The organism is Bradyrhizobium sp. LCT2 (genome assembly GCF_009931255.1).
GTDB classification, from domain to species: Bacteria; Pseudomonadota; Alphaproteobacteria; order Rhizobiales; family Xanthobacteraceae; genus Bradyrhizobium; species Bradyrhizobium diazoefficiens.
Genome location: NZ_CP034432.1, coordinates 7,977,749 through 8,088,116 on the forward strand (window position 1 = coordinate 7,977,749; position 110,368 = coordinate 8,088,116).

Annotated in this window: 114 protein-coding genes, 1 tRNA gene and 6 pseudogenes (2 of these 121 cut by a window edge); 66 read left to right on the forward strand and 55 right to left on the reverse strand. The window is 63.6% G+C overall.

Annotated features, from left to right (window positions below; genetic code table 11):
• Positions 1-631 (reverse strand): annotated as a pseudogene (locus tag EI171_RS46855) (methyl-accepting chemotaxis protein); it reaches 1,051 nt to the left of the window's first position.
• Between the two features lie 295 nt (positions 632-926).
• Between EI171_RS46855 and EI171_RS37650 the strand changes: the two are divergent.
• Both EI171_RS37650 and EI171_RS37655 read left to right on the forward strand, forming a co-directional pair.
• A complete protein-coding gene (locus EI171_RS37650; protein ID WP_161536286.1) occupies positions 927-1,427 on the forward strand; it encodes a hypothetical protein in 501 nt (166 codons plus the stop codon).
• Between the two features lie 11 nt (positions 1,428-1,438).
• On the forward strand, positions 1,439-1,912 hold the full coding sequence (locus EI171_RS37655) for a hypothetical protein (protein WP_161536287.1): 474 nt from the start codon (positions 1,439-1,441) through the stop codon (positions 1,910-1,912).
• A gap of 3 nt (positions 1,913-1,915) precedes the next feature.
• Here the strand turns inward: EI171_RS37655 and EI171_RS37660 are convergent, their stop codons facing one another.
• A complete protein-coding gene (locus EI171_RS37660) occupies positions 1,916-2,515 on the reverse strand; it encodes a TetR/AcrR family transcriptional regulator (protein ID WP_038965445.1) in 600 nt (199 codons plus the stop codon).
• Between the two features lie 166 nt (positions 2,516-2,681).
• Here EI171_RS37660 and EI171_RS37665 point away from each other — a divergent pair, with 166 nt between their 5' ends.
• The 3 genes from EI171_RS37665 to EI171_RS37675 all read left to right on the forward strand — a co-directional run bounded on the left by EI171_RS37665 (position 2,682) and on the right by EI171_RS37675 (position 3,936).
• Positions 2,682-3,059: a tautomerase family protein gene (locus EI171_RS37665; protein ID WP_161536288.1), complete on the forward strand. Its 378-nt coding sequence runs from the start codon at positions 2,682-2,684 to the stop codon at positions 3,057-3,059.
• Positions 3,060-3,167: 108 nt separating this feature from the next.
• A complete protein-coding gene (locus tag EI171_RS37670; protein WP_161536289.1) occupies positions 3,168-3,539 on the forward strand; it encodes a hypothetical protein in 372 nt (123 codons plus the stop codon).
• 1 nt (position 3,540) lies between these two features.
• Positions 3,541-3,936 (forward strand): GFA family protein, encoded by a 396-nt coding sequence (locus EI171_RS37675; protein WP_161536290.1) that lies wholly within the window; start codon positions 3,541-3,543, stop codon positions 3,934-3,936.
• 3 nt (positions 3,937-3,939) lie between these two features.
• Here the strand turns inward: EI171_RS37675 and EI171_RS37680 are convergent, their stop codons facing one another.
• From EI171_RS37680 to EI171_RS37690, 3 genes are read right to left on the reverse strand one after another with little or no spacing between them, the layout of a single operon-like run.
• Positions 3,940-4,803 (reverse strand): DUF1989 domain-containing protein, encoded by an 864-nt coding sequence (locus tag EI171_RS37680; RefSeq protein WP_246740345.1) that lies wholly within the window; start codon positions 4,801-4,803, stop codon positions 3,940-3,942.
• 44 nt (positions 4,804-4,847) lie between these two features.
• Positions 4,848-5,777, reverse strand: a complete 930-nt coding sequence (locus EI171_RS37685; RefSeq protein ID WP_028172897.1) for a GTP-binding protein — start codon at positions 5,775-5,777, stop codon at positions 4,848-4,850.
• A gap of 3 nt (positions 5,778-5,780) precedes the next feature.
• Positions 5,781-7,286 carry an amidohydrolase family protein gene (locus EI171_RS37690; protein ID WP_231166634.1) on the reverse strand — a complete coding sequence of 502 codons (1,506 nt, stop codon included), beginning with the start codon at positions 7,284-7,286 and terminating at the stop codon, positions 5,781-5,783.
• A gap of 163 nt (positions 7,287-7,449) precedes the next feature.
• Here EI171_RS37690 and EI171_RS37695 point away from each other — a divergent pair, with 163 nt between their 5' ends.
• On the forward strand, positions 7,450-8,781 hold the full coding sequence (locus EI171_RS37695; protein WP_246740346.1) for a PcfJ domain-containing protein: 1,332 nt from the start codon (positions 7,450-7,452) through the stop codon (positions 8,779-8,781).
• A gap of 836 nt (positions 8,782-9,617) precedes the next feature.
• A pseudogene (locus EI171_RS37700) lies at positions 9,618-10,391 on the forward strand (IS630 family transposase); the annotation flags it as partial.
• Here EI171_RS37700 and istB read toward each other — a convergent pair.
• Together istB and istA are read right to left on the reverse strand one after the other, a co-directional pair.
• Complete coding sequence (istB, locus tag EI171_RS37705) at positions 10,380-11,243, reverse strand: IS21-like element helper ATPase IstB (RefSeq protein WP_039183785.1); 864 nt, start codon at positions 11,241-11,243, stop codon at positions 10,380-10,382. The pseudogene EI171_RS37700 and the gene istB overlap by 12 nt on opposite strands.
• Before the next feature lie 8 nt (positions 11,244-11,251).
• Positions 11,252-12,742, reverse strand: a pseudogene (gene istA / locus EI171_RS37710) (IS21 family transposase); the annotation flags it as partial.
• Positions 12,743-12,851: 109 nt separating this feature from the next.
• Here istA and EI171_RS37715 point away from each other — a divergent pair.
• Positions 12,852-13,211 (forward strand): annotated as a pseudogene (locus EI171_RS37715) (transposase); the annotation flags it as partial.
• A 10-nt stretch (positions 13,212-13,221) separates the two neighbouring features.
• Here EI171_RS37715 and EI171_RS37720 read toward each other — a convergent pair.
• Positions 13,222-13,413, reverse strand: a pseudogene (locus EI171_RS37720) (IS5/IS1182 family transposase); the annotation flags it as partial.
• 92 nt (positions 13,414-13,505) lie between these two features.
• Between EI171_RS37720 and EI171_RS37725 the strand changes: the two are divergent.
• Both EI171_RS37725 and EI171_RS45975 read left to right on the forward strand, forming a co-directional pair.
• The gene (locus EI171_RS37725) at positions 13,506-14,273 is read left to right on the forward strand and encodes a hypothetical protein (RefSeq protein ID WP_161536292.1); all 768 of its coding nucleotides are present in this window, start codon (positions 13,506-13,508) and stop codon (positions 14,271-14,273) included.
• A 136-nt stretch (positions 14,274-14,409) separates the two neighbouring features.
• A complete protein-coding gene (locus tag EI171_RS45975) occupies positions 14,410-14,964 on the forward strand; it encodes an SEC-C metal-binding domain-containing protein (protein WP_246740347.1) in 555 nt (184 codons plus the stop codon).
• A 70-nt stretch (positions 14,965-15,034) separates the two neighbouring features.
• Here EI171_RS45975 and EI171_RS37735 read toward each other — a convergent pair whose 3' ends face one another.
• The 8 genes from EI171_RS37735 to EI171_RS37770 all read right to left on the reverse strand — a co-directional run bounded on the left by EI171_RS37735 (position 15,035) and on the right by EI171_RS37770 (position 26,454).
• On the reverse strand, positions 15,035-15,670 hold the full coding sequence (locus EI171_RS37735) for a response regulator transcription factor (RefSeq protein ID WP_011090041.1): 636 nt from the start codon (positions 15,668-15,670) through the stop codon (positions 15,035-15,037).
• A 168-nt stretch (positions 15,671-15,838) separates the two neighbouring features.
• Positions 15,839-16,468: a response regulator transcription factor gene (locus tag EI171_RS37740; protein WP_161536293.1), complete on the reverse strand. Its 630-nt coding sequence runs from the start codon at positions 16,466-16,468 to the stop codon at positions 15,839-15,841.
• 70 nt (positions 16,469-16,538) lie between these two features.
• Positions 16,539-17,732 carry an ATP-binding protein gene (locus EI171_RS37745; protein WP_161536294.1) on the reverse strand — a complete coding sequence of 398 codons (1,194 nt, stop codon included), beginning with the start codon at positions 17,730-17,732 and terminating at the stop codon, positions 16,539-16,541.
• 659 nt (positions 17,733-18,391) lie between these two features.
• Entirely contained in the window at positions 18,392-19,210 is an 819-nt protein-coding gene (locus EI171_RS37750) for an outer membrane beta-barrel protein (protein WP_161536295.1), read from the reverse strand.
• Between the two features lie 263 nt (positions 19,211-19,473).
• Positions 19,474-20,736, reverse strand: a complete 1,263-nt coding sequence (arcA, locus tag EI171_RS37755) for an arginine deiminase (RefSeq protein WP_161536296.1) — start codon at positions 20,734-20,736, stop codon at positions 19,474-19,476.
• Between the two features lie 26 nt (positions 20,737-20,762).
• A complete protein-coding gene (locus EI171_RS37760) occupies positions 20,763-22,196 on the reverse strand; it encodes a basic amino acid/polyamine antiporter (protein WP_011090046.1) in 1,434 nt (477 codons plus the stop codon).
• Positions 22,197-22,339: 143 nt separating this feature from the next.
• Entirely contained in the window at positions 22,340-25,402 is a 3,063-nt protein-coding gene (locus EI171_RS37765) for an efflux RND transporter permease subunit (protein WP_161536297.1), read from the reverse strand.
• Positions 25,399-26,454, reverse strand: a complete 1,056-nt coding sequence (locus tag EI171_RS37770) for an efflux RND transporter periplasmic adaptor subunit (RefSeq protein ID WP_161537149.1) — start codon at positions 26,452-26,454, stop codon at positions 25,399-25,401. Before EI171_RS37770 ends, EI171_RS37765 begins: the two co-directional genes overlap by 4 nt.
• Before the next feature lie 376 nt (positions 26,455-26,830).
• On the opposite strand from EI171_RS37770, the gene EI171_RS37775 reads away from it, so the two are divergent.
• The 9 genes from EI171_RS37775 (at position 26,831) to EI171_RS37810 (ending at position 32,151) form a co-directional block, all read left to right on the forward strand.
• Complete coding sequence (locus tag EI171_RS37775; protein ID WP_028172887.1) at positions 26,831-27,034, forward strand: DUF3551 domain-containing protein; 204 nt, start codon at positions 26,831-26,833, stop codon at positions 27,032-27,034.
• Between the two features lie 35 nt (positions 27,035-27,069).
• Positions 27,070-27,258: a hypothetical protein gene (locus tag EI171_RS45090; protein WP_131234198.1), complete on the forward strand. Its 189-nt coding sequence runs from the start codon at positions 27,070-27,072 to the stop codon at positions 27,256-27,258.
• 25 nt (positions 27,259-27,283) lie between these two features.
• Positions 27,284-27,799: a Na+/H+ antiporter subunit E gene (locus EI171_RS37780; RefSeq protein ID WP_011090050.1), complete on the forward strand. Its 516-nt coding sequence runs from the start codon at positions 27,284-27,286 to the stop codon at positions 27,797-27,799.
• On the forward strand, positions 27,792-28,082 hold the full coding sequence (locus EI171_RS37785; RefSeq protein ID WP_161536298.1) for a monovalent cation/H+ antiporter complex subunit F: 291 nt from the start codon (positions 27,792-27,794) through the stop codon (positions 28,080-28,082). Before EI171_RS37780 ends, EI171_RS37785 begins: the two co-directional genes overlap by 8 nt.
• Positions 28,079-28,372, forward strand: coding sequence for a monovalent cation/H(+) antiporter subunit G (locus EI171_RS37790; protein WP_161536299.1), 294 nt, complete (start codon positions 28,079-28,081; stop codon positions 28,370-28,372). Before EI171_RS37785 ends, EI171_RS37790 begins: the two co-directional genes overlap by 4 nt.
• The gene (locus tag EI171_RS37795) at positions 28,369-29,313 is read left to right on the forward strand and encodes an MnhB domain-containing protein (protein ID WP_011090053.1); all 945 of its coding nucleotides are present in this window, start codon (positions 28,369-28,371) and stop codon (positions 29,311-29,313) included. The genes EI171_RS37790 and EI171_RS37795 overlap by 4 nt, the downstream gene beginning before the upstream one ends.
• Entirely contained in the window at positions 29,310-29,651 is a 342-nt protein-coding gene (locus EI171_RS37800; protein WP_011090054.1) for an NADH-quinone oxidoreductase subunit K, read from the forward strand. The genes EI171_RS37795 and EI171_RS37800 overlap by 4 nt, the downstream gene beginning before the upstream one ends.
• On the forward strand, positions 29,651-31,429 hold the full coding sequence (locus EI171_RS37805; protein ID WP_161536300.1) for a complex I subunit 5 family protein: 1,779 nt from the start codon (positions 29,651-29,653) through the stop codon (positions 31,427-31,429). The genes EI171_RS37800 and EI171_RS37805 overlap by 1 nt, the downstream gene beginning before the upstream one ends.
• 218 nt (positions 31,430-31,647) lie before the next feature.
• Positions 31,648-32,151, forward strand: coding sequence for a DUF1269 domain-containing protein (locus EI171_RS37810; protein WP_011090056.1), 504 nt, complete (start codon positions 31,648-31,650; stop codon positions 32,149-32,151).
• Between the two features lie 15 nt (positions 32,152-32,166).
• On the opposite strand, the gene EI171_RS37815 is transcribed toward EI171_RS37810, so the two are convergent.
• On the reverse strand, positions 32,167-32,865 hold the full coding sequence (locus EI171_RS37815; protein ID WP_161536301.1) for a Bax inhibitor-1/YccA family protein: 699 nt from the start codon (positions 32,863-32,865) through the stop codon (positions 32,167-32,169).
• A 260-nt stretch (positions 32,866-33,125) separates the two neighbouring features.
• Here EI171_RS37815 and EI171_RS37820 point away from each other — a divergent pair, with 260 nt between their 5' ends.
• The 4 genes from EI171_RS37820 (at position 33,126) to EI171_RS37835 (ending at position 36,100) form a co-directional block, all read left to right on the forward strand.
• Positions 33,126-33,323 carry a hypothetical protein gene (locus tag EI171_RS37820; RefSeq protein ID WP_161536302.1) on the forward strand — a complete coding sequence of 66 codons (198 nt, stop codon included), beginning with the start codon at positions 33,126-33,128 and terminating at the stop codon, positions 33,321-33,323.
• A 186-nt stretch (positions 33,324-33,509) separates the two neighbouring features.
• Complete coding sequence (locus EI171_RS37825; protein WP_161536303.1) at positions 33,510-34,949, forward strand: basic amino acid/polyamine antiporter; 1,440 nt, start codon at positions 33,510-33,512, stop codon at positions 34,947-34,949.
• Positions 34,950-34,979: 30 nt separating this feature from the next.
• Complete coding sequence (locus EI171_RS37830; RefSeq protein WP_161536304.1) at positions 34,980-35,219, forward strand: hypothetical protein; 240 nt, start codon at positions 34,980-34,982, stop codon at positions 35,217-35,219.
• A gap of 41 nt (positions 35,220-35,260) precedes the next feature.
• Complete coding sequence (locus EI171_RS37835) at positions 35,261-36,100, forward strand: AI-2E family transporter (protein ID WP_246740348.1); 840 nt, start codon at positions 35,261-35,263, stop codon at positions 36,098-36,100.
• On the opposite strand, the gene EI171_RS37840 is transcribed toward EI171_RS37835, so the two are convergent.
• On the reverse strand, positions 36,073-37,194 hold the full coding sequence (locus EI171_RS37840; RefSeq protein ID WP_161532241.1) for an IS630 family transposase: 1,122 nt from the start codon (positions 37,192-37,194) through the stop codon (positions 36,073-36,075). The genes EI171_RS37835 and EI171_RS37840 overlap by 28 nt on opposite strands.
• 38 nt (positions 37,195-37,232) lie before the next feature.
• Here EI171_RS37840 and EI171_RS37845 point away from each other — a divergent pair, with 38 nt between their 5' ends.
• The 10 genes from EI171_RS37845 to EI171_RS37890 all read left to right on the forward strand — a co-directional run bounded on the left by EI171_RS37845 (position 37,233) and on the right by EI171_RS37890 (position 46,128).
• Positions 37,233-37,514, forward strand: coding sequence for a LexA family transcriptional regulator (locus EI171_RS37845; protein WP_126262178.1), 282 nt, complete (start codon positions 37,233-37,235; stop codon positions 37,512-37,514).
• 19 nt (positions 37,515-37,533) lie between these two features.
• The gene (locus EI171_RS37850) at positions 37,534-37,848 is read left to right on the forward strand and encodes an AI-2E family transporter (RefSeq protein WP_246740349.1); all 315 of its coding nucleotides are present in this window, start codon (positions 37,534-37,536) and stop codon (positions 37,846-37,848) included.
• Positions 37,849-37,859: 11 nt separating this feature from the next.
• Positions 37,860-38,459 carry a hypothetical protein gene (locus EI171_RS37855; RefSeq protein ID WP_161536305.1) on the forward strand — a complete coding sequence of 200 codons (600 nt, stop codon included), beginning with the start codon at positions 37,860-37,862 and terminating at the stop codon, positions 38,457-38,459.
• Positions 38,460-38,945 carry a DUF992 domain-containing protein gene (locus tag EI171_RS37860; protein WP_161536306.1) on the forward strand — a complete coding sequence of 162 codons (486 nt, stop codon included), beginning with the start codon at positions 38,460-38,462 and terminating at the stop codon, positions 38,943-38,945. It begins immediately after the preceding gene.
• A gap of 154 nt (positions 38,946-39,099) precedes the next feature.
• Positions 39,100-39,657, forward strand: a complete 558-nt coding sequence (locus tag EI171_RS37865; RefSeq protein WP_028172879.1) for an HdeD family acid-resistance protein — start codon at positions 39,100-39,102, stop codon at positions 39,655-39,657.
• Between the two features lie 379 nt (positions 39,658-40,036).
• Complete coding sequence (locus EI171_RS37870; protein ID WP_246740350.1) at positions 40,037-40,279, forward strand: hypothetical protein; 243 nt, start codon at positions 40,037-40,039, stop codon at positions 40,277-40,279.
• Positions 40,280-40,339: 60 nt separating this feature from the next.
• Positions 40,340-41,584: an efflux RND transporter periplasmic adaptor subunit gene (locus tag EI171_RS37875; RefSeq protein ID WP_161536308.1), complete on the forward strand. Its 1,245-nt coding sequence runs from the start codon at positions 40,340-40,342 to the stop codon at positions 41,582-41,584.
• Entirely contained in the window at positions 41,581-44,703 is a 3,123-nt protein-coding gene (locus EI171_RS37880) for an efflux RND transporter permease subunit (protein ID WP_161536309.1), read from the forward strand. Before EI171_RS37875 ends, EI171_RS37880 begins: the two co-directional genes overlap by 4 nt.
• Positions 44,704-45,038: 335 nt before the next feature.
• Positions 45,039-45,509, forward strand: a complete 471-nt coding sequence (locus EI171_RS37885; RefSeq protein ID WP_028172875.1) for an aminoacyl-tRNA deacylase — start codon at positions 45,039-45,041, stop codon at positions 45,507-45,509.
• Between the two features lie 199 nt (positions 45,510-45,708).
• Positions 45,709-46,128: a CBS domain-containing protein gene (locus EI171_RS37890; protein ID WP_028172874.1), complete on the forward strand. Its 420-nt coding sequence runs from the start codon at positions 45,709-45,711 to the stop codon at positions 46,126-46,128.
• A 151-nt stretch (positions 46,129-46,279) separates the two neighbouring features.
• On the opposite strand, the gene EI171_RS37895 is transcribed toward EI171_RS37890, so the two are convergent.
• The 4 genes from EI171_RS37895 to EI171_RS37910 form a co-directional block, all read right to left on the reverse strand.
• On the reverse strand, positions 46,280-49,063 hold the full coding sequence (locus EI171_RS37895) for a UPF0182 family protein (RefSeq protein WP_202633052.1): 2,784 nt from the start codon (positions 49,061-49,063) through the stop codon (positions 46,280-46,282).
• A 242-nt stretch (positions 49,064-49,305) separates the two neighbouring features.
• Positions 49,306-49,380: transfer RNA gene (locus EI171_RS37900), tRNA-Glu, on the reverse strand.
• A gap of 149 nt (positions 49,381-49,529) precedes the next feature.
• The gene (locus tag EI171_RS37905; protein ID WP_028172872.1) at positions 49,530-49,709 is read right to left on the reverse strand and encodes a hypothetical protein; all 180 of its coding nucleotides are present in this window, start codon (positions 49,707-49,709) and stop codon (positions 49,530-49,532) included.
• Complete coding sequence (locus EI171_RS37910) at positions 49,693-50,037, reverse strand: hypothetical protein (protein WP_011090070.1); 345 nt, start codon at positions 50,035-50,037, stop codon at positions 49,693-49,695. Before EI171_RS37910 ends, EI171_RS37905 begins: the two co-directional genes overlap by 17 nt.
• On the opposite strand from EI171_RS37910, the gene EI171_RS37915 reads away from it, so the two are divergent.
• The 3 genes from EI171_RS37915 to EI171_RS37925 all read left to right on the forward strand — a co-directional run bounded on the left by EI171_RS37915 (position 50,036) and on the right by EI171_RS37925 (position 52,692).
• A complete protein-coding gene (locus EI171_RS37915; RefSeq protein ID WP_161536311.1) occupies positions 50,036-51,043 on the forward strand; it encodes an RluA family pseudouridine synthase in 1,008 nt (335 codons plus the stop codon). The two genes, EI171_RS37910 and EI171_RS37915, sit on opposite strands and share 2 nt — an antisense overlap.
• Before the next feature lie 219 nt (positions 51,044-51,262).
• Complete coding sequence (gene rpoH, locus EI171_RS37920) at positions 51,263-52,162, forward strand: RNA polymerase sigma factor RpoH (RefSeq protein WP_011090072.1); 900 nt, start codon at positions 51,263-51,265, stop codon at positions 52,160-52,162.
• A gap of 188 nt (positions 52,163-52,350) precedes the next feature.
• Complete coding sequence (locus EI171_RS37925; protein WP_161536312.1) at positions 52,351-52,692, forward strand: hypothetical protein; 342 nt, start codon at positions 52,351-52,353, stop codon at positions 52,690-52,692.
• Between the two features lie 44 nt (positions 52,693-52,736).
• Here the strand turns inward: EI171_RS37925 and EI171_RS37930 are convergent, their stop codons facing one another.
• The 5 genes from EI171_RS37930 to EI171_RS37945 form a co-directional block, all read right to left on the reverse strand.
• A complete protein-coding gene (locus EI171_RS37930; RefSeq protein WP_161536313.1) occupies positions 52,737-53,363 on the reverse strand; it encodes a peptidoglycan recognition family protein in 627 nt (208 codons plus the stop codon).
• Between the two features lie 35 nt (positions 53,364-53,398).
• Positions 53,399-54,610 (reverse strand): GGDEF domain-containing protein, encoded by a 1,212-nt coding sequence (locus EI171_RS37935; protein ID WP_161536314.1) that lies wholly within the window; start codon positions 54,608-54,610, stop codon positions 53,399-53,401.
• 111 nt (positions 54,611-54,721) lie between these two features.
• Positions 54,722-55,075 (reverse strand): hypothetical protein, encoded by a 354-nt coding sequence (locus EI171_RS45270; RefSeq protein WP_129557519.1) that lies wholly within the window; start codon positions 55,073-55,075, stop codon positions 54,722-54,724.
• Positions 55,076-55,206: 131 nt separating this feature from the next.
• Positions 55,207-55,818: a LysE family translocator gene (locus tag EI171_RS37940; RefSeq protein WP_011090076.1), complete on the reverse strand. Its 612-nt coding sequence runs from the start codon at positions 55,816-55,818 to the stop codon at positions 55,207-55,209.
• Between the two features lie 282 nt (positions 55,819-56,100).
• Positions 56,101-56,475, reverse strand: coding sequence for a response regulator (locus tag EI171_RS37945; protein WP_011090077.1), 375 nt, complete (start codon positions 56,473-56,475; stop codon positions 56,101-56,103).
• A gap of 129 nt (positions 56,476-56,604) precedes the next feature.
• Between EI171_RS37945 and EI171_RS37950 the strand changes: the two genes are divergently transcribed.
• On the forward strand, positions 56,605-57,450 hold the full coding sequence (locus EI171_RS37950; protein WP_011090078.1) for an SDR family oxidoreductase: 846 nt from the start codon (positions 56,605-56,607) through the stop codon (positions 57,448-57,450).
• A 209-nt stretch (positions 57,451-57,659) separates the two neighbouring features.
• Here EI171_RS37950 and EI171_RS37955 read toward each other — a convergent pair whose 3' ends face one another.
• Positions 57,660-58,466, reverse strand: coding sequence for a lytic murein transglycosylase (locus EI171_RS37955; RefSeq protein ID WP_011090079.1), 807 nt, complete (start codon positions 58,464-58,466; stop codon positions 57,660-57,662).
• A 156-nt stretch (positions 58,467-58,622) separates the two neighbouring features.
• Here EI171_RS37955 and EI171_RS37960 point away from each other — a divergent pair, with 156 nt between their 5' ends.
• The 4 genes from EI171_RS37960 (at position 58,623) to EI171_RS37975 (ending at position 61,506) form a co-directional block, all read left to right on the forward strand.
• On the forward strand, positions 58,623-59,150 hold the full coding sequence (locus EI171_RS37960) for a hypothetical protein (RefSeq protein WP_011090080.1): 528 nt from the start codon (positions 58,623-58,625) through the stop codon (positions 59,148-59,150).
• 114 nt (positions 59,151-59,264) lie between these two features.
• Positions 59,265-60,209, forward strand: coding sequence for an OmpA family protein (locus EI171_RS37965; protein ID WP_038965435.1), 945 nt, complete (start codon positions 59,265-59,267; stop codon positions 60,207-60,209).
• A 195-nt stretch (positions 60,210-60,404) separates the two neighbouring features.
• Positions 60,405-60,752, forward strand: coding sequence for a hypothetical protein (locus EI171_RS37970; protein ID WP_028172863.1), 348 nt, complete (start codon positions 60,405-60,407; stop codon positions 60,750-60,752).
• 517 nt (positions 60,753-61,269) lie between these two features.
• Positions 61,270-61,506, forward strand: a complete 237-nt coding sequence (locus EI171_RS37975; protein WP_011090083.1) for a hypothetical protein — start codon at positions 61,270-61,272, stop codon at positions 61,504-61,506.
• Positions 61,507-61,611: 105 nt separating this feature from the next.
• Here EI171_RS37975 and rpoD read toward each other — a convergent pair whose 3' ends face one another.
• Positions 61,612-63,771, reverse strand: a complete 2,160-nt coding sequence (gene rpoD, locus EI171_RS37980) for an RNA polymerase sigma factor RpoD (protein ID WP_161536315.1) — start codon at positions 63,769-63,771, stop codon at positions 61,612-61,614.
• 374 nt (positions 63,772-64,145) lie between these two features.
• Positions 64,146-66,143 carry a DNA primase gene (dnaG, locus tag EI171_RS37985; RefSeq protein WP_161536316.1) on the reverse strand — a complete coding sequence of 666 codons (1,998 nt, stop codon included), beginning with the start codon at positions 66,141-66,143 and terminating at the stop codon, positions 64,146-64,148.
• A 280-nt stretch (positions 66,144-66,423) separates the two neighbouring features.
• Between dnaG and EI171_RS37990 the strand changes: the two genes are divergently transcribed.
• Entirely contained in the window at positions 66,424-66,987 is a 564-nt protein-coding gene (locus tag EI171_RS37990; protein WP_011090086.1) for a chlorite dismutase family protein, read from the forward strand.
• Positions 66,988-67,070: 83 nt separating this feature from the next.
• Here EI171_RS37990 and EI171_RS37995 read toward each other — a convergent pair whose 3' ends face one another.
• Together EI171_RS37995 and EI171_RS38000 are read right to left on the reverse strand one after the other, a co-directional pair.
• Entirely contained in the window at positions 67,071-67,469 is a 399-nt protein-coding gene (locus EI171_RS37995; protein WP_161536317.1) for a gamma-glutamylcyclotransferase, read from the reverse strand.
• 260 nt (positions 67,470-67,729) lie between these two features.
• A complete protein-coding gene (locus EI171_RS38000) occupies positions 67,730-68,641 on the reverse strand; it encodes a transglutaminase family protein (RefSeq protein ID WP_161536318.1) in 912 nt (303 codons plus the stop codon).
• A gap of 90 nt (positions 68,642-68,731) precedes the next feature.
• On the opposite strand from EI171_RS38000, the gene EI171_RS38005 reads away from it, so the two are divergent.
• On the forward strand, positions 68,732-69,535 hold the full coding sequence (locus tag EI171_RS38005; protein WP_161536319.1) for an N-formylglutamate amidohydrolase: 804 nt from the start codon (positions 68,732-68,734) through the stop codon (positions 69,533-69,535).
• 21 nt (positions 69,536-69,556) lie between these two features.
• Here the strand turns inward: EI171_RS38005 and EI171_RS38010 are convergent, their stop codons facing one another.
• The 4 genes from EI171_RS38010 to EI171_RS38025 all read right to left on the reverse strand — a co-directional run bounded on the left by EI171_RS38010 (position 69,557) and on the right by EI171_RS38025 (position 73,449).
• Positions 69,557-70,540 carry a DUF3592 domain-containing protein gene (locus EI171_RS38010; RefSeq protein ID WP_060912921.1) on the reverse strand — a complete coding sequence of 328 codons (984 nt, stop codon included), beginning with the start codon at positions 70,538-70,540 and terminating at the stop codon, positions 69,557-69,559.
• An 82-nt stretch (positions 70,541-70,622) separates the two neighbouring features.
• The gene (locus EI171_RS38015; RefSeq protein ID WP_161536320.1) at positions 70,623-71,243 is read right to left on the reverse strand and encodes a LysE family translocator; all 621 of its coding nucleotides are present in this window, start codon (positions 71,241-71,243) and stop codon (positions 70,623-70,625) included.
• 224 nt (positions 71,244-71,467) lie between these two features.
• A complete protein-coding gene (locus EI171_RS38020) occupies positions 71,468-71,983 on the reverse strand; it encodes a hypothetical protein (RefSeq protein ID WP_371740551.1) in 516 nt (171 codons plus the stop codon).
• A 20-nt stretch (positions 71,984-72,003) separates the two neighbouring features.
• Positions 72,004-73,449: an LVIVD repeat-containing protein gene (locus EI171_RS38025; RefSeq protein WP_063921548.1), complete on the reverse strand. Its 1,446-nt coding sequence runs from the start codon at positions 73,447-73,449 to the stop codon at positions 72,004-72,006.
• A gap of 168 nt (positions 73,450-73,617) precedes the next feature.
• On the opposite strand from EI171_RS38025, the gene EI171_RS38030 reads away from it, so the two are divergent.
• The 3 genes from EI171_RS38030 to EI171_RS38040 are packed head-to-tail and all read left to right on the forward strand — an operon-like array spanning position 73,618 to position 74,904.
• On the forward strand, positions 73,618-73,932 hold the full coding sequence (locus tag EI171_RS38030; RefSeq protein WP_011090094.1) for a helix-turn-helix transcriptional regulator: 315 nt from the start codon (positions 73,618-73,620) through the stop codon (positions 73,930-73,932).
• Complete coding sequence (locus tag EI171_RS38035; RefSeq protein ID WP_011090095.1) at positions 73,925-74,395, forward strand: SRPBCC family protein; 471 nt, start codon at positions 73,925-73,927, stop codon at positions 74,393-74,395. The genes EI171_RS38030 and EI171_RS38035 overlap by 8 nt, the downstream gene beginning before the upstream one ends.
• Positions 74,392-74,904: an SRPBCC family protein gene (locus EI171_RS38040; protein ID WP_060910587.1), complete on the forward strand. Its 513-nt coding sequence runs from the start codon at positions 74,392-74,394 to the stop codon at positions 74,902-74,904. The genes EI171_RS38035 and EI171_RS38040 overlap by 4 nt, the downstream gene beginning before the upstream one ends.
• Positions 74,905-74,922: 18 nt before the next feature.
• Here the strand turns inward: EI171_RS38040 and EI171_RS45980 are convergent, their stop codons facing one another.
• Entirely contained in the window at positions 74,923-75,102 is a 180-nt protein-coding gene (locus tag EI171_RS45980; protein ID WP_028172854.1) for a hypothetical protein, read from the reverse strand.
• A 380-nt stretch (positions 75,103-75,482) separates the two neighbouring features.
• The gene (locus EI171_RS38045) at positions 75,483-76,256 is read right to left on the reverse strand and encodes a DUF2189 domain-containing protein (RefSeq protein ID WP_028172853.1); all 774 of its coding nucleotides are present in this window, start codon (positions 76,254-76,256) and stop codon (positions 75,483-75,485) included.
• A gap of 295 nt (positions 76,257-76,551) precedes the next feature.
• Here EI171_RS38045 and EI171_RS38050 point away from each other — a divergent pair, with 295 nt between their 5' ends.
• The gene (locus tag EI171_RS38050; protein ID WP_161536322.1) at positions 76,552-78,783 is read left to right on the forward strand and encodes an ATP-binding protein; all 2,232 of its coding nucleotides are present in this window, start codon (positions 76,552-76,554) and stop codon (positions 78,781-78,783) included.
• A 2-nt stretch (positions 78,784-78,785) separates the two neighbouring features.
• On the opposite strand, the gene EI171_RS38055 is transcribed toward EI171_RS38050, so the two are convergent.
• The 7 genes from EI171_RS38055 to EI171_RS38085 form a co-directional block, all read right to left on the reverse strand.
• The gene (locus EI171_RS38055) at positions 78,786-79,229 is read right to left on the reverse strand and encodes a hypothetical protein (RefSeq protein WP_028172851.1); all 444 of its coding nucleotides are present in this window, start codon (positions 79,227-79,229) and stop codon (positions 78,786-78,788) included.
• A gap of 2 nt (positions 79,230-79,231) precedes the next feature.
• Complete coding sequence (locus EI171_RS38060) at positions 79,232-79,585, reverse strand: nuclear transport factor 2 family protein (RefSeq protein WP_246740351.1); 354 nt, start codon at positions 79,583-79,585, stop codon at positions 79,232-79,234.
• A 142-nt stretch (positions 79,586-79,727) separates the two neighbouring features.
• Entirely contained in the window at positions 79,728-80,195 is a 468-nt protein-coding gene (locus EI171_RS38065) for a MarR family transcriptional regulator (RefSeq protein WP_011090101.1), read from the reverse strand.
• A gap of 9 nt (positions 80,196-80,204) precedes the next feature.
• Positions 80,205-81,815 (reverse strand): acyl-CoA synthetase, encoded by a 1,611-nt coding sequence (locus EI171_RS38070; protein ID WP_161537151.1) that lies wholly within the window; start codon positions 81,813-81,815, stop codon positions 80,205-80,207.
• A 264-nt stretch (positions 81,816-82,079) separates the two neighbouring features.
• Positions 82,080-83,219 (reverse strand): epoxide hydrolase family protein, encoded by a 1,140-nt coding sequence (locus tag EI171_RS38075; protein ID WP_161536324.1) that lies wholly within the window; start codon positions 83,217-83,219, stop codon positions 82,080-82,082.
• A 154-nt stretch (positions 83,220-83,373) separates the two neighbouring features.
• On the reverse strand, positions 83,374-83,829 hold the full coding sequence (locus EI171_RS38080; RefSeq protein ID WP_011090104.1) for a GatB/YqeY domain-containing protein: 456 nt from the start codon (positions 83,827-83,829) through the stop codon (positions 83,374-83,376).
• Positions 83,830-83,862: 33 nt separating this feature from the next.
• The gene (locus tag EI171_RS38085; RefSeq protein WP_161536325.1) at positions 83,863-84,591 is read right to left on the reverse strand and encodes an alpha/beta fold hydrolase; all 729 of its coding nucleotides are present in this window, start codon (positions 84,589-84,591) and stop codon (positions 83,863-83,865) included.
• A 146-nt stretch (positions 84,592-84,737) separates the two neighbouring features.
• Here EI171_RS38085 and carA point away from each other — a divergent pair, with 146 nt between their 5' ends.
• The gene (gene carA, locus EI171_RS38090) at positions 84,738-85,928 is read left to right on the forward strand and encodes a glutamine-hydrolyzing carbamoyl-phosphate synthase small subunit (protein WP_161536326.1); all 1,191 of its coding nucleotides are present in this window, start codon (positions 84,738-84,740) and stop codon (positions 85,926-85,928) included.
• 42 nt (positions 85,929-85,970) lie between these two features.
• Here carA and EI171_RS38095 read toward each other — a convergent pair whose 3' ends face one another.
• Positions 85,971-86,186, reverse strand: coding sequence for a hypothetical protein (locus EI171_RS38095; protein WP_161536327.1), 216 nt, complete (start codon positions 86,184-86,186; stop codon positions 85,971-85,973).
• A gap of 145 nt (positions 86,187-86,331) precedes the next feature.
• Between EI171_RS38095 and EI171_RS38100 the strand changes: the two genes are divergently transcribed.
• The gene (locus tag EI171_RS38100) at positions 86,332-86,853 is read left to right on the forward strand and encodes a hypothetical protein (RefSeq protein WP_161536328.1); all 522 of its coding nucleotides are present in this window, start codon (positions 86,332-86,334) and stop codon (positions 86,851-86,853) included.
• A 115-nt stretch (positions 86,854-86,968) separates the two neighbouring features.
• Here EI171_RS38100 and EI171_RS38105 read toward each other — a convergent pair whose 3' ends face one another.
• Positions 86,969-87,493, reverse strand: a complete 525-nt coding sequence (locus EI171_RS38105; RefSeq protein WP_027547661.1) for a Dps family protein — start codon at positions 87,491-87,493, stop codon at positions 86,969-86,971.
• A gap of 114 nt (positions 87,494-87,607) precedes the next feature.
• On the opposite strand from EI171_RS38105, the gene EI171_RS38110 reads away from it, so the two are divergent.
• Entirely contained in the window at positions 87,608-88,309 is a 702-nt protein-coding gene (locus EI171_RS38110) for a class I SAM-dependent methyltransferase (RefSeq protein WP_161536329.1), read from the forward strand.
• 239 nt (positions 88,310-88,548) lie between these two features.
• On the opposite strand, the gene EI171_RS38115 is transcribed toward EI171_RS38110, so the two are convergent.
• Entirely contained in the window at positions 88,549-88,920 is a 372-nt protein-coding gene (locus EI171_RS38115) for a helix-turn-helix transcriptional regulator (protein WP_038965431.1), read from the reverse strand.
• A gap of 110 nt (positions 88,921-89,030) precedes the next feature.
• Between EI171_RS38115 and EI171_RS38120 the strand changes: the two genes are divergently transcribed.
• The 3 genes from EI171_RS38120 to greA all read left to right on the forward strand — a co-directional run bounded on the left by EI171_RS38120 (position 89,031) and on the right by greA (position 94,510).
• On the forward strand, positions 89,031-90,200 hold the full coding sequence (locus tag EI171_RS38120) for an MFS transporter (protein WP_161536330.1): 1,170 nt from the start codon (positions 89,031-89,033) through the stop codon (positions 90,198-90,200).
• A 142-nt stretch (positions 90,201-90,342) separates the two neighbouring features.
• Complete coding sequence (gene carB, locus EI171_RS38125) at positions 90,343-93,807, forward strand: carbamoyl-phosphate synthase large subunit (protein WP_161536331.1); 3,465 nt, start codon at positions 90,343-90,345, stop codon at positions 93,805-93,807.
• 229 nt (positions 93,808-94,036) lie between these two features.
• Positions 94,037-94,510 (forward strand): transcription elongation factor GreA, encoded by a 474-nt coding sequence (gene greA, locus EI171_RS38130; RefSeq protein ID WP_011090113.1) that lies wholly within the window; start codon positions 94,037-94,039, stop codon positions 94,508-94,510.
• 311 nt (positions 94,511-94,821) lie between these two features.
• Here greA and EI171_RS38135 read toward each other — a convergent pair whose 3' ends face one another.
• Positions 94,822-95,301: an Lrp/AsnC family transcriptional regulator gene (locus tag EI171_RS38135; protein ID WP_027547667.1), complete on the reverse strand. Its 480-nt coding sequence runs from the start codon at positions 95,299-95,301 to the stop codon at positions 94,822-94,824.
• 267 nt (positions 95,302-95,568) lie between these two features.
• Here EI171_RS38135 and trxB point away from each other — a divergent pair, with 267 nt between their 5' ends.
• The 6 genes from trxB to EI171_RS38160 all read left to right on the forward strand — a co-directional run bounded on the left by trxB (position 95,569) and on the right by EI171_RS38160 (position 99,858).
• On the forward strand, positions 95,569-96,534 hold the full coding sequence (trxB, locus tag EI171_RS38140) for a thioredoxin-disulfide reductase (protein WP_011090115.1): 966 nt from the start codon (positions 95,569-95,571) through the stop codon (positions 96,532-96,534).
• 5 nt (positions 96,535-96,539) lie between these two features.
• A complete protein-coding gene (locus EI171_RS38145) occupies positions 96,540-97,463 on the forward strand; it encodes a LysR family transcriptional regulator (RefSeq protein WP_028172837.1) in 924 nt (307 codons plus the stop codon).
• A 448-nt stretch (positions 97,464-97,911) separates the two neighbouring features.
• The gene (locus EI171_RS38150) at positions 97,912-98,820 is read left to right on the forward strand and encodes a 4-hydroxy-tetrahydrodipicolinate synthase (protein ID WP_161536332.1); all 909 of its coding nucleotides are present in this window, start codon (positions 97,912-97,914) and stop codon (positions 98,818-98,820) included.
• Between the two features lie 103 nt (positions 98,821-98,923).
• Positions 98,924-99,118: a hypothetical protein gene (locus EI171_RS38155; protein ID WP_161536333.1), complete on the forward strand. Its 195-nt coding sequence runs from the start codon at positions 98,924-98,926 to the stop codon at positions 99,116-99,118.
• 299 nt (positions 99,119-99,417) lie between these two features.
• Positions 99,418-99,567 (forward strand): hypothetical protein, encoded by a 150-nt coding sequence (locus EI171_RS45095; RefSeq protein ID WP_165448175.1) that lies wholly within the window; start codon positions 99,418-99,420, stop codon positions 99,565-99,567.
• Between the two features lie 96 nt (positions 99,568-99,663).
• Positions 99,664-99,858 carry a hypothetical protein gene (locus tag EI171_RS38160; RefSeq protein ID WP_028172834.1) on the forward strand — a complete coding sequence of 65 codons (195 nt, stop codon included), beginning with the start codon at positions 99,664-99,666 and terminating at the stop codon, positions 99,856-99,858.
• Positions 99,859-99,980: 122 nt separating this feature from the next.
• On the opposite strand, the gene EI171_RS38165 is transcribed toward EI171_RS38160, so the two are convergent.
• Both EI171_RS38165 and EI171_RS38170 read right to left on the reverse strand, forming a co-directional pair.
• A complete protein-coding gene (locus tag EI171_RS38165; protein ID WP_027547672.1) occupies positions 99,981-100,658 on the reverse strand; it encodes a ParA family protein in 678 nt (225 codons plus the stop codon).
• Positions 100,659-101,071: 413 nt separating this feature from the next.
• Positions 101,072-101,425: a hypothetical protein gene (locus EI171_RS38170; protein ID WP_161536334.1), complete on the reverse strand. Its 354-nt coding sequence runs from the start codon at positions 101,423-101,425 to the stop codon at positions 101,072-101,074.
• 487 nt (positions 101,426-101,912) lie between these two features.
• Here EI171_RS38170 and EI171_RS38175 point away from each other — a divergent pair, with 487 nt between their 5' ends.
• Positions 101,913-102,857 carry an AEC family transporter gene (locus tag EI171_RS38175; RefSeq protein WP_161536335.1) on the forward strand — a complete coding sequence of 315 codons (945 nt, stop codon included), beginning with the start codon at positions 101,913-101,915 and terminating at the stop codon, positions 102,855-102,857.
• A gap of 128 nt (positions 102,858-102,985) precedes the next feature.
• On the opposite strand, the gene tenA is transcribed toward EI171_RS38175, so the two are convergent.
• Positions 102,986-103,660 carry a thiaminase II gene (gene tenA / locus EI171_RS38180; protein WP_161536336.1) on the reverse strand — a complete coding sequence of 225 codons (675 nt, stop codon included), beginning with the start codon at positions 103,658-103,660 and terminating at the stop codon, positions 102,986-102,988.
• Positions 103,661-103,960: 300 nt separating this feature from the next.
• Between tenA and EI171_RS38185 the strand changes: the two genes are divergently transcribed.
• The gene (locus EI171_RS38185) at positions 103,961-104,131 is read left to right on the forward strand and encodes a hypothetical protein (protein WP_011090125.1); all 171 of its coding nucleotides are present in this window, start codon (positions 103,961-103,963) and stop codon (positions 104,129-104,131) included.
• Positions 104,132-104,159: 28 nt separating this feature from the next.
• Here the strand turns inward: EI171_RS38185 and EI171_RS38190 are convergent, their stop codons facing one another.
• From EI171_RS38190 to EI171_RS38200, 3 genes and pseudogenes are all read right to left on the reverse strand, one after another.
• Complete coding sequence (locus EI171_RS38190; RefSeq protein WP_011090126.1) at positions 104,160-104,411, reverse strand: hypothetical protein; 252 nt, start codon at positions 104,409-104,411, stop codon at positions 104,160-104,162.
• Between the two features lie 1,161 nt (positions 104,412-105,572).
• Positions 105,573-105,773 (reverse strand): annotated as a pseudogene (locus EI171_RS38195) (thiaminase II); the annotation flags it as partial.
• Between the two features lie 174 nt (positions 105,774-105,947).
• Positions 105,948-106,385 carry a DUF1461 domain-containing protein gene (locus tag EI171_RS38200; RefSeq protein ID WP_161536337.1) on the reverse strand — a complete coding sequence of 146 codons (438 nt, stop codon included), beginning with the start codon at positions 106,383-106,385 and terminating at the stop codon, positions 105,948-105,950.
• A gap of 372 nt (positions 106,386-106,757) precedes the next feature.
• Between EI171_RS38200 and EI171_RS38205 the strand changes: the two genes are divergently transcribed.
• The 5 genes from EI171_RS38205 to EI171_RS38225 form a co-directional block, all read left to right on the forward strand.
• On the forward strand, positions 106,758-108,002 hold the full coding sequence (locus tag EI171_RS38205; RefSeq protein ID WP_161536338.1) for a site-specific integrase: 1,245 nt from the start codon (positions 106,758-106,760) through the stop codon (positions 108,000-108,002).
• A gap of 172 nt (positions 108,003-108,174) precedes the next feature.
• The gene (locus EI171_RS38210; protein ID WP_161536339.1) at positions 108,175-108,765 is read left to right on the forward strand and encodes a hypothetical protein; all 591 of its coding nucleotides are present in this window, start codon (positions 108,175-108,177) and stop codon (positions 108,763-108,765) included.
• A gap of 67 nt (positions 108,766-108,832) precedes the next feature.
• Positions 108,833-109,924 (forward strand): XRE family transcriptional regulator, encoded by a 1,092-nt coding sequence (locus EI171_RS38215; RefSeq protein ID WP_161536340.1) that lies wholly within the window; start codon positions 108,833-108,835, stop codon positions 109,922-109,924.
• Entirely contained in the window at positions 109,921-110,337 is a 417-nt protein-coding gene (locus tag EI171_RS38220) for a Rap1a/Tai family immunity protein (protein WP_161536341.1), read from the forward strand. The genes EI171_RS38215 and EI171_RS38220 overlap by 4 nt, the downstream gene beginning before the upstream one ends.
• A protein-coding gene (locus EI171_RS38225; RefSeq protein ID WP_246740352.1) for a hypothetical protein crosses the window boundary here: on the forward strand, positions 110,316-110,368 show its 5' end (the start). Its footprint extends 373 nt past the window's final position; 53 of the gene's 426 nt are visible here — the first part of the coding sequence; the start codon lies at positions 110,316-110,318; the stop codon falls past the right edge of the window. Before EI171_RS38220 ends, EI171_RS38225 begins: the two co-directional genes overlap by 22 nt.

Consider the following 110,368-nt stretch of genomic DNA (forward strand, 5'->3'; position numbering starts at 1 on the left):
TGCGTCCGATCACGAAGGAGGCACCGAGCACCAGCACGAGCACGACAAGACACACCAGCGCGAACGTCGTCGCGTTCTGGCGGAACACGGCATCGACGTCGTCGAGATAGATGCCGGTGCCGATGATCCAGCCCCAGGGCGCGAAGCCCCTCACATAGGAGATCTTCCCGACCGGCTGGTCGAAGCCGGGCTTCGGCCAGAGATAGCTGTAGAAGCCGGCGCCCTGCTTGCTGACGACGTCAACGAAGCCCATGAACAGCGCGTTGCCGGCGGGGTCCTTCATCCCCGAAAGGTCCTTGCCGTCGAGCTCGGGCTTGATCGGGTGCATGACCATCCTGGGGGTCATGTCGTTGATCCAGAAATACTCGACCTTGTCGTAGCGCAGGCTCTTGATCTCCGCCATCGCGGCAGCCTGCGCCTGCTCGCGCGGGAGTTTTCCGTCGCTCTCGAGCTTCTGATAGTGCGCCAGGATGCCGTAGCCGACGTCCACCATGTGCTGCGTCTTGGCCTGGCGATCGGCGACCATCTGCGTGCGCAGGGTCGAAAGCGCGATCGGCGCCAGCGCGATCATGCCGAGGAGGCTGATGCCGACAATCAGGACCAGCTTGAAACTGATGCGGGAGAAAATCATCGGGGCTCGCAAAATTGGAAGGGCTGATATGCCAGTTTATCCCGCTCCCCTTAGCAAAGCTTTAAGCATTCGGGTTCCCCAAATCCCCGCAAAATCGCGTGGGCGCTCGGCGGCATGCCGTATGCGGTCCGGCAGGTTTGCGGGGCCGGCCGCATCCGAGATCCGAACGCTTCAAATCTAGAAGACCTCGATATCGGCCCTCGACGCGTTGACTTGCGACAGGCTCTGGCGGAACGATCAACGCAGATCGTCAGCGCCAGACGCGGCGTGCGCCCAGCCCAAGGCCACAGGCTCAATGCATCAATCGACATACGCCAAGCCCCTCGACCTTCCCGCACTGACCGCAGCCGAGCGACTCTTCATCTGGGGATTTCGCGCCAAGGCGCGCAGCGGAAGCGCCGTTCCGACCGCGGCCGACATCCAGCAGGTGTACGACCATTTCCGCGTCGGCGATGCCGTGCCGTCGCTGGAATCGATCATCGAGATCTTTGCCTGCACGGCGCATACGGCGATCGAAGTGCATTGCCCCACCTGTCCGCGCATGTCGGAGAGCGAGCACGGAATCCTGCGGGCGATCGCCGCCGCGCAGAAGGAGCGCGACGATGTCGCGCGCGAGCAGTTCGAGTGCTGGCTGCCGCCGGTGGGCGCGGATTGGGCGCTGGCGCCGGTCCGGGGACTTGCGACCATCTTCCGCATGGCCGGCCTCATTCTGCCTGATCGGCATGTCGAGCCTTTTGACCAGGACCGGACAATGGTGATGAAGAGCTGGCTTGTGGGCAGTCCCACGTTGCATTGATGAGATCGTTCATGATGGAGGCTGCGAGCAATTCCGTGCCTGACCCGGAAGCCGGCCAGTCGCGGCTCTGCCCGCTTCAAGCCGCGCTTGCGACCCGTCCCGGCGTCGAAAGCTACGATCAATTCTGCCGCGTCGCGCTTTCGCTGTTCCGCTTCATTGGCGCTGCCTATGCGACCGGCGCGTCCGATTGCTGGGAGGCGGCCTATCGCTTCGCCGACGAGGCGCCCGGCATTGCCGACAGCCCGCTGCTGGTCGCGCGAGCGGCTGCGCTCGTCAGGATCCTGCGCAGCGGCCGGCCATGCGAGCTGTGCTTCTTGCCACCGTCGTGCCGGCGCCTCTCGAAGGACGAGACGGAGTTGATGCGACTGCTGTCGGTCGCGCGCAGCAAGCAGCCCGGTGAACTCGAGACAATCGTCTGCGGGTTCGTCGGCTCCGGGAAAGAGGATGCGACAACGCGGGCGGTCAACGCGCTTGCCTGCTGCTGACGCCTAACCGCCCGCCTTGCCGAGCACGAGATCGATCGTGTGGGACGCGATCTTGCGCAGCTGCGCGTCGTCGCCGAAGGCCCGTTCGAGCACGGCGAGGCCGCGCGTCACCGTGATGATGTGGAGCGCTGCGACCGCAGGATTGCCGTTGAACTCGCCGCGTTTCGCGCCTGCCGACAATGTGTCCTGAACCAAAGCGGTGATGCGCGAGATGAGGTTCGCAAAGGCCTGGCGCGCGTCCTCGTCGAGCCCCTCGCCTTCGACCGCACCGAGCTCCATCAGGCCGCGCGTGGTCGGACATCCGCGCGGTGGCGAGCCCGAGCGGAAATTCACGATGGTCAGGTCGAAGAATGCGGTGAGGCGTTTTCGCAAACTGCCGGCACCGAGCGCCTTTTGCAGGGCGAGGAGGTAATCGCCCGCGTAGCGCTCATAGGCCTGCAGGAACAGCGCCTCCTTGCTGCCGAAGGCATTGTAGAGGCTGCCGCGCTGGACGCCGGCGTCGCGCGCGATGTCGGACAGCGAGGTGCCGCGCACGCCCTTGCGCCAGAACTGGTCGAACGCAATGCGCAGGACGTCGTCGTGGTCGAACTCGCGCGGTCTCAAATGTCGATCCTCGGCCTGAAAGTATTTGACACGGTGTCAAGAACGTGTTTTCTCGACATGGTGTCAAAAACCAATTGGGATTGATAGCCCGTTTCGTCAATGAGCCGGACCGCCGGCGCGCACCATGCGCCCTGGCCGGTCGGCCCGCATGCAAAGGGACCAGCTCATGCCTCTTCTTCACATCTCGATGCGCGCCGGAAAGCCCGACGCCTACCGGCAGGCGATCCTCGACGGTCTCTACCGCGCCATGCGCGAGGCGCTGAACGTGCCCGAGGGCGACGAGTTCATGACAATCAGCGAACATGAACCCACGAACTTCCGCTGCGGCAATGCCTACGGCGTCGAGCGAAGCGAGGACGCTGTGCTGATCCAGATCACCGTGTTCGCCTCGCGCACCCCTGAGCAGAAGAAAGCGCTGTACCGGCGGATCGCGGAGCTGCTCGGCGAGAACCCGGGCATCCGGCCCGAGGACGTGTTCGTGAACGTGCTCGATGCCCCCGGGGAGAACTGGTCGGTCGGCCACGGCCTCGCACAGTTCGCGTGAACTTGCCGGGCGCGGAGTTGCCCGCGCCCCCTTGAGAATTGCCGGCCGGAAGGGTCTGATAGGCGGCGGAGGAAACCTCCGCCGAGCCGAACCCGGGACCTGAGCCGCATGACCATGTCGGTCGAGCAATTGTGGAGCCTGCCTGAAACCGCGCTGGTCGGCGCCTACGCAGAGGCGCGGCGCCGCTACGCGGAGAAGAAGTTCGAGCGCGACACCCAGCGGGCGCGGCTCGAATGGATGCGCGCAAAGCTGATCGTCAACACGCAGGGCAATGTGACCGAGCGCAAGATGGCGGTGGACGTTTCCGAGGAGCTGGCGCGCAAGGGCCAGGAGGTACGCGAGATGACGCGCGATCTCGACATGCTGAAGATCGACGTGGACGTGATCGACACGATGATCCGGCTGCGCGGCGCGCACGGCGCCCCGCCGGTTCATGCCGAAGAGGCGGCCGAGAAACCGGCCGAGCCGGAGGGGGAGTGAGATGGCTGCGTTCCGCGGAAGCTGCCTGTGCGGCGAGGTCGCGTTCGAGGTCGAGGGTCCGTTCGATCGCTTCCTCAACTGCCATTGCTCGCGCTGCCGCAAAGCGACCGGGACCGCGCATGCCTGCGAGGTGATCGTGAAGGGGGCGGCGCTGCGCTGGCTGCGCGGGGAAACATCCGTCGCGCGCTTCGATCTGCCCAATGCACGAAGCTTTGCGACCGCGTTCTGCAAGAGCTGCGGCAGCCCGATGCCGCATCTCACGCGCAGCGGACGCGAGGCGATCATCCATGCCGGCGCGTTCGACGAGCCGCTGGGCGCGGCACCTGACCGGCACGTGCATTGGACGTCCCGCGCGGATTGGTACGCGCACGGGGACGGATTACCGGTGGAGGATTGAAGCTCAGCTTTGCGCATGCCCACCGTGGCGGCGGTGATACGCGCTTGGGGACGGCCAGCTCCAGTCCGTCAGTGCCGTTCGATCCGGCTCGAAGATCTCGATCTTGAGCGGATGACATGCCGCGGCATCGCTGGAATGGGTTGCGCTACAGTCTCCACCGGGACAGGCCGACAACGCGCCGAGCAGGTCGATCTCCGCGAGAAATTCGATGAAGTCGCCGGGACGGACTGGACTTGCCTTCATGAAATATTGGTGCGTGTCCTTCGTGAAGCCGGTGCACATGAAGACGTTGAGTACGTCGTGGATATGATGCTCGATCGCGCGTGGCTCCATCTCGAGCTCAGCGGCAAGTGCGCGGGACAGGTTGGAATGGCAACAGAAATCGTAAGCCGTACCGTTCAACAGGAGATTTGTATAGGGGTCGCAGCGCGTGCCGATGACATCATGAATGCCGGCGCCGTCCTCGTCGAAGCCGTACCAGCCGAGCGTGTCGTGACTGATGGTCGCCATCGGCCGAAGGTAGGGCATATTGCTCCAGAGCCGGTCCCCGATGCCGACATGCGTACCATGGAGCGCCCGCGTCTTGCCGCTGAAGAAGCGCTCGGAGAGATCCTCCGCATTCCAGAGATTGAGGTCGCCGACCTGAGGACCTTCGATGCTGACGATGCGGAAAAACTGGCCGCGCGCCACGCGAAATGTTCTGGCATCGCGTGGCGGCACGGTGAGCTCGTGCGTCTTGACCATCGTGCGGCGAGCTTGCTCAAGCGCGGCCAGGTCAGGCCCGGGCATCGTGCCGGCCGGATAGACGATCGTCGGCTTGGCGGCGCGGCGCGAAGCGGCGTCTGCGGGTGCGATTTTGGGCGACATGCCAAGCTGATCCCTGTGACTGCAATCCATCCTACCGCCTCATCTCACCCACTCGCAACGCACTCCGCCATGATCCCATCGAGCTCCGCCTTCGAGAGAACGCCGAGCTCGGCGATGAAAACGATGCGTGACCGCGGCACGCCTGGTGTCGGCGCCTCACCCGGCGCCAGTGTTGCGCGGCCGCCGGCGAACTGAAACACCGTCAGACGGCCGGGCTGCTCGACGGTCTCGAACAGGCCCTTGGCGCGGGCGAGTTTCGGCGCCAGCCGGCCGATCGCCTGCTGCAAGCGCGGCAACGAGATTGGGTGGTCCGAGGTCCAGCTCAACGTCTCGAAGCGTTCCTCTGCCGGCCGCCGCGGCCCCGGCTCGCGTGTCGCTGGCGCGCGATCGATGGCTGCGGGAAACAGCAGCGCGGCGGGAATCTCGCCGTGCTGCGCATCGACCACCACGGCGGGGACGCGCAGCGCGCGGATGGCTTCGCGCATGCCGGCACCCGCGCCCTCGTCCGCCAGATCCAGCTTGCTGAGCGCCACGATATCGGCGACCCGCAGCTGCGCGCGCACCAGCGCGTCATCCAGGGCTGACGGCAGTGTGCCTGCGTCCATCACGCAGAGCACGGTTTCCAGCGGCGCCTCGCGCAGGATCACCGGATCCATCAGGTTGCGCACGATGTCGGAGGGATCGGCGACGCCGCTGGTCTCGATGACGATATACTCCGGCTTCGGATCACGCCGCAGCAGTGTCGACAGCGTGCGGAGCAGATCGCCTTCGAGCGAGCAGCAGATGCAGCCGTTGGCAAGGCTCACCACGCCGTCGCTCGCGCCCGCGATCAGCTCCGCATCGATGTTGATCGCGCCGAAATCGTTGACCACGGCGGCGATGCGCCGTCCCTCCGCATGCGCCAGCAGATGGTTGACGACCGTGGTCTTGCCCGCCCCCAGAAAGCCCGTGACCAGGAGAATGGGGACCGGCATGGGTCAGCCCTCGACGACCGGGCGGCGCACCGGCCGGCCGGGCCGCGCAGTCACATCCAGAATGCCGTCGCTGATCAGCGGCTGGCCGCTGACGACGAGATGCCGCACGCCCTCGGACGGCCGGTTCATCGCCGTGAACGTCGCGCGGTCGCTCAGCTTCTCGTAATCGAACACGACGATGTCGGCATCGGCGTCCTTTGCGAGCCTGCCCTTGGCGCGCATCGCGGGCGTGCTCTGCGACAGGATCTCCGCAGGGATCAGCGCACATTTGCGCACGCCTTCCAGCAGCGACACCGTCTTGCGCTCGCGCACCCATTCGCGGATGAATTTCGTGAAGCAGCCGGCCGAGCGGGGATGCGAGGTGGCGTCATCCGGCAGCGGCCAGGCATCGCCGGTGTAAGTCTTGCCGTCCGACGTCGTCCACGGCATCGCGTCGGACGCGATGGCGCCGCCGGGATACAGCACCGACATGTCGAGCAGGTCGCGGTGATGCGAATTGTTCTCGGTGTCGAGGATGTGCCAGAGCACCAGCGAGGACGGCTCTTCGGCCTGCGCCTTGAGCAGCTCCGCGCGATCATGGAAGCGATAGCCGTCGGTCACGCGCTGCACGGAATCGTAACCGGTGCCGTTGCGCTCGACGAATTGGGGATCACTGAAGAAGGCCGCGGCCAGCACGGTCGAACCGGTGCCGTAAGGATAGGCCTCGACCGTAATGGGCAGGCCCTGCGCCTGCGCCTTCTCGACCAGCACGCGGCAGCGCTCGATGTCGGTCTTGCTCGACGAGTTGAAGTGGCAGATGTGCATATGCGCGCCGGTGGCGCCGGCATAGCCGATCAGGCGGATATAGGCCTCCGCCGCGCTCTCGGGGTCGATGCGCGACATGTAGGCGACGTGGGTGAAGGTCGGCACGTCCTGCTTCGCGGCGAGCTGGCAGACCGCGGTCAGCTCCTGCACGCCGGCGCCCGGCGCGTAGGCGTTCAGGATGCCGATGCCGATGCCGCCCTCGTTGAGGCCGCGCGCGAGGCGATCGAGGATGCCGGCGACCTCCGCATCGCTCGCCACATTGTCCATCCAGCGGCGGTCGCGCATGGCGTTGCCGAACGCCTCGAGCGAGCTCTCCGCGTTGGAGCCCGTCATCGCGCCGATGCGCGCAAAAGCCCAGTTGGTGGCGGCGCCGTAGTTCAGCACGCGCCCCTTCCTGGCCTGGCGCTCATACCAGGATGCGACCGGCAGCACGCCGGCCTCGAGATCGAGCGTCGTCGTCACGCCGTCGAACGCCTGCATGCGATCCGCCGGGATCGACTGGCCATGCGCGTGCAGGTCGATGAAGCCCGGCGCCACCACGAGCCCGGTGGCGTCGATCACCCGCTCGGCGCCGCCGAGCGAGGAGCCGACGGCGGCGATCTTGCCGTCCACCACCGCCACATCGCCGATGGCATCCATCCCGCTCGCGGGATCCACCACCCGGCCGCCAGAGATCACCAAACCGCTCATATCGTCACTCCGCATGCCATTGCCAAAACCTCCAAAGACCCGGCAGCAGCTTCGGAGGTGCGTCTGGGCCGCATAGAGGCAGATTTTTGTGACAACGACCACCGCCGCGGATGCCGATGCAGCATGCATATTGCCGCGCGGCTGTCGCGGGGACGCGCATACGAGATGCAGTCTCGGGTTGCATCCCGGCAAATGCCAAGCTATGGGATGCGCGCAATTTCATTTTTGGAGGCGACCATGTCTACGACTGCACGCTTCCCGGGTTCGACGCGCGATATTTGACGCGCTTCCCGGGATCGGTTCCCGGGTGAGACCACCAAGCCCTGCATCAAATCGAATCTGCCGCGACCTATTGGCGCGCGTTTGCGAACCTATTGTCATGACATCCAATCTCAAGCTGGCCCCTGATCGAGGCGACCGGCGTTGCGACCTGCTGGAAAGCCGGCTGCGGCGATATCACCCGCGCTTCCAGGGCGCGGTGCGCGCCTTGGCCGTGCGGCATCCGCGCATTGCGGACCTTGCCGCGAGCTTTCCCGCGCTGCTCTTCGCGCTTGCTGTTCCGCGGCGGGGGCTCGATCCTGCACGCGCGATTGCGTGCGTGATCGACGGCCATGCCCTCGCGGAGGCGGCGGCTGCCGCCGACGCCCCGCTGTGGCTGCGCAAGCTGCCTCCGGAAACGTTTGCGCGTCCGATCCCGCGATTGCCCGACGGCGAACTCTTTCGGCGACAGATCGCGAACCACCTTCCGCGCTCTCCCAAGCTCGCGCCGACATGGCTTCAGCTCGTGGCCGATGCCGCCGAGCTCGCGCACGAACCGATGGCGGCGTGGATCGCGCGTGAATTTGCGCGCGAGCCGCGACGGGTGAAGCCTGCACGGCTGCGGCTGATTTGTCTCTGGGCCTGGTATTCGACCGAGCCCGCGACGTTGGGACATGATCTGATCGAGAGGCCATGGACACCGGACATGCGCATCGATGCCGCACGTTCGGCCGCAGAGGATTGGCGGACGATCGTGGCCCTGCATGCGAACCTCGGCCGCCAGCCGATCGCCGATATGTGGCTGCGCCCCGGCCGGGTGGCGGGCTACGAATTTTTGCCGCTGGATTCGATTGCCGCCATCACCGAGGAGGCGAAGGCAATGAGGAATTGCCTCAACACCTATGGCCAGAACCTCGCGCACAACCGGTCGCGGGTCTGGAGCATACGGGAGGATGGCCAACGGGTCGCGACGCTGCGGATCGCCTGCCGCTATCGCGATCCGCTGCCGAACATCGTCGAGCTCAAAGGGCCCGGCAACATCGAGGTATCGCGCGAGCTGTGGTGGGCGGCGCGCCAATGGCTGCACAGGCACGATCTGTCGCAGATCGACATGAGGCAGCGAGATTGGGGAACGACGCCGCTCGACCGCGGAAGCTGGGTGCCCCTGTGGCGGCCATACTGGCTCGCCAAGCGCCGCATTCCGGACTGGCTGCCGATGGCCCCGTCGCGCAAGGCGTTCGACACGCTGTGAGTGGACGCGGTGTTTTCCCATCCCAGTCAGGCCGACACGCGGCCGCAGTCTCGCGGCATGATTTGCCCGAGCTATGCTTCGCTTCACACCCTCTCTCCAAAAGAAAGGGCGCAGGGAAGACCGGGCGCCGGCTGGCACCCATTAAGACCCCTGCGCTGAACAGATGCACACGCAATGCACAGGGGAGACACAGGGCAGCCGAAACCCGGCCTTCCCTGCGCGATGGTTTGACGGCCTATGCCGCGCTCTCCCGGGAGCCGAGTTCGTTCTGGCCTCCCTCGCCTTCGCGAAATGCACGGCATCGCGCCGGTTGACGCGAATAACGCCTTCGCCAGGGCTTGACCGTAGCAACGACGGCCAGGACCACACGGTTTCGCCGTACGCAGGCACCCCTGCTTCGCCTGAGGGCTTCGCAGGACATGCCTGCCTCACCCGAGGCCTCGCAGGGCTTGAGCGCCGTCCGTCGATCGCGGTCCGTAGTGCGCTCACGAGGTTCATCTCGCCCTGCACGCTACTGACCGCCTTTAACGCCGCCCGCGTCCACCGCAACCCAGCCCGCGTTCGTGACGACGTACGACCGCCCCTTTTGCCGGGCTGGGATGGCCGACAAATACGATAAATCCGAATTTCGGTAAAGTGGAATATTTTGAAGGTGAAGGCTTGACAACTGAATCACGCTGTTTCGTGATCACTATCATGAGGCGCATCTTCTACGCCGCCGGCCCTATCCAAAGGTCGCCTCCAAGCGATCAAAGCCGACCCACCCGTACTAGTCATCTGGAACGCAAGTTCGTCACATTAGTTGATAGCTCGAATCTCTACAGAGGAGAGAGCTCGTGGCTAATGCAGGTGAGCGAGGCCGGCCGATCGCGCCGTTGGTGCTTAGTCCGCAGGAGCGGGCGTACTTGGAGAGGCAAGTTCGTCGTCATCGCGTTGCCCGATCGCTATCTGAGCGATGCCGCGCGATCCTGCGATGCGCGGATGGATTGCCAAGCAAGTCTGTGGCTGCCGAACTCGGCCTGCACGAACACACCATTGGCAAGTGGCGTCGCCGATTTTTGAAGGACCGCTGTGATGGCCTGCTTGACGAGGCACGCCCTGGCCGCCCTCGAACCATCAACGACGATCAGGTTGCTGAGGTGATCGAGCGGACGTTGCGGACGACGCCAGCCGATGCCACGCATTGGTCGATCCGCTCGATGGCTGCGGAAACCGGCTTTTCCCACACCACGATCCGCCGAATGTGGGCGGCGTTCGGCTTGCAGCCGCACCGTAGCCAGACATTCAAGCTATCGAGCGATCCGCTGTTCGTCGACAAGGTACGCGACATCGTCGGCCTTTACCTGTCCCCACCGAACCGAGCCCTTGTCCTCAGTGTCGATGAGAAAAGCCAGATCCAGGCCCTGGATCGCGAGCAGCCGGTCCTTCCGATGATGCCGGGCGTACCGGAACGGCGCACGCACAGCTATGTGCGGCATGGTACGACCTCGCTGTTTGCCGCGCTCGATGTCGCCTCGGGATTCGTCATCGGCAAATGTTACAAACGCCACCGGGCAATCGAGTTCTTGAAGTTCCTCAAAGAGATCGACGCTCAAGTGTCAATCGGCCTGTAAATTTGACCCCTCATCGGCGTCCAATTTTGACCCCTTCGTGCGCCGCGGTTTGACGGTAGCGCTCGGCTCGTTGGAGCTGGCCGGGATAGCGGAGACGAGACGAGCGCGGGTGGCGTGATCGTCGTCGCGGCTTTTGAAGCGCCAGCTGTCATTGCCGGTCTCGACGATGTCACAGTGATGGGTCAACCGATCGAGCAGCGCGGTGGTCATTTTGGCGTCGCCGAACACGCTCGGCCATTCGCCGAAGGCGAGATTGGTGGTCACGATGACGGAGGCGCGCTCATAGAGCCGGCTGACGAGGTGGAAGAGAAGCTGGCCACCGGACTGGGCGAAGGGCAAATAGCCGAGTTCATCCAGCACAATGAAGTCCATCCGGGTCAGATGCTCGGCGAGCCGTCCTTGCCGTCCGTTGCGGGTCTCGGTCTCGAGGCGATTGACGAGGTCGACTACGTTGAAGAAGCGGCCGCGGGCACCGGATCGGATGCAGCTTCTGGCGATGGCAATGGCCAGGTGGGTTTTGCCTGTGCCGGTGCCGCCAACCAGCACGACGTTGCGTTGTTGGGCGATGAAGCCGCCGCCAGCAAGATCATTGACGAGTGTCTGATTGATCGGCGTGCCGTCGAACTGGAAGTCGGCGATGTCCTTGGCAAGCGGAAGCTTGGCAATGGTGAGCTGGTATTTGATCGACCTGGCTTGCTTCTCGTTGATCTCGGCGTTGAGCAGGTCGCCGACAATGCGCTGAGGTTCGTGCTGGCGCTTGACGGCAGTTGCCATGATCTCGTCGAAGGCAGCCTTCATGCCGTAGAGCTTGAGTTCGCCCATGAGGTCGAAGATTTGGGTTCGTTCCATCAGATGGTCCTCCGGAGGTTGTCGTAGCGGGCACAATCGGCGATCGGTGCATGACGGAGCGTCAGTGCGGCCGGCGTCATGATGTTGGCCGGTGGGGCGGGTTCACGTTGACGGGCCAGGATATTGAGAACGACATCGGCCGAATGGACGCTGTGACTGAGCGCTTCGGCACAGGCCGCTTCCACCGCGGGCAGACCGTCAGTCAGCACCGCGTTGAGGATGTCGACCATCTGTCGATTGCCGTCGTCGGTGCTGGCAAGCTTGCGCCGGATCCGCTCGATCGCGGCTGGCAGCACCCAGTCTTTGAAGGGAGCACCGTTGCGCAAGGCGCCGGGTTTGCGGGCGAGCACCGGCACATAATGCCAGGGGTCGTAGACGGTATCGCCGCGGCCAAAGGATCGCGGGTGCTCGGCAACGATGCGTCCATCCTGACGGATCACGATGCGATCGGCATAGGCTTGAACCTCGACCGGTCGCCCGACTGCGCTGGCTGCGACCGAGTACTTGTTGTTGTCGAAGCGCACCAGGCAGGTCTTCGAGACCGATGCCGTCACCGCATGGAAGCCGTCGAAGCGGCCGGCATAGGGAACGAGTTTGGGGCGTTCGGCTTCGAACACTTCCCAGATCGTCTGATCGACCAGCTCCGGATGGCGATGAACCTTGGCGTAGGCGATGCATTTGTCGAGCAGCCAGGCGTTTAACTCGTCGAGGTTTTTGAACCGCAGCCGCGGCGTGAAGAAGCGTTCCCTGACCAGCCCGACCTGGTTCTCGACCTGCCCCTTCTCCCAGCCCGACGCTGGCGTGCAGGCGACCGGATCGACCAGATAGTGGCTGCACATCTGCAGGAAGCGGCGATTGTAGAGACGCCCTTTACCGACGAAGATCGTCTCTACGGCGGTCTTCATGTTGTCGTAGATGCCGCGGGTGCAGGTGCCTTTGAACAGGGCGAACGCCCGGTCGTGGGCGTCGAACACCATCTCCTGCGTCTCCCGCGGATAGGCCCGCACGAACAGCATGCGGCTGTGACAGAGCCGGACATGGGCGGCCTTCACCATCACCGTGGTGCCGCTCAGCAAGACCACCTCGTGGCTCCAGTCGAACTGGTAGGCTTCGCCTGGGGCAAAGCTTAGCGGGACATAAGCAGCCGCGGTCGATTGCCCGCGTTCCTTGCTCCACCGCCTGGCGTAACGCCGCACCGCATCGTAGCCGCCGTCATAGCCACGGCTGCGCAGCTCTTCGAAGATCCGGATTAACGTCAGCTGTTCACGAGCCGGTTTGGCCGCGTTCGCCGCCAGCAGTCCGTCGAGCTCTACTGCCCATCGTCCCAGCTTTGGCCGCGGCTGCACTTGCCGCTCGTACTCGAAGGAGGTCTCTCCTGACCTCAGCACCTTCCGGACCGTGTTCCGCGACACCTTCAGGTCACGGGCAATCTCCTTGATCGTCTTGCCCTTGATGAAGTGCTCGCGCCGAATCCGCGCAATCGTCTCCACGATCAGCATCCTCGACCACCTGCTTCATTCCAAAGCAGGCAGCGCAACAGACCAACCTATAGGGGGTCAATTTTGGACGCCGATCCCCGGCTTAGGGGGTCAATATTGCAGGCCGAATGACACTCAAGTCCCTGAAGGGATCGATGTCCATATCGTCATGGACAACTACGCCACTCACAAAACACCCAAGATCAAAGCGTGGCTCGCCCGCCGGCCGCACTATCATGTCCATTTCACGCCGACTTCCGCGTCATGGATCAACCAGGTCGAGCGCTGGTTCGCTGAGCTCACCAGAAAGCAGATCCAGCGAGGTGTTCACACCTCCGTCAGGCAACTCGAGGCCGACATCCGTACCTTCATCGATTTGCACAACAGACACCCGAAGCCCTTCAAATGGACCAAGTCCGCAGACCAGATTTTGGCGTCCGTCAAACGCTTCTGCCACAAAGCCCAGCAGACATTATGTGGCGAACTTTAGATTCAGGTGACTAGGACGTAGATTCATAAACGCGAAGCCAGAGTCGCATCGACGCCAGTTCGGCGAAGGCAAGGAAGTTGCTGGCGAGCTTGTCGTAGCGCGTGGCGACGCGGCGAAAGTGATTCAGTTTGCAGAAAAGGCGTTCAGTAAGGCTGCGTTCGCGGTAGAGCCGCTTGCTGAAGTAGGGCTTCAGCTTTCGGTTGGACCTGGCGGGGGATGTTGGGATGAGAGACGAAGGCTGGCGGAGGATATTTTCCAAGAAGACGTCAGCGGCGAGGCGATCGCCCGACCGAGATGGCGCGCGCAAACAGTTCGCTGTTCGCGACCTTTTGCCTGGTCGACCTGATCGACCGGGTTCGAGAACCGCGAATTCCCGATTTGCGCAACACCGAAGGGGACGAGGTGGTCCTCTGTGTTGCGCGCTTCCCTCTTGCAGCCGGCACGACGAGCAAAAGCATCCGGAGCGCGCTCCAGGCGCATGATGAATTTTGCATGACGGACACGACAAGCTGGAACTGGATCACCCGAGAAAGACGGGCCACCGCGGCGGCCGGCGAACGGCCAGGGCAGGCGTTGAACCTCGAGACCTGGCGCGACGACGGCTCACTCGTGCTCGGCGATGTGAGGCTGGAGGACAAGGCGGTCGTGCTCAGCGTGAACTCCCGGCAGCGATGCGAGCGCGGCAATGCGCTGCTGTCCGCGGTACTCGGCTCGCTCGTCGGGAAACCCTCGATCGAAACCGAGACTGTCGAACAGATGATGGCATCGCACAACGCCGCTGAGCCTCAGGAAGTCGACATCTCCGAGGCGGAGAAATGTGCGATAATCCACGATCAAATGGATCGGCACTACCGCAGCGTCCTCGATGAGCCGGTTCCCGCACTCGGAGGACTGACGCCACGTGCCGCAGTCAAGACAGACGATGGCCGAATTAAAGTCGTCGAATGGCTCAAGATGATGGAGAACGAGACCGCCAAGTCCGGCGCTCGCAACAGCGCAATGGCCAGTTACAACTTCGGTTGGCTATGGACGGAATTGGGTCTGGCTGGACTGAGGCGATGAACGAAATCACCAACTGACCGCTACGTCGTGGCCAGGAGATTGCTCAGCTCACCACGCTCATAATGGCTCTTTCCACGGAAGAGGATCCGTCAACGCGGTTGTATCGCAGGTGCTCCCAATGGGGAATTCATACAAAGTGGGACGAAACGACCCTTGCCCCTGCGGTAGCGGCAAGAAGTTCAAGAAGTGCTGCCTCGGCTCACAAAGCCCGAGCGAGCCATCATCCGGATTGCGCAGATTTGATCCGCGGGAAGTCGCCCGATCAGCGCTTGAGGACGAGAAAATCTCGACCTGGCGATATGATCCACTTGTGGAGCCGCATCCGGACCAGTGGCTTGCGCTGGATGAGCAAGAACGGATTGATCTCGTGCTGGCATATCATCGACATGCCGGGATCCGCCTCCCGCGGGAGCAATTGCACGCCGTCATTCACGCCATCGTCGAGAACCAGATTGCCGATGCCGAGCTGCCGGTGCGACGCACGGCGCAGCGACTGATGTCCGAAGGGCTGGATCGTCATGATGCGGTTCATGCGATCGGCTCGGTGCTCGCCGGACACATCAATGACCAGATGCGGGAGATCAAATCGGACGCCGACCACGCCGACATGCCGCCCGACCGAGACCCGAATGCGGATTATTTCGCTGAGCTGGAAGCTTTGACTGCGGAAGGGTGGCTTCGGTCCACGTGATCGTCGTGTCGACGCTTGTGCATCCTGCATGATCTGCACAGCACCCATTCCACGGCAACGGCGGCGTCTCTCAAGGCACAACCAGTTTCTTGCGAATGGCATAGCGGACCAGTTCGGCCGTCGACGACATTCCGAGCTTGCGCATGGCGGACGCACGATGGGTCTCGACCGTCTTCACGCTCAGCTTCAAAATGACGCTCATGGATCTGTTGGTATGCCCTTCCGCAATCAATTGGACCACGCTCTGCTCGCGCGACGTCAGCAGCATGTCCGACCTGCCATGCTTGTTGAGCTGGTAGTCGTGGAGCAGCTTCTCCACCAGGGCGCTGGTGAAGTAGGGCCTGCCGTCGAGCAGCGCCTCGATTGCGGAAATCAGGTGCTTCTTGGCATCCGACTTGAACAAGAAGCCGCGGACTCCCGCCAGAACGGCTTCGGACAGCAGTTCCTCGTCTTCATGCATCGTCAGGATCAGCACCTCCGTGCGCAGATCGAGTGCCTTGAGCCGGCGGCTGACCTCCAACCCGTTCATGAGTGGCATCGAATAGTCGACGATGACGATGTCCGACATCGTCTCCACGGCCAAACCGACGGCCTGCTCGCCATTGGTCGCTTCGCCGGCGACGATCCAGTTGGACTGCGTTTCGACAATCGCGCGAAGCCCTGAACGTACGACTGCATGATCATCCGCAATCAAGATGCGTTTCATGGCGTCGTTCTCGTTTTCCGGCCGCAATCGATGGAGACGGCCGGCAGCAGCAAGGTCGAACGATCATGCCGATCATGGCTCGAAGCGCCATCCTGCAAAACCCTGAACTGCCTCGGCGAATGTACCGACGTGGCCGGCTTCAAGGAGACCCCACGGACCGACGCGCCGTCATGCCTCAACCAGCTGCGCGCGAACGGCGTACCGGACCAGACCTGCGGTTGAGTTCACGTCCAGCTTGCGCATCGCGGCCGCTCGATGTGCCTCAGTCGTCTTGACGCTGAGGTTCAAGATCGCGCTGATGCCCTTGTTGCTGTAGCCTTCGGCCACCAGCTTGACGACAAGCTGCTCGCGTGGCGTAAGCCCACGGCCCCGGTCTGCTTCGCCGCCCGCGCCGTGATCCAGCTCGTTCCGGCAGCTTTCGCTGCAGAACCGCTTATGCGCCAAAAGCGCGTCCACGGCCGCCAATAGCGATCTGTTCGCATCCGACTTCGCCAGAAAAGCGCGTGCGCCGGCCTCGAACGCCTGCTGCGCGAGCAGACCGGACTTGTGCACCGTGAAAATCAGAACCTCCGTCTGCAGCGGATAGTCCCTGATCCGCCGCGCAACCTCCACTCCCGTCATTCGCGGCATGGAGAAGTCGACGATAGCCACATGCGGCCGGCTTTCGATTGCCGCAGTCAGCGCCTTGCTGCCGTCGTTCGCTTCGGCAACCACCTCCCAATCCGCCCGCTGTTCGAGCACCGCTCGCAAGCCCAATCGCACCGCCTCGTGATCATCCGCGATAAGAAAGCGTTTCATGGCAGAGCACTCCAATGTCGCTATACGGCAGCCATGTCCACCCGCTACCGATAACCTTCTTCTTCTTGCCTCAGTGGGTGCCAGCTTGGGCCCTCCCGAAGCCCGTGGCCTTTCGCCGGCCAGGCTTGTTCGTCGTCAGCCCATGCGGAAACACCGCGCGCAGGATGGTGCCGGAGAGCTGTGTTGCCGGATCGGAGTGGATATCCAATGACCCTCCGATCTGTTCGAGCCGTGCCCTCATCGCGGGAATGCCGACGCCGACGGATATGGTTTTCGCACCTTGCTTCGCGTAGTCGGCGCGCATCCCCCGCCCATTGTCGGTGACCGTCAGTCGAAAACGAGCGCCGATGGCGTCGATAACGATGCTCACCTCCGTCGCTTGCGCGTGGCGGAATATGTTCGTGAGGGCTTCCTGGACGATCCGCAGCAAGGCGCGTTGCTTCTCGTAAGGTAGCCTATCGACGTCGGGCACGATCCTGGTCGTGACCCGCAACGAGGTGCGGGCCGCAAAACCATCAGCGTAGTGCTCGATCGCGGCCTTGAGTCTGTCGATCGTCAGATTCTGGGGGTGTAGCAGATAGGAAAAGGCACGGATTTCCCTGAGTGCCTCATCGATAGACGCGTCGATCTCACCGCAAAGCCGTTCGGCGCCGACCGCGTCGCTCATTTCACGCCGGAGCCGCATGAGACCGAGACTCGCGGCAATCAAATGCTGACATGTCGAATCATGGAGATCGGAAGCAATCCGCTGCTGGATATCCTCCTGGATGGACGCCAGATTGGCAATGACTTGAACATCATCGACACCTTCGGTCGCGGTTTCGAATGCACCATGGCGCACGGTACGATGGCTGCCGATCAGCCGGATCGCGCTACCCGCCACAGGATCCACAACCGGAGCGATGGTCGTCTCCATATTTTGCCGCCGGTCGCCAAATGCGAGACGATGGCGAATCCTCACTTCCGTTCCTTCCGCGAGACAGGCGCGAAGGGCTTCATAGATGGATCTGGCGTCATCCCTGCTCATGCAGCTGGAGACGTCCATCTCCCTGATGTCTTCGGACGAGATGCCGAGATGCTGCTCGAATGCCGGATTGATCCCCTCATAGACGAAGCGACGGCCAGGCGAAGGGCGCACGACGAAGAGAAAGTCAGCCGAGCTCATCCAGTACAGCCGGTCGCTGGCCTCTTCGAAATCGAGCCGGAACGACCCTGTGCCGCTGGTTCGAATTGGCTCGGAAGCGGGAAAGCTATGAGGCTTCACGGTACGCGCTCACTCTGCTGCGGCAACGCCCGACATTGAAGCTCGATATCGAGAGTCGCCGTCCTGCCCCGCAGGCGGGGCATCACCCTGGATCAGAGTACGCCCGTGGGGTCCGCAGATTATACACCGTTAGGTTGATCGCGCCATAAGTAGAAGTAGCGCGAGATTAGAATCTCGAATTCGTGAGGGGAGACCTGAAGGGATCAAATATGCGGTTCGTGCCAGACCATTCGGCACTGGACTCAAAAGAGATGCAACAAATGCTAAAGTGCCGCCAATGGCCTTCACGAAACGGCGCGAGAGGATAACAGCTTCCCTGATACGCAAGCAGCGCCCTCCGAGAATCATGCATATCGTTCTCGGATCAACATCGGACGACACTCTACCAGGCGCTAGCGGGTTCCGGCTCCGCTCGCGCTGGATTTCCTTTTCTTTCCGGCCTTCGCGCTCGGAGAAGGCTGCTGAGGCGGCGCGATCACCAGCGGATGAGACGGCACTTGGAGGCGGTGAGTGGCGGCGTCGTCCCTGAGTGCATCAGTATCCAGGCGCTGGCTTCGGTCGACAGAATCGCGCGGGTCTGCGACGGCGGCAGACGGCGCCGCTAGCCCAACGGCGACTCCCATCAGCACCCACGCGCATTTCATCATCTTGCAGGCCCCTCAAAAAGCGAAGTCAAGTCGAGGACCGATCCTGAGGTCCCGGTAGCGCCGCACAGCAACGTTCGATGTACGCGCTTCGTACAACACACTGGTCGTCAGCGACACGTTGCTGGTAAAATTGTACTTCACACCCAGGTCCGCCGAGTAGATCTGGTCTTGCCGCCCCCGGTTCAGCCCGTCTGTGAACCAGAAGGCTTCGAACAGCGGCGTGCTCACGATTGACCATTTCGGATCGAGCTTGACTTCGATGCCAAGCAACGCATCGAAGCGCCAGCGGCGAGCTTCCGCAAGGTCGGAAAACCGGTAGGTCACAAGCAACAGCGGCGAGAGTGTCACATTATTCATGCGGAAGTCGCGCGCCACTGAGCCCATCACGTCATGCGAGGTGAAGGCAAGGTCCCGGTAGACTCCATCGAAATCGTATCGGTTCTCGTAGATGGCGGAGAAGCGCCAGCCGTCCCAATTCTCCGTCAGGCGCGCTCCCACGCGTGCGACTGCAGCATTGCCATCCTTCTCCGTCGCGAATGCCTCGTATTGGGCGCGGGCGTAGAGCCGGTATGAAAGGTCATTGGTCAGATTCCCGTCCAGCCTGACGCTCACGTCGGGCTCATAGTAGAGATCCGATTTGCGGTTGTCCCGGCTGAACAAAGCATTGTCGGTGAAAGTCGGCGCGACGGAACCGACGACGCTCCACGACGGAGCGGAGTAATACGGCACGGGACTGCTCGCCTTCAGCTCGGTGAGATCAACATCCGCGGCCCACGCGGTGCTTGTTCCAAACAATCCAACGACCGGCAACAGAACGATAGATCCACGCATGGCATGCCCCGATGGCTTCTGCGTACACCAGGAATCGCCTTAGATTGGGCAACGATTGTGGCGTGTTAGTGATAGGACTTTAAATCAGGGATTGAACCGACAGATTGCCATTTCGTAAAATGCCGGAAGCTCCCGACGCTGCGAAAGAGACGCCGGGGAACTCACGCTGCACGTGACCCGATCGGCTGCGTTGCCTCCAAGCAAAGGCGGAACCGCGCGCGCGCGTGGCACGCTGGCCTCGCGGCCGACCCCGCTCGATCCGCCTAGTAGTCCACCGCGTCCCTGGTGATCGGACAGGTCATGCAATGACCGCCTCCCCGGCCCCGCCCCAGCTCTGCACCGACGATGGTGATCACCTCGATCCCTTCCTTGCGCAGCAAGGTGTTGGTGTAGGTATTGCGGTCATAGGCAAACACCACGCCCGGGGACGCGCAAACCAGGTTAGCGCCGCTGTCCCATTGCGTTCGCTCGCGCATATAGGCGTTGCCGCCGGTCTCGACCACGCGCAGCTTCTTCAGGCCGAGGGCTTCAGCCACGACGTCCACGAACGGCTTTTCGTCCCTGCGCAGCTCGAGGCCGGCGGAATTGTCGGCCGGCCGGTAGGAAAAGGCCGCGATGTTGTTGACGATGTCGGGATAGAGCAGAACGCAATCTCGGTCCGCGAACGTGAAGACGGTGTCGAGATGCATCGCGGCGCGGAGCTTCGGCATTGCAGCCACGATCACGCGCTCGGCCGCCTTTTTCTTGAACAAGGCCGCGGCGACCTGGCTGATCGCCTGCCGCGAGGTGCGCTCGCTCAACCCGATCAGGACGTTGCCTTTGCCGATCGGCATCACGTCGCCGCCTTCCAGCGTCGCCAGACCGTGATCCCGCGTCGGATCGCCCCACCAGACATTGACCTTGCCGGCGAAATCCGGATGGAACTTGTAGATGGCGGTGGCGAGAATCGGCTCTTCATGCCGCGCCGGCCAATAGAGCGAATTCAGAGTGACCCCGCCGTAGATCCAGCATGTCGTGTCCCGCGTATACAAGGTGTTGGGGAGCGGCGGCAGCAGATACTCGGTCATGCCGGCGGCCTCGCGGACGAGCTTGAGCATCTCGCCGCCATGGGCGTCCGGGAAGTCATGGGTCGAAACGCCCCCGATCAGCGTCTCGGCCAGATCGCGCGGCGTGAGGCTCTCCAGATAGCCCCGCAGTTCGTCGACGAGACCGAGACCGACCTGATCGGGAACAACCTGGTTGTCGAGGATCCACTTCCGGGCCTCGGGGATCGCAACTGTCTCGGTCAGCAGGTTGTGCATCTCGACCACGTCGACACCGCGATCACGCATCTTCTGGACGAAATCGAAATGATCGCGCTTGGCGTTTTCGACCCACAGCACATCGTCAAACAGCAGCGTGTCGCAATTGGAGGGCGTGAGGCGCTGATGGGCGCGGCCGGGTGAGCAGACCATGACCTTGCGGAGCTGACCGACCTCCGAATGAACGCCAAAGGCTCTGTTGGATTCCGATGCCTGCTTTGCCATGGGACTGCCCTTGTGGGTTGCCTTGCCTAGATCGTGATGTAGCCGGTGGCCAATCCGTGGATTCCGACAGCCGCGCCGACGGCGGCTGCGATGAAGATGCCCCACTCGACGGCCGTGAAGACCCTGGCCTTCTGTTCCAGGCGCGCCCAGAAATAGAGCGCCGTGCCAGGCGCGTAGAGGATCAAGGACAGCAGCAGAAACTTCATTCCGGCCGAATAGATCAGGAACAGCGTGTAGATGACGGCGATGCCGGCAAAGATCGTGTCGCGCGTTCGCTCGCTGCCGCTCTTCTCATAGGTCTCGCCCCGCCTGACGAGCAGGAGCCCGTAGGCCGCGACGAGGAAGAACGGAATGAGTGACATCACGCTCGTCAGATTGAGCATCAGCGCGAAGGCATCCTGCGACCAATAGGTGCTGATGACGAAGAGCTGGACGATCACGTTGGTGAGCCAGAGCGCCGCGGCCGGCACCTTGTTCGCGTTCTCCGTGCCGAACAATGCCGGCATATCCCTGGTCCGGCCGGCGGCGGAGAGCACCTCGGCACAGATCAGCGACCAGGCGAGATAGGCCCCCAACACCGAAACCAGAAGTCCAATGCTGACGAAGATCGCGCCCCAATGCCCGACCACGGCCTCCAGGACCGTCGCCATGGACGGTTGCCGCATGCCGGCGATCTCGGCGCGGAGAAGCACGGCGTATGGCAGCATGGTGACGAGCACCATCAGGCTCGTGACGATCGCAAACCCCAGCAGGGTCGCAGCACCGACATGCGCGCGCTCCTTGGCGTAGCGTGAATAGACGCTGGCGCCCTCGATGCCGAGAAAGACAAACACCGTGACCAGCATGGTGGCGCGGATCTGCTCGAACAGGCCCTTGTCCGGCATGCCCTCGCCGCCCCAGAAATTGCCGCGGAACATGTCGGCGTTGAACGAGAATATCAGGATAACGATGAAGACCAGGATCGGCACGATCTTGGCGACAGTGACGATGGTGTTGATCGCGGCCGCCTGCTGCACGCCGCGCAGGATCATGAAGTGGAACAGCCAAATTCCGATCGAGGCGACGATGATTGCGGTGACCGTGTTGCCATCCCCAAAGACCGGAAAGAAGGCGCCCAAGGTCGACTTGATGAGGACCCAATAGGATACGTTGCCGATGCAGCTGCCGATCCAGTATCCGAATGCCGACAAGAAGCCGGGATAGTCGCCAAATCCTTCCTTCGCATAGGCATAGACGCCGGCATCGAGCTCGGGCTTTCGCTCGGCCAGCGCCTGGAACACCCGCGCGAGGGTGTACATGCCGCCGCCGGCAATGCACCAGGCGAAGATCGCGCCAAACGGACCGGTGGCGATGCCGAAAGTTCTCGGCAGCGAGAATATCCCCGAGCCGACCATCGAGCCGACCACCATCGCGGTCAATGCGAACAGGGAGAGCTTTTGGATTGACGGCGTCCCAGTCATATGAAGACCTCGCGACGCGCGGGTGCGCGGCATCCTGGCCGAGCGACTTTGCCGGCGGTCGCACGATGCGCCTTGGGCGACACCTGGAATATCGGGTGATTACCTAGTCGAGCGTCGGGATTTCCCTCGCCGGAAACAGCCGCTCAAGACGACGGTGGAGCGGAGGCCATGGCTGGTCCCTTCTCCCCGAACCAGGTCACATACAATGTCGGCAGCAAGACAAGCGTCAGCACGGTCGCGACCAGCAGGCCGCCCATGATTGCGACGGCCATCGGGCCCCAGAATACGGTTGGAGCAATCGGGATCATGCCGAGAACGGTCGACACCGCCGTCAGCATGATGGGACGGAAACGGGAGCTGCTGGCATCCACCGCCGCGTCCCATGGGCTCTTGCCCTGCGCGCGCTCCGCATCGATCTGGCTGATCAGAATCACCGCGTTCTTGCTGATCATGCCGAGCAGGGCGAGAACGCCGAGAATGGTGACAAAGCCCATCGGCCTGCCGGACAGCAACAGCGCGGCCACAACGCCGATCATCCCGAGCGGGGCCACGCTAACGACCATGACCAGCCGCGGGAAGCTCTGCAACTGGACCATCAGAACGGTGAACATCACGAACAGCATCATGGGCACCACAGCGAGCACGGAGGCCTGCGATTTCCGGCTCTCTTCCACGGTCCCGCCGACGGCCACGCCGTAGGATGCAGGAAGCGTCTTCCTCAGCTTTTCGATCGCGGGCGATAGGGCATCCACCACCGTATCTGGCAGCGTTCCACCGCCGATGTCGGCACGCACCGTCAGGGTCGGAATACGGTCGCGCCGCCAGATCAGGGGATGCTCCTGATGATATCCGAATGTCGCAAACTGGCTGAGCGACACCGTATTTCCTCCAGGCAGCGGCACCTGGAGCGTGCGCAGGTTGGACAGCGAAATGCGCTGTTCGTCGATAGCCCGGGCCACCACGTTGACCAGATAGATGTCGTCGCGGACCTGGGTGACGACTGCGCCAGATATCACGGTGTTCAATACGCTCGATATCGCCTGCGAGCTCAGGCCGAGACGGCGCGCTTCATCCTGATCGACGTAAATCCGCAGCTGGCGCTCCGGCTCCATCCAGTCAAAGTTGATGCTCTTTGTCCTGGGATCGGAGGCAACGATCTGCCCGACCTTGAGCGCAATCTCACGTACCTGCTCCACATCGGGTCCGCCAACGCGATATTGCAGCGGCCATCCGACAGGGGGGCCGAGGCCGAGAGGCGCAACCGACGCGACGGCCGCCGGAAACTCCTCCGCGAGAAGACGCTCCAGCCTCGCCTGCAGGCGCTCGCGCGCTGCGACGTCCTTTGCCACCACAACCGCCTGCGTGAAGGAATCGTTCGGAAGCTCCACGCTCAGTGGAAGATAGAAGCGGATCGCGCCGCGCCCCACATTGGTGCTCCAATGACGGACGTCCGGATCGGCGGCCAATGCTGCATCCAGGCGCTTGGCTGCCGTCTCGCTCGCATGGATCGATGCATTCTGCGGCAGGGTGAGGTCCACAAGCAATTCGGGCCGATCGGACGACGGAAAGAACTGCTGCGGGATCAACGGAAGCGCGAGAACGGACGCGGCAAAGAGCGCCAGCGAGATCGCAATCGTCGGCCACTTGGCGCGCATCGCCAGCGTCAGAAAATTCCGATAGAAACGGAACATCGCGCCAGGCTCGGCAGCCCCCTTCTGCACCGGCGGGACGAGAATGACGACACCCAGCAAGGGCGTGAAGACCACGGCAACGAGCCACGACACCAGGAGCGCGATCGCAACCACCGCAAACAGCGAGAACGTATATTCGCCGGCCGAGCTCGCGGCAAACCCGACCGGGATGAAGCCCGCGATCGTCACCAGCGTTCCGGCGAGCATGGCAAAGGCATGACTGCGGTAGGCAAACGTCGCAGCGTCGACCTTGCTGTCGCCTTGCGCCAGCCGATTGAGCGTTGCGTCGGTGGTCGTCATCGCGTCGTCGACCAGCAGTGCGAGCGCGATGATCAGCGCTCCCAGCGATATTCGCTGCATGTCGACGCGAGCGATCTCCATGATCGGAAACACGATGGCCAGCGTCAACGGAATGGCAAGCGCGATGATGAGGCCGGGACGGATTCCGAGGCTGATGAAGCTCACCACCAGGATGATGGCGATAGCCTGAAGGAGCGAGGTCATGAATTCGCCGATCGCGCCTCCCACCACGACGGCCTGGTCGGCAACGAGGATCGGCTCGATTCCAATCGGGAGATCGGCGGTGATCTCCGCCATCACCTTCTTGACGTTTCGGCCGAGCGCAAGAATGTCGCCGCCGTCGCGCATTGCGATGGCAAGCCCGATTGCGGGCTGGCCGTTGACCCGGAACATCGGTTGCGGCGGATCCACGTAGCCGCGCCGCACCTGCGCGATGTCGCTCAGCCGAATCGTGCGCCCTCCTGCGACGAAATTGACGCTGGCGATGTCCTGCTCCGACTGAAAACCGCCCGACACCCGCACGGAGATGCTTTCCTTGCCGGTCTGGATCACGCCCGCCGGGCGGACGATATTCTGCGATTGCAGCGCGGCGAGCAGAGCCGCCCGATCGACGCCCAAGGTCGCGAGCTCCTGCTTGGAGAATTCGACGAAGATCACTTCGTCCTGCGCACCCAGGAGTTCGATCTTTGACACGTCCGGGACCTGAAGCAATCGAGAACGGATGCGCTCGACGTGATCCCGCAACTCCCGTTGCGTGAAGCCGTCGCTGGTGAAGCCGTAGACGATGCCGAACGTGTCACCGAAGTCGTCATTGAAGCCCGGACCGACAACTCCGGCAGGCAAGGTGTGCCGCATGTCGCCGATGCTCTTTCTCACCTCATACCAGGTGTCGGAAACCTGCCTCGCGTTCGCACTTCCTTCCAGGTTGACGAAAATGGTGACGAGACCCGCCCGGGTGAAGCTGCGCAGGAAGTCCAGATGGGGCGTCTCCTGCAATTGGCGCTCGAGCCGCTCAGTCACCTGCTTCATCGTCTCTTCGGCCGTTGCCCCCGGCCAGGCCGCCTGAACGACCATGGTCTTGATGGTGAAGGAGGGATCCTCGTTTCGACCAAGCCGGAAATACGCCAGGCCCCCGGCGATCACGGCAACGATCATGACATAGACGACAAGCGAACGATGCCTGAGGGCCCAGTCGGAGAGATTGAGCCCGGTCATGGCTCTGCCCCGAGCACCCGCACCTTCTGGCCCGGATGAAGCGCCTGCACGCCCGCGGTGACGATGATCTCTCCGGCGTCCAACCCCTGCGAGACGATGACCTGTGCCTGGTCGAAACGCAGGATATCAACATTGCGCGCCGAGACGAGGTTCGTCGACGGATCGACAATCCACACCGCCGGCTGTCGATTTATCCGCGTCAACGCGGTTGCCGGTATGTCGATCACCGGACCGGAACTGGTTTCGACGCGGCCATTGACAGTCGCGCCGAGCCGCATCGCCGCCGGTGGATCCGTCAGGCCGACCTTAACCTCGAAGGTGCGGGTGACCGGATCGGCTTGAGCCGCGATCTGACGAATGCGGCCTCGCGCCGTAATCTTCGGATCATCCGTCAGGCTGACGGTGACCTGCACGTCGGCTGGGGCTGATCTGACCATCTGAGCGGGAACATCGAAGATCGCGTCGCGGCCGTCCTGCCTGGCGATCCGCGCGATCATTTGTCCGGCCTGAACGACCTCGCCGGCCGACGGCCCCGTCGCGGTGATCTTGCCCGGCGCGTCGGCTCGCAGTTCGGTGAAACTGACGAGATCGTGCGCAGAGCTCAATTGCGCCTCCGCCGCCTCGACCTGCGACTGGGCGGTCTGTCGTGCTTGCGTCGCCGCCTCGAAATTGGCACGCGTGGTCCACCCTTGTGCCAACAGAGTCTCCTGGCGTTCGTAATGGTTGCGTGCCTGCGTCAACTGGCCCTGTGCGGCGGAAAGAGCGGCCTTCGCCTGTCGCAATGTGCTCAGCTCGTTCTGAGGCTCGAGTTGGGCCAGCAACTGCCCGGCCTCGACCCTGTCACCGAGCCTGGTGTCGTTCGCAAGCAGACGTCCGGAGATCCGGAAAGCGACGCTGACTTCGTCCTCCGCCTCGATGCGCCCCGTGAAGGTCAGCGGCACCAGGCTCTCACGCTTCTCGATCGTCGTGGTCCGGACCGGACGCGGAGACGATTCCTTGGTTTCCACTTGACGGTCACACGCAGCCAGGACCGACGCGGATGCAGCCGCCATCAGCGTCAATGCAATGGCTTGCCGAGATGTCGTTCGGCGACCGCGCATAGCCAAGCTCCTGAAACGTTGCCGGGCAGGTCCGCCTTTCCCGAGGTTGCGATTTCGCGATATCGCCCCTCGGTATTCTTGCCCAGGGGATCGGCCGCACACATCGGCAAATCTACTCGGTGCGGCCGGATGCAATCGCGGTTACGGCGCAACGCAAACGCAGGCAGAAACCCGACGAGGCGTGACAATCCGTCGGAGAGCGCTCTAGGGAATTCCTGACGCCTGATCAGGCAATCACCCAATATCGCCGGTCTCATCAAGAGCGCACGGTTGCACACCCAGATGAAGCGATCGAGCGCGTCGGCTTGATGAATCAGGAGGGTTCAAGATGCGAAAGTTGATCCTAGTTGCAGCGGCGATCTCGGCAATGCTGACCATCGCGCCACAGACTGCATCGGCACAGACCCAGCAGAACCAATGGTGCTCCAAGTTCAAAGGGATGGTGAACTGCAAGTACTCCACCCAGGATCAGTGCCAGGCGTCCCGGAGCGGAAGAGGCGGCACCTGCTTCCCTCGGCAGGCGTCACGCTAGTTGCGTGGCAGGGCAGCGAGAGCCCATCCAGGGCGATGGCGTCGAACGATCCGCTCGTGGACGCCATTCGAACCGGTGTGGATGCTGTTGTATCGCTACGCCAACCCCCGTTTCGACACATCGACGGGTTCTCGGCTGCGGCCGCCGACAGCGCCGCCGCCGGAATCCCGTCCTTCAATGCACAAGGCCTGGTTTTCGAAACATCGCAGAACGGCGCGAGCTGACCCGCCGCCAGCCGAGGACTCCGACGTGAGCGGACCCTCAGGAAAACGAGACGCGCGTACGGGCGTCGGGGCGTCCTGGCGAAGCGCGGCGTCCCGAGCGGCATGGTTCCTCTGCCTTTGGCTCGTGCTTGCCGGCACCTCTGTCGATGACATTCCTGCCGCAACAATCGCCGTCGCGACGGCAACCTGGACGAGCTTGCGTTTGCTGGAGCCTGGCACGTCGCGGCGCTCACCTCGCGCCATCCTCCGACTGGCGCTTCTGTTCCTGTACCAGTCCATTGTGGCCGGAGTGGACGTCGCAAGGCGCGCACTCGATCCCGGCCTGCCGCTGCGCCCGGGATTTGTCGCGTATCCAACCCGTCTTCCGCGTGGCCTGCGTCGCAACGTGTTCGCAACGCTCACCAGCCTGTTGCCAGGCACCGTGCCGGCAGGAGAGGAGGAGGCGCAACTCCTCTATCACTGCCTCGACGTCGATCAGCCCGTGATCGCCGAACTTGATCAGGAGGAGGCGGCCTTGGTTCGAGCGCTTTACAATGACTGAGTTCCTGACGGTCGTGGTCGGTTTCATTCTGGCAATGCTGGCGCTTGGACTGTTGTCGATCCTGCGGGGCCCCGGCGACGCCGACCGGGTCATGGCGACGCAACTGATCGGGACCGGAGGCATTGCGGCGCTGCTGCTGCTCGGCACCGTTGCGAGCATACCCGCAGCGATCGACGTGGCTTTGACCCTGGCGCTGCTCGCCACCTTCGCCTCCATCGCGTTCGTCAAGAAGGGGCTTTCCCGCTTCGAGGCCGATGGGACCGCATCAACGGAGGACGAATGAGCCTCGCACGCGACGTGATGACGATTGCAGCAGTGTCGGCCGGCGCGTTCTTTTTTCTGGCCGGCACGGTCGGCCTGCTTCGCTTTCCCGATACCCTGACGCGTCTGCACGCGCTCACCAAGGCGGACAACCTCGGCCTCGGCCTGGTCGTGCTCGGACTGCTCCCGCAAGCAGCGGGTCTTCGCGACGGGTCGAAGCTGGTTGGTATCTGGCTGCTCGGCCTGCTCGCGGGCGCCACCGTCTCGCAACTGATTGCGCGCGCGGCGCGCCAAGGCCAGTTGAACCGATGAGCATTGCGACGGTCTTTGAAATTGTCCTTGCCGCGGTCGTGCTGACCCTCGGCGTCTGGACGATCGTCGTGCCCGAGACGTTTTCGGCCACGGTCGGGTTCGTTGCCTATGGACTGCTGGTGGCACTGATCTGGGTACGCCTCGACGCTGCCGACGTTGCGCTGACCGAGGCCGCAATCGGCGGCGGCCTCGGTGGCGTCTTGCTGCTGAGCGCGGCGGCGCGATTGCGGGATGCCGACATGATGGCGGACGAAGCGCCAGGCAAACTGCTGCGAGCGGGCGCCGCAGCGCTGTCCGTGCTGACGGCTGCGGCGCTGGCCGGCGCGGTCCTGTGGCTGCCCGATTCCGCTCCGACGCTTGCTCCGGCTGCTGTTGCAAATGCCTGGGCAACGGGTCTGTCCAACCCCGTCACCAACGTGCTCATGGCGTTCCGCGCCATGGATACGATGCTCGAGAAGATCGTGCTGTTGCTGGCCATCGTCGGCGTTTGGTCGCTTGCGCCTGACAGTGCGTGGGGCGGCCGTCCCGGGCCGCGCCACCAAGCCGATCCACGTGGCGTTCTCGCCTTTCTTGCGCGGCTGCTGCCGCCGGTTGGCATCGTCATCGGGATCTATATCCTCTGGACCGGTTCCGACCATCCCGGCGGAGCTTTTCAGGGCGGCGCGATTCTCGCGTCGATGTGGCTGCTGGCCGTCATGGCCGGATTGGCGGACACACCGCTCGTGAGCGATCGATCGGTACGGTTCATCCTCGTTGCCGGGCCCGGCCTGTTCCTGCTCGTCGGCCTTGCCGGCCTTCTGTTTGGCGCCGCGTTCCTATCCTATCCGCCAGCGCTGGCCAAGCCGCTGATACTTGGCATCGAGGTCGCAATGACCCTGACGATCGCAGCGACGCTCGGACTGCTGCTCGCCGGCGTACCGGAACGGGGCATGGAGCCGTGAGCGGCGTGACGGTGTTCGGATTGTGCGCTGCTGCCACGGTCGGACTTGGGCTCTACGGCCTGATCACGAAGCCCCAGCCCCTCCGCAAGATCATCGCCTTCAATCTGCTCGGCAGCGGCGTATTCCTCCTGTTCGGCGTCGTTGGACGGCGCGGTGCGGCGGCGGGGATCGGCAATGATCCGGTGCCGCAAGCCCTGGTGATCACCGGCATCGTCGTCGCGTTTTCCGCAACGGCTTTGGCGATTGCACTGCTGCTGCGGCTGTTCCAGACGAGTGCCTCCATGGCGCCGCGCAGTCGCGCCTCGCCGCGCGATGACCCAGATCAGGCCGGTGGCTGATGCTGCCCCCTGCCCCAGCGCTGGACGCGACAACAACCCCAAGCGGCTTCCTGCTGGTGCTGTCGATTGCCATACCCATCGCGGGTGTTCTGCTAGCCTTCGTTCTGGGCGAGCGACACATCAGGCTGGTCGCATTCGCGACGATCCCGCTGGGGCTGGTGATCGTCGTGGCGATTCTGGCAGCAGTTGCGCAGCGCATGGGCCCTCTCGTTTACCTGCTCGGCGCCTGGCCGCCGCCGCTGGGGGTGGCGCTGCGCGCGGACGGATTGTCGGCCGTGATGCTTGCGGCGACCGCAGTCGTGATCTCCGCAGTCGCCGTCTATGCCGGTACTGAATTCTCCGTGACAACGACGGAGGCGCGCGCGCCATTCGTGTTCTGGATCCTGCTGCTGGCGGTCTGGGCCGCGCTGAACACAATCTTTGTCGGTGGAGACCTCTTCACGCTTTATGTTGCCCTGGAATTGCTGACATTCGCCGCGGTGCCGCTGGTCTCGCTGGATGGCCGTCCGGAGACCCTGCGCGCGGCGATACGCTATCTGCTCTTCGCATTGCTCGGCTCCGTGCTCTATTTGCTGGGCACGGCGCTCCTCTATGGTCTTCATGCCACCCTGGATATCGTGCTGTTGTCGCACCGGATTGGAGCACAGCCTGCCTCGCTCGTCGCGGCGGCATTGATGACATCAGGTCTTCTGGCCAAGACCGCACTCTTTCCGTTGCATCTCTGGCTGCCGCCTGCCCACGCAGGCGCGCCGGCTGCCGCTAGTGCGATCCTGTCTGGCCTCGTCGTGAAGGGATCTTTCTTCATCATCGTGCGGCTCTGGTTCCAGGTGATGCCCGGGCTGCCTGGTTTCGCCGCCGCACAACTGCTCGCCGCGCTGGGAGCTGCGGCAATCGTGCTCGGAAGCGTCCTCGCCTTGCGCCAGGAGCGACTGAAGCTCCTGATCGCGTATTCGACGCTGGCCCAGATCGGGTATCTCTTCCTGATGTTTCCGCTCGCGTTCAATGCCTCGGGTCATCTGGAGAGTGGCGAGGCCCTGGCGGGCGGCCTGCTGCAGGCTGCCTCTCACGCCACCGCAAAGGCGGCGATGTTCATGGCCGCCGGATCGATCTACGCCGGGCTGGGCCACGATCGCATCGCGGGGCTCGGCGGTATCGCGCGCGTCCTGCCCTTGAGCGTCCTGGCGTTTGCCATCGCCGGCATCGCGCTGATGGGCGTGCAGCCGAGTAGCGCGTCCCTGGCGAAAGACCTGTTGCTTCAGGCCGCGACCGAGAGGGAGCAATGGTGGTGGGCGGTCGTGCTCCAGGCAAGCGGGGCGTTCACTGCCTCCTATGTCGTGCTGGTTCTGGCTCATGCGCTGGTCCCTCCGGACAAGTCTGTTGTATTGACCGACCCGGCACCGCGCCTTCCGGACGTGGCGGTGCTCGTGCTGGCGCTCTGCTCGTTATTGCTTGGCCTCGTGCCCTGGGAACTGTTTCTGCCTGTCCAGCGCATCTCGCCGTCAGGTCTCTTAGATCTCGAAACTCTCTCCAAATTCCTCTTGCCTCTCCTGGGAGGCGTCGTGCTGGCAATCCTGCTCCGCCCCTGGCCGCACCCGCTTGCGTCTTCGGTGCGTTGGAGGCTCGCCATCGGCGTGTTCGATTCATTCCGGCGCGGCTGCTGCGCGTTCGGTGGCTATGTTGAAAGGGGCAACGGTGTCCTCTGCGAGTGGCCGGCGGCAAGCATCTGCCTTCTCATGCTGGCCCTGCTGTTCGGCGTGTTGATGCTTGTGGCCGCGTGAGGCGCCGGCTCATGCATCGGCCGGGAACAGGTGAGGCCCAAGAACAGGTCAGGCCCAAGTGTTCCCCATCGCCATGATCAGGAACATTCATCCCGACGCCTCAGGGTTTTCTCCGATCCCGCGCCGGTGAACCGACGGCTAATCTCTGACAACGCATCCCGCCAGCGGCGCTGGCGTACCAGGCTTGGCCGGGAGTTGCGATCCAGCAGGAGGTCTTCATGTCCGATTTAGTGGCGATCGTATATCCATCCGAAGCGAAGGCTGAGGAAGTTCGTCAACGGCTGCTCAACCTGCAGAAGGAATATCTGATCACGATCAGCGATGCCGTGATCGCCGTGAAGACCGATTCCGGGGGCATCAAGCTCAATCAACTCGTCAACACGACGTCGATGGGAGCGGTAACCGGTGGTTTCTGGGGGCTTCTGATTGGCATGATTTTCCTCAATCCGATCCTCGGTGTCGCCGTCGGCGCGGCCTCCGGCGCGCTCGGCGGCGCGTTATCCGATTTCGGCATCGACGACTCCTTCATGAAGGAATTGTCAGCGTCGCTCCACACCGGCAACGCCGCCCTGTTCGTCCTGATCAAGAGTATGACCGCCGACAAGGTACTGAAGGAGATCAAGGACGCCGGAGGGACCGTGCTGAAGACGTCTTTGGATGATACCAGGGAACAGGCCCTGCGCGACGCGCTAGCAAGCGCCGCGGAGCGACCGGCGGCCTGACAGCCCTTTGGCCGCTCAGCGCCGGCTGCCGGCCAGACGCAGCAGCATCATGAACAGGTTGATGAAGTTGAGATAGAGCGACAGCGCTGAAATCACCGACTTGCGGCCAGCCGACGTTTCATCGTCCCCGCTGTCGTACATCGCCTTGATCCGCTGGGTGTCGTAGGCCGTGAGCCCCGCAAAGACGCCGACACCCACGACCGAGATCAACCAGTCGAGCCCGCTTGATTGCAGGAAGAGGTTCACCAGGCTGGCAATGATGACCCCGATCAGGCCCATGAACAGGAAAGTGCCGAGACCGGACAGGTCACGCCTTGTGGTGTAGCCGAATACGCTGAGCGCTCCGAACATCGCGGCCGCGATGAAAAACACGCGCGTGATCGAGGCGCTGGTGTAGATATGCAGCAGTATCGAGAGTGAGACCCCGACCAGCGCGGCATAGATGAAGAACAGAAGCCGCGCCGTCGCCGCCGACAGCGTATTGATGCGCGCGCTGATGAAAAAGACCAGCGCGAGCGGCGCCAGTATGAAGACCCACATCAACGGACTCTGCAGCAATGCGGGACCGGTGAGCTGATAGGTCAGCCAGGCCACAACGGCGGTCACGCCGACGCCGGCGGCCATGTAGTTGTAGATGCGCAGCATGTAGCCGCGCAATCCAGCGTCCACCGCGATTGCGTCAGAGGTCGCCAGGTTCTGATCGTAGTTTGACATCGCTTGCCTCCTCGCGGAGCCGTTGGGAGGCAGCGACCCTATTCCTCTGCCCTCGCACGGGATATCGGACAATCACCTGATATCCCGGGGGCACGATCACCCTACTCGGCCTGCAAATGTGGCACGCCGGCCCTTCAGTTGTGGCGATTTCCGCCTTACGGAATCGTAAGATGGTGCTGCCGCTTGCGTTCGTCCTTCCGAGCACGCCCCTTACGCATTTGTCACTGGAAGCGGCACGCTTTCCGGCCTAATCGGCCGACATGCGGTACTTCTTTCACATCGTCGACAAATACGGCCTCTCGCCGGACGAGAGCGGATGCGAGCACGTTGACCAGCACGCGGCGATGCTGCATGCCCGTCGCATTGCAGAAGAACTGGCCAAGGCCGGGGAATTCGTCCGGTCGAGCTTCGTGTTTGTGGCCGATACTGCTCCCGGACTTTCGTCCGGTCGCAACTGAGGAAAGACGAGGCTGGCCGGACCAGGTTCGGCCTACTGGTTTCCTGCCACTGCTCTCTACATAGAATCACGGATGTTCGAGCAGAAGGGCTGCTCCTAAGGTCTTCGCCAAGGGGTGGCCGGCGCTCCACCGTCGCAAAGGTTTGTCGCGCCTGCCCGATCTCCGATTGGAAGGCCAGCTTGCACCATGGCGCCTCCATCGAGCCAGGCCGATCAAAGGCTCTCCCGGAATGCGCTCATCGCGCTCGTGATCGGGTCGATGGTCGGTTCCGGTATCTTTGCATTGCCTGCAGCGTTCGGGCGGACCACGGGCGCGCTCGGAGCGATGATCGCCTGGGTCATCGCGGGCACAGGCATGCTGATGCTCGCCTTCGTGTTTCAGACCTTGTCACAGCGCAAGCCGGACCTCGATGCCGGCATCTATGCCTATGCCAGGGCCGGATTTGGCGACTATATCGGCTTTGCTTCGGCCGTCGGATACTGGATCGGTTGCTGCCTTGCCGACGTCGCCTGCCTCGTCCTGATCAAGGCGACGCTCGGACAGTTTTTCCCGGTCTTCGGCGACGGCACGACGCCAGTGGCGATCGCTTCTGCGTCCGTCCTGCTCTGGGGCGTGCACATTCTGCTGCTGCGCGGCATCACGGGGGCAGCCGCGCTCAATACGATCGCGACCTACGCCAAAATCATCCCGATACTATTGTTCATCGTCGTCGCCGTCATCGCCTTCGACGGCGCGCTCTTCTCCATGAATTTCTGGGGGACGGAGCAGCCGGGCATTTCGAAGGTGGTCGCGCAGGTTCGCGGCACGATGCTGCTGACGGTGTTCGTGTTCGTCGGAATTGAAGGCGCGAGTGTCTACTCCCGTTACGCCCGGAGCCGCACCGATGTCGGATTCGCAACCCTTGCCGGCTTTCTGACGGTTCTGTGCCTCCTCGTCCTCGTGACGCTCCTGTCGTACGGCGTGCTGCCACGAGCGGAGCTGGCGGATCTCCCGACACCATCCATGGCCGGCGTGATGGAGGCGGTCGTCGGCCGCTGGGGCAGTGTGTTCATCAGCGTGGCACTCCTGATCTCGGTCCTCGGCAACTACCTGTCCTGGTCGCTGTTGGCGGCCGAGATCCTGCATTCCGCCGCGATCCACCGCACCATGCCCTCCTTTCTCGCCACGGTGAACGTGTACAAGGTCCCTGCCGGCGCGCTCTGGCTCACCAACTGCGTCATCCAGATTTTTCTGCTCGTCACCTGGTTTGCGGAATACGCATTCACGCTTGCCTTGAAGATGACGAGCGCGATGACGCTGATCCCATATTTCTTTGTTGCGGCGTACGGCCTGAAGCTCGCCTGGACCAGCGAGGCCTATCACGCCGGCGAGCACGCCCGGATTGTCGACTGGATCCGCTCGGCCATCGCGACAGTTTACGCGGCCGGCATGATCTACGCAGGCGGGCCCAAGTTTCTCCTGCTGTCGTCGATCCTCTATGCGCCCGGCACGTTGCTGTTCCTTCTCGCAAAACGCGAGCGCAAGGAAGCGATCTTCCGGCCGTTCGAAATCATCCTCTTTGCAGCGATCACGATCGCCGCATGCGCCGGCGTCTACGCGCTGGCCACCGGAGCCATCTCGATTTGAGTCCTTGTCCCTGGTTACATGGAGGCGGATATGAGCACCCGGGCCATCTGTAGCGCCTTGATCCTCGGCGGATTGGTGGCGGTCTCCGCATATCCAACCCTGTCGCTGGCCCAGTCGACCGAGACCGGCGTGTCTGCCCAAAAAGATGCCGGCGCGCCGGCACCGAAGAGCGCAGCGCCCAACACCAATACGAACCCGACGAAGCACCGTTACTGGCGTCATCGCGGCGGAAAGCATCCGCACTATGGCAGCCGGCGCGTCCGGACCTAGGCGCAAACGACGATAGCCCACTCCAGCGATTGGACCGATCCATGAGCGAGTCCAGGACAGGACCGGAGAAGCTCCACGAGGTCGTTCTGCGCGACACGTCCGCCGATCTGCCGGACGCGCGACGCAGCATTCTCGCGACCGGGCTGACCCTGCTCGCCGCATGCGTCTTCCTGTTTCTGGCGTGGCAGACGGTGTCCAGTCTCCTGCTCATCTTCGCAGGCGTGTTGTTCGCCGCATTTCTGGACGCGTGCGCAAGGGCTCTGGCGCCGGTCCTTCCGCTCAATCGCGCCTGGCGCCTGACGCTGGTCCTGTTGCTGTTCTCCGCTCTGTCGGGGTTTGGAATGGTCTGGGGTGCGGGCAAGCTGCCGGAGCAGACGCGCCTCCTGCTGAAGGTCATGGACAGCCAGATCGACGTCCTGCAGGAGCATCTCCTGTCATATGGCGTTGACCTCCTCGGCCCGGAATGGGGCCGCGACTTTGCGCAATGGCTGTTCTCGGATCAGGGCCGTTTTCTCAGCCATGCACAATTTCTGCTCGGCGGAGCCTCAACTCTTCTGACCGGCGCGCTGGTGATCCTGTTCCTCGGGATCCTCTTTGCCTTCGATCCGAACAGCCATCGCGAAAGCCTGGTCATGCTGGTGAAGCAGTCCTATCGCGCGCGGACAAGAGCCGTCATGGACGAGATAGGCACCGTCATGCGGCTGTGGCTGGTCGGACAGCTCATCCGCATCATCCTGATGACGCTGTGGGTCTGGATCGCACTCTACCTCATCGGGCTGCCCGGTCCCTTCGTGCTCGGATTGCAGGCGGGCCTGTCGAATTTCATTCCCTATCTAGTGGTTCATCACAGTGATTATGACTCTTTGGCGGTGGCTGGATAGGCGCGGCCGAGTTTGGTGCGGGCTTTTTCTGTTGTGAACATCCATTTGATGCGGGCTCGGGTTTTATTCCGCCTCTTTTGCCATGCTGCGATCTCGTTTCGGAGCCTTTTGGGATCGTCGATGCGGCGGCCGAGACACTGACGCTGTAGCACGCTGATCTCGCACTCGACCATATTGAGCCAACTGGCGTGCTTCGGGGTGAAGTGGAATTCGAGGCGGCGCAGGATGCGCCGGGCCTCGGCGGGCGCGAAGGCCTCATACAGCGCCCCAGGCTTGTGGATCGACAAATTGTCCTGCACGACACGGATGCAGGCGGCGTCGGGATAATGGACGTCGACGAGATCACGCATGCAGTGGGCGTAGTCCACGGCGGCGCGGCGGTCGGTGACCTTGACGTTGCGCCAGCCCCGATGTGGATCGAAGGTGACGAAGAGATTGGCGGTGCCGTTGCGGCGATACTCGTAATCGTAGCGCTCGCGCTGTCCCGGTTGGGCCGGGACCGGCTGGCGCACCTCGCCGATCAGCTGGATGGGGGTCTCGTCGAAGCAGACCAGCGGCCGGGCGGGATTCTGCGTCTCGGCGTAGAGGTCGAGCACGTCCTCCATGCGGGCAACGTATTCGCCGTCGACATGGGGAATGCACCACATGTCCCTGCGCCACGGCTTGAGGTCGTTCTCGGCCAGCCGGCGACGCACGGTCTCGCCCGACAGGCTGTTGTGATCGGTGAGCTTGACCATCGTGTCGGCCAGCAGCGTCAGCGTCCAGCGTTTGCAGCCAGCGGGCGGCTTGGCGCATGCGGTCGCCACCAGCAGGGCTTCCTCCTTGCCGGTCAGCTTGCGCTCAGCGCCCGGACGCGGCTCCTCGCTCAGGGCCCGCTCCATATTGCCTTCCACGAAGCGGCGCCTGGTCCGGCCGACGGTGGAGAGGCTGACACTCACGGTCCGGGCAATCTCCTCGTCGCGGCAGCCTCCATCGGCCGCCAGCAAAATCTGCGCCCGCTTAAGCTTGCGGGCGGCGTGCTTGCCGCCGCCGAGCATCGCCGTCAGTTCGTCGCGCTCGGCTTGGCTCAATTCGACCCGATAACGTACATTCATGCTTTGCCTCCTTGTCGGAGGCCGGGACGAATCCAACGATGAGTCAAAAATCAGGCGCGCGCTTCACCGAGAAGCAGGGTTATTACCTGGCCTTCATCCATACCTACGCCCATATGTTCGGACGTCCCCCCGCCGAAGCCGACATCCAGCGCCACTTCCGCGTCAGCCCGCCTTCGGTCCATCAGATGATCGTCACCCTCGAACGAAACGGCTTCATCCGACGTCAACCCGGCGTCCCCAGAAGCATCGAAATCCTCGTGCCACCGGAAAGCTTGCCGATCCTCGAATGGCTCGGTATCAAAACGTCAAAATCACTGTGATGAACCACTAGGACCCATCGTGGCCGCGATTCCGATCGCGCTCGTCGCAATGCCGCTCGGCAGTTCGCTGCTGATCTGGGCCGTCCTGATCTACACGATCATCCAGTCAGTCGAAGGCTATGTGATCGGCCCGCTGATCCAGCGTCAGGCGGTCGAGATCCCGCCTGCCTGGACGCTGGTCGCCATCGTCATTCTGGGCGCGCTGTTCGGCGTCCTGGGCATTGCGCTGGCCATGCCACTGGTCGCGATCGGCCGTGTCGCAATCATCCGATTCTACGTCGAGGACTACCTTGGCGACGACCTCAAGCAGACATTCAACGGCGGTAGATCGTGACTGGATAGCCCATGAGCAAGATCGATGTACAACGGAACGTGGGTACGGAGCCTCCCTCGCCTCGTCCCGGAATGGCTCATTTCCTGTGGCAGCAGCTTCCTTATGTCGTGGCGCTGGTGCTCGCTATCGCAGGCGTCGCCTATACCAACGTCTCCCACCAGCCTCTCGTCGGCTACTGGGAATTCCTGGCGCTTGCCATCTGCGTCGTCTGCGTCGTTACCAAATGGCCGGAGGCCCAGGGCAAAGAGGCCCAGCTCCGATTGATCTGGACCCAGGCGCTGCATTGGATTGCCGTCCTGATCACAATGAACATCATACTGATCTCGGGCGTCCAGCAGTTGCTTCCGACACCGGCAACCGGCCTCGTCCTGCTGACGCTGCTCGCACTCGGCACGTTCCTTGCCGGCGTCAGCCTGTTGTCGCTGCAAATCTCGTTCCTGGGCCTCGCGATGGGCGTGGCCGTCTCGGCAATCTCCTGGCTGAAGCAGTCCGTCTTCTTCTTCCTGCTGGGCGCGGTGCTGCTGATCGGCCTCGGCATCACCTTCTGGCTCCGCCAGGACAGCCGACCGAGGATTGCGCCCTCCGACACCAACAGCCAAGTGGAGGCTTGAATGCGAAAGACACGGCCTGTTGCAGTCTTCGCCACATCCGCGCTGCTATGCATCGCCAACCTGCCCGCGCGCGCCGAAACGTTCAGGGTCGGCCGGCTCCTCTGCTTGAGCAACCCGCGCGTCGGGCTTGTGCTCGGATCGGTGCAGTCACTGCGCTGCACATTCTTTGCGAGAAACCCGCCGAGGCAGTTCATCTATGAGGGACGGATCCGGCGCGTTGGCCTCGATCTCGGCGTGACCAGTGCAGGCAGCCTGTCGTGGGCCGTGCTCGCCAAGAACTCGCGGATCGGCTCCGCCACCCTGCGCGGCAACTATGTCGGCGCGAGCGGCAGCTTGGCATTCGGCCCCGGTCTCGGCGCCAACGTCCTGATCGGCGGCTCGCGCAGGAGCGTGATGTTGCAGCCGCTGTCGATCGAGCGATCGATCGGAATCAATCTCGCGGCTGGTGTCACCAATCTGACGCTGGGTCCGCGCGGCAGCCGCTAGCTCGCAACCGCGATCCCGCGCGCGATCGCCGGATTCCGGTGGGCTCACGAGAACATTCCCACCCCGTCGCTCAGGGTTTCGTCGGATGTCGACGGCGCGGGCTCGAAGCTACCATCCCAAGCGTGCCGATCATCGCGCGGATCAGGAGGATGGCATGACAGTCTATGACAGCCGGTCGGACATCGGGGTTCTGGGCTCGCCTCCGCTGTGGGTCTGCGCTCTCCTCGGCATCGTGATGATCGCCGCCGGCATCGCGGCTCTCAGCGACGTGGTTTTCGCGACGATCATCAGCGTCAAGCTGATCGGGCTGACGGCTATCGCGGCCGGCGCATTCGAGATCATGCATGCCTTCTGGACCAAGGGATGGGGCGGCTTCCTGTGGCAGATCCTTCTCGGCGCTCTCTATCTCGCCTTCGGGCTTGTGCTGCTCACCCAGCCGGCTTCCGGTGCCCTGATCCTCACCTATTTCCTCGGCGCGGTGCTGCTCGCCTCGGGCGTCATTCGATGCGTGCTGAGCTTCGCCCATTGGCGACAGAACGGATGGATGATGCTGATCTCCGGCATCTTCGGACTGCTCGCGGGCGTGCTGATCCTGTTCAGCTTTCCGACCATCAGCGTCTGGGCCCTCGGATTCCTGCTTGGCGTCGACCTGATCTCGCACGGCCTGGCGTGGCTGCTTTATGCGCTTCAGTCCGTGCGGCGAACTGCGTAACGATGGAGAAGATGATGATGGACGCTCCCACCCGTCGAGCTTTCCTTGGCTTTGCTCAGAATGCCGTTGCTGCCGCGGCGATCGGCGCTGTCGGAGTTCGTCTGATTGAGACTGCGGAAGCGATGCCGATTGCCCACGATCTTGGCCAGGCCAGCGAGCCGTCGGACCTCCTGACGCAAGCTCAGTGGTGGGGACCCCCAGCCGGTCCCGGTTGGGGACCTGGTCCGGGCTGGGGCCGCCCACCGCCGCGCCGGCGCCGATGGGTTTGCTGGTGGCATCGCGGCCGTCGTCGTTGCGGATGGCGGTGGCGCTAGGACCGCCCTCTTAACTTGCGCAATCCGCCGGGAGCAGATTTGCCACGAAGGCGATGGAGGCGATCGTGCGCCACGTGAATCAATGGCTCCTGTGGGCCGCTCTGATAGCTCTTCTCGTGGTGGCAGCCGCCTTCTGCGTGTCGGTATGGCAGGCAACTCCATCGATGCCGCTCTACCGCAACATCATCCTCGGAGGGGCCGTCGTCCTGATGCTGGTGTTCGGCTGCGGCCTGATCGCGCTGATGTTCTATAGCCGTCGCAAGGGTTATGACGAGCCCGCGCGCAGCGATCGGATACGGCGGAAGTAACGAGGCGCTGGTGAAGCACCGACCCGGCCCGGCTCTTAGGTCTGGAGCAAGGAGCGGACAATGAACCTTGCTGGCGTCTCGATCAGGCTGCTGGCGGCAACTCTCCTGACGTTCATCGCCGGTGGGACCGCCCGGACACAACCTGCCGCGGCCGGAGCCCCTGCGGTCGGCGTCGTGGAAGCGACCAGGCGGCCGATCACCGAGACCAGCGAATTTCTTGGACGGATCGAGGCGATCAATCGGGTCAGCGTCGTCGCGCGCGTGACGGCATTTCTGGACAAGCGCCTGTTCGACGAGGGCGCCGAGATCAAGGAAGGCGACGAGCTCTACCGGCTCGAGCGTGGTCCCTTCGAAGCGGATCTTGCATCGAAACAGGCGCAGGTCGCGCAGCTCCAGGCAACGCTCGAAAACGCCAAATTGACGACCGAACGCGCGCGGACCCTGCTCGGAGGTCCCGCCGGGCAACAGTCCATCTACGACGCAGCGATCGCCAACCAGCTGAGCCTCGAAGCCCAGGTGCAGGCCGCGCAAGCCCAGGTCCAAGCCTCCCAGATCAATCTCGGTTACACGAAGATCAACGCGCCGATTGCCGGCAAGATCGGACGCACGGCGGTGACCGAAGGCAACGTCGTCGGTCCGAGCTCGGGCGTGCTGACCACCATCGTCAGCCAGGACCCGATGTATGTCACCTTCCCGGTGCCACTCCGCCAGGGGCTCGAGCTGCGGGAACGATACGGACCACAAGGCGGCCTGGACGCGGTGGTGATCAAGCTGCGACTGCCCGATGGCCGCATGTACGGCCACTCCGGCAAGCTGAATTTCGTCGACAACACCATCGCCCAGAGCACCGATACCATCATCGTACGCGGGGAGATCGGCAATCCAATCCTGCGGGCTTCTTCGGCGGCTGGCGTCACCGTTCACGAGCTGACTGACGGCGAGTTCGTCACCGTCGTGCTGGAGGGCGTCCAGCCGGTCGACGTGCTGGCAATCCCGCGCTCCGCCGTGCTCTCCGATCAGCAGGGCGACTATGTGCTGGCTGTCGGCGCCGACAACAAGGCCGAGCAGCGCCGCATCCAGCTCGGACAATCGACTACGACCATCGCCGCCGTGATCGCCGGACTTGCGGCCGGCGACAAGGTCATCGCGGAAGGCTTGCAGCGAGTTCGTCCCGGCCAGACCGTTTCGCCGGGACCGGCAAGTCCGCTGATCCTGTCGAGCATGAAGCCCGCCGCGGACGCCCCGGCTCCGCAAGCGGATCACGGCGCCTCCGGCAGCACCCGCCCGCTGGACCGCAAACCATGATATCCGCCGTTTTCATCGATCGCCCGCGGCTTTCGATGGTGATCGCCTTCATCATCACCATCGCCGGCGCGCTGGCGTTGATGCAGATTCCGGTAGCGCAATTTCCGGACATCGTGCCGCCGCAGGTCACGGTCTCCGGCACCTTCCCTGGCGCATCCGCCGAGGTGGTCGAGAGCAGCGTCGCCCAACCCCTGGAGGCGCAAATCATCGGCGTCGACCGCGCGCTCTACATGAAATCGACCAGCGCCAATGACGGCAGCTACACACTGACGGTCTCGTTCGCGCTCGGCACCAACCCCGACATCAATACCGTCAACGTCAACAACCGCGTGCAGAGCGCACTGTCGCAACTACCGACCGAAGTGCAGCAGCAGGGGGTGACGGTGCACAAGCGGTCCTCGTCGATCCTGCAATTCCTCGTGCTCTATAGTGCCAATGGCCAGCAGGATCCGCTGTTCATCACCAACTACGCGATCATCAACGTGCTCGATGCGATCGCCAGCACGCCCGGCGTCGGCCAGGCGAACCTGTTCGCCAAGATGAACTACTCGATGCGGATCTGGTTCGATACGCAGCGACTCACCAGCCTCGATCTCACGCCATCGGACGTCATTGCCGCGATCCGCACGCAAAGCGTCCAGGCGCCTGTGGGGCGCATCGGTGCACGTCCGATCAGCGACGACCAGCAGCTCCAGTTCAATGTGCAGACCCTGGGCAGGCTCGCCACCGTCGACCAATTCGCCAATATCGTGCTGCGCGCCAACCCGGACGGCTCGTCGCTGCTCGTGAAGGACGTTGCCCGTGTCGAGATGGGCGCGCAAAATCTCGACAGCGAAGCGCGGATCGACGGCCGCGCGGCCGTGCCGGTCGCGATCTATCTGGCGCCGGGTGCCAATGCGATGAGCACCGCACAGGCCGTGGCGGCGACGATGCAGCGGCTGTCGCTGCGTTTTCCCACCGGCCTGAGCTATCTCGTGCAATACGATTCCACGAGCTTCGTGCGCGACACGATCACGGAGGTCTTGCGGACGCTGGGCGAGGCCTTCGTCCTGGTCGTGATCGTGGTGTACCTCTTCCTCGGCAATCTGCGGGCCACGGTGATCCCGGCCGTTGCCGTTCCGGTGAGCCTGGTCGGCACGTTCGCCGTCCTGCTGGTGCTGGGCTATTCGGCCAACACGGTATCCCTGCTGGCCATGGTGCTCGCCATCGGCATCGTGGTGGACGACGCCATCGTCGTCGTCGAGAACGTCGAGCGGGTGATGGAGGAGGAGCCGGGCCTTTCCCCCGCCGAGGCCAGCAAGAAGGCCATGACCCAGATCACCGCGCCGATCATCGCGATCACCCTGGTGCTGCTCTCGGTCTTCGTACCGATCGCATTCATTCCCGGCATTTCCGGAACGCTGTTTCGCCAGTTTGCGGTGACGATCAGCGCCGCGATGATGATCTCGGCGTTGAATGCGCTGACGCTGTCGCCCGCCTTGTGCGCGCTGTTCCTGCGCCACACCGGGCCCAGGCGCGGCATCATGGGACGCGTCCTCGGCTTCATCGACTGGCTGCGCGACCGCTACAGCGGCGGCGTCCGCCGCCTGGTGCGCGTGGCGGGTCTCTCGCTGCCGTTCGTCGCCGTCGTTGCCGCCGGCATCTTCGGCATGTCGCTGACCACGCCAACAGGTTTCCTCCCCGAGGAAGACCAGGGCGCCTTCTTCACCTCGGTGCAACTGCCAGACGGCGCATCGGTGGCGCGAACCAGCGAAGTCACCCAACAGATCGAGGATCTCCTGAAGCAGATCCCCGCCGTCGATCACGTCCTTGCCATCGTGGGCTTTTCCCTGCTCGACGGCGCGTCCGAACCGAACAGCGCATTGGTGGTCACGCGTCTGAAGCCGTTTTCCGATCGCAAGGCGGCAGCCGATTCCGCGCAGGCGCTGATCCGGCAAACCTTCGCAGCCGGCGCACAGATTCGACAGGCCAACGTGTTGCCGTTCAATCTGCCGCCGATCATTGGGCTCTCCACCGGAGGCGGGTTCGAATACCAGCTTCAGGCGCTGGAAGGACAGACTCCGGCCGCGATCTCCAGCGTCACCGGGGCGCTGATCGGTGCAGCCAATGCCGATCCACGGCTTGCGCGTGTCTTTTCGACCTTCACTGCGACCAATCCATCCATCCATCTCGACATCGACCGCCGCAAGGCGCAGGCGCTCGGCGTGACGGTCAGCGACATCTTCACGGCCTTGCAGGCGACGCTCGGCGGCATCTATGTCAACAACTTCAACCTGTTCGGCCGCACCTGGCAGGTCAACGTTCAGGGCGAAGCGTTCGATCGCGCCGATATTTCGGACATCTGGCGGATCTATCTGCGCAACGGCGCCGGCCAGATGGTGCCGATCAGGTCGCTCGCCGGGATCAGGATCGTGACCGGGCCTCAGGTCATCACCCGCTACAACAATTATCGCTCGGTGACGGTGAACGGCAGCCCGGCGCCGGGCGTCTCCTCAGGAACCGCGATGGTCGCAATGGCAGAAATCTCCAACACCGTGCTGCCTGCGGGCTACAGTTTCGCGTGGACCGGCACCGCCTATCAGGAGCAGCAGGCCGCTGGCCAGACCGGCATCGTGCTCATGCTTGCGGTGCTGTTCGCCTACCTATTCCTGGTGGCGCTCTATGAGAGCACGGTGATCCCGATCCCGGTGCTGCTATCGGTCGTCGTCGGCGTGCTCGGGTCCTATGTCGGCATCAAGCTCGCCCGCCTCAATCTCGACCTCTACGGCCAGATCGGGCTCGTGGTCCTGATCGCGCTCGCCGCCAAGAACGGCATTCTGATCGTCGAATTTGCCAAGGAGCAACGCGAAGCGGGCGTGGCGCTCAACGACGCCGCGATCCAGGGCGCGCATATGCGCTTTCGCGCGGTCATGATGACTTCGGTCGCCTTCATCCTTGGCCTCCTGCCGCTCGTGATTGCAACCGGCGCTGCGGAGCTCAGCCGCAGGGCGGTCGGGACAGCCGTATTTGCGGGCATGCTCGCGGCAAGCTCAATCGGCATCTTTCTCGTCCCGACGCTCTACGTGACGTTCCAGCGTCTGCGGGAGCGGATGAAGGCCGCGCCAAAGTCCGGCAACTGAGTTGACTGGCGCAAGGTGCGCAAACTCGGCCGATGCCTGCGCGATCAATCAGTTGTCGAGCGAACAAACCCGCGAACTCTCATATAATTGAAATTGCTATGTAATTTATACGGTCTTGCCTCATGTGATCCCGAGCCCGTTCGGGAAAACAAGCGCAACGCGCGCGCTTCCGACTGCCGACCGTGCGTCAGATTGGTCAACGACAACGAATTGCAGCTTGCGGATTGAAGGCCTATGTTGAGTCTCCAACCAAGCAGCCGCCCATCGTACGGCGAGAGTCTGCAGGGGAGAGACCTCACGGTGGATGGCGTGCATTTTGCGCCGGAGGTCACATCATGGCCATTGCTCCCACACTCCAGAAGTACCTCGCCGCTGAGAACATCCAATACGAAGTGGTCCCGCACGAGCTCAGCATGACGTCCACTCGCACGGCCGAGGCATGCCATATCCCGGGCGATCGCCTCGCCAAGGGCGTCGTGCTGCGGCGCGACGGCGAATATATGCTGGCCATCTTGCCCGCATCGCATCACCTCCGCCCGTCGGAACTGAAGACGATACTCGGCGGAAATGTCCACATGGCACAAGAAACCGAGATCGGTGAGCTGTTCCGCGATTGTGCGCACGGTGCAGTTCCCGCCGTCGGCAAGTGCTACGGGCTGGATACTATCGTCGACGACAGCATCGAGGCGCAGCCCGACATCTATATGGAAGCCGGCGACCACGAGACGCTGCTTCATATGGGTCACGCGCAGTTTGCACGCCTGACGGCCAACGCACTGCACGGGCGCTTCAGCGCGCACGACTGAGGATTTGCGCACTGCCCAATCTTGGGCGGGAACCTCGGCCGCGACGTCGCCGTCAAACTGTTCAGGAAAGCGACGGCGACAGCGTCGGCGCTTGTCTGGTCAGATCGCGAAGTAATGATGCTTTCTCCTGTGACCTCGCACCCGATCGGTTGTACAGTTCAAACGAATGGGGGCGCTGCTGCAACAACGGAGGCTCGCCATGAAAGTCAAAGACGTGATGCACAAGGGTGTCGACTGGGTCAGCCCCGACACCCCCATCGCCGAGATTGCCAAATTGATGCGGGCGCATGACATCGGCTGCATTCCGATTGGCGAGGACGACAAGCTGGTCGGGATGGTGACCGACCGCGATATCGTCTGCAAAGGGCTCGCGAGCCACACCTTTGATGCTCGCCGCGCAACGGCCCGCGATGTGATGACTGAGGGTATTCATTGCTGCCGGGAGGACGACGACCTCGCAAAGGCGATGCATCATATGGAGAAACTGCAGGTCCGCAGGCTGCCCGTGATCAACAAGAGCAAGCGGATGGTCGGCATCATCAGCCTGGGCGATCTCAGCCGCTCCGCCTCAAATGATCTGCTGACCGAGACCGTCAGGAGTGTTTCGGCGCATCATTGAATTGACGCCCGAGTTGCTCTCGCGATCGCCAGACGTCGAGCTGGGCCGGAGTCAGGCGTTTGTCATGCAACCATCGCGCGGCGCGAGAGCAGCGGCCCGAAGCGCTTGACTTTGCGTCGGCGTGAACGGGCTAAACTGAAAAGTCGAGGCCCTAGCGGTCGGCGGAGTGTCGGTTCATGTCCTCCAGGAGCTCGCGCATGGCGTCGAACTGCGTGCCAAAGCCTTTCCAGTCGCCGGACCTCAATCGTTCAACGGCCTGATTGTAGCGGTCGAGCGCCTCCCGTGCCTGACTTGCCGATGGGCGTGTGACGGGCATTTCCTCCATCGTGCTCGAGACCGGCCGCACCGCGCCAGGCTCGGTGAACAGAGCCGACAAGGCCTCATCGAGCGTCTCCTTCATCACCACATGCTCGCCATAGGCTGCGATCACGCGTTTCAGCTCCGGCAGGTGCCCGTGCTCCGCTCGCAAATAGAGCGGCGTGACATAGAGGATCGAGTTCTCGATCGGGATCACAAGCAGGTTCGCGCCGCGTATCACCCGCGAGCCCATCTGATTCCACAGCGTGATCTGTTGCGATATCTCGGTACTCTGGTTGATCCGCGCTTCGATCTGGAACGGCCCGTAGACGAGCTTCTCCTTGGGAAATTCGTAGACAATCAGCTTGCCGTAGTCGGGCGCATCGCAGCGTGCGGCGAGCCAGGCGATCATGTTGTCGCGGCGGCTCGGCACCATGGGAAGCATGAGGAAGAACTCAGCCTGCGACTCACCGGGCAGCCGCATGATGATGTAATATGGGGCCATCGTTGCAACGCCGCCGCCGCCCGGCTGGCGCGGGAACTGCCAGAGATCCTCGCGGTTGTAGAAAACGTCGGCGGCCTCCATGTGATAGCTCTGATAGAGCTGCGCCTGAATCAGGAATAGATCCTCCGGATAGCGGATGTGCCTCTGCAGATCCGCCGGCATGACCGAGAATGGCTTGAACAGGTTCGGAAAGATGCGCCGCCAGGTTGCGGCAACCGGATCGCCGGTGTCCATCAGATAAAAGTCGACGGTGCCGTTATAGGCATCGACGATGACCTTCACTGAATTGCGAATGTAGTTGAGATCCTGATCTTGCGCCGGCTGCGCGGAAGGGAAGTAGGAACTCACCGTGTAGGCGTCCTGCATCCAGAACATCCGCCCATTGCTGATGACCAGATAAGGATCGTGATCGAGCCTGAGGAACGGAGCGATCGTTCGCACCCTTTCCCCGATGTTGCGGCGGATCATGATCCGGCTGTCCGCCGTGATGTAGCTTGAGAGCAGCAGGTTCGGGTCGTTGAAGTAGTAAGCGAACAGGCCTCTCCATACCGCCGCTCCTATCGGAACGCCGCCCGTCCCGTCATAGGCTGCGTAGACATTGTCTTTGCCCTTCGGGTAGTCGAACTCAGGCGTGCTCCCTTTGACGATGACGTAGCTGTCGTGCTCTTCGCCGTAGTAGATGCGCGGTTCACGGATCTGCGGGCCTCCGTCCGCGACAGGAGGTATGTCGCGCAAATAGAGGAATGGCAGCCCTTCGCTGCTCTTGCGAGTGACCGGGCTCATCACTGCGCCGGTGCCGTGAGTAAACAGCACGTGGTGGTTGACCCATGTCTGGGCATTCGGCGGCAGCAAGGAAGGTCGCAGTTCGCGGGCCGAGATCATGACGCTTTGGTAGGAGCCATTGAGCCAGTAGCGATCGACGTCAAGGTGATGGAATTTGTAGTAGGTGCGGATCTCCTGCAGCTGCGCGTAGGTGTCCGACAGGGGCTGCCAATCCCACAGCCTGATATTGTCGATGGTCGCCTTGTTGGCATCGAGCGTCTTGAAGCTGAGCTTCTGTTCGGCGGCGAACGGCTTGGCCGCGATCTGATCGAGATTGTAGGCCTGCCGGGTGAGCGCGATGTTGCGTTCGATATAGGGCCTTTCCAGCTCCAGTTCGCTTGGCCTGACGAAGAACTGCCGGAACAGCACGGGAACCAAGCCGGACAGCACGAAAGACCCGATCGCGACAAGCAGGAACGCGGCGGCAGGAAGCCGGTAGGTGCGCACGCGCACGTTTGCCCACGCGGCGAGCGCCGCGATGCCCGAAAGTCCGATCATCAGCCACAAGGCCGGCAGCCCCACATGGACATCGGTGTAACTTGCACCGACAACCACGCCGTTATCGCCATAGAGCAGCAGGTAGCGATCGAGACCAAAGGACCAGGCCTTCACCGCAAACAGAAGACCGAGCAGCGCCGAGCCGTGGGCAATCACCGTCGACGACATTGATCGGCGATGAATGTCGTATTCGATCTCGCCGTGCACCAAGTAGATCGCCGCGGCAAACAGCGCGCTCAGCGCGAGCGCGAGCATCATCCAATTCTTGATGAGGATATAGGCGGGCAGCGAGAAGAGATAGAAGCCGATGTCGTTGTTGTAGAGCGGATCGTCTGCCCCATACGGCGCCTGATAGACAAACTGCAGGAAGACGCCCCAGTTGCCGGCTTCGGCCGCCGCGACAAGCAGAGCGAGCGAAGCCGCACCAGCTGCGATCAACCGCGGCCACCGCAGTCGGTCGCGCACAAGCGCAAGCAGATCTGGCGGCGCGTTGCCCGCGGCGCTCCACACGGAAGCGGCGGCAAGCTGTGTCGACCGCCGTCGGGCGAAGTGCAGTGCGAGCCATCCGTTCAACAACAGGATGACGGCAGTTGCCGTCCAGACCGCAAGAAAGACGACGGCCTTGGCGCCGATTGTTGTCCAGAAAACCTCGCGATAACCGATCACGGAAAACCAAAGCCAGTCGACCAGGAAGTCGCTGGCGAGCGCGAGCAGGGTCAGGACAATCGCAATGACGAGGGCCGCAATAATCAGCCCGACCACGGCACTTTGCCTTGGTGCCTTCCGCTCGGGTCCTGTAATCCCGATCGTCATCGCCTGATCATAGTCGAAATCAGGGACGCCCGCCGCTTGATTCGTGGTCGGGATGACGCCTCGAGGCGGGCGACGCAAGTGCTCGAAGCTGCGTCGCTAGGACCGCGGCGCAATATGGCATTTCGAAACGGCGCAAGGCGCCAAGCACGGCTGATGCAGCCGGCGCGATCAATCAGCTATCGCGCAACATGGCGCTCCCGAACCGGAGTGCCATCGTACAATGTCGGGAAATATCGTGGATTTGGCGCTCCCTAGGGGAATCGAACCCCTGTTTCAGCCTTGAGAGGGCCGCGTCCTAACCGCTAGACGAAGGGAGCGTGAGGGACAGGACATAGCCGCGAATTTTGCCGGCGGCAAGCCTCGATCGGGGGCGAAATCGGCGGATATGCACGGCGAATGCGGCTCAGGCTTAACGGCGCGAAGGACCGCCCGGCCGCACGCGCTCCCGTCACATGGCCGGGAACACTCAGGGCTTCTTCAATTTCTCGATCGCGGCGGCGCCGGCGGCCGGCTCCAGGCGGAACAGGCCAGAGCCCGAAAATGCGGATTTGGACGGCGACGTCGAGCGGATCTGCTCGCCGCTGTTGCCGGCTATGGCCTGGTTGAGCAGGTCCCGAACCGGGGCGGCGCTACGGCTCGTTGGCAAATTTGAGCTTTCCCGCCGGCTTCAGGGTGTGGGCGTCGAAGGTGCGGATCTCGGTGACCCCGCCGACATCCAGCGTGATCACGAGGCGATCGCCGGCGACCCCGGTCGAGACGATCCTGGCGCCCTTCGGCAGGGTGGCGGTGACGTCGCCCGCGATCTCGGGCGCCCTTCCCTCCGACTTGAAAAGGCGGTAGCCCACCGCGATCAGAACGGCGCAGATCGCCAGCGCCGTGGTCAGCCCCGCGATCAGCATCATCCGCCGCACCCGCGCGAACAGCGCGGCCTGCTCGGGGGTCGGTTCGGGAACAGCGGTATCAGACGTCGTCATGGAAAACTCAGGCTCTGCGCAAAGGTTGGAGGTTGTCGTCGCCGGCGACGAGGGCTCGGCCCGGCTCGACCGCGTGCTGGCGGCGCGCCTGCCGGACCTGTCGCGATCGAGGCTTAAAGCCCTGATCCTGGCGGGGGCGGTGAGCCTGAAGGCCTCCGCCGTCCGCGACCCCGCTTATCACGTCAGTCACGGCGATACGATCATAATCGACGTGCCGGAGGCCGCGCCCGCCGAGCCGAAGGGCGAAGAGATCGCCCTCGATATCGTGTTCGAGGACGACGACATCATCGTCATCAACAAGCCCAAGGGCCTGGTCGTGCACCCCGCGGCCGGACACGAGACCGGGACGCTGGTGAACGCGCTGATCGCCCATTGCGGCTCGACGCTGTCGGGGATCGGCGGGGTACGCCGGCCCGGCATCGTGCACCGGCTGGACAAGGACACGACGGGACTGATGGTGGTCGCCAAGAACGACCTCGCCCACGCCTCGCTGTCGGCACAGTTCGCCGACCACGGCCGCACCGGGGCGATGCGGCGCGGCTATATGGCCTTCGCCTGGGGGGTGCCGGGCCGGCATCGCGGCACCGTCGATGCGCCGATCGACCGCCATCCGTATGCGCGGGAGAAGATGGCGGTGCGCCAGGGCGGCCGCGAGGCAGTGACGCATTGGGAAATCCTGGAGAGTTTTCCGGGGCGCGACGGCAAGCCGATCGCGGCGCTGCTCGCCTGCGAGCTCGAGACCGGGCGCACGCACCAGATCCGGGTCCACCTCGCCCATATCGGCCATCCGCTGATGGGCGATGCGGTCTATGGCCCACACTTCAAGACAAAGGCGAACCAGCTGGCGCCAGAGTCGCAGGCCGCTTTAGCGGCGCTCGGGCGGCAGGCCCTGCATGCCTATCTGCTGGTATTGGAGCACCCGAGGACGGGAGAATTACTCCACTGGGAGGCGCCGCTGCCGGAGGATTTGCTTCTCCTCAGGAGCGCCCTGAAAGCGGCGCTATGACGCAGGCTCGTTAGGAAAAGCGTTACATTACAAAAAGTTATAGCTGCCACACGGGGACGTGACGTCAGCAATCCTTCCCTTTTTGACCCCCCATGGGGTATATTGCGCCTGCGTTGGAAATGACCAACGCGGAACATCGCAGCTACGGCCGGCTTTAACACAGCGGTCGTCTGCCTGGCCCGCCGCTATCGGGGGCCTGAACCTTTGGAGGGCTCAACTATGGCCCGTACCGCTGCTCTGCCGGTCCTCAATGGAGAATCCGGCCTTTCTCGCTACCTCGCCGAGATCCGCAAGTTCCCGATGCTGGAACCCCAGCAGGAATACATGCTCGCCAAGCGCTGGCGGGAGCATGACGATCGCGACGCGGCGCACCAACTCGTCACCAGCCATCTCCGCCTCGTGGCCAAGATCGCCATGGGCTATCGCGGCTACGGCCTGCCGATCTCCGAGGTCGTCTCGGAAGGCAATGTCGGCCTGATGCAGGCGGTGAAGCGTTTCGAACCCGAGAAGGGGTTCCGTCTCGCCACCTACGCGATGTGGTGGATCAAGGCGTCAATTCAAGAGTACATCCTGCGTTCCTGGTCGCTCGTGAAGATGGGCACCACCGCGAACCAGAAGAAGCTGTTCTTCAACCTGCGCAAGGCGAAGAGCAAGATCAACGCGCTGGACGAGGGCGATCTCCGCCCCGACCAGGTTGCGACCATTGCCAAGCGGCTGGGCGTGACGGACCAGGACGTGATCGACATGAACCGCCGCCTCGGTGGCGACGCGTCGCTCAACGCGCCGATCCGCGACGACGGCGAAGCCGGCGAATGGCAGGACTGGCTGGTCGACAATACGCCCAACCAGGAAGCCATGATGGCGGAGCACGAGGAGTATGATCACCGCCGTGACGCGCTGAACGGCGCCATGGGCGTGCTCAACCCGCGCGAACGCCGCATCTTCGAGGCCCGCCGCCTCGCCGATGAGCCGATGACGCTGGAAGACCTTGCTGCCGAGTTCGGCGTCTCGCGCGAGCGCGTCCGCCAGATCGAGGTCCGCGCCTTCGAGAAGGTGCAGTCCGCGGTCAAGGGCACGATCGCAAGAGCAGAACAGGCCGCGCTGGAAGCCGCGCATTAAGCAAGGCTTCGCTGGCGCCAGAGATTGGCGGATCGAAAGAGACGGAAAAGCCGGCGGCAACGCCGGCTTTTTTGTTGGGTGTGAGCTGCGGCATATTTCGCAGCGATGCCGGCGAGGCACCTTGAACGCCCGTGACGGGTCGCCCGACACACTCTTGACGGGCCACATCCAGAGAACGGACACGCGCCGTGTCGATCATTTTGCAATCCACCGTCGGAGGCTTCTCCGCCCAGTTCATGCGCAAGCTGCCGCTGGTCGAGCAGGCGATGCGGGAGCACGGGCTCGATCCCGCGGAGTTCGTGATCTCCAAGGACTACGCCTCGACCGCGACGATCCCGATCATGGGTCCATTCTTCTTTAACTACAGTGTGTACTTCGGCGACGAGACATTCACCGTCACCGAGCCGAACGACATGGTGTTCCTGGACTACTTCTTCAAACGCGTGCTCGCAGCGGACGAGCCGCCGGAATTGCCGCAGCGGCCGGGTTTGATCCGGCGGCTGTTCGGCTGGATGGCACAGCCGGTGTAGCCTCTCCCGTCATTCCGGGGCGCGGCCCCGGAATGACACGCGAGCTACTCCCCCCATGTCCTCGCCAGCATCGCGAGCCAGCAGCCTTCGCAATAGCGCGCGTCCTTGTAGTCGATCCAATTGTGCGCATAGACGCGGTCGAGCGGGATGTCGTAGCGCGCACGCAGCACCTGGACGAGGATCTTCCACGCCGCGACCTGCGCCTCGGTGGGACCGGCCGCAACATCGGGATAATTGCCGGCGAACTCGACGCCGATCGAATTGTCGCGCACCACCTGGCGATAGGTCGGTCTGTTGTCGATGTACTTGTTGTCGTTGCGGTTGGCGCCGTCGCCATGGGTCGGCACCAGGTTTTCCGCGACCGCCCAATAGACCGTGCCGTCGGTCTCGACCCAGACCGTGACGCCGCGCCGCGTCGGGTTCTTCGACTGCTCCGCCGCGCCGCCGCGGGCCGAGCCCGCCGGCCCCTCGGTCTGGTGCACGATGATGTTGCGCCAGGAATGGGCGCTGCGGACGTCGCCCCACGGCGCCAGCCAGACGATCTTCAGGCCGGGAATATCGGGCGTGCCGGAGGCGCGCGCGAGCTTTGCGAGTTCAGCGTCGGTTGCGGCGGCGGCGGGTGCGATCAGGAGGGCGGCGAGAATGGCCGCGAGCAGGCGAGACATCATCATTAAAGGTCCAATGCGGACCCGAGCCTAGCACGCTGTCAGGCGAAATTGTGCGCGGCTTCGCCCATGCCGTTCGGCTCGGGCGAGAGCGGCGGTGCCGGATCGTAGACGGCAAAATCGTTCTTGCCGTTCTTCTTGGCGGCATAGAGGGCGTGATCGGCATGCGCGATCAGGCGGTCCGGGAATTGGCCGATGCCGGGATCCCATTGCGCCGCGCCGATCGAGATCGCGATCGGGATGTCGTTGCCGTTGCAGGCCGCAGCGTCCCGACGGCAGACCTCGAGCACACGGCGGGCGATTGCGGCCGCCTCGCGCAAGGAAGAGGACGGCAGCACGACGCAGAACTCGTCACCGCCGGTGCGGGCGAGCATGTCGCCGGGCCGCAGCCGCGTCTGCGCCATCAGGGTGAAGTGCTGGAGGCAGGCATCGCCCGCGGCATGGCCATGGGTGTCGTTGATGGTCTTGAAGCCGTCGAGATCGATCACCAGCAGCGAGAACGGCTCGCCGCTGCGCTCCGAACGGGCGCATTCCTCGGACAGTCGCTGCAACAGATGGCGCCGGTTGGCGACGCCGGTGAGATCGTCGAGCAGCGCGAGGTCGGCGACCTCGCCACGCAGCCGGTCCATCGCCATCAGGAGGAAGCCGAAATTGAGCGTCATCGACAGGAACAGAAGCCCCAGCACCATGACGGCATGGGTCTGACCGCCGGCGACCGCCGAGAAATCGTGGCCGAGCAGATTGCCCACCGCACGGGCAAGGAAGATCGCAATGATGGTGATGATGACGATGCCGGCCAGACGGGCGCCAGGATTGACGTGCCCTTCAGGCGGCAACAGCAACAGACGCAGCGACAGCACCAGCGGCAGGGCCTGGCCGATCGTGTAGCTGAGCATGCGCAGCTGCATGTGCTCGAAGCCGACCATGAAGAAGACGACACTGCCGATGCTGATGATCCCCGTCGCAGCCATAACGCGCCAGGAGACCGGCCGGTCGAAGAAGCGCTGAATGCCCATGGCGGCAAAGCAGCTCGCCGCAATGATACCGGTGGCCCCGATGAGAAGCGGCACGGGAGAGGCGACGAACAGACGGATCAGCGCCGCCATCGCGCCGGCCGCGCCGACGAAGGCCGATGCCATCCAGAACCGTGCGGCCGCGAATTTCGGATAGGAACGCGTCACGTAGGCCCAGATCAGGCCGAGCGCCAGGAAGTTGACGACGAAGACCGTCCAGAGTGTCGGTACGTTCAGCATGGCGCGTGCGGCAAGCGCAGCGCCCCGCCCCCCATTACTGGTAGCCGTCCGTCCATAACCCATCCCCGTTTTCTTGCGGGGAACAATGCGCGGGTTGCACTTAACGGAGTCTCACTGCGATCCTTCAAAGCGCGCCTTTGGTTTTGGATTCGTGAACGGCGCGCGGATTGTCGGATCGTTAGGCATGTCGCCATCGGCCTCGTGCGGTCGTATCGCGATCCGCCGCGGAGCGGATTCGCGGGCAAAAATCACCCGAAAACGCATCTGAGCTGTGGATAACGTGATGACACAGATATGACGGCGCGGGGCAGAGACCTGCGAATCTGCTGAGTTTGTCGTCGAGGATGTTGCGAGGCTGGCCCTCCGCCGAGCATCCCTCGTGTCGCGTTCCACCATTAACCCTTGAGAGGATACTATGGCTAAGAAAGCGAAGAAGGCGAAGAAGGCGACAAAGAAGAAGGCCAAGAAGGCCGCGAAGAAGAAGTAGCCAGCATGTTCTTTGCCCGGGTGGAGCCCGCTCCGCCCGGGCGTCGGGTAAGGCTAAGAGAGTTTGAAGATGGCGGGCGCGAGGCCCGCTTTTTTATTGGCTGGAGAAGCTACCGCTCGGCAAACGCGAGCTTGGCGCCGAGTGCGGCAAATCCCGCCGCAAAGCTGCGGCGCAGCCAGGTCATCACCGCTGGGCGGGAGATGACGCGCTCGCGCACGGATGCGGCGCAGAGGCCGTAGACGACGAACACCGCAAACGTCATCGCCATGAAGGCGCCGCTCAATTCCAGCATTCGCGCCAGCACATGGGCCTCGTCCGCCGCGATGAACTGCGGCAGGAAGGCGAGGAAGAAGATCGACAGTTTTGGATTGAGGATGTTGATCAGGAAGCCGGTGACGATGACCCGGCCGCTCGACCGCTCCTTGATCTCGCCCTCCACCGCCAGCGCACCCCGCTCACGTAGCGCCTGCCAGGACATGTAAAGCAGATAGAGAACGCCGCACCATTTCAGCGCGGCGAAGGCGAGCGCGCTGGTGTGGAGCACGGCGGCAAGTCCCAGCATGGCGGCAACCATGTGCGGCACGATCCCGAGCGTGCAGCCGAAGGCGGCAGCCAGGCTGGCGCGGGAGCCGCGCGTCAATGCCGCGGCCAGCGTGTAAAGCACGCCGGTGCCGGGCGAGGCGACGACGATCAGCGAGGTGAGCAGGAAGGACCAGGTCATGAGCAGACCCTACCACCCCGCCTCACGGCAAGAAAGCGGCGCCCCCGGGATCAGCCGTCAGGATGACGGGGTGCGAACAGGCCAGCCCTACAGACAAGGCAATTCCAACACCGTCACCCTGAAGTGCTCGCCTCTTCGGCGAGCCTCGAAGGGTGATGGCCCGGCTGCATCTCGGCCGTTCATCCGAGGCTCGCCACACGACGCTTTGCGCCGCGCGGCTTGCACCTCAGGATGACGAGGTGAGAACTGGCCAGCCCTACAAACAAAGCGGTTCTGCCCCGGTCAGACCACCTGCGCGATCTCGGCCTCGCGCAGCACGTCGAGCGGCGCCCAGGGCTTGGCCCAGAATTTGGCGCCGTCGGGCAAGGGTTGGTTCAAGGGGCGGCCGGAGGTGACGACGACGTCGAGCTTGGGATTGCGTCCCTTGGCGACATGGGCGAGCTCGACGCCGTTCATGCGGCCGGCAAGCTGCACGTCGGTCACCATCAGGCAGAGCGCGCCTGCGCTCTTCTCGAGCACGCGCTCGGCCGCTTCGGCGCTCTCGCACTGGATGACCTGATAGCCGCTCTCTTCCAGCAGGAGACTGAGCATTTCCCTCTGCATGGGGTCGTCTTCAACGACGAGTGCCGTTGCAGGAAATGGTCTCGATTGTCCCATCGGCGACTCCCAATGCTGCCTGTCTTCGTCCAAGTAACTTACGTTAAGGAGCCAACTCGAATACGGTTCGGTTCCATTCTGAAAAAATGTAAATCATAGTTCCAAAATCGGAGCTTGAGGGGGGGATCCATGACTGCGATTCGCGGCGCCGCCGCCATCACGGGAGCTGCAAGCGGCATTGGCCGCGCACTCGCCATCGAACTCGCCCAGCGCGGCTGCGACCTTGCGCTCGCCGATCGCGACGAGGCCGGGCTGAAGGCGCTCGCCGCCGAGATCGGCGAAGGAAGCGAGAAGGCACGTAAGGTCACCGTGCATCGCGTCGACGTCAGCGAGCCCGGCGACATCGCGCAGTTCGCAAGCGAAGCAACAGCGGCGCATCCGTCGCTCGGCATCCTCGTCAACAATGCCGGCGTGGCGCTGCTGGGCACCTTCGAGGAGATCAACCAGGCGCAGATGGAGTGGCTGTTCGACATCAATTTCTGGGGCGTGGTGCACGGCACACGCGCCTTTCTGCCGCACCTGAAGACGATGGAAGCGGCGCATATCGTCAACGTCTCGTCGGTTTTCGGCATCATCGCCCCGCCGGGACAATCGGCCTATGCCGCGGCCAAATTCGCCGTGCGCGGTTTTTCCGAGAGCGTGCGGCACGAGCTCGCGGTCGCCGGAAGCCCGGTGAAGCTGTCGGTCGTGCATCCCGGCGGCGTCGCCACCGCGATCGCGCGGAGCTCGCGCACCGGGGTCGGCGTCACCGACAATGCCCGCCGCTCGCAAATGATCGAGCGGTTCGAGAACGCGGCAAAGACCACACCAAAGGACGCCGCTCTGCGCATCATCAAGGGCATCGAGAGGAACGAGCCCCGCATCCTGATCGGCAACGACGCCCGCTTCATGGACCTGCTGCAGCGCTTCCGCCCGGGGACGTACTGGGCGCCGTTGCAGCGGAGGCTGGAGAAGATGGCGAAGGGGAAGAAGTGAGTGTGATGCGACGCCGCCCTCCGCACCCACCGTTGTCGTCCTGGCGAAAGCCAGGACCCATAGCCACCGAACTCAGTTTGGCGAAGGCGGGCAGTTACTCAGCCAATGCAAGTGACTGAGAGCCGTCGTAACAATTACTCCCTGAGGTAATGGGTCCTGGCTTTCGCCAGGACGACGATGGGGAGTGCCCTCGCAGCCGTCTCCCACCCTCATTGCCCCGCCAGCCGATCGGCAAAATAGCCGATCGTCTTGCGATAGATCACCGCCCTGTTCCACTCCCGCATCGCCTCGAAATTGGCGGTGCCTTCGCCGTAGGGCTGGCCCATCTTGAAGCCGCTGGTGTGGAGCAGGTTCGCGGTCGAGGCGAGCACGTCGGGCACGCTGTGGCGCAGGTCCACGTGACCGTCGCCGTCGAAATCGACGCCGTACTTGATGTAGGACGACGGCAGGAACTGGGTTTGGCCGATCTCGCCGGCATAGGCGCCGATCAGGTCGCGCAGCGGCAGGTCGCCGCGCTGCACGATCTTGAGGGCGGCGAGCAGCTCGCCCTGGAACAGATCGGTGCGGCGGCAGTCATGCGCGAGCGTCGCCAGCGTGCGGATCACCGGCAGCTTGCCGATGTCGCCCTTGCCAAAATCGCTCTCCAGCCCCCAGATCGCAACCAGGATATAGCGGGGTACGCCGAACTGCTGCTCGATGCGCGAGAGCAGCGCGGCGTGACGCTGCAACAGCGCCTTGCCGCCATTGATGCGGCCCGGCCCGACGCGGGTCGAAACATACTGCTCAAAGCTCTTGTTGAAGGTGTAGCGCTGGCGCCGGTCGAAGGCGAGCACGGCGCCGTCCTGGGTGATGCCGCTGAACGCCGCACTGGTCACGCTCGCCGAGACGCCGGCTCCTTGCGCTTCCGAGGCCATGCCGGCGACGAAGCCGTTGAAGTCGCCGCCGCAGCGCGCGGCCTGGGCCGGGCCGCCGGCCAGACCAACGAAGCAAGCGGCGGCCAGAGCGTATCTCAGCATGTCGAGCGATCCCCCAAAATCCCAGTGCGAAGCAGCGCGCGATCATGCCCGGGAAAGCGGCAACCGTCAAAGCGGCGCGCTTGATCCGCATCAACGTGTCTCACGCCCCGCTTTCTAGATTGAGCGAAACACGAGAGCCTCCCAGGAGACTAGCCTATGACCGGAATTACCTTGACCGCCGAGCAGATCCGCAATGCGCCCGCCTTGGTGCGGCAATGGATCGAGCAGGAGGTGATCACCTCGCTCGGCCTTGCACCGCGGACGCCTGCGGCCGCGCCGCCGCAGGCCGCCCATCTCGTCGCCTGCAGCGTGGAGGACATGGCCGGCGTGCTTGAGCATGTCCGCGGCGTGTTTCCCGCCGTGAACGTGCTGTTCGAGCTCGGCCGTCCCGGCATAAGCATCGGCCAGCCCGCAGTGATGACGTTCCGCCTGATGGACATCCTGCATCACACCCGCCTGCAGGACGTCGGCCAGGTCATGACCTGCCTGGAGATGCTGAACCAGGCACTGACCGAGGTGAGGAAAGACCCATCGGTGCGGTTCTGCGGCTTCGACAATGAGGGCCATTGCCTGATCGCGCCGCAGACCCAGACCAGCATCGCAACGCTGTGGCAGACCATGATGGAACGCCAGCAGGCGGCGCAGGCGCCCGAGGCCGGCAGCCGGATTGCACCGGCGGCTTGAAACGGGCGGCGGCTTTCCGGACAATCGGCAAGGGAATGGGCCGCCGGTGAGAACCGGCGGTATGGTGCAGGCGACTAACGTCTGCGCCCCCTCCTCAACCGATAGAGAGTGCCGATGCCCGCGCCGCGAAACATCCCCGGATCGCTCGTCCTTGCCGCCCTGCTCTGCCTTCTCGCCGTCACCACCGCGACCGCGCAGACGCGCGATGTCGCCGGCAGCCGCGACTATCCCGGCATCGGCCGGTTCGCCGGCAGCGTCATCACCGGCTATGTGGTGAAGGATTTTGACGCCGCGCGGATGCAGGCGGCCGCCTTCAAGGACGGCCAGCCGACCGATGCGCGGCGGCTCGAGGGCCGCGTTGTCCGCATCGCCTATCGCACCAATCCTGGTCCCTCGATCCTGGAAGTGTCGCGCAATTTCGAGACGCAGCTCGCGAAAGCCGGCTTCGAGACCCTGCTCGCCTGCGACACCGACGCCTGCGGCGCCATTCCCTTCACGGAAAACATCGACACGCTGCCGATCCCGCAGATGTGGGTCGACGGCTTCAACTACCGCTACTTTGCCGGCCGCAAGAGCGAAGGCGGGCGCGAGACCTATGCCAGCGTCATCGTCAGTCAGAACAACCAGGATATCTATGCGCAGGTCACCGTCGCCGAGCTCGGCGCCATCGCGAACAAGATGGTCGATGCCGCCGCGATGGCGAAGGGCCTGGGCGAGACCGGCCACATCGCGCTCTACGGCATCTATTTCGACACCGACAAGGCCGTGCTGAAGCCGGAGAGCCGCCCGACGCTGGAGCAGATCGCAAAGCTCCTGACCAGCCAGCCGCAGCTCAACGTCTTCATCGTCGGCCACACCGACAGCCAGGGCGCCTACGAGTACAATCTCGACCTGTCGAAACGCCGCGCCGAAGCGGTCGCCGCCGAACTCGCGAAGAGCTTCCGCATCGCGCAGGCGAGACTGCGCACCGCCGGCGTCGGCCTGCTCGCGCCAGTCGGCTCGAACGCGACGGACGCCGGCCGCGCGCTGAACCGGCGGGTGGAGCTGGTGGCGCCGTAACGCCCAACGCTCGTCATTCCGGGGCGCCCGAAGGGCGAACCCGGAATCCATCACGCAGCAGAGTTGGCGGGTAAATAGATTCCGGGCTCGCGCTAACGCGTGCCCCGGAATGACGGATGAGAGAGTTACCGCTATAGTATCGATGCTCGCGCGGCGCCGTCAGTGGTGCGTTGAGCCAGCATGAGGCGAACCGCCATGCCCAACAATCAGCAACCTAAACCAACCCGCCCCGCCCTGCTGCGCATCCCGCTCTTCCGCCTGCTCGCCATCAACCTCGCGATCGGCGCCTGCGCCGCGGCGCTTCTCGTCGGCGGCCTGCTCTGGCTCAACCCCGGGCATCTGCGCGAGCTGATCCTCGCCGACCGCGCAGGCGGCGTTGCGCTTGTTCTGCTGCTCGCTTCGTTCCTCATCACCTTCGGTTCCGCCGCGATGGGCAGCGCGATCATGGCGCAGGGACGTAAGGAGGATGATAGCGGGCGCGGCGGCGGACACCAATCGCCGCTCGCCGTCCAGGAACTGGCGCAGCGCAGGCGCACGCATTGAGATGTGCACCGCGAAGATGGAACTCGTCCGCACCGGATCACATTGTCGGCACGCAAACGGGAACACGTGCAGCCCGACGCGCCTCGCTACAAGCGCGTAACTCTCGCTGCATCGCGAGAGCGGACAAGATGAACAAAGTGATTTTATAGTCCAAGCAATTGTTTCGGCGCGCATCGAAACCAGAGATCGCGATCGACGCATATCTGATGCGCTCACTGCGACACCAACGCTGCGGCGATTTATCTTGCCACGGCATGGCGCGAGTTATATTATTCTATTCTAGGTTGTCGCCCCGCCAGCCCCGGGCGACACTGAAGACCCAAAATAAACGGCGGGCTTTTCGGCCCGCCGTTTATTGAGGAAGGGCCGCAACGGACCTTACGAAGCGCCGGGCGCATCCATTTCTTGAAATCAGATTTCGCCGATCGATGGCACGGAGACCTCCGCAGGCCGCGGCTCCATGCTGACAACCCCCAAAGCCATTTGACTATGGCGCCCTTATCGACGACAAGCCGCCATGGCCAAGAAACCCGGGACCAATCCCAAAGGCGAGTTTGCCTTCTTCAACGTCGTCTATGAGGACGGCTCCCAACGCTCCAACCGGCGCGTCCCCGCGGAATTGCTCGGAGGCCTCGAGGGCGACGAGCCCGCCCGCGGCTTCATCATGGAGCAGGACCGCGAGATCGCCGAAAAATCCGGCCGCCCGCCGCTGGCGATCAAGGAGATCGAGCGGGTGGGGGTGAAGAAGAAGTAGGACTTCGAGTGCGACGCGTCAGCACAAACGAAAAACGGCGGGCTTTCGGCCCGCCGTTTTCGTTTGGATGGATGCCCGGGTCAGGCCCGGGCATGAGAATCCGAATTAGTTATCCAGGAAGCTCCGCAGCTTCCGGCTCCTCGACGGATGCTTCAGCTTGCGCAGCGCCTTGGCTTCGATCTGGCGAATACGCTCGCGGGTCACCGAGAACTGCTGGCCGACTTCTTCCAGCGTGTGGTCGGTGTTCATGCCGATGCCGAAGCGCATGCGCAGCACGCGCTCTTCGCGCGGAGTGAGCGAGGCGAGCACGCGCGTGGTGGTCTCGCGCAGGTTCGACTGGATCGCGGCGTCGATCGGCAGGATCGCGTTCTTGTCCTCGATGAAATCGCCGAGATGCGAATCCTCTTCGTCACCGACGGGGGTTTCGAGCGACAACGGCTCCTTGGCGATCTTGAGGACCTTGCGGACCTTCTCCAAGGGCATGCCGAGCTTCTCGGCGAGCTCTTCCGGGGTCGGTTCGCGGCCGATCTCGTTGAGCATCTGGCGCGAGGTGCGCACGATCTTGTTGATCGTCTCGATCATGTGCACGGGGATGCGGATGGTGCGCGCCTGGTCGGCGATCGAGCGGGTGATCGCCTGCCGGATCCACCATGTGGCGTAGGTCGAGAACTTGTAGCCGCGGCGGTACTCGAACTTATCAACGGCCTTCATCAGGCCGATGTTGCCTTCCTGGATCAGGTCGAGGAACTGCAAACCGCGGTTGGTGTACTTCTTGGCGATCGAGATCACGAGCCGGAGGTTGGCTTCCACCATCTCCTTCTTGGCCTGGCGGGCTTCGCGCTCGCCCTTCTGCACGGAGTGCACGATCTTGCGGAACTCGACGATCTCCAGGCCGGTGAGCGCGGCGAGTTGATGCACCTCGTGGCGGAGGTCCTTGATGCGGTCCTTCTCGTGGTGGACGAAGTTCTTCCAGCCCTTGGCCGACAGCTTCGAGACGCGGTTGAGCCAGCGCGGATCGAGCTCCGAGCCGGTGTAGTTGCGCAGGAAATCCTCGCGCGCGACGCCGTGGCTGTCGGCGAGACGCATCAGGCGGCCCTCATGCGAGACGAGGCGCTTGTTGATGTCGTAGAGCTGCTCGACGAGACTGTCGATACGCGCCTGGTTGAGGCGCAGCGACTTCACCTCGACGATGATCTCGTCCTTGAGCTTGCGGTACTTGCGCTCCTGGTGCGGCGAGAGCGAGGGCCCATGCGAGGTGCTCTCGAGCTGGTTCTGGATGTCCTGCTCCTGAAGCTTGCGCAGCTTCTTGTAGCTCTCGGCGATCTTGTCGAAGATCTCGACGACCTTGGGCTTGAGCTCGGCCTCGATCGCCGCAAGCGACATCTGGTTCTCGAACTCGTCGTCCTCGTCCATGTCGGCTTCGGCGGCGGCCTCGCCCGGATCCTTCTCGGCCTCGGCGCCGTTGCCGACGGCAGGCGCGGCGCGGAACGGGGTCGGCGCCGGCGGCGCGGCGGGCGGGGCGACATGCGCGGGCGCAGCCCCGGTCACTGCAACCGCTTCGCCGCCCTCGGCCGTGGCTTCGCCGTTCTCACCGGTGGGGCCGCCGATCATCGCGGTGTTCATGCCGCCCTTGGCTTCGGGGCCGGCATAGGTCGCTTCGAGATCGATGATGTCGCGAAGGAAGATCTTGCCTTCGTTGAGTTCGTCGCGCCAGATGATGATGGCCTGGAAGCTCAGCGGGCTTTCGCACAGCCCTGCGATCATCGCCTCGCGGCCGGCCTCGATGCGCTTGGCGATCGCGATTTCGCCTTCGCGGGAGAGCAGCTCGACGGTGCCCATCTCGCGCAGATACATGCGCACGGGATCGTCGGTGCGCTCGCCCGGCTCGCTCTTCTTGACCTCGGTGACGGCCTTCTGGGTGACCTCGACGAGCTCGTTGTCGGTCTCGTCCTCGCCGCCCTCGTCCTTGTCTTCCTCGCCTTCGCTATCGTCGGCTTCGGTGACGTTGATGCCCATGTCCGAGAGCATGGACATGATGTCCTCGATCTGCTCGGGCGAGGTCTGATCGGACGGCAACACTTCATTGAGCTGATCGAAGGTCACGAAGCCGCGCTTCTTGGCCTGCTTGATCATCTTCTTCACGGCCGCGTCGGACAGATCGAGCAACGGCGAGGGCGCGTCCTGGGAATCCTTCTCGGGAGCATCCGCTGCCTTGTCGTCTTTTTCCTTGTCCTTCGCCTGCAGCGTCTTTGCCTTGGTGGCCATCCATTGCTCCTAAACGCGTTTCAAACAGACGTTCGCCGCGCCTGCCTGAAATCACTTGAACCTGTTGCTCGACGCTCTCGCTTCGTCAGCTCTCGACACGGAAAGGGCGGCGCGCACATCTCTCGCCACCCCCAACTTTCTCTCGCCGGATTTGCCTAACGCTTCGTGAGCCTCTTTGTCGCAGCGGATGCAGGTGTAGTGCCAACAGTTCTCGCGCGGATTCATTCCTGACGCGTCTGTTCTGCCTGCGGCCGCCTCTGGGCCAAAGTGCTACAAGACCGTTAAGCCTCGATTAACCCTGTTTTTGCCGCCAAACCATGGATTTGGCGAGTCTTTTAGCGGTTCCGGCCCCGGCCGTCCGCATGATTCTTTCATCACACGCTCTTCTGGAACCGGCCCGACAGCTCGCCAAAACCCTCGATCAGGGCCTCGGTGCCGTCGACTTCGCCTATCCGAGCCTTGACGTCACGCAGCCACGCCAAATTGGCCTCGCTGGGGTCCTCCCCCAAGGCCAGCTCGGCGTCCTTCAGCTCTCTAAGTAGTGAATGCCATTGCCGATGCAAGGCAACCAGCTGGTGCCAAGTGGAGAGAACGTCGTCCCGTGCCGCGCCTTCCCGCGCGCCCCACACCGCCGCGGTCGTGATGCCATTCTCAACCCTTTGAAGAAGCTGAGAAAATCCTCCCTTTTCGATGTCGGCCCGCATCTTCTCGGCCAGCTCGCCAGGGTCCGGCGAGTGGTGATGGTCGTTGGCGAAAGCGGCGATAATGCCGGCGCGGAGCTTGTGGGCCTCCGGATGGGCGAATTCCAGGGCGGCAACCTCCTCGAGGTGCTCATGCAGCAGCCAGGGGTGGTTGATCAGGCATTGCAGGATCAGGGCCTCCCTGCGGGAGATGACGCTGCGCTGGCCCTTCATGATCGGGCTCATCGCGAGCTGGGGGCTCGCCGCCTGGTAGGGGCCGGAGGGTAGCGGGGTGGGGCCGGGCGCGCCGCGGAACCCCTGGCCGCCGAATCGATTCGCCTGCCCGCCGCTCCGCGGCTGGAACGGGCGGCCGCTCTGACCGGGGCGGAAATTGCGGCCGGCAAAGCCGCCGCGCCCGCTCTCGGGCGCAAACGTACGCTGAAGCCGCTCGGCGAGATCCTGGCGATAATAGCGCCGCACCACCTCGTCGCGGATGCCGCCCGCGAGCTCCTTGATGCGCGCCTCCAGTGCAGCGCGCCGCTCGGGGGTGGCGAAGTTGCCGCCTTCGAGCTCGCGCGACCAGAGCATGTCGGCGAGCGGACGCGCCGCCGCGATCACCTCTTCCATCGCGCCACGCCCGCCGGAGCGGACAAGATCGTCGGGGTCCTGCCCTTCCGGCAGCAGCGCAAAGCGCAAGCTTTTTCCGGGCGCGAGAAACGGCAAGGCGAGATCGGCCGCACGATAGGCCGCCTTCTGGCCGGCCCTGTCGCCGTCGAAGCAGAGGATCGGCTCGTCCGCCATCTTCCAGAGCAGCGCGAGCTGGTTTTCGGTGAGCGCGGTGCCGAGCGGCGCCACGCTGCCTGCAAAGCCCGCGGTGACCATGGCGATGACGTCGACATAGCCTTCGACCACGATCAGCGTGCTGCCGTCATGCGTGGCTTTGCGCGCGGTCTGGTGGTTGTAGAGATTGTCGCCCTTGTGGAAGAGCGGCGTCTCCGGCGAGTTCAGGTATTTGGCCGGAACGTCCTTCTCCAGCGCGCGTCCGCCGAAGGCGATGACACGGCCGCGCAGATCGGTGATCGGAAACATCACGCGATCGCGGAAACGGTCATAGGGCACGGGAATATCGTCGCCGCCGATCAGCAGGCCGGTCTCGACCATGTCGTCGACGGAGACGCCGAGCTTGCCGAGATGCTCCTTCAGCGCGAAGCGATCGGGCGAGGCATAGCCGAGGCGGAACTGCAATTGCGTCGCCGGCGAGATGGCGCGATCGGCGAGATAGCCGCGCGCCTTGGCGCCGACGCGCGAAGCCAGCGTTTCGGCGAAATACTTTGCCGCGAGATCCATGACGTCATGCAGCGAGCGGCGCCGCTGCTCCTGGCGCGCCGCATCGGGCGTCACCGCCGGCAGCGGCAGGCCGGCCATGCTCGCAAGCCGCTCGACCGCCTCTGCGAACGGCAGGCCGTCGGTCTCCATCACGAAGGTGATGATGTCGCCATGCTTGCCGGAGGAGAAGTCGTGGTAAAAACCCTTCTGGTCGTTGACGTAGAAGGACGGCGTCTTCTCCTGCTGGAACGGCGACAGCCCCTTCCACTCCCGTCCAGCCTTCTTCAGCTTGACGCGCTTGCCCACGACTTCGGAAACCGAAAGTCGGGCACGCAGCTCGTCGAGGAATTGGGGCGTGAAGCGCATGGGGGTGTGTCTAGCGCGAAACCGTGTGAGTCGGGCGAAGGATCAGGGATATAGGTGCGGCCCGCCCAAAAGTCAGGTTTGTCAGGCTTATCCGGGTTATTCGACCTATGCACAGGCGCCGTCTCCCCGAGGCGCCCATCCCGTCACCCCCGCGCAATGGCGAAGCCATTGTCGCTGGAGGCACTCGCCTCTTCGGCGAGCCTCGAAGGGCGACGGAACAGGTGGCCGGGAATGACGCGAAAAGCTTGAACCTAACCCGGTTCCACGCTTCCATATCCCTATGTTCAGGACCTTTCGAGGCGGCCACAGCGGGGGCTGGCGCATCACCTCGATTTCGCCGGTGACGGGCGAGCCCCTGCCCTTCATGCCGGCGCTGTCGGTCACCGACAGCGAGGCGGTCTCGTTGCCGCTGGTGCCTTCGCGCAATGCGTGGCGGCTTGCCGGCGTGCCCAGCAGCTTGCGCTACACCGAGCGCGCCGAGAAGCAGCAACTCGTGGCCGTGCAGGCCGGGCTCGGCCGGCTCGAGGCAACCAGCGCGGCGCTGATCCCGATCCGCAAGTCGCAGGCCTGGTGGGAGCTGACGCAGGAAGAGCGCCGCAGGATTTTCGAGGACAGATCGCACCACATCGCCAGCAGCCTGCGCTTCCTGCCCGCCATCGCGCGGCAGCTCTATCACTGCCGCGACCTCGGCGGCCCCTTCGACTTCCTGACTTGGTTCGAGTTCGCCCCCGCGCACGCCTCGCTGTTCGAGGAGCTGGTGGCGATGCTCAGGCGCACCGAGGAATGGACTTACGTCGAACGCGAAGTGGACGTGCGCGTGGTCAAGGAAGTGCTGTCGGCCTAAAGCGCGAAGAGATCGCGCTTTAGGTTATTTTTTTTGAGCATGATCTTGTCGGAAAACCGCTACGCACTTTTCCGGATCATGCTCTAGTGCTCCAGGAACCGCCCCGACTCGATGCGGGGCAGATCGGCGACGGGCCAGTTGTAGACATAGGTCCAGGCCTTGCCGGCGGTGCCGTCCGGCAGCGTCACGTCGATCAGCTTGCGCAGATATTCGGTCGGCTGCGGAAACCCCTCGCCGCAGGCCTCGTACATGTCGAGCTCGCGCAGCAGCTCGTCGGGCACGCGCATGTGGAACAGCTCGCCATGGACAAGGTCGGACGGCGCATCCGACAGCAGCAATCCCGGATAATGCTTGATGAGAAAGAGCCGGCCGCGGCAGGTCGCTTTACCCAGAAATTCCGCGTGGCCGGCAAGCAGCCGCGCCATCGGATGGTCGAAGCCACGCATCAGGGTGCCATAGACGAAGAGACGATCGGAGGTCATGGGGTGTCTATAACTGTGAATTTTGCGGAACGACAGCGTTGCACATTCGATGTCGTCCTGGCCTAGTGCGCAATTGCGCACGGGGGCCAGGACCCATTACCCCGGGGAGCCGTTTGGCGAAGACTCGTCGTTCGGTACGGCTACCGTTCGCAATCGATAGATTCCGCGGTATGGGTCCTGGCTTTCGCCAGGACGACGTTGGAGAGGCGTTGTGCCCGCCTTGCCGCGTAGGCGATCTCGAAGCCGACCCCGATGTCCACCTATAAGACTTCTGCCTCCAGCTCCTGGTCGTTGTCCTGGTCGTCCGAAACCACCTTGATGTTCACGTCCATGGCTTCGAAGGCATCCCCGGAGCCGATATAGACGCCGTGCAGCGGGATCGCCTGGCGCGGATCGCGGGCGACCGCGACCCGGATCAGGTCGCGGGTGCCGACGATGCCGTTGGTCGGATCGAACTCGATCCAGCCCGCGCTCGGCAAATAGACCTGCACCCAGGCGTGCGTCGAACCGCCGCCGACGTGCCGCTGCTCGATATCCTCCGGCACGAAGATGTAGCCGGAGACGAATCGCGCGGCGATGCCGAGCTGGCGCAGCGCCTCAATCATGAACAGCGCATAGTCCCGACAAGTTCCTGTGCCCGACTGCAAAGTGTCGAGCGGATGCTGCGTGCCCAACTCGTGGCGCTTGCGGTATTTGAACTGCCTGCGGATGCCGTGCGTCATGCCGCTCAAGATCTTGAAGGTCGGCGTCGGCGCGTCCTCGTCGAGGAAGCCGCGCGCCCACTCCGCGATCTCGCCGTCGGGATCGGTGTATTGCGGCGTGATGTACTGGACGAGATCGGGGAATTCCTCGTCGTCGTAGACGAAGGGATAGAAATAGGCCGGATCGTCCGGCGTCAGCGCGAACTCCTCCACCGGATTGTGCTCGACGGTGACATGCCAGTCGAAGATCAGCGCGTCCGCGCGCTCGTCGAAATTGGCGATCGCGACCGAATTGCCGAACACGTCGTGGATCCAGTGCAGCGACATCGGCTCGGGCGAGATTTCGAGCCTGGAGTCGAGCACGCGCAGATCGTGCCCGTCGCGCGGACGGAGCATGATCCGGTGTTCGCCGAACGCCACGGGGCGGTTATAGCGATATTCGGTCTTGTGATGAATCGTGAGCAGCGGCATCGTGAGGCGATCATGGTGACTTTGGGCGGATCAATCTATAGCGATTCTGCCCGATTCTTGGGGTGACTGCATTTTCCATAGGCAATCAGGATGGCTTTAGACACAGCCGACGCGACCGATCAACTGCTCGGCGAGGGTGACATTCCGCCAGTGCATGAGGTGAATGCGGCGGGGGCATCGCCCTTTCTGCTCACCGCGGATCACTACGGGCGGGTGCTGCCGCGCGCGCTCGGCGATCTCGGCGTCGCCGAGAACGAGCTGACGCGGCACATCGCCTGGGACATCGGCATTGCCGGCGTCGCCGAGCGGCTGGCAGAAATGCTGGATGCGCATCTGATCGCGCAGCGCTATTCGCGGCTCGTGATCGACTGCAACCGCCCGCCGGGCGCCGTGAGCTCGATTCCCGTGATGTCGGAGGCAACGGCAATCCCGCGCAATGAGGGCATCTCCGCGGGCGAGCGCGCGGCAAGGCGGCGCGAGATTTTCGAGCCCTATCATCATCGCATCGATGCCACGATCGGCCGCCGCCTGCACGACAAGCGGCCGACGGTGCTGGTGTCGCTGCACAGCTTCACATCGGTCTATGCCGGTGTTGAGCGGCCCTGGCATATCGGCGCGCTCTACAACCGCGACACGGTGCTGCCGCAGCTCCTGATCAAACATCTACGCGCCGAGAGCGATCTCGTCGTCGGCGACAACGAGCCCTATGCGGTCAACGACCTCACCGACTACACCATCCCCGTGCATGGCGAAGCCCGCGGCCTCGTCAACACCGGCATCGAGATCCGCCAGGATCTGATCGCGGACCAGTCCGGCCAGCAGCAATGGGCCGAGCGGCTGGCGCGGATCTTTGCGGAGATCGAGCTGGGGTTGCGCGCGGAGAGGGTGGCATAGCCAGCCAGGCCGGCGCTGCGGTCAACCGCCACGCGTTGCCACGAACACCGCGAGCGCGGCAAAGATCGCGGCGATGCCCCACAGCACGTAGGCGATGCGGCCGTCGCCGCGGGCGTCGAGCGTGGCCTCGGCCGGATTGTCGGGATTGACGCGGACCTCGACGGTCGCGCCGTCCTGATAGCGTGACATCAGCTTTCGCAGCATCTCGTCAGACGCCGACGTCGTTCCTGCCGCGACGCGCGCGCATTCATTGGTGTAGCTGACGTTCTGATAGAGGTAGGTGTAGGTCACGCGCTTGCCGAACATCTCGGTGCCGCGGCGCTCGCCCGGCTCGCTCGCCTCGTGATATTCCTCGATTCCCGACAGCTTGATCGTGCCCGGCACGGTCGGCCACCGCGTCGCCATCGAGGCCTGCCGCTGCACGGCCCACGCCATCAGCGCGATGACGAGGCCGAACGCACCGAAGGCGACGACCAGGCCCGCGAGATCGGGCCGTGCGACGTGATGGGCGAGATATTGGTAACTCTGGTTGAGACCGAAGGCCGAGCCGAACACGATGGCGAGCACGACCACGGTACCGATGCCGAGACAGCCCCATAGGCCTTTGGGCAGATCGCGCTCCAGCACGGCCTGATCGGGATGGCGCGGATTGTAGTAGACGGTGACGATGCTGCCGGCGGGATATTTCGCGAGTTTCTCGGCGACCTGGAAATTGCCGAGGTCTTCGCCGATCGAGATGCGGTTGTTGCGCAGCTTGCGGCCGCCGACCGAATACTCGTAGGTCACGTTGGCGAAGTTGCGGTTCTCCATCCGATAGCCGTCTTCGCGCTCGTCGTCGGACACCCTGACCTCGCGCACCTCGGCAACTGATGTAACCACCTTGCCGGGCGCCTGCGGCCAGCTCCGCGCCTCGCGCGCCTGCCAGGTCTTCACGACGGCGGCAATCAGGATCAGCGCGAGCGGCGCAAGCAGCATCGCGTAAACGAGCGGGGGCAGAGCAGGCACGGCAAAATCCTTCGTCAGCGGCAATGCCCGATTGGACGCATTGCCGCCGCGAAGGGTTCAAACCAAACCGGCCTCTGGAAGGTTATTTCGCCCTGGTCAGCGCCAGCCAGATGCCGCCGCCGATCATGAAGCCGCCGGAGATGCGCGACATCATCCGCGTGCGGGGAGCCGAGAAGAATTTTCGCGCGCGGCCGGCTGCAATCGCGTAGAGCGCGTCCGTCATCGCCGCGGTGACCATGAAAGTTGCGCCGAGCAGTGCGACTTGCGGGAAGTGGTCGCGGTTCATGTCCATGAACTGCGGGATGAAGGCACCGAAGAACACCAGCACCTTCGGGTTCGATAGCAACACCAGGAAACCTTGCAGGAAGAACCCGCCGCGCGGCGGCGGAGGCGGCTGGTCGACATTGACGCCCTCGACCGGCGCCCAGATCAGCTTGATGCCGAGCCAGACCAGATAGGCGGCGCCGGCAAAGCGCACCCAGTCGAACCAGTAGCCCATGGTCGCCATCAGCGACGTCAGGCCGATCGCAACGATGCCGATCACGATGGCGAGCCCGGCCTGCGCGCCAAGGACATTGGTCAGCGCCGCACGCGTGCCGTGACGCAGGCCGTTGGCGATGACGAGGGTGACGATCGGACCCGGCAGCAGCGCCAGCGCAATGCAGGCGGCGACGAAGGCGAGATAGGCTTGCATGGACATCATGGAGGGACTCGGCTGAAAGCGGTTGAAGGCATTAATGCACGGGAAGGACGGGAACGGAAGACAGATGAGCGCAGTGTGCCCGCCCAACCACCGGTGTCATACCCCGCGGAGGCGGGGTATCCAGTACGCCGCGGCTTCTCGGTATCCCACGAGCGCCTCGGAATACTGGATCACCCGCTTTCGCGGGTGATCCAGCGGAGAACGTGGCGCGGGTCGCGCCCCCCTCACCGCCCATCCAACGCGGCGGCCATCCATTGCTTCATCTCCTCCGTTTCCAGAAACACGAGCGCGGCACGCTGCACGGCATTCGCCTCGCCCGCGCCTTGCGCCACCGCGACGAGCAGATCGCAGCGGCGCGACAGCGCGAGGCCGGCGGCGGCATGGCGCGCGCCGTCGGGCATGTCGAGATCGTAGTGCCTGATGCGGCCCTGCATGGCCGCGATGCTCACGGCCTCGCCGGCCGCGACAGGCGTGAAGCGCGGACTGATCAGGTCGATATCGGTGACGCGGTCGACCTCGTCATCATCGGCAACGCCGGTGTCGCAATTGCAGAAGCCGCGCTTGGCGCGGACATAGAGCTCGGCGCCATCGCAGCCGCCCGCCGTACAACGGAACGCGCGGCCGGCGGGCCAGCCGTCGCGGGGGAACGGCCAGCTCATCTCCTGCCAATGCCCGGCGCGTTCCGTCGCATGGACACGCAGACCGGGCAGCGCGCCGAGGGCGATCAAGGCCACCAGCATCCTCGCCCCGCGCCGCATCGTCAGCTCTTCGGCGGGCCGGCGACGGCGCGCGCGGGACCGGTCAGCTCGAGGATATGCAGGCCGGTGTTGGCGCGGTCGACGATGTAGATGTAGCCGCGATCATCCGTCTCCACATTGTTGGTCTGGATCGCGACCTTGCAGCGTTCGCCGCCTTCGATCGGGATGCAGCGCTTGTCGGTCGCGCTCGTGATCGATGGAATGAAATAGCCGACCTCCTTCGGGTGATAGGGGTCGCGGATGTCGAGCGCGCGCACGCCGGCATTGAAGAAGGCGATGAAAGCCAGCTTCTTGTAGTAGACCGGCGCCATGCTCTCGTTCGAGGAGTGCGAGCCGAAGCGGCCGCCGCGCTGGCAGAACTGTCCGCTGGCCTCCGGCACGGTATAGCTCGAGATCATCATCGGCCGCGTCTCGGTGGTGACGTCCGCGAACCACACCATCTGCCGCGCCTCGCCGCATTCGTTGAGGATCGCCTCGTCCACGATCATCACGATGTCGCGGGTCCTGCCGTCCTTGTCCTCGGAAAATTCCGCAACGGGCATGTCGAGCATCGGGAACGTCGTGTGCGCGCCGTTGAAGGCGGACATCGGCATCCGCGCAATCTCGGGATAGCGCAGATTGTCCGGCGTCGGCTCCTTCGGCCCGTTCAGGAGCTTGTCACGATCGACGATCTGAAGGATGCCGCCCTTGTTGGTGCCGTACCCGAAAAAGACGCGATTGCCTTGGGGCCCGGTCGAGATCGGCCCGTGCAGTTCGGTCGGTACCGCGCCGGTGGCGCCGGGCTCCTGACCGGGCAGGCCGAAGTCGCGGATCTTCTGCGGATGCGCGGGATCGGAGAGGTCATAGACCTGCGTCATGCGCCGCGTGCGCCAGTCCGGCGCGCCCGAGACGAGAAAGGCGATACCGGTGTCGCATTCCCACCAGCTCTTGTGCGTGTCCTTCAAGCCGCCAATGCGCGCGATCAGCACAGGGCTGGCGGGATCGGCGACGTTCCAGATCTCATGCGCCTCGCTGCCGAAGGTGCGCAGCATGTACACCGCATTCGGATCGCCCTTCGGCAACGACTTGCCGTCGCAGACCCGCACCATCTGCGCGCCGCCGGATTCATATTTGCCTTCCTGCCCCGGCAGGTGACGCAGATATTTGGGATGCGCGGGATCGGTGACGTCGACGATCGAGGTTCCGTTCGGCTCCGCCTGTCCCGTCATCGGATTGACGGGAGCGGGCACGTCGTCGGTGCCGCCGTGATGGCCGATATAGGCGATCCAGCGCTCGCCCTGATGATGGATGGTCGGCTGATAGGCGCTGCGCGCCTGGAGGTCGTTGGTCCCGACCAGCTTCATGTTGGAAGCTTCCGGCGGCGCGCCGATCGTCTGCTTCTGCGCGTAGGCCGGTGTGCCGCAAGCGAAGAAGACGAGGCCCGCGGCAGTTAAGACGCAACGGAACATGAATCCTCCCGGAACCAATCTGCGTTGGCTGAGCTGAAAGGATAGCACAGCCGACTGCAGGCGCCCAAAACACGATCTCGCGGCCAGTCATTCCGGGGCGCACGAAGTGCGAACCCGGAACGACGTGCCGCTTGACATGCAACCATTTGGTTGCCTATTATCACCGCCATGGATGAGGTCTTCAAAGCGCTCGCCGACGCGTCACGACGATCGCTGCTCGACAGGCTTCACGCCAGGAACGGCCAGACGCTGAACGAACTCTGCGAAGGCCTCGCGATGACGCGGCAGGCCGTGACCAAGCATCTGGTGATTCTGGAAGAGGCCAACCTGGTCACGGCCATCAGGCATGGCCGCGAGAAGCTGCATTACCTCAATCCGGTGCCGATCCATCAGATCGGCGAACGCTGGATCAGGAAGTTCGAACGCGGCAAGCTCGCCGCGCTCGGCGAGTTGAAACGCCAGTTGGAGAAGCGCGATGAGTAAGCCGCAATTCGTCTATGTGAGCTATATCGAGACCTCGCCGGAAAAGCTGTGGGAGGCGCTGACGTCGAGCGAGTTCACTAGGCAATACTGGTTCGGCGCCGAGATCCGTTCCGACTGGAAGGTCGGCTCGCCCTTCGCGCTTCTGCTGGACGGCGAAATCACCGATTCCGGCGAGATCCTCGAGGCCGATCCGCCGCGGCGCCTGTCCTACAGCTTCAAGCACCAGAAATACGAAGAGCTCCGCGGCGAGCCGATCTCGCGCGTCGTCTTCACCATCGAACCGTTCGGCTCGCTCGTGCGTTTGACCGTGCTGCATGACGGCTTCGTCGAGGGCGGCAAATATCTCGGCGCCGTCTCCAATGGCTGGCCGGCGATCCTGTCAGGCCTCAAGAGCCTGTTGGAGCGAGGCAAGGTGCTCGCCATTCCCCGCGCAGCCCTCAACAAGGGATTCGACGCAAAATGAACCTCGATCAATTCAAGCCGCTCACCGTCTATACCATCTACATCGCCTCCACACCGGAGAAGGTGTGGGAGGCGCTGACCTCGGCCGAGTTCAGCCGGCAGTATTTCTTCGGCAATGCCGTGGAGGTCGAGCCGCGGCTCGGCGGCGCGTTCGTCGTGCGCACGCCCGACGGCGCCCTGCACATCAGCGGCGAGGTCCTCTCTTACGATCCGCCGCGAAAGCTCTCGGTCACCTTCAACGTCAACTGGCCTGATCTGATCGAGAAGCTCGGCCCGACCCTCGTCACCTACGAGATCGAAGAGGTCGGCGACGCGGTCCGTCTCACCATGAGCGAAGGCCATGACCGGCCGCTCAGCGACGACATCCTCTCCGGCGGACGGCAGGGCTGGCCGGCGATCCTCTCCAGCCTCAAGAGCATGCTCGAGACCGGCAAGCCGCTGGTGGTGAAGATGGGCCCGCCGCAGCGGATGCTGGATGCCCTGAAGGCGATGGGGATCAAGACGCCGTAGCGGCCGGAATCTGCGCCCTCATCGCTTCTTCTTCGCCGGCGGCGGTTGAATCTCGTCGATCTTGCGACGGCAATCCCCTTCCGAATCGTGCGGGCCCGACACAAAGGTCCCACTGACCTTGATCGCGTACCAGCCCGACTCCACGCCGAGCCGGAGTGCTTCGTCTGTCTTGACGTGTCTTGGGGAGAGAGTTTGCATCAGGTGCTTTCGGTTGGCGTTCGATCTCGTATCGAACCGCGGTGGAATCTTTCAGGCATATCCGGCACGCGCCCGCCGCGTCCGGCTCACCCGCGGGAACGGGCAATATGCGCAACCATCGCCGTTACGATGGCGTGATGAGCCAGCTCCGCCGGTGCGAGGAATGAGCCGTTTCGCGTCGCGCGCGCATGGTCACGGCGCCGCGTGTGCGAAAGGACGACCGGACTTTCCGACATTGGCGCACCGTGCGCGCAATCACTGCAATTAGCTATCGTTTTCTCGCCCGCGCCGCGCTTTTGACGCGCCAAATGCCGTTCTCGATCGAATAAGGCCGCCGAAGCCTCGTTTTCAACTGCTTGGTCGTGCGTCGGGCTTGCCTCTCACGGCACCGGCGCCACCAGACGCCGATAGAGATGCCACGTCGCATGGCCGAGCACCGGCAGCGTCACGATCAGCCCGAGGAAGTAAGGCAGCGCGGAGACGATCAGCAGCATCACGATCACGGCCGCCCAACCGATCATCGGCAGCGGGCTGGTCACGACCGCACGCACGCTCGTCACCATGGCCGTGACGAAATCGACCTCGCGGTCGAGCAGCAACGGAAACGACACCACGGTGAGCGAGAATAGGATCAGCGACAACACGGCGCCGACCGCGTTGCCGATGGCGAGGAACAGCAGACCCTCATTGGTCGTCAGCACCACCGTCATGAACTCCTGAAGGCTCGAGAACGAGGCGTGCAGGCCGAGCAGCAGCGCGATCAGGAGCCTCACCTGGTACATCCAGATCACGAACATGAACAGCGTGACGAACGCCATCCAGCCGATCTCGCTGCGCGAGCGTATCGCCGACCAGATCGCGCCGAAGGAGACGGGCTCGCCGCGCTCGCGGCGGCGGCTGACCTCGTAGAGACCGATCGCGACGAACGGGCCGATCAGCGCGAAACCGGCGGCCAGGGGATAGACCAGGTAGACCATGCCGAAAGCGGTGAGGCAGAGCATGATGGCGATGCCGCCGGCGGCATAGAGTGCGCCGAAGCAAAGCCCGTAGAGCGGCAGCGCCTGGAAATCGCGGAGACCCTCGACCAGCGCCTCGGCAATGTCGGTCGCCATAACGGGACGCACCACCGGATCGACCTTGCCCGAGATGGACATCAGCTTCCTCCTCATTTGCCGGTGCGATCTTCGTCGCACGCGGTTCGTCCGTGATATTAGCGCCGTCGGGCGCCGCGCGCACGCGCAGTTTGGTTCCGGATGACGGTATCCTGGGAGCCCGGCGGCGCTGCGTCGACGCCCCCTGTCGGGGGCTCACCCGTGCTGCGCGCAACCTCAGAATCTTTCCCCCCTCGAGGGCTTTTGGGCACGATGCCTATGGACGGAACGGACGGTGGTGCCGCAAATTGCACCTTCGAACCAGCACACGCGATGACTAGAGCGGACTACCCGACCGATGAGCTTGCGTACCCGGCTACTGATACTCGTCATCGCGGCCATGCTGGTGCCGGCGAGCCTCGTCGGGCTGCGTTTCATGCAGAATCGAAGCAGCGACATCAACGCCGCCCTGACCAATCTGGCGGCGGCGGCCGACGAGATTGCAAGCGATCTGGACGAGAAGATCCAGGGCACCGCGCAGCTTCACTATGGTCTCGCCCGTGCCCGCGACCTCGACACGCGCGACAAGGCGGCGTGCTCGGCGTTTCTATCGGAAGTGCGCGAGGAATACCCGCAGTTCACCGGGATATTGACCATCGATCCCGACGGCAGCCTGTTCTGCGACTCGCTGCGGACCAGCCGCACGCTCGACCTGAGGGATCGCGCCTATTTCAAGCAGGCCCTAGTCTCGCGCGGTGTCGTGCTCGAGCCGGTCTTCGGCCGGCTGACCGGACTGTCAGTGCTCCAGATCGCATATCCTGTGCGATCGGAAGCCGGCGCGCTGAAGCTGATCCTGCTGGCTTCGTTCAACCTGCGCAAATTCGCGGAGTTTCACCACAAGCGGCTGCTCGCCGAGAAGGATATCCTGCTCGTCGATGCCAAGGGCACGGTTCTGGTCGCTCCCTCCGGCGGAGGCTGGACCGAGCCCGTCGGCGGGTCGATCGCGGGATCCGAACTGTTCCGCTTCGCGGCAACGCCCGACCGGAAGGCGTTTCAGGAAGTGACCGATCGCGAGGGCCGCACCCATGTCTGGAGTGTCGCCGCCCGCTCGCCGTCGACCCGGGATGCCGGTCTCTACATCCTGGTCGGACGGTCCAAGGACGGGCTGGTCGCGGCAGCGAACCGACGACTCTACGAGGACATGGCGATCCTGGCGGTGGCCTCGCTGCTGCTGCTGGCGGCGGTCTGGATCCTCGCGACGGTGAGCGTCGGCCGCCAGGTCGGGCGGCTCGCCGCGATGGCCAAGAGGCTCGGGCGCGGTGACCTCGGCGCGCGAATTCCGCCGCCCCATCCGCGCGGCGAACTCGGCGGACTGATGAGCCTGCTCAACGACACCGCCGAGTCGCTCCAGCAGCAACGCGCCGCCATCGCGGAGCTCAACCAGAAACTCAGCCAGTCCCAGAAGATGGAGGCCATGGGCCAGCTCACCGGCGGCGTGGCGCACGATTTCAACAATCTGCTGACCGTCATTCTCGGCAATGCGGAGCATCTTGCCGACAGCCTGGCGGGAAACAAGGAATTGCACCGGATCGCCGGCGATATCGCGACCGCCGCGGAGCGCGGCTCAGACCTGACGCGCAGCCTGCTCGCCTTCGCACGCAAGCAGCCCCTGAGGCCGAGGGAGATCGACATCGCCGGCAGGATTCGCGACATGGAGCCGTTGCTGCGTCGGACCCTGGGCGGGCACATCGAGTGCGCGTTCGCGCTCGAGGCGAATGTGTGGTTGACCAGCGTCGATCCCGGCCAGCTGACAACTGCGCTGCTCAACCTCGTGCTCAACGCGCGCGACGCCTTGCCTGACGGCGGCAAGCTGACGGTCGAGGTGCGCAACGTTTCGCTCGAAGAAACTGACGTCGACGTCAACGGCGAGCCGCGGCCCGGCGACTACGTCATGGTCGCGGTGACGGACACGGGCAGCGGCATGACCGCCGAGGTGGCGAGCCGCGCGTTCGAGCCGTTCTTCACCACCAAGGAGGTCGGCAAGGGGACCGGGCTTGGCCTCAGCATGGTCTACGGGTTCGTGCGACAATCCGGCGGCCTGGTGCAGATGCAGTCCGAACCGGGACACGGCAGCGTCGTCAGGCTGTTCTTTCCCCGCCTCGCAATGCCGCCGACCGAGGACCCATCCCCCCAGGATCGGACCGTCGCACCCGACGGAAGCGAGACCATTCTCGTGGTCGAGGACGACGACATGGTTCGGGCCTATGTCGTGAACGAGCTGAAGACGCTCGGCTACCGCGTCATCGCGGCGCCGAACGGCCCCGCGGCGCTCGACCTGTTGCGCCGGCCGGGGGACATCCACCTGCTGTTCACCGACGTCGTGATGCCCGGCGGCATGTTCGGGCCGGAGCTTGCCAGGCAGGCCACCGGCTTGCGGCCCGAGCTCAAGGTGCTCTTCACCTCCGGCTACACCCAAAATCCCGTCAAGACGCCCGACGGGCTCGGCGACGCCCGTATTCTGACAAAACCGTTCCGGCGGCACGACCTCGCCGCGATGCTGCGGTCCGCCCTGTCGGCGCCGCCGCGATGACGTCAGGACGACCACGTGAGCAGAAGCGCCACGCCAAGATTGGCCGCGAACAGGGCCGCGTCGATGACGAATATCCTGAGCATCGGGCCTTTGAGCACCGGCCAGTAAGCCACGCCGACACGTCCGCCACGCATCAGGATCGGCAGGTTATAGGCGAACTGGCTGAAGTGGCAGGCGGCGAAGAACAGGAACAGCACAAGCTGCGCCTCGACGGGCTGGAAGAACGGCGGGCGCGCGACCAGAAGAAAGAACGACAAAAGCCCGATCGGCAAATTCATCCCGCCCAGGAACGCCACGCTGGCCGCGAGGGTCGGCGCGATTGGATTGCTCCGCTCTTCCCGCGGCAGCAAGATCTTCAACGTGTTGCGCTGTGCAATGCTGAACTGGATGAATGCGCCGCCGAACCAGAGCGCGTTGAGAAGCAGAACGAAATCCGAAAGGCGCATGTCTATTTTCCGTAAAAGGCTTCGCTGCGCACCACGCGGCCGGCAGCGTCGAAATCCATGAACTCGCTGGCGCGCGTGTCGCCCAATTGCCACCACACCGTCAACCGCGCGATTGTCTCGTCCCAGCTCCAACTCAGGATCTTCAGGTCGGCGCTTTCGATGTGGCCATAGGCCTTCCGCCAGTAGGCGCGGATGTTTTCGGCGCCAGCGACGACAGGAGAGCTGGTCAGTGTCAGCGCCAGCGGGCTGCGCATCTGCGCATTGTCGGCAAAGTGCGCGACGACCGCGTCGATATCGACCTTGCACCAGTTCGCGCACCATGCCGCGACGAAGCGCTCGGCGGCTGCGCGATTCATTATCTGTGCATTCGTGTCTTGAGCGCTCATCTCTTGAGCGCTCCCGGCTTCCGTCCGCTCATGACGCGGCCCTCCCCTGGCTCGTTGCCGGGAAAGTGGCAAAGTCCACGCCTCATGTCAACTATGTTGACTTGAGAATTCGTCAGTGGTTGTCGGCGATCGCCCCCATGACGGCCATCCATGACGCCGCGCCGGACGCCCCGACGCGATCGAACGCCGCGCGCAGGGCCTTGCGCTCGTGGTCCGATGCCCTTTGCTCGATACGTTTCCCGGCGTCCGTCAGGCGCAGCAGCTTGGAGCGATGCTGCTCGGGCGAGCGCTTCGACGTCAGGAGCTTGCGCTCCAGCAGCAGGTTGAGCGGCCGGTTCAACGCCTGCTTGGAAATGCCGAGGATCTCGATCAGCGCGCCGATCGCGATGTCGGGCCGGCGGGCCACCACGTAGAGGATACGATGGTGCGGGCGCGACAGGCCCTGCTTTGCAAGATACTCGTCGGCCTCCAGCGTCATCCCGCGCCAGCCGTAATACATGAGCTCCAGCGCAGCATCGAGATCGTGCAGCTTCGCAAGTGAGGCGCGGTGAAGCCCCGCGGCTTGAGACGTCTTTGGCATTGGAAGAAGCTAACCCTTCGCCCGCAGTTCGCGCCGCAGCACCTTGCCGGTCGCCGTCATCGGCAGCGTCTCGGCGAACTCCACGAAGCGCGGATATTCGTGCGCGGCGAGCTGCACCTTCACGAACTCCTGGATCTCGCGCGCGAGCGCGTCGCTGCCGGTAAAGCCCGGACGCAGCACGATCCAGGCCTTGATCGACTCCGTGCGGATCGGGTCGGGAATGCCGACCACCGCGGCCATCGCCACCGACGGATGCTTCATCAGCGTGTGCTCGATCTCGGATGGGCCGACGCGATAGCCGGCGGTGGTGATGACGTCGTCCTCGCGGCTGACATACCAGAAATAGCCGTCCTCGTCCTGCACGCCGAGATCGCCGGTAAGCAGGAAGTCGCCGGCATATTTCTTCGCGGTCGCCTCCGGATTGCGCCAGTATTCGAGCATCGTGACGGGGCACGGCTGGCGCACGCCGATGATGCCGCGCTGCCCGCGCGGCTGCTCCTCGCCCTGGTCGTTGACGATGCGGACGTCGAAGCCCGGCGTCGCCTTGCCCATCGCGCCGGGCCGGATCGGAAACAGGTTGGAGTTGCTGCCGATCACGAGATTGCACTCGGTCTGGCCGAATACTTCGTGCGCGTCGATGCCGAAGGTCTCGCGCACCCAGCCCAAGAGTTCGCCGCCGAGCGATTCGCCGCCGGTGAAAATGCTGCGCAGCTTGACGCCGGGATGCTTCACGCCGGCCTGCCGCATCAGCTTCAGCGCCGTCGGCGGCAGGAAGACGTTGCGGACGGAAAGATCGGCCATCATCTGCATCGCCGCCTGCGGCTCGAATTTTCGGGCGCGGTGACCGACCAGGGGAATGCCGTGATACCAGAACGCGAGCAGGCCGTTGACGAGGCCGCCGATCCAGGCCCAGTCCGCCGGCGTCCACATGAGATCGCCGGGGCGCGGCAGGAAATTGTGGCACATCTCGACGTTCGGCAGATGGCCGAGCACGACGCGATGCGCATGCAGCGCACCCTTCGGATTGCCCGTTGTGCCCGAGGTGTAGATGATCAGCGCAGGATCGTCGGCCGAGGTGTCGACGGTCGCAAAATCCTCGGACGCGGTTTCGATCGCCGGCCAGAACGGTTTTGCGCCGGCGTGGACGGCGCCGCTCGTGACATAGATGTCCTGCAAATAGGGCAGCCGATCGCGGACCCTCGTGAGCTTCTCCCAGCCCGCCTCATCAGTGATGATGGCTCTTGCTTGCGAATTCGACAGGCGAAATTCCAGCGCGTCCTCGCCGAACAGCGCGAACAGAGGGATCGAGATCAGCCCGGAGCGGAACGCTGCCATATGCGCGATAGGCAGCTCCAGCGACTGCGACAGGAACACCGCGACGCGGTCACCGCGCGCAAGGCCATCCGCCTTCAGCACGTTGGCGAAGCGGCGCGACATCTCCGCGACCTCGTCGAAGGAGGTGCGCGTGGTGGCGCCGTTCTCGTCGACATAGATCAGCGCGAGACGGCCGGTACCGTCGGCATGGCGGTCGCAGCACGCCTCCGCCATGTTGAAGCGCGCCGGGATATCCCAGCGGAAGTTGCGATAGAGCTCGTCGTAGGTCTTGGCTTCGGTGAGCATGGCTCGCGTTTCCACGGTCTTGGCGTCATGGCCGGGCGAAAGCGCGAAGCGCGTCTTCGCGATCAAAGTCCCGGCCATCCACGCCCTTGCTTCTTGAGCCTAGTCTAAGCTCGTGGATGCCCGGGACAAGCCCGGGCATAACATCTGCATTCGACGTCATTCCGGGGCGGTCCACAGGACCGACCCCGGAATCTCGAGATTCTCAGGTGCGCAAGCGCGCACCATGGTTCGCGCTTTGCGCGCGCCGGAATGACCGCGAGAGAATTATCGCACCGTCGCGAAGAACTTCCTGACATCGCCCACGAACAGCTCCGGCTGCTCGAAGGCGGCGAAATGGCCACCCTTCTCCATCTCGCTCCAATGCGTGATGTTGGAAAAGTTGGGCTCCATCCAGCGCCGTACCGGCGTGATGATCTCCTTCGGGAAGACGGCGACACCGGTCGGCACGCCGACCCTGGGCGTTGTGCGGCGCTTGCCAAAGCTTTCCCAATAGAGCCGTGCGGACGAGGTCGCCGTCTCCGTCGCCCAATAGAGCATGACGTTGTCGAGCAGCTCGTCCCTGGAGAAGATGTTCTCGGGATGGCCGCCGCAATCGGTCCAGGCCCAGAACTTTTCCAGAATCCAGGCCGCCTGCCCGCTCGGCGAATCCGTCAAGCCGTAGCCGAGCGTCTGCGGCCGCGTCGACTGCTGCTTGGAATAACCGGAGTCGAGATCGACGTAATGCTTGAGGCCGGCGAGCGCGCGCTTCTCCTCCACCGTCGGCTCGCCCTCGACCTTCGGCGCCGCGTTGAAGGCGAGCGTGATGTGGATGCCGGCGCAATGCTCGGCGTCCTGCGCGCCGAGCGAGGTCGTCACCGCCGAGCCCCAGTCGCCGCCTTGCGCGCCGTAGCGCGCATAACCGAGGCGGTCCATCAGTTTGGCCCAGGTCGCGGCGATGCGGTCGACGCCCCAGCCGGTGGTTTGCGGCTTGGCGGAGAAGCCGAAGCCCGGCAGCGAGGGACAGACGACGTGGAACGCATCCGCGGGATTGCCGCCATGCGCGGCGGGATCGACCAGCGGCGCGATCACCTTCTGGAATTCCACGATCGAGCCGGGCCAGCCATGGGTGATGATCAGCGGCAGCGCGGAGGGCTCCCTCGAACGCGCATGCAGGAAGTGGATATCGAGCCCGTCGATCTCGGTCGTGTATTGATCGATGCGGTTGAGCCTGGCTTCGCGGGCGCGCCAGTCGTAGCCATCAGCCCAATAGGTGCAGATCTCCCGGATCCATTTCAGCGGCGCGCCCTGGCTCCAGTCGTCGACGAGTTCAGCCTCCGGCCAGCGCGTGCGGGCGAGGCGCGATTTGAGATCGGCGAGGATGTCGTCGCTGATGGCGATGCGGAACGGCTTGATGGCGCCGGTCATCGGTTGCCTCCCCTTGTTCTTTTGTCATTCCGGGGCGCGCCCCTTGGCACGAGCCCGGAATCCATTGCGCAACAGAACTGGCGGCCCGATGGATTCTCTGATGCGCAATTGCGCATCATAGCTCGACGCTGACGCGTCGCCCCGGAATGACAACTCAGCCCGACAGCGCCGCCTTCACCAAACCACTCGCCTTGCCGAAATCCATCTGGCCGGCGTACTTCGCCCGCAACACCGCGATCACCTTGCCCATGTCCTTCATGCCGGCTGCACCGGTTTCAGCGATCGCGTCCGAGATCGCCTTCTTGACCTCGTCATCGGACATCTGCTTCGGCAGGTAGGCCGAGATCACCGCGATCTCCTCGCGCTCCTGCTGGGCAAGCTCGGCGCGGCCGCCCTTGTCGTAGAGCTCGACCGATTCCTGGCGCTGCTTGATCATCTTCTGCAGCACGGCGAGCAGGTCGGCGTCCGACAGCGGTGGCTTGCCGCTGCCGCGTGCCTCGATGTCGGCGTTCTTGAAGGTCGAATTGACCATGCGCAGCGTGGACAGCTTGCGCTCGTCCTTGGCCTTCATGGCCTCCTTGACCGCATTGTTGATGTCGTCGCGCAGCATGGTCGTGATCCCTTTGAATATCCGACGCCTGATCTAGGCCGTTCGCGCTCCTGAGACAACCTGGCTTTGCAGCCATTCGGTCAGCGCCTGCACCGTCGCCGCGGGCTGTTCCGGCTGCGGCAGATGCCCGCAATTCGCCAGAACGACGAGCTTCGCGCCGGCAATGCCGTCCGCCATCTCCTTCGAGAACGCATTGGGAATCGTGTTGTCCTGATCGCCGGTCAGCACCAGCGTCGGGCATTTGATCGTGGCCAGCGTCGGCCGCGAGTCGACCCGCGCAATGATCGCGATCTGCTGCCGCAGATAGCCGTCGACGCCGACGTCGTCGCCCTGCTCATGCACGAGCCGGCGAAGGTCGGCATCGTCGCGGCGCGAGGGATGCACCAGTTCCGGAAACATCTCCTCGCGCGCGGCACGCAACTCCCCGCGCTTCGCGCGCTCCATCAGGCCGCGGCGGCGCTGGGTCGCCTCCGCCGTATCGGGCCGGGCCTGGGTGTTGATCAGCGCGAGCCTCAAAACCCGCTCGGGCGCCTGGCGCATGATCTCCAGCGCGATGTAGCCACCCATGGAATGGCCGGCGAGCGCAAAGCGGGGCGGGGCCTCGCCCAGCACGCGGCGGGCGATCGCCGCCATGCTGTCATCGCGGATATGGTTGGCGACCATCACCGGGCCGAACCGCCACAGCGCCGGGATCACCGGGGCATAGATCCGAGCCGAGGAGGCCAACCCCGGAACCAGCAGAAGCGGGGTGGTCTGGTCCATTATTGCCTCGAAAGCCCCTAGATTTGCCGGAAATTGTGCGGCCAAGCTTAAGTACCCGGGACGGGCTGTCAAATATGCAAAAACGCATGTGAATCGGGCCTCTCCCGCTTTGACGGAGGCGCGCGGGCAGACTATGAAACGCGCTCATGACACAACATGACAACGATCCCGCCTGGCCGGACCATAAACCGACCGCGCTCCTCGTGCTCGCCGATGGCACGGTGCTCGAAGGCTTCGGTCTCGGCGCCGAAGGCCACGCCGTCGGTGAAGTCTGCTTCAACACCGCGATGACCGGCTACGAGGAGATCCTCACCGATCCATCCTATGCCGGCCAGCTCATCACCTTCACCTTCCCGCATATCGGCAATGTCGGTACCAACGAGGAAGACATCGAGACGGTGAACATGGCCGCGACGCCGGGCGCGCGCGGCGTGATCCTGCGCACCGCCATCACCGATCCCTCGAACTACCGCGCCACCAAGCATCTCGACGCCTGGCTGAAGGCGCGCGGCATCATCGGCCTCTCCGGTATCGACACCCGCGCGCTGACCGCGCTGATCCGCAGCAAGGGCATGCCCAATGCCGTGATCGCGCATGCCAGGAACGGCGAGTTCGACCTGCATGGTCTGAAGGAAGAAGCCCGCGAATGGCCGGGGCTCGAGGGCATGGACCTCGTGCCGATGGTCACCTCCGGCCAGCGCTTCACCTGGGACGAGACGCCGTGGCTCTGGGACAAGGGCTTTGGCCAGCAGGACAAGACCGAGTTCAACGTCGTCGCCATCGACTACGGCATCAAGCGCAACATTTTGCGCCTGCTCGCCGGCGTCGGCTGCAAGGTGACGGTGGTGCCGGCAACGACGTCAGCCGAAGATATCCTGGCGATGAAGCCGGACGGCGTGTTCCTGTCGAACGGCCCGGGCGATCCGGCCGCGACCGGCAAATATGCCGTGCCTGTCATCCGGGACGTCATCAAGTCGGGCACGCCGACCTTCGGGATTTGTCTTGGCCACCAGATGCTCGGCCTCGCCGTCGGCGCCAAGACCAAGAAGATGCATCAGGGCCACCACGGCGCCAATCATCCCGTGAAGGACGAGACCACCGGCAAGGTCGAGATCACCTCGATGAACCACGGCTTCGCGGTGGACGAGAAGACGCTGCCGAAGGGTGCGACGCAGACCCACATCTCGCTGTTCGACGGCTCCAATTGCGGCATCCAGCTCGACGGCAAGCCGGTGTTCTCGGTGCAGTACCACCCCGAGGCTTCGCCGGGCCCGCGCGACTCGCACTACCTGTTCCAGCGCTTCGCCGATCTGATGCGGCAGAAGAAGAGCGCGTAAGCTGCAAGATCACCCGGCGGATGAATCCGCCGGGGCCTACCGTCACGGACGCATGAACATGAAGTCCGTGTCGGGATCGCAGTTCTCAGCGATGAAGTGCAGCTCCGCCTGGATGTCGGCGACGGACCTCGTCTCGAGATATTTTGAGATCACCAGGCTGAGCAAGGCGCGGCAGACGGCTTCGTACCCGAGACCGGCCGTCTCCGCCTCGTCGACGGCCGCCGAAAAATGGCGCTGCGCAACGTCGGATGCGTACATGGCGTCCCCCTCCTTCGCGTTGATTTGCGTGCCCCTGAATGGCCGCCCGCGCCTTGATCTCCGTCAAGCCGGCATATGGACTTGTGTCAGGAACAAGGACGCCTGCGCCGTCTTGATTCCTGGTCTGTTGCCACTGGAGCCTCCCATGTCCGTCGTCCGCGACAATGCCGAGCCGCTCGCCATCGTGTTTGAGGATGACGGGCTCGTGCCGAACAACATCCTCCCCTTCCTGGTCTACCAGGGGGCGGTGAAGCTCGACCCGGAGCATCCGGAGCAGACGATCGAAAACCTGTTCGAGGAGAACGGCTGGGGCGGCACGTGGCGCAACGGCGTCTACGACTATCTGCACTACCACGCGACGGTGCATGAGGTGCTCGGCGTTGCGCGTGGGAGTGCACGCGTTCGCTTCGGCGGCGACCATGGCCAGGAGCTTCAGATCAAGGCCGGCGATGTCGCGATCCTGCCAGCCGGCACCGGACATCAGTGCATCAAGGCAAGCGGTGATTTCTGCGTGATCGGCGCCTATCCGCCGGGCAGCAAGATGGAGATCACGCGCGCGACGCCGGAGAACCATGCCAAGGCGCTGAAGACGATTCCAAAGGTCGCGTTGCCGCCGGCCGATCCGGTGACAGGCAAGGACGGGGCGCTGATGCGGTTGTGGCGATAGCTACAAGCGCGGTGCCGTAGGGTGGGCAAAGCGAAGCATGCCCACCAATCCATTTGAACTGTGCGGACAGATGGTGGGCACGGCGCGCGCCTTTGCCCACCCTACAGCACCATGACTAAGCCTCGTTCGCGCCTTCCTGGCGGGTGGCTTCGAACAGGAACCAGGTGCGGCGCTCGGTCTCGTCGATGAAGACCTCGAGGATGCTGGCGCTGGCGACATCGCCGGCGTCATCGCAGACTTCGTGGGCCTTCCGCATCGCGCCCGCGACATGCTTGTTGTCCTGCATCAGCTCGCGCAGCATCTCGCGCGGCGGGACGTAATCCTCGTTGTTGTCCTTGATGGTCTGGAGCTTTGCGACCTGGCCGATCGACTTCAGCGTCGCGCCGCCGATCTTGCGGACGCGCTCGGCGAGCTGGTCGGTGGTGGCGAAGATCTGGTCCGAGTGCTCGTCGAGCAGCAGGTGGTAGTCGCGGAAATGCCGGCCGCTGATGTGCCAGTGGAAATTCTTGGTCTTGAGATACAGTGCGAACGCGTCGGCCAGAAGCACGTTGAGCGCCTCCGAAACCTTGTTGACCGCCTGGGGCGACAGATCGGTGGGGGTGTCGAGGTCGGGCGAGACCTTGTTGGGAGCTTTGCTCACGGGAAACCTTCCTGTTAGGACGCGGACATTGACGGCGCGCCGTCGCCCCCCTAACGCAAGGTGGGCAGCGCCGGTTCCTGTGCAGGAGCTGTTTGGCCGGGACGTTCGGACACCATGGACGATTGGATCGATTATTACGACTCCACGCATACGATCTATGTCAGCAAGCTGCATCGCGATTTGCACTTCCAGATCATCGCGCGGGACATCATCGGCTACATCTCCTCGCCCGAGGCGACGGTGCTGGACTACGCCTGCGGCGAGGCGCTGTCGGCGAGCCAGGTGGCAGCCGCCTGCGGCAAGCTGATCCTTGCCGAGCCGGCGCCGGGCGTACGCGGCCGGCTGATCGCGCGGTTTGCCCCGAACACCAAGATCCGTGTCCGCTCGCTCGACGACGTCCGCAAGATGGAGGACCAGTCGATCGACCTCGTGGTGATGAACTCGGTCGCGCAGTACATGACGCCGGAGGAGCTCGATGCCGCGCTGCTCAACATCCGGCGATTGTTGACCCCGTCCGGCAAGCTGGTGCTCGGCGACATCCTCCAGCCCAATGTCGGCATGTTCAGGGACGTGATGGCGCTGCTCGGCTTCGGCTTGCGTCACGGCTTCCTGAAGGACGCGCTGATCGGGCTGATCAGCACCGCGCTGTCCGATTACCGTCAGCTGCGCTCGCGCATCGGGCTGCAGCGCTACAGCGAGGACGAGATCACGGCCAGGTTGAAGGCGGCCGGGTTCGCGGTCCAGCGCGCCCACACCAATATCGGCCACAATCGCTGGCGCATGACCTTCATCGCGCGACCGCCAATGGTTCGTTAAGCATAACAATTGGCTGAGGTGGCTTGTCGCACCTCGCTCGGACATGATCCATCCGGCCCGGTGGCGGAAGTGTCTACGCGAGAGCGGTGCATCGCTCTTTATCCTGGTTCAAATCCAGGCCGGGTCTCCACGCTTCGCCCTGACGGGCTACGCGTGGCGCAGCCATGCTAGACCGGCAGCGGAAGCGTGTCCGGCGCAAATTGAGCGAAGCGAAAGCGTAGACGGACTGTATCCGCGGCTCAATCTGCCTTGGCGACTTCACACTCCGACAGAAGCTGAAGCCGGTCCGCATCCTTGGCTGCGGAGCTGAGCACGGCATCGAGCAGGCCGGGGAAGCGCACCTCCAGATCCTCGCGGCGCAGCCGCATGAAGCGGTTGGTGCCCGCCACGCGCGTCTGCATCAGGCCGCATTCGCGCAACTTGGCGAAGTGATAGGCGAGGTTGGATTTGCCGGCGAGACCATTGAAGTCGCCGCAGCAGAGCTCACTGCTGACACGTTCCTGCTGGGCGAGCTGGTAGACGATCGCCAACCGGATCGGATCGCTCAGGCAATCCAGGACCATCGGCAGCTCGATCTGTTCGCGGGTGGGATGGAGGGGCGTGCGGCTCATGGTTCGGATCATAGCGATGCGGCCGCAATGTTCAATAGTTCTTGAACCAATTGACACTGAAACCGTCGCGTTCGATAGTTCAATAAACATTGAACATAGGGATCTTTCCAATGAGCGTATTCTGGCTGGCCCTGGCGGCCTTCGCGATCGGCACCGAAGGCTTTGTTATCGCAGGGCTTTTGCCGGCGATCGCCACCGACCTGTCGATTTCGGTCTCGGCCGCCGGCCAATTGGTCACCGCCTATGCCCTCACCTATGCCGTGGGCTCGCCGATCCTGGCGGTGGCGCTGAACAATATCGACCGCCGGACCGTGCTGGCTCTGGCGCTGACCACCTTCATCGCCGGAAATCTCGCCGCGATGGTGGCTTCCAGCTACGCCCTGCTTCTGGCTTCCCGGATGCTGATGGCCCTGGGCTCCGGGCTGTGCATGCCGACGGCGCTCGCGGTGTCGGTAGCCGTCGCCTCGCCTGAAAGGCGCGGCCGCGCGGTGGCGCTGGTCACCTCGGGACTGACGGTTGCGACCGTGATCGGCGTCCCGCTCGGCAATCTCGTCGGGAGCCTGTTCGGATGGCGCGCGACCTTTGCCATGGTCGCCCTGATCGGTGCCGTCGCGCTCGCCGGCCTCCTGCTGGGCCTGCCCCGCGGCCTGCCGCGCAACACCGCCTCACTCGGCGAGCGGCTGGCGGTGGCGCGTCACGGCAATGTCCTGGTGGCGCTTCTGATCACGATTCTATGGGGGCTCGGCGGCTTCACCGTGTTCACCTATTTCGCGGTGCCGCTGCGCGGCCTCGGCTTCGATGCCTCGCAGATCAGCCTTGCGCTGCTGGTGTTCGGCGGCGCCGCCGCGATCGGGAACATGCTCGGCGGCGTCCTGGCCGACCGGCTCGGCACGCTCGCCACCGCAGCGTTCGGGCTCGCAGGCATGGCGACCGCGCTGATCCTGCATTCGCTGGTCCTCAAATTGATGCCCGGACAGGCGCATTATGCCGTGCTGGGCACGATCTTCCTCTGGGGCATCTCGGGCTGGGCGTTCTATCCGGCGCAGATCGCCAGCATCATCCGGATCGAGCCGCAGGCCTCGATGATCGCGCTCTCGCTCAACGCCTCGTCGATGTATCTGGGCTTCGCCATCGGCGGCGCCTTGGGAGGCGCGGTGCTGGCCACGCTGTCGCCAAATGACCTCGGCTGGATCGGCGGAACGAGCGTTGCGGCCTCGCTTCTGGTGCACCTCGCCCGTGGCTGGCAGGCACGGCCAAAACCGGTCAAAATTGCCGGTTGATGGGTGTTTTTCGGGGTTTCGCCGCCCCGAAAACTGGTCTAAGACCCACCCGCGCGCGAGGGAGACCACCGCGCTCTCGGCCAAAGGGACGCGCAGCCGCGCGCCCTTTTTTTGTGCCCAAATCCGACTTCGGCGAGAGTTGATGCCCAAACGTACAGACATCACCACCATTCTGATCATCGGCGCCGGTCCCATCGTGATCGGACAGGCCTGCGAGTTCGACTATTCGGGCACGCAGGCGGTGAAGACGCTGAAGGAAGAGGGCTATCGCATCGTCCTCGTCAATTCCAACCCGGCCACGATCATGACCGACCCGGAATTGGCCGATGCGACCTATATCGAGCCGATCACGCCCGAGATCGTCGCCAAGATCATCGAGAAGGAACGTCACGTCGTTCCCGGCGGCTTCGCGCTCTTGCCGACCATGGGCGGCCAGACTGCGCTGAACTGCGCGCTGTCGCTGCGCCGGCAGGGCACGCTGGAAAAGTTCCACGTCGAGATGATCGGCGCCACCGCCGACGCGATCGACAAGGCGGAGGATCGCCAGCTCTTCCGCGAGGCCATGACCAAGATCGGGCTCGAGACGCCGAAGTCCCGGCTTGCCAATGCGTCGGCATTGAAGAAGTCGTTCCGCGACAAATATCTCGCCGAACGCGAAAAGCTCTCGGGCGCCGCGCTCGAAGAGCTCGAGCGGCAATGGACGCTGGGCGAAAGCGACCGCCGCAAGCGCTACCAGGAATACGCATTCGGCCAGGCCATGATGGCGCTGTCCGAGATCGGCCTGCCCGCGATCATCCGCCCCTCCTTCACCATGGGCGGCACCGGCGGCGGCATTGCCTACAACAAGGAAGAGTTCCTCGACATCATCGAGCGCGGCCTGGACGCGTCTCCCACCAACGAAGTGCTGATCGAAGAATCCGTGCTCGGCTGGAAGGAGTACGAGATGGAGGTGGTGCGCGACAAGAAGGACAATTGCATCATTGTCTGCTCGATCGAGAACCTCGATCCGATGGGCGTGCACACCGGCGACTCCATCACGGTGGCGCCGGCACTGACGCTGACCGACAAGGAATACCAGATCATGCGCGACGCCTCGCTGGCGGTGCTGCGCGAGATCGGGGTGGAGACCGGCGGCTCCAATGTGCAGTTCGGAGTTAATCCCGACGACGGCCGCATGGTCGTCATCGAGATGAATCCGCGCGTGTCGCGTTCCTCCGCGCTGGCTTCGAAGGCCACCGGCTTTCCGATCGCAAAGGTCGCCGCCAAGCTCGCGGTCGGCTACACCCTGGACGAGATCGCCAACGACATCACCGGCGGCGCCACGCCGGCCTCGTTCGAGCCGACCATCGACTACGTGGTCACGAAAGTGCCGCGCTTCGCCTTCGAGAAATTCCCCGGCGCCTCCACGACGCTCACGACGTCGATGAAGTCGGTCGGCGAAGTCATGGCGATCGGCCGCACCTTCCAGGAAAGTCTTCAGAAGGCATTGCGCGGGCTCGAGACCGGATTGACCGGCCTCGACGAGATCGAGATCGAGGGGCTGGGCCAGCACGACGACAAGAATGCGATCCGTGCCGCGCTCGGCACGCCGACACCCAACCGCCTGCTCCAGGTCGCCCAGGCGATGCGGCTCGGCTGGTCGAACGAGGACATCTTCAACTCCTGCAAGATCGATCCGTGGTTCCTCGGCGAGATGCGCGGCATCGTCGACATGGAGGAGAAGGTCAGGAAGAACGGCCTGCCGGGCAATGCCTTCGGCATGCGCACGCTCAAGGCCATGGGCTTCTCCGACGCGCGGCTCGCGGTGCTCGCCGACACGACGGAAGCCGAGGTGACGGCGAAGCGCCACGCGCTCGACGTTCGCCCGGTCTACAAGCGCATCGACACCTGCGCGGCCGAATTCGCCTCCCCAACCGCCTACATGTACTCGACCTATGAGGCGCCGTTTGCTGGCGCTCCGGCGGACGAGAGCACGCCATCGGACAAGAAGAAGGTCATCATTCTCGGCGGCGGGCCCAACCGCATCGGCCAGGGCATCGAGTTCGACTATTGCTGCTGTCACGCCTGCTTCGCGCTGCACGACGCCGGCTACGAATCCATCATGGTCAACTGCAACCCGGAGACGGTGTCGACCGACTACGACACCGCGGACCGGCTCTATTTCGAGCCGCTCACCGCCGAGGACGTGCTGGAGATCATCGCGAAGGAGCGCACCAACGGCACGCTGCATGGCGTGATCGTGCAGTTCGGCGGCCAGACGCCGCTCAAGCTGGCGCGCGCGCTCGAGGCCGCCGAAGTGCCGATCCTTGGCACCTCGCCGGACGCCATCGACCTCGCCGAGGACCGCGACCGCTTCAAGCGCGTGCTCGACAAGCTGCGGCTGAAGCAGCCGAAGAACGGTATCGCCTATTCGGTCGAGCAGGCGAGGCTGGTCTCCGCCGATCTCGGCCTGCCCCTGGTAGTGCGCCCGTCCTACGTGCTCGGCGGCCGCGCCATGCAGATCATCCGCGAGGAGAACCAGCTCAACGACTATCTGCTCGGCACGCTGCCGGAGCTGGTGCCGGCCGACGTCAAGGCGCGCTATCCGAACGACAAGACCGGGCAGATCAACACCGTGCTCGGCAAGAACCCGCTGCTGTTCGACCGCTACCTGTCGGACGCGACCGAAATCGACGTCGACTGCCTCTGCGACGGCAAGGACACCTTCATCGTCGGCATCATGGAGCACATCGAGGAAGCCGGCATCCATTCCGGCGACAGCGCCTGCTCGCTGCCGCCGCACTCGCTCGATGCGAAGATGATCGAGGAGCTGGAGCGGCAGACGCGCGAGCTCGCGCTCGGCCTCGACGTCGTCGGCCTGATGAACGTGCAATACGCCATCAAGGACGGCGAGATCTATGTGCTCGAAGTCAATCCGCGCGCCTCGCGCACGGTGCCCTTCGTCGCCAAGGTGGTCGGCACGCCGGTCGCCAAGATTGCCGCGCGCATCATGGCCGGCGAGAAGCTCGCCGATTTCGGGCTGAAGAAGGCGCAGCTCAAGCATGTCGGCGTCAAGGAATCGGTATTCCCGTTCGCGCGCTTCCCCGGCGTCGACACGGTGCTCGGCCCCGAGATGCGCTCGACCGGAGAGGTCATGGGCATCGACCGCTCGTTTGCGGTGGCCTTCGCCAAGAGCCAGCTCGGCGGCGGCACGCGGGTGCCGCGCAAGGGCACGGTGTTCGTCTCGGTGCGCGAGAGCGACAAGACGCGTATCGCCGAGGCCGTTCGCGAGTTGCATTCGCTCGGCTTCAAGGTGCTGGCGACGTCGGGCACGCAGCGCTTCCTGACCGACCAGGGCATCCCGACCGAGAAGGTGAACAAGGTGCTCGAAGGGCGGCCGCATATCGTCGACGCCATCACCAATGGCGACGTCCAGCTCGTCTTCAACACCACCGAAGGCCCGCAGGCGCTCGCCGACAGCCGTTCACTGCGGCGCGCGGCCCTCTTGCATAAAGTGCCGTATTACACCACTCTTTCCGGGGCCGTGGCGGCCGCGCAGGGCATCCGCGCCTATCTTGGCGGGGACCTTGAGGTTCGTACCCTGCAGAGCTACTTTTCGGAAACCTGATCGCGAACGGAAGGCTAGGCCTTGAAAGGTTAAGCCTTCCGCTAAGTGATTGGCAGTCAAGCCACAATGGCCGCAGGAACTGTCCGGCCATATGGTTGTTCTGTTCCGGCGCCAAGCCCATATCTGTCGACGTCCGGCGGCTCATGTACCGAGCCCCGGAAATACCGACGAATCAAGGTTGGGCGCCCATTCGCGTTCTGGGGCGCACGATCGAAGGACGAGAGAGAAGATGGAAAAGGTTCCGATGACTTCGGCCGGGTTTGCCGCGCTCGGGGAAGAATTGAAGAAGCGCCAGTCCGAGGACCGTCCGCGCATCATCGAGCATATTGCGGAGGCGCGCTCGCACGGAGACCTGTCGGAAAACGCGGAATATCACGCCGCGAAGGAAGAGCAGTCCCACAATGAAGGCCGCATCGCCGAGCTCGAGGACAAGCTCGCGCGCGCCGACATCATCGACATCTCGAAACTGTCCGGCGACACCATCAAATTCGGCGCCACCGTAACGCTGGTCGACGAGGACACCGAGAAGAAGGCGGTGTGGCAGATCGTCGGCGAGGTCGAGGCCGACGCCAAGAAGGGCCGCATCTCCATCACTTCGCCGCTCGCCCGCGCGCTGATCGGCAAGAAGAAGGGTTCGACCGTCGAGGTCAACGCACCCGGCGGCGCCAAGGCGTATGAGATCACCAAGGTGGAGTGGCGGTAAGGATTTGCCGCTGCGCGTGATGATGTTTTGAAAAGGCCGCGCAAACCGCGCGGCCTTTTTGTTTAGGCGTGTTGCTCGGAATGACGGTGTGGAGACCGCGAAGCGCAACTCTATGACCGTCACCCTGAAGGTGGCCGCTTCTTCAGCGGCCCTCGAAGGGCGACGGCCCCATTGTTGCCTCGCGCGGCGACACGCGGGCCGCTCATCCTTCGAGGCTCCCGATGGGGCGCTCCGCGCCCCATCACTCGCACCTCCAGCGACGAGCGCTACGCGCTCGCGCCTGGATGACGGGACTAACAGGCTTGGCGAACCTACCGCCGCCCCTTCACATCCAGCGGCACGGCCGCCTCATATTTCGAATTGTGCAGCACCAGCGAGGTCCGCACGTTGCGGACATGGGGCGCGGCGGTCAGGTGGGTGACGAAATCCTGGAAGGTCGCCATGTCGGGCGCGACGCATTTCAGGATGAAATCGACCTCGCCCGACAGCATCCAGCATTCCCGCACCAGGGGCTCGGCGCGGACGAACTCCTCGAAGGCGCGCAAATCCGCCTCGGCCTGGCTGGACAGGTGCACGGCCGCGAACACCGTGACGTCGAAACCGAGCTTTCGCGCGTCCAGCAGCCCGCGATAGCCGTGAATGTAGCCCTCCTCCTCCAGCGCCCGGACCCGGCGCAGGCAGGGCGGCGGCGAAATGCCAACCCGCTTGGCCAGCTCAACATTCGTGATTCGACCGTCGGCCTGAATCTCGGTGAGAATTTTCAGGTCGATCTCGTCTAGGTTCCGCGACACGTGATTGGAACTCCTGGCCTTTGCGGCGGTATCGGGTGGGTTTGTCGCAATCCTCATAGCCCAGTCCGCACCCATTGCGCAATTTTATTGCGCGTGCAGCGCAATCGACTTTTGTTCCCTGTTGGAAAAATCCGCCGACAGGGAATGCAATTCTTGCATAGCTCACCAGAACGCTTAGATTAGCTCTGATATTTCAGCGCCTCCGCGAGGCCTCCTGGCTCCTTCCGCGCCCGCGCTGCAAATCCCCCGTGAAAGGCGTCCATCGAAATGTCCGCTCCTGTTCATGCAAAGGTCGTGATTATTGGCTCTGGCCCCGCGGGCTACACGGCGGCGATCTACGCCGCGCGTGCGATGCTCGAGCCGATCCTGATCCAGGGCATCCAGCCGGGCGGCCAGCTCACCATCACCACCGACGTCGAAAACTATCCGGGCTTCGCCGACGTGATCCAGGGCCCCTGGCTGATGGAGCAGATGGAGAAGCAGGCGGTCCATGTCGGCACCAAGATCGTCACCGACCTGGTGACCAAGCTGGAGACCGGGCGACGACCGTTCCGCCTCACCTGCGACAGCGGCGACGTCTATCTCGCCGAAACCGTGATCCTCGCCACGGGCGCGCAAGCGCGCTGGCTCGGGCTGCCGTCCGAAGGGAAATTCCAGGGCGGTGGCGTCTCGGCCTGCGCCACCTGCGACGGCTTCTTCTACCGCGGCAAGGAAGTGATCGTGGTCGGCGGCGGCAATACCGCGGTCGAGGAAGCGCTGTTCCTCACCAACCATGCCTCGCAGGTCACCATCGTGCATCGTCGCGACCACTTCCGCGCCGAACGCATCCTGCAGGAGCGTCTGTTCAAGCACCCGAAGATCAAGGTGGTCTGGGACTCAGCCGTCGACGAGATCTGCGGCACCGAGAACCCGAACAAGGTCACCCATGTCCGCCTCAAGAACGTCAAGACCGGCAAGCTCACCGAGCTTAAGGCCGACGGCATCTTCATTGCCATCGGCCACGCCCCGGCGACCGAGCTGGTGAAGGACCAGGTCAAGCTCAAACCGTCGGGCTATGTCGAGGTCGCCCCGAACTCGACCGCCACCTCGGTGCCCGGCCTGTTCGCCGCCGGCGACGTCGCCGACGAGACTTATCGCCAGGCCGTGACGGCCGCAGGCCTCGGCTGCATGGCAGCACTCGAAGCCGAACGTTTCTTGGCCTTGCGCGCCAGCGAGCGTGCAGCAGCGGAATAAAGATCATGCCTCGAACACGCGACGGATTTACGGATATGGACTGGGACAAGCTGAAGGTGTTTCACGCGGCGGCTGAAGCGGGCAGCTTCACGCATGCGGGCGAACAGCTCGGCCTGTCGCAATCGGCGGTCTCGCGCCAGGTCTCGGCGCTGGAGCAGGAGCTCTCGGTCTCGCTGTTCCACCGCCACGCCCGCGGCCTGATCCTCACCGAGCAGGGCGACCTCCTGTTCCGCACCGCGCATGACGTGTTCATGCAGCTCCAGGCGGCGCGCGCCAAGCTGACCGATAGCCGCGAGCGGCCGAGCGGCGATCTCAAGATCACCACCACGCCCGGCGTCGGCATCAACTGGCTGATCCCGCGGCTCGGCGAATTCACCGCGCTCTATCCGGAGATCCGGATCTCGCTGATCGTCACCGACGAAGAGCTGGATCTGTCCATGCGCGAGGCGGACGTCGCGATCCGCACCCGCAAGCCGACGCAGCCGGATCTCATCCAGCGCAAGCTGTTCGCGATGGGTTTCCACGCCTATTGCTCGCCGGATTACATCAAGCGCTTCGGCACGCCGCGCACGCTGGAGGAGCTCGACTCCCACCGCATCATCACGCTCTCGGACGGCACCTTCGCGCCGCATCTTCAGAACCGCAACTGGCTGGTCGAAGCCGGCCGCAACGGCTCGGGTCCGCGCGAGGCCTATTTCAGGGTGAACAACATCCTCGGCCTGGTGCGCGCCTGTCAGCAGGGCCTCGGCATCGCCGCGCTGCCGGATTATCTGATCGAAGAGCAGAGCCGTCTCGTGCAGCTGTTCGGCGAATCGGATTCGATCCAGCTCGATACATATTTCGTGTATCCCGAGGAGTTGAAGACGGTCGCGCGCGTGCAGGTGTTCCGCGACTTCGTGGTGAGCAAGGCGCAGCGCTGGCCTTCCTGATTTCCGCATGTCTGACATGCGGCCTCGGCTGTTGCTGCATGGCGTTAGGCAAGCTCATAATGTTTGCACGCTGAGCCTTCGCGTTGCGCATTTGTCCCCCTCCTCCAGTGGCGCGGGAGTTCAGTAATCCCTCTTGGAAGGTGATTGTGTCGGCCTCACGTGGCCAATACCTTAAGCCGGGCTCGTTCGAGCCCGGCTTTTTTTCTGCCCAATTCGGCATTCGCCTTCCGCGTGTATTGACAGTTCCACGTATCGCCCGCATCATTTGCGAATGATCACGAAGTCGTGCGCAATCGTTTCGAAAAAAGGCCCCCACCCGGGGACCTCGGATTTTTGCGCGCGCTAACTACGCTTCGTCATCGCAGCAAATCTCGAAAACCCCGCCACCTGGACGGGGTTTTTTCATGTGCCCTCCGTCTCAGGTTTTTTCCCGAGAAGGAGATTGGACATGACCGACCTGCGAACGCATCTGCACGGACTCTGGCTGCCGCTGGTGACGCCGTTTCGAGACGGCAAGCTCGACGAGACGTCGCTGCGGCGGCTGACGCGACATTACAGCGGACAGGCCGTCGACGGCTTCATCCTGGGGGCGACCTCGGGTGAAGGCATGACGCTGCGGGACGCCGAGCTCGAACGCCTCGTCGCCATCGTCCGCGACGAGATGGCGGCCGGCCGCCGAACGTTGCCTATCTGCCTCGGAATGTCGGGCGCGGACACCTCGCGGCTGAAGGAGCGCCTTGATGAAACCGCGGACTGGCCGATCGACGGCTATTTGATCGCGAGCCCCTATTACGTGCGGCCGTCGCAGCGCGGGCTCCTGGCGCATTTCGAAGCACTTGCCGACCACGCCGCCTGGCCGCTCGCGCTCTACAACATTCCCTATCGCTGCGCGGTCAACATCACCAACCAGACCATGCTGCGGCTCGCCGAGCATCCCAACATCGTCGGCCTGAAGGATTGCGGCGCCAGCCGCGAGCAGTCGATCGCGCTGCTGCGCGACCGGCCGGACGGTTTTCGCGTGCTCACCGGCGAGGACGCGAATTACCTCGAGGCGCTCACCGACGGCGCCGATGGCGGCATCGTGCTCTCAGCCCATGTCGAGACCGCGACGTTCGCGGCCGTGCATGCCGAGCTGAAGCGAGGCAACCGCGACGCGGCGCAGGCGCGCTGGCAGGAGGTCGCCGAGCTGACGCGCCTGTTGTTCACCGAGCCGAGCCCCGCGCCGGCCAAGCACTGGCTGTGGCGCAGCGGCCTGATCGACAGCCCCGAAGTGCGCCTGCCGATGGTGGAAGTCAGCAGCGAGCTCGCCGCCACGATCGACCGCGAGATCGAGCGACGGATGAAAGTCGCGGCGTAGCCCCCCTCTTCACCTCACCCGCACATGGCCTTTCGAACGAACCGGTTGGCTCCGGTTCGAACGGCCGCGTGCTGCCCGACGCAATCTCAGTGGATATCAACCCATGCGACCTCACCGGTGGCTGTGCGCCCTCAAGGCCCTCTGGCAATTCCTGTCATGCGCGGGGGGCTTCACATGGACCGACAAATATCCAGCGTCGGCCTGGCTGCGCCGCGACATCGGCTTGAGCGAACATATCGTGACGCGGGAGTGGAATCGGGTCGACGAGATCAGGCGCGAATACAGCGGGTGGGTTTAGCGCGACGCAATCTCACCTCGTGCACGCTGCCTTCCCTTCTCCCCTTGTGGGAGAAGGTGGCGCGAAGCGCCGGATGAGGGGTTTCTCTCCGCGCGCAAACTGTCCGTGGGGAGGGAAACCCCTCACCCGTCTCGCCGCTTACGCGGCGAGCCACCCTCCCCCACAAGGGGGGAGGGTAAGAGACCTCGTGGTTAACCGCGCCCCAATCGGCTTCGCTGCTGCCGCATGGCGTATCCACGTCTCGTTTACGCTCTGGCGCCTATCGTTTTTCTCCAAAGCCTTCCAAAGGGGGAATGACCATGGGACGTCGCGCCCGGCCTACGGCCGCACAGCAATTCGCGCCCGCCGATCTTTTGCGGGGAATCCTGGTGGTTTCGTCGTTCGGGTTCTGGGCGGTGATGCTCGGCCTGATGCCGGTGCTGCTGTTTCGGGTCTGGCTCGTCGGCTGACGAGAACGCGCGCGGATGGTTAAACCCGCGTCACAAATGCGTTCAAAATGCGAGCGGCGCAGCAACCCGGAATTTTAAAACATCTCGCGTAGCGTGATGCCCATAAGCGAAGAAATCGCGGGGGCGTTTGTGAATAGTCAGAATGAAATGGCGTCGCATTACGACGCACGACAGAGCTTTACCACCGAGGAGAGCTTCACCACCGAGGACATTCTCTGGGCCGCCGGCATCTGGTCGGTGATCCTGACGCTGTCGCCGGTCATCGTGTTCTACATGCTGATGGTGGCGTAACGTTGATCTCGATATTCCGGGTCTGGCGCTTGTGCGCCATCCCGGAATGACAGAGCGAGGCCCAGAAACGCAAAACGCGCAGACATCCGCGCGTTTTTCGTCCGGGGAATGATTTGTGAAAATTATGCCGCCTGCTTGTGCATTGCGCCGGATGCCGACGCCGTGCCGCGAATGGCCTTGACCGAACGCTCGATCGCCGCCCACAGCCTTGCAATCTCCTGAGCCGCACGGCTCTCGGCCTGATACTCACGCGCGCCTTCGCCGTGGCTGAGCGCCATCAACAAATCCGAACGATTGGTGATCTGACCGCCCCACACCGGAGCACGGAATTTCGCCAGCGCTTCGCGGGCGATGGTGACGATCGGGCTTTCGGCTTCGTCACGCTTGGCCGGAGCACCGTTGAGCACGACCGCGTAGGGCTTGCGCGCCGCGCGGCACATCTGAATGGTTTCCTGCACCGCGTTGACGTCGAACACGCCGGGACGGGCGGGAATGACCACCATGGTGGCATTCTTGATGGCGTCGTCGACGACGGCCGAGAGGTTCGGCGGCGTGTCGATCAACACCCATTCATAACCGTCGCGCTTGGCGGCGGAGACGATGCCGCTGACGGAGTTCACGGCCGATTTGATCGGCGGTTCGTTGGTGCCCCGCAGCTTGTGCCACAGCGTGAGCGACCCCTGCGGATCCGCGTCCACGAGCATGACCTGTTTGCTCGCCTTGATCTGCGCGGCGAGATGTGCGGCCAGGGTACTCTTGCCCGAGCCGCCTTTACGCGATGCAAAAACAATAACGTTCATACCTTCGGCCTCCAGATTGACCCCAGGCTCCGAAAATGAATCACCGCGCTGATTCGGGAAAGAAAAATTTACCGGGAGTTGCTCTGCAGCCACGAAATAACAAGACGTGTTGGCTTTTGAGTCACACTGCTGCGCGCGACAAGACACGAACGGCAATCAAGAGCCTGCGATGCGCGCAATCGTTGGTTTTTTTGAGCAGCGAGAAGGGGAAAGCCGGAATGCAACCTTGCCGCGCAAACCGTCTCGCGACTCTTTTCGATCACGTGTGGCGGTAATTTCCGCAAGCAGGCGCGCAGGGCGCGCGAACAAAACGAGTCCGGTAGCTGTCGCGGAGCCTATGTCGTCAAGCGCGAAGACGCGCTTCGCGCTTTTGCCAAGGCATGAGTTTCAGGAAAGGAACGCGCCTGTCGCGCTCAGCCTTCTTCGGATTTCTTCTTCCTGGCCACTTTCGGCGCCGGCTTGGTGCTCTTCTTCGCCGTCTTGGGCGCGATGTTGGTCGGCTTGCCGGCGCGGGCCTGGCCCGGCTCGGGCCCCTGGCGGAAGAACACCTTGCATTGCGGCGAGAGCTGCGCCTTCTTCTGGATCATGCAGGCGGTGATGGCATCGACGTTCGGCACGAACTCGCCGCACAGCCGCATCGCATCCGGCGTGCAGGCCTGCTGCTCCTCCTGGGTGTAGGCGAAGCCGGCGCCGGGGTGGACCAGGACGGCCAGGGCAAGCCCCGACACGGCAGCAAGAGCGGACTTCCTGAAGTGAAAAGCGGGCATCGATCCCCCCCAAATGTCTGGTCGGGGCGGAGTGTGGGTGAACCGCCGTTCGTTGGCAACGAGGCCGGAGGCGAAACCCCTGATGTGTGCGCTCTCGGCAACAGGGCGTTCCTTCTCCTCCGCTGTCGTCACCCGGCTTGACCGGGTGACCCAGTATTCCAGAGACGCCTGACGTTCCCCGAGGAGCCGCGGCGTACTGGATCCCCCGCCTGCGCGGGGGATGACGGCGGTGGGAGGGGAAGGACTCCGGCTAACGCCTTGGCGGGACTAACGAGATCAGGTTTCCACTGCTGGCCCCGACGCCCTCAAAACAAAAACCGCGAAAACAACCCCATGCACAGTAGCCGGGGCCTTGATATGCCCAGTGAAATCGCTTCTTGCGGATTTTACGAAGCGGTTTTGACTCGTCGGGCAAAACAGGGGCATGATGGCATCGTCGAGAGTGCGTGGGGTGGTCGGCTGATATCCCCGTGAGGAGAGGGGGCGCATGGCCACCGTGTTGATCGTCGCGCCGGTGTTTGCCCTGATCGCATCAGGCTATGCCGCGGTGCTGTTTCGCTTCGTCTCCGAGACCGCGCACAAGGGCATCTCCGAATTCGCCTTCAGCATCGCGATCCCTGCCCTCCTGTTCCGCACCATCGTCGTGTCGGAATTCCCCGATGTCAGCCCCTACCGGATGTGGGGCGCCTATTACGGCGCGCTCGCCATCACCTGGATCGCGGCGCTGGCGCTCTCGGCGCTGCTGCGCGCGCGGCGCGAGGACCGCGAGGACGGCGTCGTGTTCGCGATCGGCTCGGTCTACGGCAACATCGTGATGCTCGGCATTCCCCTGACGCTCGCGGCGCTGGGCAACGAGGCCGCAGGACCGATGGCGCTGATCCTGTCGGTGAACACGCCGCTGCTCTGGCTCTGCGGCATCCTGCAGATGGAGCTCGTCAGCCGCAAGCGGACCGGCTCGGCGCTGACGATCATCTGGCCCGTGCTCGCGGATCTCGCGCGCAACCCCTTGATGCTGGCGATCGGTTTTGGCGTGGTCTGGCGCTTCACCGGCCTCGGCCTCAATCCCGTCGTGGACAGGACCATCGAGCTGCTCGCGCAGGCGGGATCCCCGGCGGCGCTGATCGCGCTCGGCATCAACCTGTTCCGCTTCGAGGTGAAGGGCGAGATGTCGAGCGTCGTCGTGATGAGCGCGCTCAAGCTGCTGGCGATGCCGGCGGCCGCGTTCGTGCTGGCCAAGCTGCTCGGCCTGCCGCCGACCGCGGCCGGCGTGGTCGTGCTGTTCGCGGCAATGCCGACCGGCGCGAACGCGTACATCTTCGCGGTTCAGTATCAGCGGCTGGTGAACCCGGTGTCGGGGGCTGTGGCGCTGGGCACGCTGCTGGCGGCGGTGACGTTGCCGGTGGTGGTGATGGTGGTGGCGGGGGTGAGGTAGGTCGCGCCGACAGACGTGGTTTCCGTTAGGCTTTCAGGCATCGTGACGGAAGCTCGACCCGACAGATCGAGGGGCATCGTCATCGTAATTGTATAACCTTCAGGCTATGAGCCTCACTGCCGAAAGGGCTATTGAACAAGCTGGCCCGCGCGCCAGGCCATCTCCCAGAAGTCTGCCTCGAGTCGGGTGGCTTCCTTGAAGATCGCAATCAGCTCTGCCTCGCGGGCCGGCGTGGCGTAGAGATCGGCGAGATGCTCCATGTGCGCCCGCGCCTTGGCAGCGACCTCCTGGTACGGCGCGCCGGCGTACTCGGCGATCCAGACGCGATAGGCGTTCGTCGCGGCGTCCGCATCGGGTCGCGCGGCGAGCCGTGTGGCGATCTCCGCGTACCCGATCACGCAGGGGGCAAGCGCCACCTTGAGTGCCAGCAGATCGCCGCGCATTCCCGCGTCGAGCACGTAGCGTGTATAGGCCAGCATCTCGGCCGCCGGAGGGGCCTGTTCAAGGTCCGTCGGGGACAGACCCCAATCGGCGCAGAGCTTCACATGCAGGTTCATCTCGACATCAAGGATGGCCGAAAGGCCGGCCGCGGCTTCACGCATGTCGGCAAGTCTGGGCGACTTGTAGACCGCGAGCGCGTAGGCGCGAGCAAACTCGATGAGGAACAGGTAGTCCTGAACGAGGTAGTGACGAAACGCCGCTTCGGGGAGCGAGCCGTCTGCCAATCCGTTCGTGAAGGGATGCTCGGTGTAGGCCCGCCACTCAACGGATGCTGCTGTCTTGAGACGCTCGAAGAAACTCACGATCTTTTTCGCCCGGCTTGCTTGTCCATGAACGTCCTTGGCTCGCTACCGATAGCGCATTGCGAACCGAGGAGCTACGGTGACCGCGGACAAAACTGGCTTTGAGCAACGTTGCGGATGGGGCACTCCCCGCGTCGAGAGTTTTGTGCACTGTCACCGTAATGCGATCCGGCCGAGATTTCGCCGCTGCCGGAGAACATTTCGGACCGCCAGTTCTTCCAGCAACTCGCGCTATCGAACATCATCACGACGGCCGAGGCGTTGGCAGCGGTCAAGACGGGCGACATCCCGGCGCCGCTAATGGCCATCGTGAGCGCGATGCCGGCCGATCAGCAATTCAACGCCGAGATGCTGCTCTCAGGCGCCACGGTGTTTCAGCGCAGCCATCCAATGACGGCGGCGATCGGCGCGGCCTATGGCTCGAGCGATGACCTGATCGACGCATTCTTTCGGGCCGCCGCGACGCTGTGACCGGAGAAGATTGACGGGGAGGAGGCTCCTAGGGGGCGCTCGGCGGCGTGCAGCATCCCGGCGCGCAATAGTTTTCGGGGCGTCCTTCGGCGCGGCCCTTCCAATATATCGCGCTGCACTCGGCAATTCTGAGATTGGCGTTCGACGAGTAGAGCTTTTCGCCGAGTTTGAGGCAGACGGCGAAGGCGAGCAGGCAGATCACGAAGAGTGTGACAATGCGCCAGTCGTTATCGCTGTCGCCGGAATGATGCTGCTGTTTCTGGTCAATGCAATTTGACATCGGCAATGTTCTTCCAAAATCGTCAATGTTTTTCCAAATGCGAGAGAAAATTCTGACACCTAACCAGTGATTGTGTCAACCGGAGGCTGTGCGCGGTTTTGCAGTGCGTTAACAACTCCTGATCGGGCCTTATGCCCGGAGTCCAATGAAAGGCCGCCCCTATCGGGCGGCCATTCGCATTCGAGAGGGGGAAATCCATGTTTTCGAGGGATGTGCTCGACGCGCTGGTCGCGGCCGCAAATGCCAACGCCACGGTGTTTCAGCGCAGCCATCCAATGACGGCGGCAATCGGCGCGCTTACGGCTGGAGCGATGCCCAGATCGACGCCTTCTTCCGGACCGCGGCGGCGCTGTGACCGGAATTACGGTGACACTGCACTAAACTGAAGTCGCCTGACGTCGTGCAGTTTCGTGCACTGTCACCGTAATTCCGGCTTGCTTGTCCATGAACGTCCTTGGCTCGCTACCGATAGCGCATCGCGAACGGAGGAGCTACGGTGACCGCGGACAAAACTGGCTTTGAGCAGCGTTGCGGATGGGGCACTCCCCGCGTCGAGAGTCTTGTGCACTGTCACCGTAATGGCATGAAAGGCGCGGCCGATCTCCATACCCAGGTGCAAGAACCTCGGCTGGCCGACCTTCCCCAAGGGGCCGTTTTTCTTTGCGCATATCTGGCCACACGCAAAAAACCGCCAAGGTCTCCCTCGACGGCTCGTGCCGTTGCATTTGAGTAGAGGTACTGCGTCGAGCGGTGCTCGAACGCAGCCCGTGCTTGCTCTTATTTGGACGCACACGACCTTCAATGAGGCCGGTGGGTGCGTTGCCACTGTGTCGGGCCAACGATCCCCGATCCTTATCACATGTGACTGGCGGCGACGCTCTTCAAGCCAGCACTGCTGTCCCGTTCGATGAAATGGCAAAAGCAGATTTTCCAAATTAAGTCGCTGCGCTCCAGCCCGCTGCGCGGGAGCCAGAGGCGAGAGGTCGGTAGCCAGTTGAGAGGATATTGGTAGCAGTGGAGAGCCCCGTCCCTGAGAATCGAGGCGTAGTCAACCTCACTCAGGAAGGAGCTCGGCGCCAAGCTCACTGACCGGTGGCCGCCGGCAGCACTAAACCGAAGTCGCCTGATCTCGTGGAGTTTCGTGCACTGTCACCGTAATTCAAGCGCCACCTTGAGTGCCAGCAGATCGCCGCGCATTCCCGCGTCGAGCACGTAGCGTGTATAGGCCAGCATCTCGGCCGCCGGAGGGGTCTGTTCAAGGTCTGTCGGGGACAGACCCCAATCGACGCAGAGCTTCACATGCAGGTTCATCTCGACATCAAGGATGGCCGAAAGGCCGGCCGCTGCTTCACGCATGTCGGAATACGGTGACAGTGCACTTAATCGATAACGACAATTCTTTTCCGACTGTGTCGCGGCTCGACCAATGCTTACTCAGCTGCATGAGCAGTACTTTTGCGGCCGCAAGCACTTCACGTTCGGGGATTCGCCCATGATATCCGCCAAGGGGCCGCCACCGAGATACCGGCGCAATGATTAGGTGTCTGGTGCGACACGCGCGCGCGAGAACCACGCGCGGGCGTCGCTACGAAAGAGCAGCACCACGGCGACCACCAACAATAGATATCCGGTGTGAAAGAGGATTGCCGCGACAGCGTTGAACCGGAAACGTTCGTCGAAATCGATGATGACGCTCGGAACTCCGATAATGACCATGACGAGACTGATCCAGCGAGCCCAATTCTGTCGCTTTCGCGCAATCAGCCAAATCCACAACGACTGCCCCGCGATGGAGCAGACGAACATGATCGGATAGCCGATCGGATACAGATTGTAGTACTTGGCAAGGCTGGCGGGATTCGCAGCAGCCGACCCCAAGCCCGTGACGAGCGCCGCACCAGCCAGACGCTCGTACCAAATGACACTATCCGGACGGCTTGCGGCCCCCACTTTCTCCGAAGCTCCACCAGCCATTCACCACCCCGACGCGACCGACGAGCCTCGGCCTAATCGGAAGACGATAGCGCACCCAACCGCAACCGGAGAAGCCGGTTGAGACACATGGTATATTCAATCTCTGATCAAGGTGGCTTGGCTGCAACAGCTTGAGTACGGATCTATTCAACAAGCTGCTGGCTGATCCGGGGGGACTGGTACAGTTGGGTGGGCTCGAACCACCGACCTCCTGTTCCACAGACACAGCAAGAACTCCGCCGGTGCTACGCCAGTCCCGCCATTCCTACGATAATATCAATATTATCAATGAATAAGCCGGCCGCCTCCCGCCTTACCTGCGCTACAATTGGCGTTATGGTGGTAGCTACGTGGTAGCTACAGAGGCGATCGATGGCTGTTTCGAGTGTTACGATCCGCGCAGTGCAAGCCCTTAAGCCGGGCGAGACTATTTGGGACGCAGACCACCGCGAAGCGGTGCGGGGCTTTGGTGTTCGGCGTCAACGCGATCAACCGACCTACGTTCTCAAGTACCGAGTGTTCGGTCGGCAGCGCTTCGTGACCATCGGTCCTCACGGCGCCCCTTGGACACCAGAGCTTGCACGCAAGGAAGCCAAGCGGCTTTTGGGTTTGGTTGCGAATGGCAAAGACCCGGCGGACGAGAAAGCCAAAGCACGCCTGCAGGCGGCCGACACGCTCCGGACAACCATGGATCAGTATCTCCGGAACGCCAAACAAAGGCTGAAGCCCCGGACCTATTCGGAAATTGAACGATATCTATTGGTCAGTTGGAAACCCCTGCATCCGGTTTCGGCCTTCCAGATCACCCGCCGTCATATCTCGGCTCGTGTCACTGACATTGCATCGACTCACGGGGCGGTCTCAGCAGCCCGCGCCCGGACAGCCCTGTCCTCAATGTTCAACTGGGCAATACGCGAGGGCCTCGACATTGCTGCGAACCCGGTTCTCGGCACCAATCGACCCGCGCAGCCGGGAAGCCGCGAACGGGTCCTAACGGAGACCGAGCTATCAGTGATCTGGCGGGTCTGTGGCGATGACGATTACGGACGCATCGTGCGTCTGTTGCTGCTCACAGCCCAACGCCGCGATGAAGTAGGCAGTATGCAATGGGCCGAACTTGACACCAGTTCGGGGCTCTGGACGCTGCCAGGCACCCGGACCAAGAACCATCGCGAGCATTTGCTGCCATTGGTTCCCGCCGCTCTGGCCCTACTCCCACCCCGCCGAGATGGTCGAGACTTCCTCTTTGGTGACGGACCCCGACGCAGCGGTGACCCGCATCGCGGGTTCTCCGGCTGGTCAAAGTCGAAGTCGGCGCTTGATGCACGCATTGCGGAAGCCCTGGGTGAATCCCTACCCCATTGGACTGTTCATGATCTTCGCAGATCGGCGTCCACTGTGATGGCCGACCGGCTTGGCGTGCTGCCACACATCGTGGAGGCGATCCTAAACCACGTCAGCGGCCACCGGGCGGGCGTTGCTGGTGTATATAACCGCGCGCGGTACACGGCCGAGATGCGCGCGGCGCTCGAACGTTGGGCAGAACACATCGCGGCCTTACCAGCGCAAAAGGCGGGGCGTGCTGGCGCCGGCTCTCGTCCGGATTTCCATTCCTAGTTCAAGCCGGTCAGACGCCCGCTAAGCGAAAATTTATGAGAATCTTATATCCAATAAAATCACGCAAAATCATATAATTACCATACATACGCAATAGACTTGAAAAATAATCTTTTAATTTGGCGTTTTCCTGATAGGGTTCCGGCTACCGATTCACCGGAGACCACCGTGCATGTCGTTGCCCGTCGAGACGGAAGTCCGCGAGATCCTTGAGCCGTTCAACAAGCGGTTCCGCAAGGTCCTCGATAAGGCGTTCAAGGACTTCCTCGCCAAGCGCGGCGCCGGCAATATGTACAAGCGGACTGACGCGGCCGACGTGTTCGACAGCGTCATCCGCGCCGCGATCGCGGAGTTCAACGGCAAGCCGGACGTGGTGGTCTTCCCGACCGGCGCGACGGCGCGCTTCCTGTTCGGCGGCCGGGTGCTGGTGCGGTTCAAGAAGGCGGTCCGCCGCGGCAAGGGCAGCAACATCTCCACCGGCGCCAACGACAACTTTCTGGATCCCGGCATCCCATTCGCGGACGCGCCGCAGGCGATGAAGGTCGAGGTCTGCTGGAAGGTGAACGAACTCGGCACCAGCTACAAGTCGGTGCACGTGACGGCGCGCGACGGGGATGGCCAGCTCTGGAGCTACGAATTGCCCGGCGGACAGCAGGGCATCATTGAGTTCCCGCAGAAGACCGCCGTCCCGCAGCCCCGCCGCCGCAGCGTGGCGAAGCTCAAGGCCAAGGCCAAGAAAAAGAACGGCGGCGAAGCGTCCTGACCCGCCCGAGGCGGTTAACCGGACGTAAACGAGAATGGTCGCCGACTGCGAGGGTGAGGACTGCGAAATGTCGAAGGTTGGAAGCATGCTGCGCCTCGCGCGGCAGCTACGCGGATTCCCGCAGAACGAGGCGGCGGAATGCCTCCGCCTGCCGAACACTGAACTGTCGCGCATCGAGAACGGATTGAAGGAGCCGACCGCGCAACTCCTCGACACGGCGGCCGAGATCTTCTCGGTGCCGGTGGAGTTCTTCGGCCAGACCGACGCCATCTACGGCGCGCCGATCAGCGTGCATGCGCCGATGTGGCGCAAAAAGTCGAATGTGTCGGCGACCGAGCTCCACCGCATCGTCGCCGAGCTTAACGTGCGCGTCATGCACTTGCGCAAGCTGCTGGAGGCGACTGACCTCGATCCGGTGAACAAGCTGCCGAGGTTCGACGCCGACGAATACGACAACGACGCCGAGAAGATCGCCGGCCTGCTCCGTCGCTTCTGGCAGGTCCCCGATGGCCCCATCCAGGACCTCACCGCGCTGGTCGAGGAAGCCGGCATCCTGGTGGCGCATTCCGACCTGGGTGGCTCGACAGTCTCGGGCGTGCGCTTCTCCGTGCCGGGCATGCCGCACATCATCGTGCTCAACCGGCAGCAGCCTGCGGACCGCATGCGATTCACTCTGTGCCACGAACTCGGCCACGTGATCATGCACGGGTATCCGACGCCGAACATGGAGGAAGAGGCCGATACCTTCGCTTCGTGTTTCCTGGTTCCCACCGAGGACGTCAAGCCGTACTTCGCCGAACGCCGTGTTGACTTGCGCCTGCTCGCGGCCTTGAAACCAGAGTGGAAGGTTTCGATGGGCTCGCTGGTGTTCGCCGCCAAGCGCGCGGGCTTCCTGAACGAAACCCAGGCCCGATACATCTGGAAGCAATTCAACATACAAAAGATAAGGCTGCGCGAGCCGCCAGAACTCGACTTCCCGGTCGAGGAGCCGCGTACGCTGTCCGACCTTATCTCGCTGCACATAAACGACATGGGCTATTCGGTAGCCGATCTGTCGAAAGTGCTGATGATGAACGAGACCGAGGTGGCGAAGACATATTCGATCGAGCTCCCCGGCCAAGAGAAGGGCCGTGCATCCCACCTTCGCATCATACAATGAAGCGGCTGACGCTGGTCGCAGCCTGCTTCGGCCTAGCGGGTTTTGCGCTCGCCGCCGAGGTGCCGTCGACAGCGTTCTTCTCCGGCAACGACGTCCGCCAGTGGTGCCAGCGAGACAAGCCGATGGCGCAGAGCTACGTCGCCGGCCTCTATGACATGGCCGCCCACGGCGCTACCGCGATCGACAACATGCGCCATTGGCACAAGGACATGCCGAACAATGACGCAGAGGTCGACTTCGCGTTGGATCGCGTCGTCGGGTACTGCAAGCCGGACCGCGCCACCCTCGAGCAGGTTACGGACGTGTTCTGCAAATATCTCGCGGACAACCCGGCTGAGCGCAACGGGCTGCCGGCGATAATGTTCCCGAAGGCGTTGACAAAGGCGTGGCCATGTCCAGCGACGAAAAAGTAAGGACAGGCAAGAAGCGCCGCGCGCGGATGAA

Bases quoted from the DNA above. Each gene is read 5' to 3' on its own strand.
- EI171_RS37690 (WP_231166634.1), bottom strand. From the start codon at position 7,286: ATGCGGAGTGACGATATGAGCGGTTTGGTGATCTCTGGCGGCCGGGTG.
- EI171_RS37825 (WP_161536303.1), top strand. From the start codon at position 33,510: ATGGCGCCTCCATCGAGCCAGGCCGATCAAAGGCTCTCCCGGAATGCG.
- EI171_RS38015 (WP_161536320.1), bottom strand. From the start codon at position 71,243: ATGATGTCCATGCAAGCCTATCTCGCCTTCGTCGCCGCCTGCATTGCG.
- EI171_RS38050 (WP_161536322.1), top strand. From the start codon at position 76,552: ATGAGCTTGCGTACCCGGCTACTGATACTCGTCATCGCGGCCATGCTG.
- EI171_RS37890 (WP_028172874.1), top strand. From the start codon at position 45,709: ATGAAAGTCAAAGACGTGATGCACAAGGGTGTCGACTGGGTCAGCCCC.
- EI171_RS38205 (WP_161536338.1), top strand. From the start codon at position 106,758: ATGGCTGTTTCGAGTGTTACGATCCGCGCAGTGCAAGCCCTTAAGCCG.
- EI171_RS37680 (WP_246740345.1), bottom strand. From the start codon at position 4,803: ATGTCGCCCAAAATCGCACCCGCAGACGCCGCTTCGCGCCGCGCCGCC.
- EI171_RS37960 (WP_011090080.1), top strand. From the start codon at position 58,623: ATGACCGGAATTACCTTGACCGCCGAGCAGATCCGCAATGCGCCCGCC.
- EI171_RS38145 (WP_028172837.1), top strand. From the start codon at position 96,540: ATGCCTCGAACACGCGACGGATTTACGGATATGGACTGGGACAAGCTG.
- EI171_RS37965 (WP_038965435.1), top strand. From the start codon at position 59,265: ATGCCCGCGCCGCGAAACATCCCCGGATCGCTCGTCCTTGCCGCCCTG.
- EI171_RS38035 (WP_011090095.1), top strand. From the start codon at position 73,925: ATGAGTAAGCCGCAATTCGTCTATGTGAGCTATATCGAGACCTCGCCG.
- EI171_RS37750 (WP_161536295.1), bottom strand. From the start codon at position 19,210: ATGCGTGGATCTATCGTTCTGTTGCCGGTCGTTGGATTGTTTGGAACA.
- EI171_RS37675 (WP_161536290.1), top strand. From the start codon at position 3,541: ATGGCTGCGTTCCGCGGAAGCTGCCTGTGCGGCGAGGTCGCGTTCGAG.
- trxB (WP_011090115.1), top strand. From the start codon at position 95,569: ATGTCCGCTCCTGTTCATGCAAAGGTCGTGATTATTGGCTCTGGCCCC.
- carA (WP_161536326.1), top strand. From the start codon at position 84,738: ATGACACAACATGACAACGATCCCGCCTGGCCGGACCATAAACCGACC.
- EI171_RS37765 (WP_161536297.1), bottom strand. From the start codon at position 25,402: ATGACCGGGCTCAATCTCTCCGACTGGGCCCTCAGGCATCGTTCGCTT.
- EI171_RS38095 (WP_161536327.1), bottom strand. From the start codon at position 86,186: ATGTACGCATCCGACGTTGCGCAGCGCCATTTTTCGGCGGCCGTCGAC.
- EI171_RS38150 (WP_161536332.1), top strand. From the start codon at position 97,912: ATGACCGACCTGCGAACGCATCTGCACGGACTCTGGCTGCCGCTGGTG.
- EI171_RS37775 (WP_028172887.1), top strand. From the start codon at position 26,831: ATGCGAAAGTTGATCCTAGTTGCAGCGGCGATCTCGGCAATGCTGACC.
- EI171_RS38025 (WP_063921548.1), bottom strand. From the start codon at position 73,449: ATGTTCCGTTGCGTCTTAACTGCCGCGGGCCTCGTCTTCTTCGCTTGC.
- EI171_RS37955 (WP_011090079.1), bottom strand. From the start codon at position 58,466: ATGCTGAGATACGCTCTGGCCGCCGCTTGCTTCGTTGGTCTGGCCGGC.
- EI171_RS37845 (WP_126262178.1), top strand. From the start codon at position 37,233: ATGAGTCAAAAATCAGGCGCGCGCTTCACCGAGAAGCAGGGTTATTAC.
- dnaG (WP_161536316.1), bottom strand. From the start codon at position 66,143: ATGCGCTTCACGCCCCAATTCCTCGACGAGCTGCGTGCCCGACTTTCG.
- EI171_RS37805 (WP_161536300.1), top strand. From the start codon at position 29,651: ATGCTGCCCCCTGCCCCAGCGCTGGACGCGACAACAACCCCAAGCGGC.
- EI171_RS37815 (WP_161536301.1), bottom strand. From the start codon at position 32,865: ATGTCAAACTACGATCAGAACCTGGCGACCTCTGACGCAATCGCGGTG.
- EI171_RS37995 (WP_161536317.1), bottom strand. From the start codon at position 67,469: ATGACCTCCGATCGTCTCTTCGTCTATGGCACCCTGATGCGTGGCTTC.
- EI171_RS37790 (WP_161536299.1), top strand. From the start codon at position 28,079: ATGAGCCTCGCACGCGACGTGATGACGATTGCAGCAGTGTCGGCCGGC.
- EI171_RS37860 (WP_161536306.1), top strand. From the start codon at position 38,460: ATGCGAAAGACACGGCCTGTTGCAGTCTTCGCCACATCCGCGCTGCTA.
- EI171_RS37760 (WP_011090046.1), bottom strand. From the start codon at position 22,196: ATGACTGGGACGCCGTCAATCCAAAAGCTCTCCCTGTTCGCATTGACC.
- EI171_RS38210 (WP_161536339.1), top strand. From the start codon at position 108,175: ATGTCGTTGCCCGTCGAGACGGAAGTCCGCGAGATCCTTGAGCCGTTC.
- EI171_RS38200 (WP_161536337.1), bottom strand. From the start codon at position 106,385: ATGGCTGGTGGAGCTTCGGAGAAAGTGGGGGCCGCAAGCCGTCCGGAT.
- EI171_RS38110 (WP_161536329.1), top strand. From the start codon at position 87,608: ATGGACGATTGGATCGATTATTACGACTCCACGCATACGATCTATGTC.
- carB (WP_161536331.1), top strand. From the start codon at position 90,343: ATGCCCAAACGTACAGACATCACCACCATTCTGATCATCGGCGCCGGT.
- arcA (WP_161536296.1), bottom strand. From the start codon at position 20,736: ATGGCAAAGCAGGCATCGGAATCCAACAGAGCCTTTGGCGTTCATTCG.
- EI171_RS38070 (WP_161537151.1), bottom strand. From the start codon at position 81,815: ATGCTCACCGAAGCCAAGACCTACGACGAGCTCTATCGCAACTTCCGC.
- EI171_RS38060 (WP_246740351.1), bottom strand. From the start codon at position 79,585: ATGAATCGCGCAGCCGCCGAGCGCTTCGTCGCGGCATGGTGCGCGAAC.
- EI171_RS37670 (WP_161536289.1), top strand. From the start codon at position 3,168: ATGACCATGTCGGTCGAGCAATTGTGGAGCCTGCCTGAAACCGCGCTG.
- EI171_RS38085 (WP_161536325.1), bottom strand. From the start codon at position 84,591: ATGGACCAGACCACCCCGCTTCTGCTGGTTCCGGGGTTGGCCTCCTCG.
- EI171_RS37875 (WP_161536308.1), top strand. From the start codon at position 40,340: ATGAACCTTGCTGGCGTCTCGATCAGGCTGCTGGCGGCAACTCTCCTG.
- EI171_RS37935 (WP_161536314.1), bottom strand. From the start codon at position 54,610: ATGCTGAACGTACCGACACTCTGGACGGTCTTCGTCGTCAACTTCCTG.
- EI171_RS38020 (WP_371740551.1), bottom strand. From the start codon at position 71,983: ATGCTGGTGGCCTTGATCGCCCTCGGCGCGCTGCCCGGTCTGCGTGTC.
- EI171_RS38120 (WP_161536330.1), top strand. From the start codon at position 89,031: ATGAGCGTATTCTGGCTGGCCCTGGCGGCCTTCGCGATCGGCACCGAA.
- EI171_RS37930 (WP_161536313.1), bottom strand. From the start codon at position 53,363: ATGATGATGTCTCGCCTGCTCGCGGCCATTCTCGCCGCCCTCCTGATC.
- EI171_RS37665 (WP_161536288.1), top strand. From the start codon at position 2,682: ATGCCTCTTCTTCACATCTCGATGCGCGCCGGAAAGCCCGACGCCTAC.
- EI171_RS37725 (WP_161536292.1), top strand. From the start codon at position 13,506: ATGGCGCGCGCAAACAGTTCGCTGTTCGCGACCTTTTGCCTGGTCGAC.
- EI171_RS37910 (WP_011090070.1), bottom strand. From the start codon at position 50,037: ATGACGACGTCTGATACCGCTGTTCCCGAACCGACCCCCGAGCAGGCC.
- EI171_RS38030 (WP_011090094.1), top strand. From the start codon at position 73,618: ATGGATGAGGTCTTCAAAGCGCTCGCCGACGCGTCACGACGATCGCTG.
- EI171_RS37855 (WP_161536305.1), top strand. From the start codon at position 37,860: ATGAGCAAGATCGATGTACAACGGAACGTGGGTACGGAGCCTCCCTCG.
- EI171_RS38175 (WP_161536335.1), top strand. From the start codon at position 101,913: ATGGCCACCGTGTTGATCGTCGCGCCGGTGTTTGCCCTGATCGCATCA.
- EI171_RS38000 (WP_161536318.1), bottom strand. From the start codon at position 68,641: ATGCCGCTGCTCACGATTCATCACAAGACCGAATATCGCTATAACCGC.
- EI171_RS38115 (WP_038965431.1), bottom strand. From the start codon at position 88,920: ATGAGCCGCACGCCCCTCCATCCCACCCGCGAACAGATCGAGCTGCCG.
- EI171_RS45095 (WP_165448175.1), top strand. From the start codon at position 99,418: ATGGGACGTCGCGCCCGGCCTACGGCCGCACAGCAATTCGCGCCCGCC.
- EI171_RS37810 (WP_011090056.1), top strand. From the start codon at position 31,648: ATGTCCGATTTAGTGGCGATCGTATATCCATCCGAAGCGAAGGCTGAG.
- rpoH (WP_011090072.1), top strand. From the start codon at position 51,263: ATGGCCCGTACCGCTGCTCTGCCGGTCCTCAATGGAGAATCCGGCCTT.
- EI171_RS38065 (WP_011090101.1), bottom strand. From the start codon at position 80,195: ATGCCAAAGACGTCTCAAGCCGCGGGGCTTCACCGCGCCTCACTTGCG.
- EI171_RS37940 (WP_011090076.1), bottom strand. From the start codon at position 55,818: ATGACCTGGTCCTTCCTGCTCACCTCGCTGATCGTCGTCGCCTCGCCC.
- EI171_RS45090 (WP_131234198.1), top strand. From the start codon at position 27,070: ATGGCGTCGAACGATCCGCTCGTGGACGCCATTCGAACCGGTGTGGAT.
- EI171_RS37880 (WP_161536309.1), top strand. From the start codon at position 41,581: ATGATATCCGCCGTTTTCATCGATCGCCCGCGGCTTTCGATGGTGATC.
- EI171_RS37650 (WP_161536286.1), top strand. From the start codon at position 927: ATGCATCAATCGACATACGCCAAGCCCCTCGACCTTCCCGCACTGACC.
- EI171_RS38045 (WP_028172853.1), bottom strand. From the start codon at position 76,256: ATGTCCATCTCGGGCAAGGTCGATCCGGTGGTGCGTCCCGTTATGGCG.
- EI171_RS37685 (WP_028172897.1), bottom strand. From the start codon at position 5,777: ATGCCGGTCCCCATTCTCCTGGTCACGGGCTTTCTGGGGGCGGGCAAG.
- EI171_RS37975 (WP_011090083.1), top strand. From the start codon at position 61,270: ATGGCCAAGAAACCCGGGACCAATCCCAAAGGCGAGTTTGCCTTCTTC.
- EI171_RS37795 (WP_011090053.1), top strand. From the start codon at position 28,369: ATGAGCATTGCGACGGTCTTTGAAATTGTCCTTGCCGCGGTCGTGCTG.
- EI171_RS38100 (WP_161536328.1), top strand. From the start codon at position 86,332: ATGTCCGTCGTCCGCGACAATGCCGAGCCGCTCGCCATCGTGTTTGAG.
- EI171_RS37865 (WP_028172879.1), top strand. From the start codon at position 39,100: ATGACAGTCTATGACAGCCGGTCGGACATCGGGGTTCTGGGCTCGCCT.
- EI171_RS38165 (WP_027547672.1), bottom strand. From the start codon at position 100,658: ATGAACGTTATTGTTTTTGCATCGCGTAAAGGCGGCTCGGGCAAGAGT.
- EI171_RS38185 (WP_011090125.1), top strand. From the start codon at position 103,961: ATGGCCATCGTGAGCGCGATGCCGGCCGATCAGCAATTCAACGCCGAG.
- EI171_RS38220 (WP_161536341.1), top strand. From the start codon at position 109,921: ATGAAGCGGCTGACGCTGGTCGCAGCCTGCTTCGGCCTAGCGGGTTTT.
- rpoD (WP_161536315.1), bottom strand. From the start codon at position 63,771: ATGGCCACCAAGGCAAAGACGCTGCAGGCGAAGGACAAGGAAAAAGAC.
- EI171_RS37740 (WP_161536293.1), bottom strand. From the start codon at position 16,468: ATGAAACGCTTTCTTATCGCGGATGATCACGAGGCGGTGCGATTGGGC.
- EI171_RS37785 (WP_161536298.1), top strand. From the start codon at position 27,792: ATGACTGAGTTCCTGACGGTCGTGGTCGGTTTCATTCTGGCAATGCTG.
- EI171_RS38075 (WP_161536324.1), bottom strand. From the start codon at position 83,219: ATGACCGGCGCCATCAAGCCGTTCCGCATCGCCATCAGCGACGACATC.
- greA (WP_011090113.1), top strand. From the start codon at position 94,037: ATGGAAAAGGTTCCGATGACTTCGGCCGGGTTTGCCGCGCTCGGGGAA.
- EI171_RS37655 (WP_161536287.1), top strand. From the start codon at position 1,439: ATGATGGAGGCTGCGAGCAATTCCGTGCCTGACCCGGAAGCCGGCCAG.
- EI171_RS37835 (WP_246740348.1), top strand. From the start codon at position 35,261: ATGAGCGAGTCCAGGACAGGACCGGAGAAGCTCCACGAGGTCGTTCTG.
- EI171_RS37990 (WP_011090086.1), top strand. From the start codon at position 66,424: ATGTTCAGGACCTTTCGAGGCGGCCACAGCGGGGGCTGGCGCATCACC.
- EI171_RS37830 (WP_161536304.1), top strand. From the start codon at position 34,980: ATGAGCACCCGGGCCATCTGTAGCGCCTTGATCCTCGGCGGATTGGTG.
- EI171_RS37770 (WP_161537149.1), bottom strand. From the start codon at position 26,454: ATGGCGGCTGCATCCGCGTCGGTCCTGGCTGCGTGTGACCGTCAAGTG.
- EI171_RS37735 (WP_011090041.1), bottom strand. From the start codon at position 15,670: ATGAAACGCATCTTGATTGCGGATGATCATGCAGTCGTACGTTCAGGG.
- EI171_RS38080 (WP_011090104.1), bottom strand. From the start codon at position 83,829: ATGCTGCGCGACGACATCAACAATGCGGTCAAGGAGGCCATGAAGGCC.
- EI171_RS37970 (WP_028172863.1), top strand. From the start codon at position 60,405: ATGCCCAACAATCAGCAACCTAAACCAACCCGCCCCGCCCTGCTGCGC.
- EI171_RS38155 (WP_161536333.1), top strand. From the start codon at position 98,924: ATGCGACCTCACCGGTGGCTGTGCGCCCTCAAGGCCCTCTGGCAATTC.
- EI171_RS45980 (WP_028172854.1), bottom strand. From the start codon at position 75,102: ATGCAAACTCTCTCCCCAAGACACGTCAAGACAGACGAAGCACTCCGG.
- EI171_RS38190 (WP_011090126.1), bottom strand. From the start codon at position 104,411: ATGTCAAATTGCATTGACCAGAAACAGCAGCATCATTCCGGCGACAGC.
- EI171_RS38055 (WP_028172851.1), bottom strand. From the start codon at position 79,229: ATGCGCCTTTCGGATTTCGTTCTGCTTCTCAACGCGCTCTGGTTCGGC.
- EI171_RS37945 (WP_011090077.1), bottom strand. From the start codon at position 56,475: ATGGGACAATCGAGACCATTTCCTGCAACGGCACTCGTCGTTGAAGAC.
- EI171_RS38160 (WP_028172834.1), top strand. From the start codon at position 99,664: ATGCCCATAAGCGAAGAAATCGCGGGGGCGTTTGTGAATAGTCAGAAT.
- EI171_RS37950 (WP_011090078.1), top strand. From the start codon at position 56,605: ATGACTGCGATTCGCGGCGCCGCCGCCATCACGGGAGCTGCAAGCGGC.
- EI171_RS38005 (WP_161536319.1), top strand. From the start codon at position 68,732: ATGGCTTTAGACACAGCCGACGCGACCGATCAACTGCTCGGCGAGGGT.
- EI171_RS37895 (WP_202633052.1), bottom strand. From the start codon at position 49,063: ATGACGATCGGGATTACAGGACCCGAGCGGAAGGCACCAAGGCAAAGT.
- EI171_RS37820 (WP_161536302.1), top strand. From the start codon at position 33,126: ATGCGGTACTTCTTTCACATCGTCGACAAATACGGCCTCTCGCCGGAC.
- istB (WP_039183785.1), bottom strand. From the start codon at position 11,243: ATGGAACGAACCCAAATCTTCGACCTCATGGGCGAACTCAAGCTCTAC.
- EI171_RS38215 (WP_161536340.1), top strand. From the start codon at position 108,833: ATGTCGAAGGTTGGAAGCATGCTGCGCCTCGCGCGGCAGCTACGCGGA.
- EI171_RS37915 (WP_161536311.1), top strand. From the start codon at position 50,036: ATGGAAAACTCAGGCTCTGCGCAAAGGTTGGAGGTTGTCGTCGCCGGC.
- EI171_RS38040 (WP_060910587.1), top strand. From the start codon at position 74,392: ATGAACCTCGATCAATTCAAGCCGCTCACCGTCTATACCATCTACATC.
- EI171_RS37840 (WP_161532241.1), bottom strand. From the start codon at position 37,194: ATGAATGTACGTTATCGGGTCGAATTGAGCCAAGCCGAGCGCGACGAA.
- EI171_RS37885 (WP_028172875.1), top strand. From the start codon at position 45,039: ATGGCCATTGCTCCCACACTCCAGAAGTACCTCGCCGCTGAGAACATC.
- EI171_RS38170 (WP_161536334.1), bottom strand. From the start codon at position 101,425: ATGCCCGCTTTTCACTTCAGGAAGTCCGCTCTTGCTGCCGTGTCGGGG.